The 81,335-nt window shown below is 71.1% G+C and carries 76 protein-coding genes and 1 pseudogene; 35 read left to right on the top strand and 42 right to left on the bottom strand.

Annotated elements, in window-relative coordinates:
- Positions 1 to 219: 219 nt before the first annotated feature.
- Positions 220 to 438, top strand: coding sequence for a hypothetical protein (locus tag ABEA93_RS33375; RefSeq protein ID WP_345679641.1), 219 nt, complete (start codon positions 220 to 222; stop codon positions 436 to 438).
- A gap of 706 nt (positions 439 to 1,144) precedes the next feature.
- Here the strand turns inward: ABEA93_RS33375 and ABEA93_RS33380 are convergent.
- From ABEA93_RS33380 to ABEA93_RS33420, 9 genes are all read right to left on the bottom strand, one after another.
- On the bottom strand, positions 1,145 to 2,227 hold the full coding sequence (locus ABEA93_RS33380) for an XdhC family protein (protein ID WP_345679642.1): 1,083 nt from the start codon (positions 2,225 to 2,227) through the stop codon (positions 1,145 to 1,147).
- Between the two features lie 178 nt (positions 2,228 to 2,405).
- Positions 2,406 to 3,182 (bottom strand): SRPBCC family protein, encoded by a 777-nt coding sequence (locus ABEA93_RS33385; protein ID WP_345679643.1) that lies wholly within the window; start codon positions 3,180 to 3,182, stop codon positions 2,406 to 2,408.
- An 87-nt stretch (positions 3,183 to 3,269) separates the two neighbouring features.
- Positions 3,270 to 5,597 (bottom strand): xanthine dehydrogenase family protein molybdopterin-binding subunit, encoded by a 2,328-nt coding sequence (locus ABEA93_RS33390; protein ID WP_345679644.1) that lies wholly within the window; start codon positions 5,595 to 5,597, stop codon positions 3,270 to 3,272.
- Positions 5,594 to 6,145 (bottom strand): (2Fe-2S)-binding protein, encoded by a 552-nt coding sequence (locus ABEA93_RS33395; RefSeq protein ID WP_345679645.1) that lies wholly within the window; start codon positions 6,143 to 6,145, stop codon positions 5,594 to 5,596. Before ABEA93_RS33395 ends, ABEA93_RS33390 begins: the two co-directional genes overlap by 4 nt.
- Positions 6,142 to 7,005 carry an FAD binding domain-containing protein gene (locus tag ABEA93_RS33400; RefSeq protein WP_345679646.1) on the bottom strand — a complete coding sequence of 288 codons (864 nt, stop codon included), beginning with the start codon at positions 7,003 to 7,005 and terminating at the stop codon, positions 6,142 to 6,144. Before ABEA93_RS33400 ends, ABEA93_RS33395 begins: the two co-directional genes overlap by 4 nt.
- A 103-nt stretch (positions 7,006 to 7,108) precedes the next feature.
- Complete coding sequence (locus ABEA93_RS33405; RefSeq protein ID WP_345679647.1) at positions 7,109 to 7,756, bottom strand: cysteine hydrolase family protein; 648 nt, start codon at positions 7,754 to 7,756, stop codon at positions 7,109 to 7,111.
- Positions 7,753 to 8,580 (bottom strand): alpha/beta fold hydrolase, encoded by an 828-nt coding sequence (locus ABEA93_RS33410; protein ID WP_345679648.1) that lies wholly within the window; start codon positions 8,578 to 8,580, stop codon positions 7,753 to 7,755. The genes ABEA93_RS33405 and ABEA93_RS33410 overlap by 4 nt, the downstream gene beginning before the upstream one ends.
- Positions 8,577 to 9,620, bottom strand: coding sequence for a 2,5-dihydroxypyridine 5,6-dioxygenase NicX family protein (locus tag ABEA93_RS33415; protein ID WP_345679649.1), 1,044 nt, complete (start codon positions 9,618 to 9,620; stop codon positions 8,577 to 8,579). The genes ABEA93_RS33410 and ABEA93_RS33415 overlap by 4 nt, the downstream gene beginning before the upstream one ends.
- Positions 9,621 to 9,713: 93 nt before the next feature.
- Positions 9,714 to 10,691: a VOC family protein gene (locus ABEA93_RS33420; RefSeq protein WP_345679650.1), complete on the bottom strand. Its 978-nt coding sequence runs from the start codon at positions 10,689 to 10,691 to the stop codon at positions 9,714 to 9,716.
- 220 nt (positions 10,692 to 10,911) lie between these two features.
- Between ABEA93_RS33420 and ABEA93_RS33425 the strand changes: the two genes are divergently transcribed.
- From ABEA93_RS33425 to ABEA93_RS33440, 4 genes are read left to right on the top strand one after another with little or no spacing between them, the layout of a single operon-like run.
- Positions 10,912 to 11,730 carry an SDR family oxidoreductase gene (locus ABEA93_RS33425; protein WP_345679651.1) on the top strand — a complete coding sequence of 273 codons (819 nt, stop codon included), beginning with the start codon at positions 10,912 to 10,914 and terminating at the stop codon, positions 11,728 to 11,730.
- Positions 11,727 to 12,785, top strand: coding sequence for a fumarylacetoacetate hydrolase family protein (locus ABEA93_RS33430; RefSeq protein WP_345679652.1), 1,059 nt, complete (start codon positions 11,727 to 11,729; stop codon positions 12,783 to 12,785). Before ABEA93_RS33425 ends, ABEA93_RS33430 begins: the two co-directional genes overlap by 4 nt.
- Positions 12,782 to 13,852: an amidohydrolase family protein gene (locus ABEA93_RS33435; protein WP_345679653.1), complete on the top strand. Its 1,071-nt coding sequence runs from the start codon at positions 12,782 to 12,784 to the stop codon at positions 13,850 to 13,852. The genes ABEA93_RS33430 and ABEA93_RS33435 overlap by 4 nt, the downstream gene beginning before the upstream one ends.
- On the top strand, positions 13,849 to 15,276 hold the full coding sequence (locus tag ABEA93_RS33440) for a purine-cytosine permease family protein (protein ID WP_345679654.1): 1,428 nt from the start codon (positions 13,849 to 13,851) through the stop codon (positions 15,274 to 15,276). Before ABEA93_RS33435 ends, ABEA93_RS33440 begins: the two co-directional genes overlap by 4 nt.
- Positions 15,277 to 15,301: 25 nt before the next feature.
- Here the strand turns inward: ABEA93_RS33440 and ABEA93_RS33445 are convergent, their stop codons facing one another.
- Complete coding sequence (locus ABEA93_RS33445) at positions 15,302 to 16,135, bottom strand: GntR family transcriptional regulator (RefSeq protein WP_345679655.1); 834 nt, start codon at positions 16,133 to 16,135, stop codon at positions 15,302 to 15,304.
- A gap of 38 nt (positions 16,136 to 16,173) precedes the next feature.
- Here ABEA93_RS33445 and ABEA93_RS33450 point away from each other — a divergent pair, with 38 nt between their 5' ends.
- The 7 genes from ABEA93_RS33450 (at position 16,174) to ABEA93_RS33480 (ending at position 22,174) form a co-directional block, all read left to right on the top strand.
- Positions 16,174 to 17,082 (top strand): 3-phenylpropionate/cinnamic acid dioxygenase subunit beta, encoded by a 909-nt coding sequence (locus ABEA93_RS33450; protein ID WP_345679657.1) that lies wholly within the window; start codon positions 16,174 to 16,176, stop codon positions 17,080 to 17,082.
- Between the two features lie 58 nt (positions 17,083 to 17,140).
- On the top strand, positions 17,141 to 18,475 hold the full coding sequence (locus ABEA93_RS33455) for an aromatic ring-hydroxylating oxygenase subunit alpha (protein WP_345679658.1): 1,335 nt from the start codon (positions 17,141 to 17,143) through the stop codon (positions 18,473 to 18,475).
- A complete protein-coding gene (locus tag ABEA93_RS33460) occupies positions 18,475 to 19,704 on the top strand; it encodes an NADH-ubiquinone oxidoreductase-F iron-sulfur binding region domain-containing protein (protein ID WP_345679659.1) in 1,230 nt (409 codons plus the stop codon). The genes ABEA93_RS33455 and ABEA93_RS33460 overlap by 1 nt, the downstream gene beginning before the upstream one ends.
- A complete protein-coding gene (locus tag ABEA93_RS33465) occupies positions 19,701 to 19,895 on the top strand; it encodes a ferredoxin (RefSeq protein WP_345679660.1) in 195 nt (64 codons plus the stop codon). Before ABEA93_RS33460 ends, ABEA93_RS33465 begins: the two co-directional genes overlap by 4 nt.
- Before the next feature lie 121 nt (positions 19,896 to 20,016).
- Positions 20,017 to 20,802 (top strand): tyrosine-type recombinase/integrase, encoded by a 786-nt coding sequence (locus ABEA93_RS33470; protein WP_345679661.1) that lies wholly within the window; start codon positions 20,017 to 20,019, stop codon positions 20,800 to 20,802.
- A gap of 331 nt (positions 20,803 to 21,133) precedes the next feature.
- Entirely contained in the window at positions 21,134 to 21,763 is a 630-nt protein-coding gene (locus tag ABEA93_RS33475; RefSeq protein WP_345679662.1) for a DUF6461 domain-containing protein, read from the top strand.
- A gap of 243 nt (positions 21,764 to 22,006) precedes the next feature.
- On the top strand, positions 22,007 to 22,174 hold the full coding sequence (locus ABEA93_RS33480; protein ID WP_345679663.1) for a hypothetical protein: 168 nt from the start codon (positions 22,007 to 22,009) through the stop codon (positions 22,172 to 22,174).
- A gap of 344 nt (positions 22,175 to 22,518) precedes the next feature.
- Here the strand turns inward: ABEA93_RS33480 and ABEA93_RS33485 are convergent, their stop codons facing one another.
- From ABEA93_RS33485 to ABEA93_RS33510, 6 genes are all read right to left on the bottom strand, one after another.
- Positions 22,519 to 22,686: a hydrophobic protein gene (locus ABEA93_RS33485; RefSeq protein ID WP_345679664.1), complete on the bottom strand. Its 168-nt coding sequence runs from the start codon at positions 22,684 to 22,686 to the stop codon at positions 22,519 to 22,521.
- A gap of 149 nt (positions 22,687 to 22,835) precedes the next feature.
- Positions 22,836 to 23,129 (bottom strand): hypothetical protein, encoded by a 294-nt coding sequence (locus tag ABEA93_RS33490; protein ID WP_345679665.1) that lies wholly within the window; start codon positions 23,127 to 23,129, stop codon positions 22,836 to 22,838.
- Entirely contained in the window at positions 23,119 to 23,442 is a 324-nt protein-coding gene (locus tag ABEA93_RS33495) for a plasmid stabilization protein (RefSeq protein ID WP_345679666.1), read from the bottom strand. The genes ABEA93_RS33490 and ABEA93_RS33495 overlap by 11 nt, the downstream gene beginning before the upstream one ends.
- 43 nt (positions 23,443 to 23,485) lie before the next feature.
- On the bottom strand, positions 23,486 to 23,710 hold the full coding sequence (locus ABEA93_RS33500; protein ID WP_345679667.1) for a twin-arginine translocation signal domain-containing protein: 225 nt from the start codon (positions 23,708 to 23,710) through the stop codon (positions 23,486 to 23,488).
- An 84-nt stretch (positions 23,711 to 23,794) separates the two neighbouring features.
- A complete protein-coding gene (locus tag ABEA93_RS33505) occupies positions 23,795 to 23,917 on the bottom strand; it encodes a hypothetical protein (RefSeq protein ID WP_345679668.1) in 123 nt (40 codons plus the stop codon).
- Position 23,918: 1 nt separating this feature from the next.
- Positions 23,919 to 24,077, bottom strand: a complete 159-nt coding sequence (locus ABEA93_RS33510) for a twin-arginine translocase TatA/TatE family subunit (RefSeq protein ID WP_345679669.1) — start codon at positions 24,075 to 24,077, stop codon at positions 23,919 to 23,921.
- A 408-nt stretch (positions 24,078 to 24,485) separates the two neighbouring features.
- On the opposite strand from ABEA93_RS33510, the gene ABEA93_RS33515 reads away from it, so the two are divergent.
- The 9 genes from ABEA93_RS33515 (at position 24,486) to ABEA93_RS33555 (ending at position 35,228) form a co-directional block, all read left to right on the top strand.
- Positions 24,486 to 24,959, top strand: a complete 474-nt coding sequence (locus ABEA93_RS33515) for a hypothetical protein (RefSeq protein WP_345679670.1) — start codon at positions 24,486 to 24,488, stop codon at positions 24,957 to 24,959.
- Between the two features lie 390 nt (positions 24,960 to 25,349).
- Positions 25,350 to 27,008 carry a DUF4331 domain-containing protein gene (locus ABEA93_RS33520; protein WP_345679671.1) on the top strand — a complete coding sequence of 553 codons (1,659 nt, stop codon included), beginning with the start codon at positions 25,350 to 25,352 and terminating at the stop codon, positions 27,006 to 27,008.
- A gap of 2 nt (positions 27,009 to 27,010) precedes the next feature.
- On the top strand, positions 27,011 to 27,913 hold the full coding sequence (locus ABEA93_RS33525) for a class F sortase (RefSeq protein ID WP_345679672.1): 903 nt from the start codon (positions 27,011 to 27,013) through the stop codon (positions 27,911 to 27,913).
- Positions 27,910 to 29,271 (top strand): tetratricopeptide repeat protein, encoded by a 1,362-nt coding sequence (locus tag ABEA93_RS33530; protein WP_345679673.1) that lies wholly within the window; start codon positions 27,910 to 27,912, stop codon positions 29,269 to 29,271. The genes ABEA93_RS33525 and ABEA93_RS33530 overlap by 4 nt, the downstream gene beginning before the upstream one ends.
- Positions 29,268 to 31,109, top strand: a complete 1,842-nt coding sequence (locus ABEA93_RS33535; RefSeq protein ID WP_345679674.1) for a nickel transporter — start codon at positions 29,268 to 29,270, stop codon at positions 31,107 to 31,109. The genes ABEA93_RS33530 and ABEA93_RS33535 overlap by 4 nt, the downstream gene beginning before the upstream one ends.
- Before the next feature lie 127 nt (positions 31,110 to 31,236).
- A complete protein-coding gene (locus ABEA93_RS33540; protein WP_345679675.1) occupies positions 31,237 to 32,634 on the top strand; it encodes a molybdopterin-dependent oxidoreductase in 1,398 nt (465 codons plus the stop codon).
- Between the two features lie 3 nt (positions 32,635 to 32,637).
- Positions 32,638 to 33,171, top strand: coding sequence for a hypothetical protein (locus ABEA93_RS33545; protein WP_345679676.1), 534 nt, complete (start codon positions 32,638 to 32,640; stop codon positions 33,169 to 33,171).
- Positions 33,172 to 33,212: 41 nt separating this feature from the next.
- Entirely contained in the window at positions 33,213 to 33,965 is a 753-nt protein-coding gene (locus ABEA93_RS33550; protein ID WP_345679677.1) for a class I SAM-dependent methyltransferase, read from the top strand.
- 1,134 nt (positions 33,966 to 35,099) lie between these two features.
- Entirely contained in the window at positions 35,100 to 35,228 is a 129-nt protein-coding gene (locus ABEA93_RS33555; RefSeq protein ID WP_345679678.1) for an LPFR motif small protein, read from the top strand.
- 257 nt (positions 35,229 to 35,485) lie between these two features.
- On the opposite strand, the gene ABEA93_RS33560 is transcribed toward ABEA93_RS33555, so the two are convergent.
- Positions 35,486 to 36,271, bottom strand: coding sequence for an IclR family transcriptional regulator (locus ABEA93_RS33560; protein WP_345679679.1), 786 nt, complete (start codon positions 36,269 to 36,271; stop codon positions 35,486 to 35,488).
- Positions 36,272 to 36,398: 127 nt separating this feature from the next.
- Between ABEA93_RS33560 and hutH the strand changes: the two genes are divergently transcribed.
- Positions 36,399 to 37,937, top strand: coding sequence for a histidine ammonia-lyase (hutH, locus tag ABEA93_RS33565; protein WP_345679680.1), 1,539 nt, complete (start codon positions 36,399 to 36,401; stop codon positions 37,935 to 37,937).
- A 47-nt stretch (positions 37,938 to 37,984) separates the two neighbouring features.
- On the opposite strand, the gene ABEA93_RS33570 is transcribed toward hutH, so the two are convergent.
- The gene (locus ABEA93_RS33570; RefSeq protein ID WP_345679681.1) at positions 37,985 to 39,037 is read right to left on the bottom strand and encodes an Lrp/AsnC family transcriptional regulator; all 1,053 of its coding nucleotides are present in this window, start codon (positions 39,035 to 39,037) and stop codon (positions 37,985 to 37,987) included.
- 147 nt (positions 39,038 to 39,184) lie between these two features.
- Between ABEA93_RS33570 and ABEA93_RS33575 the strand changes: the two genes are divergently transcribed.
- Together ABEA93_RS33575 and ABEA93_RS33580 are read left to right on the top strand one after the other, a co-directional pair.
- Complete coding sequence (locus tag ABEA93_RS33575) at positions 39,185 to 40,642, top strand: MFS transporter (RefSeq protein ID WP_345679682.1); 1,458 nt, start codon at positions 39,185 to 39,187, stop codon at positions 40,640 to 40,642.
- On the top strand, positions 40,639 to 41,817 hold the full coding sequence (locus ABEA93_RS33580; RefSeq protein WP_345679683.1) for an amidohydrolase: 1,179 nt from the start codon (positions 40,639 to 40,641) through the stop codon (positions 41,815 to 41,817). Before ABEA93_RS33575 ends, ABEA93_RS33580 begins: the two co-directional genes overlap by 4 nt.
- 487 nt (positions 41,818 to 42,304) lie before the next feature.
- On the opposite strand, the gene ABEA93_RS33585 is transcribed toward ABEA93_RS33580, so the two are convergent.
- From ABEA93_RS33585 to ABEA93_RS42215, 4 genes are all read right to left on the bottom strand, one after another.
- On the bottom strand, positions 42,305 to 42,868 hold the full coding sequence (locus ABEA93_RS33585; protein WP_345679684.1) for a DUF5994 family protein: 564 nt from the start codon (positions 42,866 to 42,868) through the stop codon (positions 42,305 to 42,307).
- A 195-nt stretch (positions 42,869 to 43,063) separates the two neighbouring features.
- Positions 43,064 to 43,231, bottom strand: a complete 168-nt coding sequence (locus ABEA93_RS33590) for a hypothetical protein (RefSeq protein ID WP_345679685.1) — start codon at positions 43,229 to 43,231, stop codon at positions 43,064 to 43,066.
- A gap of 32 nt (positions 43,232 to 43,263) precedes the next feature.
- Positions 43,264 to 43,620, bottom strand: a complete 357-nt coding sequence (locus ABEA93_RS33595; RefSeq protein WP_345679716.1) for a PRC-barrel domain-containing protein — start codon at positions 43,618 to 43,620, stop codon at positions 43,264 to 43,266.
- Between the two features lie 1,061 nt (positions 43,621 to 44,681).
- A complete protein-coding gene (locus tag ABEA93_RS42215; protein ID WP_425585198.1) occupies positions 44,682 to 44,996 on the bottom strand; it encodes a TetR/AcrR family transcriptional regulator in 315 nt (104 codons plus the stop codon).
- Positions 44,997 to 45,090: 94 nt separating this feature from the next.
- Between ABEA93_RS42215 and ABEA93_RS33605 the strand changes: the two genes are divergently transcribed.
- The gene (locus ABEA93_RS33605; protein ID WP_345679686.1) at positions 45,091 to 46,911 is read left to right on the top strand and encodes a sulfatase; all 1,821 of its coding nucleotides are present in this window, start codon (positions 45,091 to 45,093) and stop codon (positions 46,909 to 46,911) included.
- A gap of 125 nt (positions 46,912 to 47,036) precedes the next feature.
- On the opposite strand, the pseudogene ABEA93_RS33610 reads toward ABEA93_RS33605, so the two are convergent.
- Positions 47,037 to 47,504, bottom strand: a pseudogene (locus ABEA93_RS33610) (IS5 family transposase); the annotation flags it as partial.
- A 551-nt stretch (positions 47,505 to 48,055) separates the two neighbouring features.
- Between ABEA93_RS33610 and ABEA93_RS33615 the strand changes: the two are divergent.
- A complete protein-coding gene (locus ABEA93_RS33615; protein WP_345679687.1) occupies positions 48,056 to 48,979 on the top strand; it encodes a tyrosine-type recombinase/integrase in 924 nt (307 codons plus the stop codon).
- A gap of 717 nt (positions 48,980 to 49,696) precedes the next feature.
- On the opposite strand, the gene ABEA93_RS33620 is transcribed toward ABEA93_RS33615, so the two are convergent.
- The 19 genes from ABEA93_RS33620 to ABEA93_RS33710 form a co-directional block, all read right to left on the bottom strand.
- The gene (locus tag ABEA93_RS33620) at positions 49,697 to 50,761 is read right to left on the bottom strand and encodes an XdhC family protein (RefSeq protein WP_345679688.1); all 1,065 of its coding nucleotides are present in this window, start codon (positions 50,759 to 50,761) and stop codon (positions 49,697 to 49,699) included.
- Positions 50,762 to 50,826: 65 nt separating this feature from the next.
- Positions 50,827 to 52,329: a carboxyl transferase domain-containing protein gene (locus ABEA93_RS33625; RefSeq protein WP_345679689.1), complete on the bottom strand. Its 1,503-nt coding sequence runs from the start codon at positions 52,327 to 52,329 to the stop codon at positions 50,827 to 50,829.
- Positions 52,330 to 52,434: 105 nt separating this feature from the next.
- A complete protein-coding gene (locus ABEA93_RS33630) occupies positions 52,435 to 53,208 on the bottom strand; it encodes an SDR family oxidoreductase (RefSeq protein ID WP_345679690.1) in 774 nt (257 codons plus the stop codon).
- 10 nt (positions 53,209 to 53,218) lie between these two features.
- Positions 53,219 to 54,853, bottom strand: a complete 1,635-nt coding sequence (locus tag ABEA93_RS33635) for an urease subunit alpha (RefSeq protein WP_345679691.1) — start codon at positions 54,851 to 54,853, stop codon at positions 53,219 to 53,221.
- Positions 54,850 to 55,518: an urease subunit gamma gene (ureA, locus tag ABEA93_RS33640; RefSeq protein ID WP_345679692.1), complete on the bottom strand. Its 669-nt coding sequence runs from the start codon at positions 55,516 to 55,518 to the stop codon at positions 54,850 to 54,852. Before ureA ends, ABEA93_RS33635 begins: the two co-directional genes overlap by 4 nt.
- Positions 55,509 to 55,907, bottom strand: a complete 399-nt coding sequence (locus ABEA93_RS33645) for a (2Fe-2S)-binding protein (RefSeq protein WP_345679693.1) — start codon at positions 55,905 to 55,907, stop codon at positions 55,509 to 55,511. The genes ureA and ABEA93_RS33645 overlap by 10 nt, the downstream gene beginning before the upstream one ends.
- A complete protein-coding gene (locus tag ABEA93_RS33650) occupies positions 55,898 to 59,170 on the bottom strand; it encodes a molybdopterin cofactor-binding domain-containing protein (RefSeq protein WP_345679694.1) in 3,273 nt (1,090 codons plus the stop codon). Before ABEA93_RS33650 ends, ABEA93_RS33645 begins: the two co-directional genes overlap by 10 nt.
- Complete coding sequence (locus ABEA93_RS33655) at positions 59,167 to 59,964, bottom strand: ABC transporter ATP-binding protein (RefSeq protein ID WP_345679695.1); 798 nt, start codon at positions 59,962 to 59,964, stop codon at positions 59,167 to 59,169. The genes ABEA93_RS33650 and ABEA93_RS33655 overlap by 4 nt, the downstream gene beginning before the upstream one ends.
- Entirely contained in the window at positions 59,964 to 60,905 is a 942-nt protein-coding gene (locus tag ABEA93_RS33660; protein ID WP_345679696.1) for an ABC transporter ATP-binding protein, read from the bottom strand. Before ABEA93_RS33660 ends, ABEA93_RS33655 begins: the two co-directional genes overlap by 1 nt.
- Positions 60,905 to 61,729, bottom strand: coding sequence for an ABC transporter permease (locus ABEA93_RS33665; protein ID WP_345679697.1), 825 nt, complete (start codon positions 61,727 to 61,729; stop codon positions 60,905 to 60,907). Before ABEA93_RS33665 ends, ABEA93_RS33660 begins: the two co-directional genes overlap by 1 nt.
- A complete protein-coding gene (locus ABEA93_RS33670; protein WP_345679698.1) occupies positions 61,726 to 62,679 on the bottom strand; it encodes an ABC transporter permease in 954 nt (317 codons plus the stop codon). Before ABEA93_RS33670 ends, ABEA93_RS33665 begins: the two co-directional genes overlap by 4 nt.
- Positions 62,663 to 64,291 (bottom strand): ABC transporter substrate-binding protein, encoded by a 1,629-nt coding sequence (locus ABEA93_RS33675; RefSeq protein ID WP_345679699.1) that lies wholly within the window; start codon positions 64,289 to 64,291, stop codon positions 62,663 to 62,665. The genes ABEA93_RS33670 and ABEA93_RS33675 overlap by 17 nt, the downstream gene beginning before the upstream one ends.
- A gap of 13 nt (positions 64,292 to 64,304) precedes the next feature.
- Entirely contained in the window at positions 64,305 to 65,693 is a 1,389-nt protein-coding gene (locus ABEA93_RS33680; RefSeq protein ID WP_345679700.1) for an NAD-dependent succinate-semialdehyde dehydrogenase, read from the bottom strand.
- A gap of 102 nt (positions 65,694 to 65,795) precedes the next feature.
- Positions 65,796 to 66,755 carry a hypothetical protein gene (locus ABEA93_RS33685; RefSeq protein ID WP_345679701.1) on the bottom strand — a complete coding sequence of 320 codons (960 nt, stop codon included), beginning with the start codon at positions 66,753 to 66,755 and terminating at the stop codon, positions 65,796 to 65,798.
- On the bottom strand, positions 66,755 to 67,774 hold the full coding sequence (locus tag ABEA93_RS33690; RefSeq protein ID WP_345679702.1) for a dihydrodipicolinate synthase family protein: 1,020 nt from the start codon (positions 67,772 to 67,774) through the stop codon (positions 66,755 to 66,757). The genes ABEA93_RS33685 and ABEA93_RS33690 overlap by 1 nt, the downstream gene beginning before the upstream one ends.
- A gap of 73 nt (positions 67,775 to 67,847) precedes the next feature.
- Positions 67,848 to 68,732, bottom strand: a complete 885-nt coding sequence (locus tag ABEA93_RS33695; protein ID WP_345679703.1) for a VOC family protein — start codon at positions 68,730 to 68,732, stop codon at positions 67,848 to 67,850.
- Entirely contained in the window at positions 68,729 to 68,989 is a 261-nt protein-coding gene (locus ABEA93_RS33700) for a hypothetical protein (protein ID WP_345679704.1), read from the bottom strand. Before ABEA93_RS33700 ends, ABEA93_RS33695 begins: the two co-directional genes overlap by 4 nt.
- Positions 68,961 to 69,452, bottom strand: coding sequence for an aromatic-ring-hydroxylating dioxygenase subunit beta (locus tag ABEA93_RS33705; protein WP_345679705.1), 492 nt, complete (start codon positions 69,450 to 69,452; stop codon positions 68,961 to 68,963). The genes ABEA93_RS33700 and ABEA93_RS33705 overlap by 29 nt, the downstream gene beginning before the upstream one ends.
- Positions 69,449 to 70,759: an aromatic ring-hydroxylating oxygenase subunit alpha gene (locus ABEA93_RS33710; RefSeq protein WP_345679706.1), complete on the bottom strand. Its 1,311-nt coding sequence runs from the start codon at positions 70,757 to 70,759 to the stop codon at positions 69,449 to 69,451. Before ABEA93_RS33710 ends, ABEA93_RS33705 begins: the two co-directional genes overlap by 4 nt.
- A 107-nt stretch (positions 70,760 to 70,866) precedes the next feature.
- On the opposite strand from ABEA93_RS33710, the gene ABEA93_RS33715 reads away from it, so the two are divergent.
- The 9 genes from ABEA93_RS33715 (at position 70,867) to ABEA93_RS33755 (ending at position 80,484) form a co-directional block, all read left to right on the top strand.
- A complete protein-coding gene (locus ABEA93_RS33715) occupies positions 70,867 to 71,520 on the top strand; it encodes a GntR family transcriptional regulator (protein WP_345679707.1) in 654 nt (217 codons plus the stop codon).
- Between the two features lie 50 nt (positions 71,521 to 71,570).
- Positions 71,571 to 72,422 (top strand): polysaccharide deacetylase family protein, encoded by an 852-nt coding sequence (locus tag ABEA93_RS33720; protein WP_345679708.1) that lies wholly within the window; start codon positions 71,571 to 71,573, stop codon positions 72,420 to 72,422.
- Positions 72,419 to 72,739, top strand: a complete 321-nt coding sequence (locus ABEA93_RS33725; RefSeq protein ID WP_345679709.1) for a 2Fe-2S iron-sulfur cluster-binding protein — start codon at positions 72,419 to 72,421, stop codon at positions 72,737 to 72,739. Before ABEA93_RS33720 ends, ABEA93_RS33725 begins: the two co-directional genes overlap by 4 nt.
- The gene (locus ABEA93_RS33730) at positions 72,732 to 73,892 is read left to right on the top strand and encodes an NAD(P)/FAD-dependent oxidoreductase (protein ID WP_345679710.1); all 1,161 of its coding nucleotides are present in this window, start codon (positions 72,732 to 72,734) and stop codon (positions 73,890 to 73,892) included. Before ABEA93_RS33725 ends, ABEA93_RS33730 begins: the two co-directional genes overlap by 8 nt.
- Positions 73,871 to 75,274, top strand: coding sequence for an amidase (locus tag ABEA93_RS33735; RefSeq protein ID WP_345679711.1), 1,404 nt, complete (start codon positions 73,871 to 73,873; stop codon positions 75,272 to 75,274). Before ABEA93_RS33730 ends, ABEA93_RS33735 begins: the two co-directional genes overlap by 22 nt.
- Positions 75,275 to 75,306: 32 nt before the next feature.
- A complete protein-coding gene (locus ABEA93_RS33740) occupies positions 75,307 to 76,533 on the top strand; it encodes a CaiB/BaiF CoA transferase family protein (RefSeq protein WP_345679712.1) in 1,227 nt (408 codons plus the stop codon).
- A 311-nt stretch (positions 76,534 to 76,844) separates the two neighbouring features.
- Entirely contained in the window at positions 76,845 to 78,365 is a 1,521-nt protein-coding gene (locus ABEA93_RS33745) for an ABC transporter substrate-binding protein (protein WP_345679713.1), read from the top strand.
- 740 nt (positions 78,366 to 79,105) lie between these two features.
- Complete coding sequence (locus ABEA93_RS33750) at positions 79,106 to 80,203, top strand: integrase core domain-containing protein (RefSeq protein ID WP_345679714.1); 1,098 nt, start codon at positions 79,106 to 79,108, stop codon at positions 80,201 to 80,203.
- A 5-nt stretch (positions 80,204 to 80,208) separates the two neighbouring features.
- Positions 80,209 to 80,484: a hypothetical protein gene (locus ABEA93_RS33755; RefSeq protein ID WP_345679715.1), complete on the top strand. Its 276-nt coding sequence runs from the start codon at positions 80,209 to 80,211 to the stop codon at positions 80,482 to 80,484.
- Positions 80,485 to 81,335 lie beyond the last annotated feature (851 nt).

Raw genomic sequence — 81,335 nt, forward strand, 5'->3', positions numbered from 1 at the left:
CCGCTGGGCCAAACGCTGGAAGCCCGCCCTCAACGCCTTCGAAATCACCTTCGAAGGCCGCCTCATCCGCACCACCCACTAACAACCAACATCAACTACCCGTTTACACCATCTACTTGACACACCCAGGCCCGGCAAGTGGCGGAGAAGGGGCGGGCTGTGTCGAGTACGGAGCTCGATGTATTGGCGTCGCTGGTTGGTGTCAGGACGATGGGTCTGATGCACGGAGTGGCAATTCGCTTCTACAACTACGCGCTTTACTGCGGGGCCATCGCTGCGGGAGTGCTCATCCTGGTGGAACTTCCGCAGCCCTCCGACTACGCCGACGAGGGCTACCGGGTGCTGTGGACGTTGTGCGGGGTGGCGATCACCCTGTTCGTCATGATGGTTGCGGGCCTGCTCGCCAAGCGCACCTCCAAGACGTCGCCATCACCATGAACGTGCTCGGCTCCGGCTCGGAGACCTCAGCCCAAAGGGAGTTCGGCGCCCTCCCGGCCGGACCGGCGATGAAGGTCTCGGACACATGTCAGCCCCATGAATCCCGATTCCGGGGTAAGACCTATTGGCACCCGTGCTTGGCCTCGGCCAGGGCGCACCGACGCCGACCAAGCCAAGATCGGCGACCGTCAACCACCAGCCGTAGACGCCCACCGGCCGGCCCGACTCGGTGTCGGGCACCGGGCTCTCGGCCGGTCTGACGGGCGACGCGGACAACCCCCTGGCACGTGATATCCGCTGGTCGCGGCCGGCCGGGCCCCACGACGGTCTACCGGTGCATGGCGACGCGCTCCAGCGCGCTGGGGGCGCCGTCCGGCATCACCGGCTGGCGCCGAACCCGGCAACCCCGCCGGTGATGCGTCGGTGTGTCGACAGCAATCGCCTGGTCATCACGTCGCCGCAGACCCGCAACAGCCTTAACCGGGTGGCCATGTCAGCTGCGTCGGCGAAGCGTTGCGGCGCCGGGCCGTCGAGCGGCGCCGCAACGCTTCGCCGATGCACGGACGGGCCGTTCACGGGCTGGTGTTCACTCGTGACCGGTGGCAGACGGGAGCGGGCGACTACGGAAGTGTCGCCGGGCGTCGCGCCCGGACGACTCGGCCGCCACAAACGGGGCGGGAGGTCAGGTCGAACCGGGAGGTGCGCGTTACGTGTCCGGAGAGTCGTGGATGGCCCCTCGGGTCCGTGCCAGGGGCAGGCCGCTGCCGCCGTGGCGGAGGGCGATGATCTCGGCGGCCACGGACACGGCGGTCTCCTCGGGCGTGCGGCCGCGCAGGTCGAGGCCGATCGGTGAGCGCAGTCGGGCCAGTTCCGGGGCGCCGAGGCCTTCTGCGCGCAGCCGCGCCAGCCGGTCTTCGTGGGTGGCCCGTGACCCCATGGCGCCGACATAGGCGACGGGCATGCGCAGGGCCGTCCGCAGCAGCGGGATGTCGAACTTCGGGTCGTGGGTCAGGACGCAGAGAACCGTGCGTTCGTCGGTCTCGGTCGCGGCGAGGTAGTCGTGCGGCCAGCGGACGACGACCTCGTCCGCCTCGGGGAAGCGCTCGCGGGTGGCGAAGACCGGACGGGCGTCGCAGACGGTGATCCGGTAGCCGAGGAACGCGCCGATGCGGCACACCGCGCGGGCGAAGTCGATCGCGCCGAACACGATCATGCGGGGCGGCGGCGCGAACGCATGGACGAAGAAGCGGTGCCCGCCGCGCTCGCGGATCGCGGATCCGCCGGTGGCGAGGAGCCGTCGGGCCTCGGTGTCCAAGGCGGCGTCGAGGTCCGGGTAGCCGAGCGAGCCGACGGACCGGTCCGGGAAGACGACGCGCCGCCTGCCGAGGTCGCCGGGTCCCGAGATGCGGGTGACGACGGCGACCGGGCTGCCCGCAGCGACGGCGTCGGCCACCGCCCCGAAATCCGGGAACGATGCAGCGTCGACCCGCTCGACGAGCACGTCGAGCGCCCCTCCGCAGGTGAGCCCTGCGGCATACGCGTCTTCCGCCCCGATACCGTAGTGCTCCACGACGCTGCGCCCGTGGGCGAGCACCTCGCGGGCGACTTCGTAGACCGCGCCCTCGACGCAGCCCCCCGACACGCTGCCGACCACCGTTCCGTCGCCCGCGACGGCCATCGCCGCCCCGGGCTGACGGGGTGCGCTCCGGAACGTCGAGACGACGGTGGCGAGGGCGAAGGCTTCGCCGTTGCGGTACCAACCGAGGACGGGGGCAAGGAGGTCGCGCATGTGTGCTCCGGAGACGGCCGATCGGAGGGGCGGGGTCGGGATGCCGCTGGGGCGCTGCGGACGGTGCGGGGCGAGGGCCTCGGCCGGGAGGAGCGGCGAACGCTCCGGCGGGGGCACGCCGTCGACCGGTCGGTCTGCGGGTCCGGCGGGGTGTTCGTTTCCGCCGGACCCGCGTTGGTCAGCGGGGGGCGCAGTAGCGCGGCTCTCGGGCGGTCATCCGGCCGATGAGGACACCGACGACGACCAGGCCGACCGCGATCGCCGCCCGCGTCCGGGCGCTGCCGAGCAGCAGCGCCACGGCGTCGAGTGCGTCGTCGTCGGCGGAGCCCGGCGGCGGCGCAAAGGTGCGGGCCGGGGCGGCCGCCGGCGCGGGAGGCGGCGTGTCATACCCCATCGGGCCCGACTGTGGAGCCGGCACCGATCCGGCCGACGGTTCCGCCGCGTGCCCGGCGGACGCGGACGCGGACGCTGCCGTCTCCGCAGCCGTCCCGGTTTCGGGTTCTGCCAGCTTCGCCGCCAGGTTCGCCGCGAACATCCCCACCAGCCGTCCCGCCACATCGTTGATGACGCTGCGGCCGAACTGCGCGGCGCGGCCGGTGATGTCGAGTTCGGTGGCGACGTCGACACGGGTCTCGCCGGGGGCGGTGCCGGGGTGCAGCGTCATGGCGACGTCGGCGCGGGCCGTCCCGTTGCCCTTCGCTTCCTTGCCGCGGGCCGAGATGACGAGCCGGTGCTCGGCGTCGTCCTGCCGGACGATCTCCGCTTCGCCCTGGTACTGCACGGACAGCGGGCCGATCTTGAGCTTGACGCGGCCCTGATAGGTGTTCCCGTCCGCGCCGGTCAGCGCGGCGCCCGGCATGCACGGGGCGATGCGCGGCACGTCGAGGAGGGTCTTCCAGGCTTCCTCGGGGTCGAGCGGGACCGTGAACGTGTTGGTCAACAGCACGGTGGACATGGGTGGTTCTCCGGTTGTTCGGGATTCGGCCGGGCCGGCGCCGGGCGGCGGGCCGGGGCGCCGCCGCCCGGCGCCGGTGGCTCCTGATCAGCGGGCGAGGTGCGCTTCGGCGAGCAGCCCGTGCAGCACTGTTGGCGCGAGCGGCGCCGCCAAGAGGTGCCCGGCGATTTCGGGGACGGCGTCGGCGACGGCATTGCCGATGGCCGCCGTGGACGGGATCGTGCCGCCTTCGCCGAGGCCCTTCATGCCTTCCGGGGTGACCGAGCTGGGCGTGTGCATGTGCTCGATCACGATGTCCGGCATGTCCTCGGACACCGGCAGCAGGTAGTCGAGGAAGGTCGTGGTCAGCGGCGTGCCGTCGGGCGCGTAGGTGATGCGCTCCAGGAGGGCCCCGCCGAGGCCCTGTGCGATGCCTCCGATGATCTGTCCGTCCGCGATCTTCGGGTTGACCACGACTCCGGAGTCGTGGACGACCCAGTACGCCTCGACGCGGGCGGTGGCCGTGTCGAGGTCGACGGCGACCTGCGCGACGTGCACGGATCCGGCGAACGTGACGTTCGCCGGGTCGTAGACGTCCGTTTCCTCGAGTACGGGAAGCTCGCCCTTGGGCAGGTTCCAGCCCAGCCAGGTGTCCCGGGCGAGTTCGGCGAGCGCCACGGACGCGTCGCCGACCCGGAACGACACCCCGTCGAAGGCCACGTCCCCCGGGGCCGCGTCGAACCGGGCCGCCGCGATGCGGACGAGCCGCTCCCGCATCTTGCGGCAGGCGCGGATCACCGGTGTCCCGCCCACGGTCAGACCGCGTGACGCGGCCGCGGTCAGCAGCGACATGGGGCTGGTCGCGGTGTCGCCGCTCTTGACGACGATGGCGTCCGCGGGCATGCCCAACGCGTCCGCGGCGAGCTGGGTGAGGGCGGTGGTGATGCCTTGGCCGACGTCGGCGATTCCGGTGAAGACCGTGGCGCCGCCGTCGGGTTCGATGCGGACCCGGGCCTGCTCCCAGCCGTTGTAGTCGGCCAGGAGCATCTGCAGGATGCCGCTCGGGCCCAGTCCTGTGAACTCGGTGTTCGCGGCGATCCCGATGCCCCGCCGCACCCGCCCGGTGCGCTCGCGGCGCGCGCCCGCGGCGAGGCGCTCGGCGCGGTGCAGCAGCTCCGGGTAGTCGCCGGTGTCGTAGAGCATGTGCATCGGCGTGGCGTACGGCATGTCGCTCGCCGGTATCAGGTTCCGGCGCCGCAACTCCACGGCCTCGATGCCGAGTTCGCGGGCCGCCTCGTCGATGAGGCGTTCCCGGATCCAGGCGGATTCGTTCTGTCCGTAGCCGCGGTAGGCAGCCGTGGGCGTGGTGTTGGTGACGACGCCGGTCAGTGTGGCGCCCGCCGCGGTGTAGCGGTACGGCCCCGGACTGGTCATCGCGGTCACCTGGAAGGGCCCGGTGCCCACGGTGGACGGGAACGCGCCCAGATCGGCGGTGATCCGGACGTCCAGTGCGGTGAACGCGGCGTCTTCGTCGAGGGCCAGACGGGCGTGGTAGACCCCGCCGCGCCCGTGCTTGGTGGCGGTGAAGTGCTCGGTGCGGTCTTCGATCCACTTTACCGGGCGGCGCAGGTGGACGGCGGCCAGGCAGGCGAGCGCCTCGTCCTGGTAGAGATGGTCCTTGGCGCCGAACGAGCCGCCGAGATGCGGTTGGACGACGCGGATCCGGTCGATGCGCAGCCGCAGGATGTGCGCCAGATGCTGCTGGGTCATGTGCGGGCCCTGGTTCGACGTCCACACGGTGAGTTCGCCGGTGCCGGGTGCGAAGTCGGCCACGACGCCGCGGGTTTCCATCGGGCTGGGCGCGACGCGGGGGACTTCGAGGCGGCGTTCGACGATGTGCGCGGCCGTCGCGAAGGCGCGTTCGAGGTCCTCGGGCGGGGTGCCGAAGACGGCTTCGGCGACGGTGTTGCCGCCGAGGTCCGGGTAGAGCAGCGGGGCGTCGGCGGCCAGGGCGGCTTCCGGGGCGGCGACGGCGGGGAGTCCGTCGTAGTCGACGAGGACCAGGTCGGCGCCGTCCTCGGCCAGCGCGCGGCTCTCCGCGACCACGATTCCGACCGGCTGGCCGATGTGCCGCACGACCGTGTCGGCGAGCGGCACGTTGGTGATGCGCTGTCCGGGGACCAGCCAGGTGCAGGGCTGCGGTTCGGTCATCCGGGCGATGTCGTCCGGGCCCAGGACCGCCACGACACCGTCGAGGGCGAGTGCGTCCGCGGCGTCGAAGGACATGATGCGCGCGTGCGCCACGGGGGAGCGCAGGATCGCCGCGTGCAGCATGCCGGTGAGGGCGATGTCGTCGACGTAGCGGGCCTGTCCGGCCAGGATCATCGGGTCGGTGACCCGGTTGAGGCGCTGTCCGGTGAGCGGTGCGGCGGTCATGCGCGGCCTCCGTCCCGGGCCGCGGTGTCGGCTGCGGGGCCGGCTGCGGGGCCGTCGGCGTCGCGTGCGTCGGCGTCCCAGGTGGTGCGGATGGCATCGCGGATGCCCTGGTATCCCGTGCAGCGGCAGACGTGGCCGCCCAGCACGTCGTGCGTGGTCTCGTCGACGCCCAGGCCTTCGCGGCGGGCCGCCGTGACGCTCATGAGGATGCCCGGTGTGCAGAAGCCGCATTGGAGTCCGTGGCAGTCGCTCATGGCGCGTTGGAAGCGGTCCAGCGCGTCGGCCGTGGACTCGCCCCCGCTCAGTGATTCGACGGTCTCCACGGTGCGGCCGTCGCTCTGGACGGCGAACATCAGGCAGGACCGCACGGGGACTCCGTCCAGCAGGACGGTGCAGGACCCGCAGACCCCCTGCTCGCAGGCCACGTGCGTGCCGGTGAGCCGTAGTTCGTGGCGCAGCAGGTCGGCGAGGCTGGTACGGGCCTCGACGTCGGTGGTGCGGGCCGCGCCGTTGACGTGCACGGTGATGGCGTGTCGGGTCGCGTTCACGCGGCGGCTCCTCGGGTGCCGGGCAGCAGGGTGCGGACGATGCGGGCAGTGAGCAGTCGGACGACCGAGGTCCGGTAGGCGGCGCTCGCGTGCAGGTCGGACGGCGGCTCCAGGCCTTCCACGGCGGCGTCGGCGGCGTCCTCTGGGCCGCCCCCGGCGACGAGGCAGCGTTCCAGCGCGGGCAGCCGGACGGGCCGGTCGGCGACGCCCGCCGCGGCCGCGCGGGCCCCGGTCACGGTGCCGTCGGCGTTCCGGCGGATCCCGACGATCAGCGCCGCAACCGGGAAGTCACCGTCTCTGCGGGCGACTTCGTCCACGTGGTAGTGGAATCCGTCGCGGATCGGGAACTCCACGGCGGTGAGGAGTTCGTCGGGCTGCCGGTCGGTGAGGAACACCGAATGGAAGAAGTCCGCGGCGGCGACCCGCCGGGTGCCGCCCGCGCCGGTGAGTTCGACGGTTCCTCCGGCGGCGACCAGCAGGGCGGGGAGTTCGGAGGACGGGTCGGCGTGGCTGATGCTGCCGCCGATCGTGGTGCGGTTGCGGATCTGCGGATGGGCGACGAGTCGGGTGGTGGCGCGCAGCACGGGCAGCGCCGCGGCGACCGACGGGTCGCGTTCGAGGGTGCGCAGGCGGACGGTCGCGCCGAGGCGCAGCGTCTCCGGCTCGACGGCGAGGCGGTCGAGGCTGGCGACCCGGTTGATGTCGACGACGATTTCCGGGCGTGCCAGGCGCAGGTTCATGAGGGGGACAAGGCTCTGGCCGCCGGCCAGGACCGAAGCGTCGTCGCCGTGTTCGGCGAGGAGCGCGACGGTTTCGCCGACCGTGGCGGGGGCGAGGTAGTCGAAGCTCGCGGGCTTCATCGGGGCTCCAGGAGGCGAAGGATCGAAAGTTGACGAACTTATGGATCCAATAGTTGATGGAACTATAGGGAGGTGGCCGGACGCACGCCACCCCCGACCGGATTCAGCCGGCCGCCGGGCGTCGGCCGATCAGGGACACAGCCGTGCGCAGGTCCACGACGTCGCAGTACTTCGCCGCGAGGTCGGTGAAGGCCGCCTCGGCCTGCGCCGGATCGCGGTCCGCGCAGGCCTCGCGCACGACCACGGCGGGGATTTCGCTCTGTACGAGGTCGACCGCCGTCGCGCGGACGCATCCGCTGGTCGAGGCTCCGCACAGCACGACGGTGCCGACCCCGGCCGCGCGGATCCGGCCCGCCAGGTCGGTGCCGAACAACGCGGAGGCACCGCGCTTCGGCAGCACCGGATCGACGGGCTGTGCACCCAGGCGCGGATCGAGGTCGCACGGCGGGGTCCCGGCGCGCAGCGTGTCCAGGGCCGGGATCTTCGCGGCCCACAGCGGCAGCGGCTCGGCGGGCTCGTAGGCGATGACGGTCCACCAGACCGGGGCGCCCGCGCGCCGCGCCGCGTCCACCAGCTCGCGGGTTGCGGCGACCGCGTCGTCCGCCGGGCAGGAGAACGCGCCGCCCGGTTCGGTGAAGCCCCGCTGCAGATCCACGACGACCACGCCGGGCCGGCCGCCGCGTGGCACCGTTCCGCCGAACCCGCGGGTCCGCCAGGCCGTTTCGACCGTGGCCTCGATCGTGTCGCTCACCGTGCCGCCTCGATTCCTTCGGTCCAGGGGGTCCGCGATCCGATGGTGTCGTCGGCCGCCGCCTCGACGGCCGCGCCGACCGCGCGCACGACCGCATCGGGCTGCTGGAAGGGCACCATGTGCCCCGCGCCCGGCACACGGACCACGGATGCGGCGGGATTCGCGGCCCGCAGCGCCGCGGCGTCCGCCTCGCCGACCACGTCGCTGGCCGCGCCGTACAGGAGCGTGGTGCGCGCCCCGGCCAGCGCAGGCCACGCGCGCAGGAACTCCCCGTCGTGGAAGTCGCGGTGGGCTTCGCGCACCGCGTCCGCCCGTACGGAAGGCAGCGCCTCGGCCCAGGCCGCGGCGAACCCCGGGGCCCAGTCCGGGTGGATGCGCCGGGCTTCGGCGGCCGTCGGGGGAGCGCCGACCATGCGGACGTAGTCGTCCGCCGCCGCCGGATAGGGCCTCCCGTCCGGGCACAGCGGCGGATCGACCAGGACGGTGCGGCGGGCTTCCGCGCACCGGGCGGCGACCAGCGCACCCAGGGAGTGCCCGAGGACGACCGTCCGGTAGCCCAGCCCGAGGGTGCGCATCACCCACGCGGTGTCGCCGGCCATGCGCGACACGCCGTAGCCGCCGCGTCCGACGGTCGTGCGGCCCCGGCCGCGCTGGTCCACCACGATCACCCGCAGGCCTTCCGCGGCGAGGCGGGCCGCCATCGGGGCCCACGCCGCCGCCGGGCACGTGATGCCGGGCAGGGCCAGGACCGCGGGTCCGACCTCCGGGCCGGCGGCGAGCACGGACACCCGTCCGTCGGGGTGGGCGAGATCGGCGCGTTTCACCGGCGCCTCGACGGGGCCTGGAGCGCCGGGACGGCGATGTCGCCGGCCACCACGACCGGTTCGTCGTCGAGGGTGAGGGTGCAGCCGTGCAGCGGCATGTCGACGTGGCACGGCGAGTGGTTGGTGCCGCCGAGTTCGCCGTTGGGGCCGGTGGAGAACAGCACATTGCCGTACGTGGCGCGTGCCTCCATGCCGATGCCCTGGAAGTCGACGGCGATCGAACTGGCCCGGGCGTTCTCGTGCATGCCCCAGCCGATGTGCGAAATGCCGTAGGCGTCGGGATCGTCGAAGGACGCCATGTAGTCGCGCAGCAGAGCCGCGTCGAAGCCGCCGCGGATGTCGACGACCCGGCCGTGCTCGATGGCGATGTGAATCGGCTCCCGCACGTAGGAGGTGAACGGGAACACGATGTCGCCGGGGCCGAGCACGACCCGGCCGTCCACCCCATCGTCGTCGCCACCGGTGAAGAGGAACCCGGACGGCCAGTGGTCCCAGCGGCCCGGAGTGTCGGTGAAGCCGTACTCCAGGATGGTCGGATAGGTGTTCAGCCGGTACGTCACATCCGTTCCGTGCGGGCTCGTCACCCGCAACGTCCGCGCCGCGGAGAGCAGTTCGCCCGCCGCCTCGATGCGTTCGCGCTGCCCGTCCGTGGGCAGCAGTTTGGCGAGCTGCGCCACGGGTTCGACCACGCTCAGCACACGCGTACCGCTCGCCTGGATCGCGAGCTGCTCGGGGGAGAAGAGCAGGAAGATCAGATCGATCAGCAGGTCGGCCTGCTTGAGCGCGTCCACGGCGGCGGCGTTGCCGCTGAGCGGCGTGTTGCCGACCACGAGCGAGTCCAGGCCGGCGCCGTTCAGCGTGGACGGCAGCCGGACATGGTAGGCGTCGCCGCCGAGCCGCCGTGCGGCGGCCAGGAACGCATCGGCGTAGTCCAGGCGTTCGGTGCCCTGCGACAGCACGGCGACGCGTTCGCCGGTCCGTACGCCGCACAGGCGCAGTTCCTTCTCGCACAGCCCGACGAAGTCGAGGAAGGCGGTCACGAGTGGTTCCTCCGTGTTTCGGGCGTGCCGGTGCGGCGCAGCCGCGCGAGGGCGGAGCGGCGGCATCGGCGCGCGGGTTTCGGGGGCCGCGGGTCAGAGGGCGAGCGGCTCGTCCGACTCGCTGTTGACGATGAATGCCTCGGGCATCGGCGGCCCCCACATGGCAGTCGGACAGTCGATGTCGCGCGGCTGCCACGCATCGGTGATCTGGTCGATGTCGGTGAAGTACTCGATCCAACTTCCCCACGGGTCCGGGACGTACGTGAACAGATTCGAGCCGAGGCCGTGGCGGCCCAAGCCCCAGCCGGGGTGCCCGGCGGCGGCCATGTCGCGGGTGCCGATCATGAGCGCGTCGAGCCCGGAGACCTCCCAGCTGGAGTGGTGCAGGCCGACGTGGCCGCCGCGCACGAACCCCAGCGTGTGGTGGTCGCCGGGGCGGGCGTGCCAGAACGACAGGATGTCGCCGGTGCGGTCGCTGAGCCGGAATCCCAGCACGCCGCCGTAGAAGCGCTCGGCGGCGCCGAGGTCGCGCACGTACAGCAGCACGTGGCCGAGCCGGTGCGGGCGGGCCGCGTCCGGCGTTTCGGCCCAGGCCGCGCGGTCGACGCGGGCATGGCGGGCGCCGGTGTTGAGGCTGGTGTCCGGCATGGGCCGGCCCGGGTCCGGGGCGCCTTCGCGCAGGTTGACCCAGACGCCTTCCGGGTCGCGGAACCACAGCCCGGGTCCCGCGAACGCGGCCGGCGGGTCGAGCAGGCGCACGCCGGACCGCTCCAGATGCCGCGCGAAGTCGCCCAGCCGGCCCGGGTCGACGCCGAACGCCAGGCAGGCGATGCGCTTGTGCGGGGCCTCGACCAGTGACACCTGGTCGAACGCCGCGCCGTCGCAGCGGAACCCGAGGGTGTCGCCGTGGCCGCCCCGGCGGAGCCCGAACGTCCCCAGGAAACCGTCGGCGGTGTCGAGCGACGGCACGGTCATGCCGTAGCCGAGGACCCCGTTGACGGTGGGCACGGGATGGCGGGAATCAGCGGGTCCGGGCGGGGCGTCGGACGGGGCGGCGGACCGGGAAGGCATGCGTTCTCCTCGGGGGAGTGCGGGAATCGGGCGGCCGGACGGCAGATGGGCCCGCGGTGGCGGACGACCGGCGGGATCGGTTTCCGGACGACGGTTGACAGCCGGTGAACTTGGATCCAATAGTTGATGCTAGTCCGGATCCGGTTGCTGCACCAGAGGTCCGGGACATCACGCCACGGCCGGTCGGGGGACCGGCCCACGAGTACTTGGGGTCGTACGCATGGGGCTGTTGGATGGGAAAGTCGCGGTGGTCACCGGCGGCGGTGGCGGCATAGGCAAGGCCGTCGCCGAGCGGTACCTCGCCGAAGGCGCGCGCGGCGTGGTCGTGGTCGACAACCTGGCCGAGCGTGCCGACGCGGTCGGCAGGGAACTCGGCGACCGGGCGCTCGGCGTCTGCGCCGACGTCCGCTCGTGGGCGGACAACCTCCGTGTGGTGGAGACCGCCGTCGAGGCGTTCGGCGCGCTCGACGTGTACGTGGGAAACGCCGGGATCTTCGACCACGCAGTGCACGTCGCCGACCTGACCGGCCCCGAACTGGAGGCCGGGTTCGACGAGATCATGGCGGTCAACGCCAAGGGCTGCCTGCTCGGTGTCCGCGCCGCGCTCGAACCGCTGCTCGCGTCCCGCGGCTCGGTGATCCTGACCGCGTCCTGGGCCGGGTTCCGGCCGGCCGGCGGCGGTGTGCTGTACACGATGTCCAAGCACGCGGTCGTCGGTCTCGTCCGCGAACTCGCCTACGAACTCGCCCCGCACGTGCGGGTGAACGGCGTGGCGCCCGGCGTCGCGCCGACCACGCTGCGCGGCATCGAGTCGATCGGCCAAGGCGCCAAGCCGTCGCTGATGCCCGGCACCGAAGACGCGCTCCCCCTCAAGCGCGTCCCGGAGACCGCCGACTACGCCGGGATCTACGCGATGCTCGCCTCGCCGGACGCGTCGCTCATGACCGGCTTCGTCGTCGAGGCCGACTCCGGGCTCGCCGTGCGCGGCGTCGCCCGGGTGGCCGGCGGCGACCACTTGGCCGCGGGTGGTGGCGCGTGAACCCCGTCGCTCCCGTTCCGTCCGACGTGCCGTTCGACGTGCCGTTCGCCCTGGCCACCCGGCGCCGCGAGGACGGCGGCTTCGAACCGCTGCTCGCCGTCGACGGTGTGCTGGTGGCGGTCGACCCGGCCGCAACCGACGCCGCCGCCGACCCGGCCCGCCTGCGGGCGTTGGGCGCGCAGGCCTACCTCGACCGGTGGGATACGGCGCTCGACCTCCTGACCGCGTACGTCGACCGGGTCCGCACCGCGGGCGTCGAGGACGCGCTGTGGTACCGAGGCCCCCTCGCACCGGGCGACACCTCGCTCGCGTCGCCGATACCCGCCCCGCGGCAGGTGCTCTGCGCGGCGTCCAACTACGCCAAGCACGTGAGCGACTTCAAAGGCCGCGAGGACATCGACACGTTCCGCGGCATCGACCGGTCGACCATGATGCCCTACCTGTTCCCGAAGGGCCCCGACTCGGTCTCCGGCCCCTACGACGACGTGGCCTACCCCGCCGTGACCGCACGCCTGGACTACGAAGCCGAACTGGCCGTTGTCCTGGCGCGCGGCGGACGGCGCGTGCACCCGGAGAAGGCCGGCGGGCACATCGCCGGCTACCTCGCCTTCAACGACCTGACCAGCCGGGACCTCCAGCAGCGCAAGGACTGGCCGTTCTTCAGCACCGACTGGTTCGCCGGGAAGTGCTTCGACGGCTCCGCGCCGATGGGGCCGCTGCTCGTACCGGCTCGCTTCATCCCCGACTACCGCGCACTGCACCTGGAACTCCGGGTCAACGGCGACCTGCGGCAGAGTGCCCCGGCAGGCGACATGGTCTTCTCCGTCGAGGAGCAGATCGCCTTCGCGTCCGGCATCACCGCGCTGGCGCCCGGCGACGTCATCGCCACCGGAACCCCCGACGGCGTCGCGATGAAGACCGGCCAGTGGCTCCACTGCGGCGACGTGGTCGAGACGTCCGTCGGCCCGCTGGGCACGCAGCGCGTCACGATTGTCGAGGACCGCGCCGCGTCCGGCGACGGCTTCGAACTCGCGCCGCCGGAGCGGACCCGATGATCCCCGTCCCGGGCGTCCCGGGTGCCGGGGGCGCGGCGGACCTGGTGGACCTGGTGGACGCGCACCGCCACACGATGCCCGCGACCGTCCTCGACTTCCTCCGCGGGCGCAATGAACCGCCTTTTCTGGAAGGCGACTTCGTGCGCTGTTCCGAAGGGTACGGCTACCGCCTCACGGCGGCCATGACGGACCTGGACGGCAACCTCGCCGACCTGCGCGCGGCCGGGGTCCGCACGGCGCTGCTGTCCGCGATCGTCGGTGTCGTCGACCAGCTTCCGGCCGCCGAATCGGCCGCGCTGGCCCGCGCCGTCAACGACGAACTCGCCGATCTCGCCCGGCGGTACCCGGGCGAGATCACGCCGATGGCCGTCCTGCCGCTGCTCGACGGAGAGGCCGCCGCCGACGAACTGCTCCGCGCGCTCGGCCTCGGGCTCCGCGGCCCGCTCCTGCCGGCGACCGTCGCCGGACGGCAGCTCCCCGCGCTCGACCTCGATCCGCTGTACGCCGCCGCCGCGGCCACCGGCACTCCGCTCACCCTGCACCCGACCGCCCCCGCACCGGCGCTGGCCGAGTACTTTGCGGACTACGCGTTCATGTCCACACTCGCCTTCCCGGTCGACGTCACGGCGTGTGTGCTGCGCCTGGTGCTGGGCGGCGTGCTCGAGCGGCACCCGGACCTCGCGCTGGTGGTGCCGCATGCCGGATCCCTGATCCCGTACCTGCTCGGCCGCATCGACCGCGAAGCGCTCAAGTACCGCGACCGCGGCGCGATGGGGGCCCTGTCGGAGGCGCCGAGCACCCGGCTGACCCGGCTGTACGTCGACGCGGTGTGCCTGAACCCGGCGGCCATCCGGCTGCTCGTGGACGTCATGGGCGCGGACCGCGTCGTCTACGGCAGCGACTACCCGTTCTGGGAGACCCGCGAGAACACGGACGCCCTGGACGCCGCGATCGCCGAGCCCGAGGTCCGCGCGCTCGTCCGCGCCGGCAACGCCCGCCGGCTGTACGGCCTCGGGGGACCGGACCCGCTCCCGAGCCCCCACACACCGGAAGTGAGACGCCGATGAGCGGACCAGGCCGCACCCCGCAACGCCCCGCCGGGACCGACGGCCAGGGCGCCGGGGACGACGCAGGCCGCGCGGCGGACGTCGCGGACGACTTCGCGCACACCACGGTCCCGGACGACGCCCGGATCGGCCGGACCAGACTCACCATGGCGAGCTGGTCGCTGGCCACCGGCATGGCCTGGCTCTTCTACGGCGCGCTGGCCTCGACGCTCGCCGGAACCCGCGACGCCCTCCTCGGGCTCGGACTGTCCGTGGTGGTGTTCGCGCTCGCGAACATGCCCATGGTGCGGATCGCGACCACCACCGGCATGAGCAGCGCCCTCGCATCGCAGCGGGTCTTCGGACGGGCCGGCGCGGCGCTCATCGCGTTGCTGCTCGCCGCGACCACCGTCTACTTCGCGGTGTTCGAAGGCAGCGTGATGGCCGAGGCGTTCCACCAGCAATGGGGCCACGACATCCGCTGGTGGTACCTGGCCGTGGTGGTCGGGCTGCTGCCGCTGATGATGGGCGGCGTCCTGACCTGGCTCGACAAGCTCAACGCCGCGCTGCTGCCGTTGTACGTCGTCGGCATCACGGCGGCGCTGGCCGCCGCCGGGCGGCGCGGCGACCCGGGCGCGTTCTGGGACTTCCCGGGAGTGGTACCGGAGGCGGCCCGCGTGCTGCCGGGCTGGCTGACGGTGTTCGTGCTGTACCTGGGCATCTGGCTCGTCATGCCCACGACGGTGGACTTCGCCCGGTTCGGCCGGGCACGCGACACCAGGTTCCTCCAGACGGTGACGTTCGGGTGGGTTTTCGGCGCCGTGGTGTTCGCCGTCAACGGCGCGATCGGGATGTTCCTGGTCCAGATGGTGCTTCCGGGGTCGGCGGTGGCCGCGGAGAACGGCGTGGTCAGCGCGATCGTGGGCCCGCTGGGCGTGTGGGGCGTTTTGCTGATCGTGGTCACGCAGGTGCGGATCAACACGCTGAACTTCTACCAGTCGTCGACCAACATCCAACGCCTGGTGAAGCAGTTCGTCGGGGTGCGGATCCCGCGTCCGGCAGCCGTGGTCGCGGTCGGCGTGCTGACGTTCGTGCTCATGCTGACCGACGTCTTCTCCTACCTGCAGAAGGCGCTCAGCTGGCAGGGCACGTTCTTCGTCGGCTGGGTGGGCATCGTGCTCGCGGATCTGGCGCTGCGGACCCGCAAGGGCGCGCCCGGGGTCCGGGTCGGGGCAGCCTGCACGGTCTGGGTGCTGTCCGCGGCCGCCGGCATCGTCCTGATCCAGTCCCCGGAGCGGTGGCCGGAAGCGTCTGCGCTCGCCCCGGTGGTGTCGCTCGGCCTTGCGATGGCGGGATACCTCGCGTTGGCGCTGTGGCCGCACCATGGGGCGGCCGGGCGCCGCGGTGCCCCGGACCGGGCCGAGGCGGTGACCCGGAATGGCTGAGCCGCGCGTCCCGGCCGGAGGCCCCTCAGGTTGCCGCGGGCGGATCCGGATAGCTGGTGGCGTCCACGGCGAACATCGTCGGGACCGGGGTGTAGCCGGGCAGCGGCTCGGCCCAGACCAGGCGCACCGGCGCGGTCAGCGTGCCGTCCTCGGCCGTCTCGACGGTGATGCCCAGGCCGGCCGCGGCGTCGACCAGCGGGCCGAATTTGTGCCAGGGGTCGGCGTCCAGGATGAGGCCGATCGCCGAGCTGAGCATGTGGAGTTCCTGGAGGCGGCGGGCGCGTCGGCCGTCGCGGGCCCGCAGGGCCTCGAGGAACGCGGCGTCCAGGTCGAGGATGTAACCGGGCAACTGCCGCCGGTTGTAGTAGAAGCGCTGGAGCCGGTACAGGCGCTCGTACAGATCGAGGATCGTGCGGCGCAGGACCGGACCGAACCCTTCCTTCGGGAGCATGTGGAAGTCCACGTGGTCCTGGTGGAAGTCGCGGGGCTCGCGCGGACGCTCGCGCATCCCGTGGGACAGCGAGCCCATCTTCTCCAGCGCCTCGTCGGTGACCGACTCGGCGCCGCGCACGAGCAGCGGGGGCTGGAGCAGGAGCAGGGCGGCGTACAGCTCCTCGGCCTCGTTGAGGTCGATGCCCGCCACGGTCACCCCGTGGTTGGCCTTCGCGGTGACGAAGCCCTCCGCCTCCAGCATCCGCAGGGCCTCGCGCAAGGGGGTGCGGCCGACGCCCAGTTCCTCCATCAGCTCCCGCTGGGTGAGCCGCTGACCGGGCAGCAGTCTGCCGCTCAGGATCAGTTCGCGCAGTTGCTCGTGGGCCTGCGTGGACGCGTCTCCCGTGCGTCCGGGCTTTGTATACACCTTTGGATCATATCCGACCTGACTGGAGGTGAGGCGGCGTGCGCTTCGCCCACGCTTCCTACCGTGTCACCGATCGGGCAACGTGCCTGGCCTTCTATACCGCATTGGGCTTCCGCCTCGCCGAGGAGGCCCGCATCGGAGACGCCACCCATCTGTTCCTGACTCTCGACCCCGAGGGCCGGGGCGGCCCGGAATTGGAACTCGTGCTGGCGCCCGGCACCGGATACCGGCACGTCGCGGTCGCCACCGACGACCTGGACGCGGCGCTGGCCCGCCTCGGCTCCGCGCCGGTACGCGGCCCGATCACCACGCCCTCGGGCACCCGCCTCGCCTTCGCCGCCGACCCCGACGGCTACGAAGTCGAACTCATCCAATACGCCGGGCCCGCACCGTCCTTGCCCGCTTCGCCTTCCGACGCAGATGCGTCCGCCCCCTTTCGGAGTATCGACGTGGATCCGACCCCGCGCGTCACGCAATTCCTGTACCACGAAGCCGAACTGCTCGACGACAACCGCGTCCGCGACTGGTACGCCCTGCTCGCCGAGGACCTCGTCTACGAAGTGCCGCTGCGCGTCACCCGCGAGCGCCGGCACGGCGCCGGCTTCAGCCCGGCCGCCTTCCACCAGCGCGACACGTACTCCAGCATCGCGGCCCGGGTCAAGCGCCTCTCCGGCGAGTTCGCGTGGGCCGAGGACCCGCCGTCGCGTACCCGCCGGATCGTCGGCAACGTGCGGCTGCGGCCCGGCGACGCCCCCGGCGAACACCTGGTGCGCTCCAACCTGATGCTCTACCGCGGCCGCGGCGACGCTCCCGGCCACCACCTCATCGTCGGCGAACGGCACGACGTGCTGCGCGAGACGCCCGGCGGCGACCTGCTGATCGCCCGCCGCACGGTCTACCTCGACCACACCAGCCTGCCGACCCACAACCTCGCCATATTCCTGTGACCCGGCGCACCCGCCGTGCCACCGCCGTCCACCCCTCACCCGCGCTCCCGGAGCTGACATGACCGACCTCGCCGCCCGGCTCGCCGAGATCCCCGGCGACCTGGACCAAGGGCTCCTGCCCGGCTACGTCTTCAACGATCCGCAGATCCACCGCCTGGAACTCGACCGGCTGTTCACCAAAGCCTGGTGCTTCGTCGGCCACGAGAGCGAGATCCCGGCGAACGGCGACTACATGGTGCGCAACATCGGCGAGGACCCGTTCATCGTGGTCCGCGACGACGACGGCGCCGTGCGCGTGCTGCTCGACGCCTGCCGCCACCGCGGCACCCGACTGTGCCGGGCCGATGCCGGGAACACCACCAACTTCCGTTGCCCGTACCACGGATGGACGTACAACACCAAGGGCGACCTGGTCGGCGCGCCCGCGATCAACACCGCCTACAAAGGCCTCGACAAGTCGCAGTGGGGCTTGATCCCCGCGGCCCAGGTCGAGACCGTGCACGGGCTGATCTTCGCCTCGCTCGACCCGAAGGCCGCGCCCCTGGACGACTATCTGGGCGGCATGCGCTGGTACCTCGACCTCATGTTCGGACTCGCCGACGGCGGCATGGAGGTCGTCGGCGAACCGAACCGGTTCGTCCTCGACGCCGACTGGAAGATCGGCGCCGACAACTTCTCCGGCGACGACTACCACACGGTCTTCCTGCACAAGTCGATGTGGGACGTCGGCGCGATCACCATCCCCCCGGTCGCCAACATGCAGGGCTACCACGTCCACGCGGCCCCCGGACACTCCGTCACCTTCTCGATCGCCGACGACGAGGACGACGGCGGCCCGCAGTTCTGGGGCTACGACCCGGAGATCACCGCCGCCTTCCGTCAAGGAGACCTGACCGCGGAGCAGTTCGCCATCGCCAGGCGTTCGCGGATCTGCGTCGGCACGGTGTTCCCCAACCTGTCGTTCCTGATGGCACCGCTCACCGAAGACCCCGCGCACGCGCCGACCGGGCTGCTCAGCCTGCGGCAGTGGCAGCCGGCGGGGCCCGGCCGGATGGAGATCTGGAACTGGGTGCTGGCCTGGAAGGGCACGCCGGAAGCCCTGCGCGAGCGGGCCTACCAGGCGTCGATCGGCACGTTCGGACCCGCCGGACTGTTCGAACAGGACGACACCGAGCCGTGGCAGTCGATCACCCGGATGAGCGGGTCGGCGTACGGCCGCGCGGTCGGCATGAAGCTCAACTACCAGATGGGCCACCAGGGCGCGGGCATCGGCTCGGTCCGGGAAGTGACCGATTTCCCCGGCCCCGGCACCGTCCTCGCCCCGCGGTACGAGGAAGGCGTCCAGATCAACTTCTACCGCCGCTGGGCCCACTACCTGAACGGAGACGCCTGATGGACGCGGTCTCCCCGGTGACCGTCCCGGCGGCACCCCCGGGCGCCGCGGCCGACCAAGGCCGCGTCCCGGACGCCGCGCCGCACCCCGGCACCCCGGCCCGGCTGACCGCCGATCCCGCCCGAGAACCCGCCATCGCGCTGCGCGGCAGCCCGCTGATCGACGCGCTGGACGCGGCCGCGCTCCGCGGTCGCGGAGGCGCGGCGTTCCCCGCCGCGGTCAAGTGGCGTGCCGTACGGTCCGCGCCGTGCGTCGTGGTGGCCAACGGGGCGGAAGGCGAACCGGCGTCGTGGAAGGACCGCTACCTCCTTCGCGCTCGCCCCGGACTCGTCCTCGATGGCCTGCTGCTTGCCGCGGAAGCGCTCGGGGCGGTCCGGGCGCTCCTCTATGTCGGCCGCCCCGAAGACGAGGCCGCCGTGCGTACGGCACTGGCCCGGCACCCCGGCGCGGGCGGCGTTGAGGTGGTCGCGGTCGCGGACCGGTATGTCGCGGGCGAGGAGACCGCGGTGGTGCGTGCCGTGAACGACGGCATCGCCATGCCGACCGTCAAGCCGCCGCGCCCGTTCGAACGCGGCATCGACGGCCGGCCCACACTCGTGCAGAACGTCGAGACGCTCGCCCACGCGGCGTGGATCGCCCGGCACGGGGCGGAGGCGTTCCGCGCGGTCGGCACCGCGGGGTCGCCGGGCACCGCGCTGGTGACCGTGGACGGAGCCGTGTCCGAAGTCGCCCTCGGCACCCCGCTGTCCGAGCTGTTCGCGGCGCGCGACCAGGCCGTGCCGCCGCCCGCCGTGCTCGCCGGAGGCTACTTCGGCGGCCTCCTCGCACCGGACCGGTTCGGACTGCCGCTCGACTACGACGCGTTCCGGGCGGCCGGTTCCGGCCTGGGCTGCGCGGCGTTCGGCGTGGTGCGCGACTGCCCCGTCGACACCGCGGTCCGAGTCGCGCACTACCTCGCGGCCGAGTCCAGCCGCCAGTGCGGCGTATGCCTCAACGGCACCCGCGCCATGGCCGAAGCCCTCGGCCGCGTCGCGACCGGACACGCCGCGCCCGACGACCCGGCCAACCTCGCGCGCTGGTCGGAAACCCTGCCCGGCCGGGGCGCCTGCGCGCTGCTCGACGGCGCGGCCCTGCTGGTCCGCTCACTGCTCGGCGGCTTCCCCGGGGCGGTCGCCGCCCATCTCGACCACGGCTGCGCGGTGTGCGCGGCGGAACGGAGCACGTCATGAAGGCCCACGTCGACGCCACCCGCTGTCAGGGCATGGGCGTGTGCGCGGAACTGGCCCCCGCCGTCTTCCTCCTCGACGACTGGGGATTCGCGAGCACCGCCGACGGCGGCGCGATCCCCGCCGAACACGAACCGGCCGTCCGCGACGCGGCGGCCCGCTGTCCGGAGAAGGCGATCCTCCTCGTGGAGTGACAGCGGACGGCGAAGGAGCGGGGGAGCGGGGGGCAAGGCTGCGGGTCCGGTACGGGGGGTGCCGTATCGGACCCGCGGATTCCGTGGGCGGCAACGGTGGCGCAGGTACACCCTGTCGTGTGTGGACAACAATCGCCTGGTCATAACCTCGCCGAAGACCCGGAACAGCCGGAACTGGGTGGCCATTTCGGGGCGTGTCGGCGAGGCGCTGCGGTGCCGCGCGGTCCAGCAGCGCCGCGATGGGGCGGATTCGCGGACGGGGCTGTTCGCCGGCTTGGTGTTCACCCGCCCGGACGGGCGTCCGTTGCGGCCCCAGATGTTGCTGGACCGGTTCCGGCGGCTGTCCGCGGAGGCAGGTTTGCCGCGGATCACGATGCACGACCTGCGGCACCTGGCCGCCACCCTCACCATCGCCGCGGGGGTTCCGCTGGTGGTGGTGTCGAAGACGCTGCGGCACTTGACCCTGTCGACGACGGCGAACATCTACGCCCACCTGACGAGGCCGGCCGCGCGCGCCGCGGTCGTCACCATCCAGCGCGTCCTCGCCCAAGCGGAGGAACACCTGACAACCGGCGGCCTGCCGCCGAGTGCGCGCGGGCCGATACCGCCGGAGCCCCGCGACTGGCTACAGCAAGTCACCGAGTTGTTGGATCCCGCCCACGACGCCGCACGGCGTGCGTTCAAGCAGGCGACCACCCTGCGACCACCAGAGGACGCCGGCAGGGGAGCCGGAGCCGCAGATATCCCCTTGTATGACCGTGAGTTCGTGAACGGGTCTCGCTGGCCGGTGCCGGAATGCGACCACCCTGCGACCACCACGCCCGCGGACACCGGAAAGGCCGCCCTCTCCGTACGGAGAGAACGGCCTCCGACCTGCGTAAACGCTGGTCGGGACGACAGGATTTGAACCTGCGACCCCTTGACCCCCAGCGGTTCGTCCGTCTCTGTGCATGCCGTGTGGTCCCGGTGTGGTCCCCGTGGGTGTTGCTCTGTGTAGGCAAGTCTCGGTTGCCGACTGGGGGATGGATGGGTCTCACCTGGGGTCGCCCCGCCGGCCAGCGTCGGCCTGGCTGGCGCTGGTCGGTCCCGGGTTCGGGTCCTCGTTCCTCAGCGTGTTCGCCGACTGGGCCGCGGAAGGTGGCTGGGTGGACCGGCGCTGTTCGTGAGCAATGGGCGGGGGGAGTGTCGGAGCGGTGCGGCATATTCTCTCGGCATGGCTGACATCCACGAGTTGCCCGGTGTATTCCTGGCTTGACGGCGGCGGCAACCCGGTGCCGTACGGGAGCCTGGTGTTCGTCAAAGCGCTCGCACCCGACGAGGTGATCCGGCGTCTGGGGGCGGATCCTGCCTCGGCGCGGCGGATGACCGACGAGGAGCGCACGAACCAGGATGATGCCGTGGATTTGCTGAGTGTCCGCGACCTGGGCGGGGGTTGGGCGTTGGCGTTCGAGCCGGGCGGCGCCGATGCGTTCGTGGAGGAGCCCGTGCGTCCGCTGTCCGCCGACACCGAGGTCGTCATGTTCAACCGGAACATCCTGGCCCACTGCCGGTTCCGGCACTTCGTCGACGGTGTGCTGTGGACGTACTTCGACGCGGTGGCCCCCGACGAACGCCACGGCCTCCATCCGGACCGGCTCGCCGCGGACATGCGCCGCATCAGCCTCACCCCAGCCCCCGACGACCACGACCTGGACGACTACGACGACGAGTACGAAGACCCTGGCGTCAGCCGCTGCGCGCCCATCGGTCACTGGGGCTCGATGACGATGGCGCTCGTCGAATCCGTCACCGGCGTCCGTCTCCACCCGCAGGCCTTCGCCATGTCTGCTACGACGGTGGTCCGGCGCTTCTCCCGACGGCGGGGCTGACGCCACCCCGGGTTACGCCGGTGCCGTGATGACGAGACGTGGTCGTTACCGGCGCCCGCCCAGCGGGCTGTCATCGTGACGCAGTGGCCGTCGACGTCGCGTTCCTCCCCCGCTCCCGACGACCAAACAGCCGCTGCATTTGGGGCCTACCGGTGCGCTGGCGCGCTATCCGTCCCCGAAACCCCCGCGGGGACCGGCAACGGCCCGGGATACGAAGCATCCCGATGGCGCTCCGACACCGCTATGGGTCGGCAGCCGACGCCGTGGACGCTCAGCGGCCCCGGTTTCACTGGCTGGTCCGCACGGGGGCTGGACGAACTCGTCGACCGCGCCGAAGACCAGGCCCGGCGCCTCGAGGAGATCCGGGTCGGAGTCGTCTCGGACCCCCTTCAACTCATCGGGCGGGGATAGAGGCGCCCAAGCGCAAAGCAGCGCGGTGTCAGGCGGAGAGGCGGAGCGCCGAGGGTGACAGGGCCTGTGTTCAGGCCACATTGACGCTGATGCAGATGTCATCGTCGGTCTCGGTCTTGCATGGGGTGAGCAGCCGGACATGGCGCCGGTCGATGGTGATGGACGTGCGTCCGGGCGCGCGAACCAAGCCTGCGGACGCGGCGAAGCCAGGAGCTACGGAGACCTGCGCGCGGCTCCGCTCGGGCCGCGAACGGCTCGGAGCCCCGGATCTGGTGGTGGTGGTGGCCGAATCGGCGGTGGCTGTCTTGCTGCCGGAGATGAAGCATCTTGATCCCGCGGCCGCGTCACCGGCGATGCCGGCGGCCGCGGCCGGAGCCGGAAGCACCACGAACGAGGAACCCGAGCAGCCACAGCACCAAAGCGGCCACAGCCACCCACCACAGGACGTGAACAGCGAATCCCACGCCGAACAGCACCAGGATCCCGAGCAGGATCAAAAGCAGCACAACCACGACCGATCACCTTCTCGGTCCAAGTGTGCCCCGCCCGGAACCGGGGTGATCCTCCAGCAGCAGGCGCTCGGTCTGCGGCGGACCCGCGCCCTACCGCGCAGGTCCGCGTCGTATGGGCCGACGTGGGGCCGCCGGGAGAAGGTCGCTGGTCAGGCGGCCTGGGTATCGTCCGCAGGCGGCTCGGCGTCGTCGTCGACGCCGTCGGCTTTGGCGCGGACGTCCTTCGGGGTGGGCGCCGTGATGTTGCGTTGCTCTGCGGACCGTTTCCGGGCTGCGGTGCGGTTCCCCTGCGAGGCGTCGTTCTCCCCGGGGGTGTCGTTGTTGTCCGTGCTCATGGCATCGTCCTTCTCGTCGTATCGCGTGGTGGACTCGGTGGGCCGGCCGTGCCCATGGCGGGCGTAGGCCGCGTGGGCGCGTAGGCCGGAGCCCTGGTCAGTGGCCAAGGGCGTCGGCGAGTTCCTTCTTGGTCATCTTCGAGCGGCCGTGGATGTTGCGCTGCCTGGCCTCGTTGTACAGCTGCTCCCTCGTCGGCCCCTGCGAGCCGGAGTGCGAGCGCCGGCCGCCGCGCCGGGAGGACGAGGTGTCGTGGACGGAAGAGCGGCTGGCGGTCTTCGACTCGCCGTGCCGGGCCCGTTCCTTGTTCACCGTGCGGGCTGCGATCTCCTCCGCCCGTTTCCGGCTCTCGCCGCGGGCCAATGCGCTGTCCTTGATGTGTTCGTACTGGCGTTCACGCTTCTTGTTCGAACCGGCAGGCATGACTTCTCCTTCTCCTGGTTCGACGCATCGCCTACCCCCGAACCTAAGGGCCGAGTCGTGGGCGCGCCTGCGCATATGGGCAGGCGCGGACGGGGACGCGTTTGCCGGATGGGGAATTGCTGTCGTCGCTGCACGCGGCGAGGGTGAACGCGGCGAGCCCGGCGGCGCCGAGGCCCGCCAGGAACCGGCGCCGGTCCAGCCCGCCTGACGGCAGCCTGGCCTCCCGTTCCCGGACATGCTTGCCCAGCACGGCCGCCGCCATCGACATGTGCGGCAGCGTCGCCCGGTGCGCCTCGTCGACCTGCGCGATCAGCGCCCGCAGTTCCCCGTCTGTGCCCTGTGCTGCGGGCGGTCAGTGCGCGGGCTCATCCGGCAGATCCCGTGCCAGGGTCTTGAGCTCGTGGAGGCCGAGCGGGTCCGTTTCGTCGCCCAGGAGGGCTTTGCGGACGACGGTGGCGGGTTGAAGGCCGTCCACCTCAACGTTCTCGAACTCGGCCCAAGGGCGTCGAGTAGCTCTTCGCGGGCCTCGTCGCGGACCGGCGAAATTCGCGCAGGGTCTTCGCGGCCTTGGCGCCCATGCGCGGCAGCTTGTCCGGTGCCATGACGACCACGGCCAAGACGACGAGTGTGACCATTGGCGGGCAGCGAAACACACCGGCCGTAACCGGAAGTTCCGCAGCAAGGACACACAGAATGTGGTCACGGTCGTCTCTCGCGAGCACCAAGCCCCAACGTCGTTTTGCAGTCTCATCGTCCGGGACGCTGCACGCCACGACCCACGCTGGCCGCGGACCACGACAGGACTCGACGGCTCACCAGCGGGTGCCCGCGCCCGCTGATGGCGTGTGCGGCGGGCGCGGCGGGCCCGGTTCTCGTGGACCGTACAGGTGGCTTTTGGGCCTGAGTGTTGCTCAATGCGCATTATGGGCATTTGCGTACTTAGTGCATTCGGGAGCCTTCTTGTCTGTCGGGTAGGCGGTGGGTTCGTGTACGCAAGGTCGCTCTCGCGGCGCCGGTCCGGTGGAATGGAGCCTGTCGGTCGGTTGCCGGTCGTCGTCGAGGTCGTGCTGCTGCGTGCGGTGCCGCAGCTCGCCTATCGGATGGCGCGGGGGATGCCACTGCCGGGAGAGGTGCCGGACTCGGCGGCGTTGCGGCTGGCCGGGCTTCCGGAGGACGCGGCGCGGCGCGCGGAACTGGTGGTGCATTCGACGAGCTGGCGTTACGAGCGAGGAGAACCACGGGTGGTGTTGACGTACGTCGTGGCGCCGGACCCTGATCCGACGCGGCCGTCCCGCCTGGTCGAGGGCGTGGGGATCGCCCGCGGTGACAGCGCGGCCTGTCCTGCGCCGGAGAGGGTTGCAGCGGGCGAGGTCGCCGCGCACGCGTTGCGGCACTTGGCGTTCTTGGAAGCTTCTGATCCGGTCGTGCGTGACGCGGTGGCGCGGGTCTCGGGGCTTACGGCTGTCATGCCGAGCTTCGAGCCCGACGTTGCCCGGAGGCTGCATACGGGGCCGTGAGGGCGCTTGCGACGCTGGGGGCGTCCGGCGCCGCCACGGGTGTCCGGTGCGGCGGTCGGTCTGCGCCGTCCGTGTGGGCGGATCACGGCGTTCGAGTGGTTCTTGCCCATGACGCGCGGCCGGGCTCGCCGTCGGCTTCCGGACCTGTGAACTGCTGTTTCGTCGGTGGTCGCAAGTGGCGCGGCGCCGGATTTCGGCTCCGGGCGGCGGACGGGGAAGGTGTCGTGCGTCATCGGCCGGGACATGGGGTGGCTGTTCCGAGTTGAGTCCGCGGCGTCCCCGTGACGCGGGGGCGTCCTCCGGGCGGGGCTGGGTGGGACGTGCCGTGGGCTGCTTGATCGTCGCGTGGTTCCGACGCACCGGGATCGCGCCCCGTCCCTAGGGAATTCGATGTCCAAACCCCGTCTGTTCCGGTGCGCGGGTGCGCCGGGTCGGTCCGAGCGTGTCCTGGCCGGTGCCGGTGTCACCGCGCTGGTCGCCTCCGCCGCGCTGGCCGGCCTCGTCCCGGGCACCGGCTATGCGTCCAGCCATCGCGAGGCGCCGCTGATCGCGGGTGATCCGCGGGCGGACAACACGGACGTGTACGCGTTTGTCAGCCCCGACAAGCCCGACACGGTCACCCTGGTGGCGAACTGGATCCCGTTCGAAGAGCCCAACGGCGGCCCGAACTTCTACCCGTTCGCCGACGATGCCCGCTACCACATCCGGGTCGACGCGGACGGGGACGGCAAGCCGGACACCACCTACACGTGGGCGTTCACCAACCACATCCGCGACGACGCGAACCAGTTCCTTTACAACACGGGTGTGGTGAACAAGCTCGACGACCCGACGCTGAACTTCTTCCAGACCTACACGCTGACCGTGACGAACGCGGCGGGCGAGACCAAGACCCTGCTCAAGGACGTCCCGGCGGCGCCGTCGAACGTGGGCAAGGCGTCGATGCCGAACTATCCGTCGCTGCGCAAGCAGGCCACGATCGACTTCCCCGGGGGCGGGCAGACGTACGCGGGCCAGGCCGACGACCCGTTCTTCGCCGACCTGCGGGTGTTCGACCTGCTGTACGGCGGCAACCTGTCCGAGGTCGGCCACGACACCCTCGCCGGGTACAACGTCAACACCATCGCCATCCAGGTCCCCAAGAAGGATCTCGCGCTCAAGGGCGATCCGTCGCGGAACCCGGTGATCGGCGTGTGGTCGACGACCGACCGCAAGGGCGTCCAGGTGTCGTCCTCGATGGGCAAGAGCGCCCCCACCGGTGGTGAGCCGGGCGGCGGGTGGAAGCAGGTGTCGCGGCTCGGGAACCCGCTGGTGAACGAGGTCGTGGTGCCGCTGAAGTTCAAGGACGCCTTCAACGCCCTGACCCCGGACCTCGACCACACGATCACCCCGGTCGTCGACAAGGTCACGGACCCGATCGTGCCGAAGCTGATCGAGAAGATCTACAAGGTCCCCGCGCCGGCGACGCCGCGCACCGACCTGGTGGAGATCTTCCTGACCGGGATCTGCAAGGACTGCGGGCCCATTCAGGCGGACCTGAACTCGCAGAAGCTGAACAAGGACGTCGGCAAGGGCGCCTTTGTCCCGTCCGAGGAACTGCGCCTGAACATGGGCGTGGCACCGGCCGCGAATCCGAACCGGCTCGGTGTGCTGGCCGGCGACCTCGCGGGCTTCCCCAACGGCCGCCGCCTCGCGGACGACGTCCTCGACATCGACGTGCAGGCCCTCGAAGGCGCCGCCCTGACCGGGAAGCTCGTCCCGGCGCTGGCCACGGTCGACTCGGTCGACACCAACGACGTGAAGTTCACCCCCACCTTCCCGTACGTCGGCCTGCCGCACACCGCAGCGGTCAACCAGGGCGGCAAGGGCGACCACACGGGCGTCCCGGACGGCGGCATCGGCGCGGGCATGGGCGGCATGTCCAACGCCGCAAAGGCCGACGACACCGACGACGCCTTCCCGTGGGCGCCCGCCTCTGCCGTCACCGGCGGCGCGCTGCTGGCCGCAGGCGGGTTCCTGGCGTTGCGCCGGCGGCGCGGCAACGCCTGACCGTGACACCAACACCCCGACCGGACCGCCCGTACACCGACCAGGCGTACGGGCGGTCCGCCTGCCCGGACAAGCACCGGGCCGGATCGCGGCGATGGCCGGCCGCGGCACTCACCGCGGTCGTGGTGGGAGCGGCGCTGATCGTGACGGGCACCTCGGCCATGCAAAGCCCCGGCAAGCCGGGCTCCGCCGGGAGTTCCCTGTTCGGCCGCACCGACATCCCGCCGCACAGCCCGGCGCAAGCATCACCACCTGCCCCGGCCGCGACGCCGCAGGAACCCGCGTCCGCCCCGACGCCGTCCGCCGGAGCGACAGCCGACCAGTCGGCAGCATCCGCGACCGGCCCGGACCTCTCCGCTGCGCCGGTCCGGGTCCGGATCTCCGCGATCGGCGTCGACAGCGGACTGGAACCGCTGGAAATCGGGGCGGACGGCCAGTTGGGCACGCCACTCGACCCGGACCGGGCCGGCTGGTGGGCCGACGGCCCCAACCCCGGCAGCCCCGGCGCCTCCGTCGTGGTCGGCCACCTCGATTCCCGGACCGGCCCGGCGGTGTTCTACCGGCTCGGCTCACTGCGCCCGGGCGACCGGATCGAGGTCCTGCGCGCCGACGGCACCACCGCGGCGTTCAGCGTCTCCCAAGTCCACAGCTACGCGAAGAGCGATTTCCCCAGCGACGCGGTCTACGGCGCCTCCGCCGGACCGACGCTCCGGCTGGTCACATGCGGCGGGAGCTACGACAAACGCCGCCACGCCTATACCGACAACGTGGTGGTCTTCGCCGACCCGACTCCGCCGACTTCCGAAGCCGTAGCACAGCCGGTTGTCCGCGGCCAGGACCCCCCGCGGACCACAGACGGGTCCGCGCCCGCGCCACCCTCCCCCGAGTCTCGGAGCCGCTCGTGAACTTCCTCGCCGGGCGCGTGTTCTCCCGCGGACGGCTGCTGTCCGCCGCCACCGCCACAGGCCTCGGCGTCGCCCTGTTCGTCGCCGGGGCGGTCGGACTGTCGCCGCAGTTCGCCGACGGCGACGGCCCGTCGCCCGCCGGACGCCCCCTGCCCGGTGTCCGCCAGGCAGCCACGGGAACGGACGCGCTCGCCGCGCAGATCACCGCGCTCCAGCAGCGACTGCGGATCCTCCCGTCGGACGCGTCGGGTTGGGCGACGCTCGGGCTCGCCTACGTCCAGCAGGCCAAAGTCACCGCCGACCCGTCGTACTACCCCAAGGCCGAAGAAGTCCTGCGGAAGTCGCTGGACATCGAGCAGGCCGACAACTTCGCCGCGATGGCCGGACAGGCCGCACTCGCCGCGGCCCGGCACGACTTCACCACCGCACTGGACTGGGCCCAGCGCGCCGTCGCCGTCAACCCCTACAACGCGACCCTGTACGGCACTCTCGCCGACGCACTGACCCAACTGGGGCGCTACGACGAGGCGTTCGATGCCGTGCAGCGTATGGTCGACCTCCAGCCCGGTACCCCGTCGCTCGCACGAGCCTCCTACACCTGGGAACTGCGCGGCGACACCGCGACCGCACAGGCGCAGATGGGACGCGCCCTCGCCATGGAACCCACGCCCGCCGACGTCGCGTTCACCCGTTACTACCTGTCCGAACTCGCCCTGAACAGCGGCGATCCGGCGCAGGCGCTCACGCACGCCGAACAGGGACTGCGGGCCGACCCGGGCTACTGCGCGCTGTACCAGGCCAAGGCACGTGCCGAACTCGCCCTCGGCCGCACCCAAGACGCCGTTGCCGACTACCGCACCGCGATCGCCCGCGTCCCGCAACCCGAATACGTCCTGGAGCTCGGGGAGTTGTATCAGTCCCTCGGCGACACCACGAAGGCCCGCGAGCAATACGACGTCTTCGGCGCGGAACAGAAGCTCTTCGCCGCCAACGGCGTCGCCGCCGACTCCGACGCCACGCTGTTCGAAGCCGACCACGGCAGCCCGGCCAAGGCCCTCGCACTGGCGACTGAGGGCATCCAGACGCGTCCGTTCCTCGACATGGACGACGCGTACGCGTGGGCGCTGCACGTCAACGGCCGCGACCGCGAAGCCCTCGCATGGTCGCTCAAAGCCACGGCGCTGGGCAGCCGCAACCCCCTCTACGCCTACCACCAAGGCGTGATTCGCCAAGCCCTCGGCGATGTGGACCAGGCCCGTGAGCTGTTCACCCGCGCTCTGGCCGCCAATCCGGCCTTCCATCCCCTGCACGCCCCCGCCGCGCGGGCGGCGCTGACCGCGCTCGGAGCCCCGGCATGACCATTCGCGCACGACACCGCCTCAGGTTCGCCGTCATCGCCGCCGCGGCCGCCGGGTGCGCCCTCGGCGGCGCCCTTCCGGCCGCCGCGCACCCGCTGGGCAACTTCACGGTCAACCACTACGACGGCCTGATCCTGCACCCGGACCGGATCGACGACCACGCCGTCGTCGATACCGCGGAAATCGCCACCCTGCAACGCCGCGGCGACGTGGACACCGACCGCGACGGCACCGCAAGCACGACCGAAAGCGCGACCTACGCCCGCACCCAATGCGCCGACCTCGCCGCGACACTCCGTGCGGCCGTCGACGGCCGCACCCTGCAATGGCACGTCACCGCCGCCGCGTTCACCTACCTCCCGGGCAACGCGGGCCTCGACACCGGGCGCCTCACCTGCGACCTCACTGCCCCCGCCGACCTCGGCGGCGGTGTCCGCGTCGACTTCACCGACGACTTCCAGTCCGAACGCATCGGCTGGCACGAGATCACCGCCACCACCGGCCCGGGCCTCCACCTCGACAACCCGCCCGTGCCCGCGAAGTCGATCAGCGACGAACTGCGTCGCTACCCCGACGACATGCTCGCCTCACCGCCCGACCAACGCCACGTCCTCCTCCACGTGGCACCCGGTGCCGCGGCGCAGCCGCCGGCGGCCGGTCCCGGACTCCCGACGAGCGGGTTCGCCGCCACCGCGATCAGCCGCGTCGACGCCGTGTTCAACGACCTCGTGGGCACCCGCCACCTCACGCTGACCGCCGGGCTGCTCGCCGTCCTGCTGTCGCTGGTCCTCGGGGCGTCCCACGCCGCCATGCCCGGCCACGGAAAGACGGTCATGGCCGCCTACCTCGCCGGACGCCGCGGCACCACACGCGACGCGGTCACCGTCGGCGCCACCGTCACCCTCACCCATACCGCCGGAGTGCTGCTCCTCGGCCTGCTCCTCACCGCCTCCGCGTCCCTCGCCGGCGAATCCCTCCTCGCATGGCTCGGCATCGCCAGCGGTCTGCTCATCGCGGCCGTCGGGACCGGACTGCTGATCGGCACGGCACGCGGCCGGACCCTCGACCTCGGCCATACCCACGGACACCGGCACAAGCATGGCCACAGCCACAGCCACAGCCACAGCCATGGGCATGGGCACACACACGGCACCGATTCCCACGAGCACAGTGGCGAAGGCCATCACAGCCACCAGCACCACACGCACGACCACCACACGCACGATAGCCACGACGAATCAGCCCACGCCCCCCTGACCGCGCACGCGCATCACCACCACGGCGAACCTTCCGAGCACCACCGGCCCGTCGACACCGCGCCGATGGCGATCCCCGCTCCTGCCGGCCCCGAGGCGCCTGCGGAAGCCGCGGTTCTCGCAAACAACTCCACGGCCACGATGACAGTCCCCGCGTCCGCCGACCTGCGCAAGCGACCACAGGACCACACGCACCTCCACGCAAACCACCCCGGAAACGAACGCCACGCACCGTCTGGCGCAGGGCGTCGCGGCCGCAGGGTCTCGCTCGTCGGCATCGGCGTCGCCGGGGGCCTCGTCCCCAGCCCTTCCGCGCTGATCGTGCTGCTGGGCGCGATCGGTCTCGGACGCACCTGGTTCGGCGTCCTCCTCGTCATCGGCTACGGACTCGGCATGGCCGCCACCCTCACCGCCGCCGGGCTCCTCCTGGTCCGCTTGCGCGACCGGCTCGATCACCACCGGCTCGCGAACTGGCGGAGCCGTCTGGCGGGATGGAGCCGGATCAGCCCCTACCTCACCGCAACCCTCGTCCTGTGCGTCGGACTGGCGCTGGCGCTACGCGCCGCAGGACCCCTGGTATAGATCCCGGCCAATCGTCACAGCGCTTCGGCGCAGGCTCCTCCGTTGCCGCCACCGGGAGTGGCGAGAGCCGGCGTCCCTACGTGGTCTTGCAAAACCCGCTGCCCAACTGACTCGGAACAGGACTCCCATGCCCGAAAACCCCAGCCCTTCGGGGCCGGACTCCAGCCCGGCGGAGGAAGCCGAATCCCGCCCCGGGTGGCTGCGGCGCCGCGCCGACGCGGCCACGCACAGGCTCGCGCTCGCCCGGGACACCGTCGCTCGGCACCCGCCGCCCGGGCCGTTCCGTCCCGGCTTCTGGCGCAGCCCGATCCGCGGGCCGTGGCTGACCTCCGTGTTCGGGTTGATCCTCCTCTTCGGGATCACCACCCTGTTCGTCACCGGCCTGCTCTCGTACGCCGCGTACAACCCCCGGCTGGGCGCGGTCAACGACTTGACACCGGACCACGGGATCCTCGGGTTCTACCTGTTTACCTGGCCGACCCGGCCGTACTGGCTGTACCGGCTGACCCAAGGCGTACACGTCACCCTCGGCATCGCCTTGGTTCCGGTATTGCTGGCGAAGCTGTGGTCGGTCATGCCGCGGCTGTTCGTCTGGCCGCCCGCCCGGACCGTCGCCCAGGCGTTGGAGAGGCTCTCCCTGCTTCTGCTGGTCGGCGGCGTGATCTTCGAGTTCGTCACCGGGATCTTCAACATCCAGCTGTGGTACGTCTTCCCGGGCTCGTTCTACCGGCTGCACTTCTACGGCGCCTGGGTGTTCATCGGCGCGTTCGTCGTCCACGTCGGTCTGAAGACGCCACGCATGCTCGCATCGCTGCGGTCGCGCCGGCTGCGCACCGAACTACGGACGGGCACCTCCCACACCCTCGCCGAACCCGCAGATCCCGACGGCCTGGTGGCTGCGGAACCCGCTGCCGCGACGGTGTCCCGACGCGGCGCCGTTGCGCTTGTCGGTGCAGGCTCGCTCGCCCTCTTGGCGGTCACGGCAGGGCAGAGTATCGGCGGGGTGTGGCGCCCGACGGCGCTGCTCGCCCCCCGCGGGCAGAACCCCGGAAGCGGCCCGAACGGCTTCCAGATCAACAAAACCGCCGCATTCGTCGGCGTCACCCCTGAACTGGTCGGCCCCGCATGGCGGTTGACCCTATCCGGCGGCCCAGCAACCATGACCCTCACACGAGACGACCTCCTGGGCCTGGCCACGGCCACGCATGCGCTGCCGATCGCCTGCGTCGAGGGCTGGTCCACCGACGACCAGGAATGGACCGGGATCCCGCTGCGCGACCTTGCCGCACTTGCGGGTGCACCCGACGCCGGGTCCGTCCTCGTCCAATCCGTCCAGCCAGCGGGCCCGTTCGCAGCGGCGATCCTCGCCCGCAACCAGATCCGCGACCCCCGCTCCCTTCTCGCCTTGCGCGTCAACGGTGCGGACCTGTCCCTTGACCACGGCTACCCTGCCCGGGTCATCGTCCCCGCCGCACCTGGAGTGCTCAACACCAAGTGGGTCGGCCGCCTCACCTTCAGGACGTGACCTGTGCGACGACTCCGCCACTGGTACGGCGCCGGACCACTCAACCTGCTCGCCCTCGCCGCCTGCTTCGCCCTGGCCGGCTACGCCGCCACCCGCCTGCTCACCTACGAACCGGCCCGCGTCATCGTGTGGTTCATCGGCGCGGCCGTAGTCCACGACCTCGTCCTCTTTCCCCTCTACAGCACCGCAGACACGGCCGTCCAGGCAGCCGCCTCACACCCGCGGGACAACCCCAAAGCGGAACCGGCCAGACCGGGGATCAACTACGTGAGGTTCCCGGCATTCGTGTCCGCGGTCCTGTTCCTGGTGTGGTTCCCCCTCATCCTGCAACGCCCCGACACCTACAAGGCAACCACCGCGCTGGACCCGGCCAGGTTCATGCCCCACTGGCTCCTGATCACCGCGGGACTGTTCGCGGCATCCGCTCTCGCCTACGCGGTCGTCCACACCCACCGCCGCCGGTCGCAGACCCTGCGGCGCAGACGACGGCACGGCCGAACCCGAGTTCATCTTCGCCGCAGCGGAGGCGAATCCTGAATCCCTTGTGTCCCCTCGGGAGCGACCCATCCGGCACCCCTATGACAAGCGCCGACCACCTCATTCGAACCCGCGAGCTGCCGGCCACTCGGCGCCAGGCTCCGTGGCCGTCGCCCGCCGACGGCGATCGCATCGACGCCCCCCGCCCCGGCACGGAAGCCAGGACTCCGCTCGGGCCCTACGAAACCGCTCTGCGTGAGGGCGGCGTCCTGTATATGCGCCGGGCGGACGGCCGTCGGCAGGCTCTCGACCTCGCCCGGTGGAAGGCGCCTGCGGACGCCGCGGATCTGTCGCTGGTGGCTCGCTGCACCGGACCGACACTCGACATCGGCTGCGGGCCCGGCCGCCTCACCGCGGCCCTCGTCCGGCGCGGACTCCCGACACTCGGCATCGACCTGGCCCGCGAAGCGGTGCGGGCGACCACCCGCGCGGGCGCGGCCTGCCTACGGAAGTCCGTGTTCGACCCCCTGCCCCGCGAGGGCCGTTGGGGCACAGCGCTGCTCGCCGACGGCAACATCGGCATCGGCGGCGACCCTGCGGCACTACTCGGCCGCTCCGCCGCACTTCTCCGCACAGGAGGAGTCCTGCTGGTCGAAACCAACCCAGACGACCCGCAGGCACACGAGAGATTCGCCGTCCGCGTCGAAGACACCCACGGCCGACGAGGAGCCGCGTTCCGTTGGGCAACGGTCGGCGCCGCGGCCCTGGCCCTGCTCGCGCCCGCGCAGGGTTTCATCGTCCATGAGGCATGGGACCACAGCGGACGCGCCTTCACTTCTCTGCGCCGCACATAAGGACGCGCACAAGCACGGCCACGCGCCCACACCGGGCCGTGGACCTCGGCAGCCGACGGAAGCGGCGCCAACGCAGCGCTGTATGTACCGTTTGCGCGGCGCCGCACCGCGCACTCCCCGGCTTTCACCGAGGTAGGCCACACCTACGCACCACTTGCGGTGTGCCGGCAGTCAGTCCGCTCGAATGGCATCGCCGGTGCGGACCGGCTGACGCAGCCGGAGCAGCGGCGAACACGGTCACGCCGGATCCGGCCGCTCCCACGCGGCCCCGCAGCGCCTGACCCATATGACCCGGACGCCACACCGACAGCGCGTACGTCGGGCTCCCGGGCCCCGAAAACACCCAGTCGGCGGCCTGGACCCGCTCCAGCCCGGACGCCGCATCGGCGCCCGGAGCCCAAGCGCGACGTCCGCCCGCACGCCGACACTGCGCGCGAAGTAGGCCTGCGCCCGCGCGGATATGTCCGCGACGTTCTCCTGGAATCCGTATGGCGTGTCGAGCAACACCGCCACCGCTCCACCCGCACCACAGCACGATGAACCCGATCCGTCGCGGCGGTCGTCTGGCCGGAAGTCACGGGTCCGGCCATGGTGAGGCCGGCGGAGGCCGTGCCGGCGTGCCGAGAATCATTGCCGAGGTGAACGGTCGTGCTCCCGGTGTCCCGGGGGGCGGCCGGCAAGGTGTGTGCACGGCGCGAACCTCGGCTTCCTCGGCGACGGTTCCGGTGGGCGAGGAGCGGCGCCTGATCGACGCCATGGAGCCGACCGGTCGCTGCGTACTGCATACGGCGGCGCCGCCCGTGCTGATGTCCGCCCGCCGGGTTCGCGAGCCAGGGGATTCCGCCGCGACCTTCGCCGACCTTCGGACGCCGCGGCGGCACCCGCGGAGTCCGGGGACGCATGCACATCGCCGCCTCGGGTAGGTGCGCCAGGAGGGGCATCCGTGGCCGACCGAGGTCCACGGCGTGTGCGCCGGGCCGGCACACGGACGGAGCCGCGTCATGGGTGCGGGGTGTCGTTGGCCGCAGGAACGCGAAGCGATGATCGAAAGGATCGTCGGCCCCGAACCGAAGGACGGCGAGCGGGTATCCGTACTGCGGTGGCGCGTGCCCCTGAGAACCAAGGAGGACCGTGATGCTCAGGGCGATCGGAGACGTCATCGGGAAGATCGGCAGTGCTATTGCCACCGTGGTCACGCTGCCGTTCCGCGCGGTGGCCAGGTTGTTCGGGGGCGCCTCGGACTCGGCACACGGCCACCACTGACACCGCGCGCCGACGCGCCCTCGTCCGCCAACTGCGCTGGTTCGTCGGTGGGCTGCGCGCCTCGGCCGTGGGACAGGAGAGTGTGCCATGCGTTGTGGATCAGGACCGAGACCGGAACGGCTGTAAGAAGAGCATCTTGAGGAAAGTGCGCGTGACCGCGGTGAGAGCAGTCGGCGCACCGAGGAACTCGCCGACCGCATGGGAGCCAAGGAACACAGGCCCCCACAGCAAGGCGGTGGTCGATCCGGTTCCGGACTTCAGCCGGATGATGCCGGTTCGGCGACGTGCCCGCCCATCCGCCGGGTGAGTTCCCGGGCGGTGCGGGCCACCTCCTCGGCCAGGCGCTCGTATTGCCGAGGGTCGAGGGATCCTGTCTCGAAGGTGACGGCGACGCCTGCGACCGGGTGGTCCGCGTGGTCGGTCACGGCCGTGGCGACCGAGGAGAAGCCCAGGGTGACCTCCCCGTTCTCGGTCGCGTAGCCGCGGCGTCGGACCTCGACCAGGCGGGTGCGCAGGGCGGTGAGCGACCGCGGCCCGCCGGCGTCGGTGCGCTGGACGAACGCGGTGGCGTCGGGGAACAGGGCTCGCACCTGTGCCGTGGGCAGTCGCGCGAGCATGGCCTGGCCGCTGGCGGTCAGGTGTGCGGGGAGTCGGACCCCGACGTCGGTGACCAGGGGCGCGCGGCCCGGCGCCCGTTCCTCGATGACGTAGAGCACCTCGCGCCCGTGCGGGACGGCCAGGTGGGCGTTGTGCCCGGTGCGGTCGACCAGCCGGGCCAGCGGCACGCGGGCCAGCCGCTGGAAGGGGGCCTGCCGGGAGTATCCCGAGCCCAGTTCGAAGGCGCTGACACCGAGCGCGTAGCGGCGTTCCTCGGGCAGGTGGACGACGAATCCGGCGCGGGCGAGGGTGTCGAGCAGGTGGTACGTGGTCGAGCGCGGCAGGCCGACGTCGCGGCTGATGGCGGCGGCGTGGACGGGGGCTGCTTGACCGGCGAGATAGCGCAGGATGGCCAGCACTTGGGCGGCCGCGGGCACGGAGGACACAGGGCGGAGCGTACCTGTATCACTGTCTGGTATCCCAGACAGTCCGAGCGATGATGTCTGGGATACCAGACAGAAGAGCCGCGCAACCCCTGGAGTGGCCCTCCTGACCTGGTGCTTCATTGAGCCTATGAACGAAACGCATGTCGGCATCGGTCCGCTCTCACCCGACGATGTCGTGTCCGTCGCCCGCGCCGGCGCGCCGGTGGTCTTGTCGCCTGAGGTCCTGGACGAGATCGGCCGCAGCCGCAAGGTGATCGAAGACCTTGCGGACGATGCCAAGCCGCACTACGGCGTCTCGACGGGCTTCGGGGCCCTGGCGACCCGTCACATCCCCGCCGAGTCGCGGGTGCGGTTGCAGCGCAGCCTAGTCCGCTCGCACGCGGCGGGATCCGGCCCCGAGGTCGAGCCCGAGGTGGTCCGGGCGCTCATGCTGCTGCGCCTGCGCACGTTGGCGACCGGCCGCACCGGAGTGCGGCCGGAGACGGCGCAGGCCTACGCAGACTTGCTCAATGCCGGCATCACGCCGGTCGTCCACGAGTACGGCTCGCTCGGCTGCTCCGGCGATCTCGCACCCCTGGCGCACTGCGCGCTCGCCGTCATGGGCGAGGGCGAGGTCCGCGACGGAAGCGGTGTCCTGCGCCCGGCCGGAGAGGCGCTCGCCGCCGCCGGCCTCGCGCCCGTCGTCCTGCGCGAGAAGGAGGGACTTGCCCTCATCAACGGCACCGACGGCATGCTCGGGATGCTGGTGCTGGCCGCCCACGACCTGCGCCGCCTGCTGGCGACCGCGGACGTCACCGCCGCGATGAGCGTCGAGGCCCAGCTCGGCACCGACGCGGTGTTCGCCGCCGACCTCCAGGCGCTGCGACCGCACCCCGGCCAGGCCGCAAGCGCAGCCAACCTACGTCGTGTCCTTGCCGGTTCGGAGATCGCGGCCAGCCACCGCGGCCCCGGGTGCGACCGCGTCCAGGACGCCTACTCGCTGCGCTGCTCGCCGCAGGTCCACGGCGCGGCGAGGGACACCCTCGCCCACGCCGAGACCGTCGCGGACCGGGAACTGGCCGCCGCCGTCGACAACCCGGTGGTGACGTTGGACGGCCGATTGGAGAGCAACGGCAACTTCCACGGCGCGCCCGTCGCCTGCGTCCTGGACTTCCTGGCCATCTCGGTGGCCGACGTCGCCTCCATCGCCGAGCGGCGCACCGACCGGATGCTCGACGTGGCACGCAACCGCGGCCTCAACGCCTTCCTGGCCGACGACCCCGGCGTCGACTCCGGGCACATGATCGCCCAGTACACGCAGGCCGCCGTCGTCTCCGAACTCAAGCGCCTGGCCGCTCCCGCCTCGGTCGACTCGATCCCGTCCAGCGCCATGCAGGAGGACCACGTCTCCATGGGCTGGGCCGCCGGGCGCAAGCTGCGCCGCGCCGTCGACGGCCTGACCCGGGTGATCGCCGTCGAGCTGCTCACCGCCGCGCGCGCACTCGACCTGCGCGCCCCGCTGGCCCCCGCCCCGGCGACCGCCGCAGTCCTGGCCGGGCTGCGCGGCGAGGTCGAGGGCCCCGGACCGGACCGCTACTTGGCGCCCGAGATCGAGGCAGCGGTGGCGTACGTCGCCTCGGGGCGTGCGCTGGCCGCCGCCGAAGCTGTCACCGGGCGCCTGAACTGACCGACCGCGCACTTCGGACCCGGCGGCCCGTGCCCGGGCCGCCGCCGTCAATGCCCACCCGCGGAAGGGAACGGACCTGCAGGAACGAGGTTCCCGGCACCCACAGCCCGCCCGCTGCGGTCGACGGCGCGCCCACCCGACTTGTACGGGCGCAGCACCACGGTGCGCTCTCCGATCTCCAGGTCCGGAAGCCGCTCACCGAGCAGCGACTCCAGGCGGTGTGCGTCGTCCAAGCCCTTGAGCCACACCGAGAAAGCGAGGTTGTACCGCCCCGTGACGGCCAGGCACATGCGGATTTCGGGCAGGGACGTGAGCGTCTGCGCCGTGGCGCGCAGCCGCTCCGGGCGGACGGCGGCCCGGAACGTCGTGCAGACCGGCCATTCCGTGAACGACTGCGCGACGTCGCATCGGAAGATGATCCGGCCTCCGGCGACCGCCCGCTCCAGCCGGCGCCGCGCGGTGGGCGGGGTGGTGCCGAGCACGTCCGCCAGTTCGGTGCCGGTCGCGCGCCCGTTGCGGACCAGCGCGGCGAGGAGTGCCGTGTCGACCGTCTCCTCGGGCAGTCCCACCCCGGTAGGCGGCCGCGGGACGGTCTCGTGCACTTCGGCGACCTGGGCCGCGGTCAGTTCGCGCATGCGCCACCGCGCACCTTCCGAGTACATGTGCGTGACGAGGTGGGCCTCCACGAGCCGGACTCCGGGGATGCCCTCCATGCGGTCCAGCGAGCGCTCGGTGAGTTCCTCGAGACTGGCCGCCACGACGATCGCCCGGAGCCCGGGACTGCCGGTCGTACGTTCGAGCGTGTACACATGCGGGTCGTCGGCGATGGCCCGGGCCACGGACCGCCGGTCGGCGGGCTTCGTCCCGATGTCCACGAGCGCGCAGGTCATCTGCTGGTCGACGACGGGATACACGCTCACCCACGCGAGACCCTCCTGCTCCAGCCGCTGCCAGCGCCGCGCCGCGGTCACCGGGTCGATGCGCAGGACCGAGCCCACGGCGGTCCAGCTCGCCCGCGGGTTGATCTGGAGGGTCTCGATCAACGCGCGGTCGACGTGGTCGAGTGGTTCCGGGGGCGCACCCGACGGTGAATCCTGCATGAACAGAGCAGATCATTTTTCTTTCCTGCAGACCAGCCGCAGACAGTAGTCACTTTGCTCCTCCGCGCGCACAGTTCTGCCACACAATCTCTGCCGCGCGGTCGCCGTGTACGTTCAGCGGCAGCCCTCACGCCCCCTGGAGCCTGCATGACCGGGACGCTTTCCTCCACGCCCTCTCCGGCGGCGCCCGACAGACCGGACGCCGCCGCGGTGCGCCGGACCCCGATGGGGGCCGTGCTCGCCTCCGTCGCTGTCGTCGAAATCGTCAGCGGTTCGTTGCAGACGTTCCTCGGCCCCATCTTCAGCAGCCTGTCCGACTCGCTCAACGTGACCGCGGCACAACTGAACTGGGTGAGCATCGCCAACCTGCTCGCCGGCGCCGCCTTCGCGCCGGTCCTGTCGCGCCTCGGCGACCTGTACGGGCACCGCCGCGTGCTGCGCTGGAACCTGGCGATCATGATGCTCGGGTCGCTGCTCGTCGCGCTCGGCCGCAGCTTCGAACTGCTCCTGGCAGGCCAAGCGCTGCAAGGCTCGCTCACCGGGCTGTTCCCGCTGCTCGTCGGCATCCTCCGCAACCACAGCAGCGCGGACGACAACCGGCACGGCATCGGCATCATGGCCGCAGCCCTCGGCCTCGGCGCGGGCCTAGGCCTGGTGGCAAGCGGTCTCATCGTCGAGTACGCGAGCAGCCCGACCGCCGCGCTGTGGGTGCCCGTGTTCATGGTCGGCGTGGCGGTAGGCCTGGCGCAGTTCGTCCTCCCGGAAACCGACGACCGCCCCGGCGGCCGCGTGGACTGGGCCGGAGGCGGGCTGCTGGGCGCGGGCCTGGTCGGCGTCCTGCTGGCGCTGAGCCAGGGCCCGGACTGGGGATGGACGCAGGCGGGCACGCTCACCGCACTGATCGGCGGCCTCGTCCTGCTGGCCGCATTCGTCGCCGTCGAACTGCGGCACCCGGAACCGATGGTGAACGTGCGCATGTTCGCCGACCGTCAGGTCAACGTGATCTCGTGCGTCGCCCTGGCGTTCCCGTTCTCGGTGTTCGGACTGCTCGTGGCGAACGCGATCTTCCTGTCCCTGCCCGCGGACACGTTCGGCTTCGGCCTCGGGCTCTCCGCACTCAACGTCAGCTTCGCGATGCTGGTCGCCATCGGTGTCGCAGCCGTCGGCTCGTTCTGCGCCCGGTTCATCGCCAAAGCCCTCGGTGACCGTTCGGCGCTGGTCATCGGGTGCACCCTGATCGCTGCCGCCTACGCCTGGACGGCGCTCTTCCACGCATCGCTCGCCGAATTCCTCGTCGGCCAGGCCGTTGCCGGCTTCGGGGTCGGCATGCTTCAGCAGGTCACCCGCACCATCGCCGTCGAAGCGGTCCCCAAGGAGGAGACGGCGGTCGGGTCCGGCGTCAACGAACTCGTCATCACCGTCGGCGGATCGCTCGGCGCCGCCGTCGTCGGAGCGGTCTTCACCGCACACACGGCCGAGGGCGCGTACGTACCCGACGAGGCCGGCTTCACCCTGTCGTGGTGGATCGCCGCCGGCGTCCCCGCCGCCGCCGCACTGGTCGCGCTCGCCTACCGCGCCCCGCACGCGAAGGAAGACTCCCGATGACGCCGCGCGAACGCGCCCGCAAGCAACTGGAATCCCGCCGGGACGACCTCGTCGCGCTCAGCCACAGCCTGCACGCCGAACCCGAACTCGCCTTCGAGGAACACAAGTCCGCGGCCAAGATCGCCGACCTGATGGACGGCTCCGGCTTCGACGTGGACCGCGCGGTCTGCGACCTGCCGACCGCCTTCACCGCCACGTACGGCACCGGCGACCTCGTCATCGGCATCACCGCCGAATACGACGCGCTGCCCGGCATCGGCCATGCCTGCGGCCACAACGTCAACGGCGCTTCGGCCGCCGCCGCGGCCCTGGCGCTCGCGCCGGTCGCCGACGAACTCGGCATCACCGTGAAACTGCTCGGCACCCCCGCCGAGGAAGGCGGCGGCGGCAAGGTCTACATGCTCGAACGCGGCGCCTTCGACGACGTCGCCGCCGCGATGATGGTGCACGCCGCACCGTTCGACATGGTGGGCATGTCCTCGCTGGCGATCAGCGCCTGGAACGTCGCGTACACCGGCCGCGAGGCCCACGCCGCTCTGGCTCCCCACATGGGCGTCAACGCGGCCGACGCGATGATGATCGCCCAGGTGGCGATCGGCGCGTACCGCCAGCAGATGCCTCCCGGCACGATCGTGTCCGGCATCGTCACCGACGGGGGGCAAGCCCCGAACGTGATCCCCGGCCGGGCGACCGCGCACTACGAATGCCGCGCCGAGTCGCTCGAAGCCCTGACCGCCCACAAGGACCGCGTACGCGCCTGCTTCGAGGCCGGCGCGCTGGCCACCGGAGCCACCCTCACCCTCGACGACCACGGCCGCGACTTCGCGGACCTGCGTCAGGACGCGACCCTCACCGACGCGTATAGGGCATCCGCCGAAGCCCTCGGACGCACGGTCGTCGTCGCCGACGCGTCCACCCGGGGCGGCTCCACCGACATGGGCAACATCTCCCACGTCATGCCGACCATCCACCCCCTGGTCGGCTACGACTGCGGCGACGCCATGATGCACAACCCCGACTTCACCCGCTTCGGAACCACTCCGGGCGCCGACAAGGCGCTCCTCGACGGCGGCCTCGCCATGGCATGGACCGCCGTCACCCTTGCCGAGGACCCGGCAACCCGCACCCGTCTCCTCGCCGAGGTGGCCGCCCGAACACCGGTATCAGCCCGCTGACTTCGCCGCGAGACTCCAGACGTGGGGGTCCTGGCAGGAGATATGCGGGGTCGGGGACCGGAATCGGGGCTCAGCCGCCCTGCCCGGTCCCCGACCCCACCGGACACCGAGCGGGTGAGTGACATGGTGTCGAGCCTTTAGAGCAACGGGAGACAGGCGCCGCACACGCCGGGTTGGCAACAGCGGGGCCGCCCCGAAGATCACCGGGCATCTGGAGTTCGCCGCCGGCCTGGACGCCGGGCACCTTCCGCGCCGCGGCAACGGCCGGCCCGGCAGGACCACGGGACAGCCGGGCCGCGGACGCCGAGAACCACCTCCGTGCGGCGGCGGAGGTGGTTGTGTGGCGTGTGACCGACTCGTCCGACCGGGCTCATGGAGCATCACGACCGCGGCAGTGTGGTCATCTGTGTGCTGCTCCGATGCCCTCTACCTCGCATGCGAACCTCGGCAACGGGCGCGCCGTACCCGCCGAGGTGTCGTCACATGTTCAGCCGACCACGGCTCCCGAGCCGGCAGGGACGTCCCGGACGCCGCGCAAGTGCCCGCCCTCGGACTCCCAGTCGTTCTCCGGCTCGTCGTCAGCGTCCCCGGCACCAGGTCGTCCGGCCGGTGCGTGCACGGTGCCGGCCAACTCGTCGGCGCCGCGCGGGTCGGACGATTTCCCGGCGGCCGCCATCAGCAACCCGGCGGTGTCGGGGGCGGTGTCCGGCGGCACGACCAGCAGGTCCCAGCGTTGGGCGCGGCGGGACAGCAGCATGATGCCGTGGACGTCCTGTTCGTCGGTGAACCAGCCGACCTTGATCAAGCGGTCGCCCGCGGGGATGTGCTTGGGGACGCTGTCCCACAGCGTGGGGTTCACGGTGACCCGCACGATGGGCCCCACAGACTGCATCGCCTCGACGAGGGCGGGGAGTTCACGGACAAGATCCCGAGAGCGGGGCCACCACGCACCGTCGAGGCGGCCCGCCGGATGCCCGGCTCGCGTCAGTGCGACGCGCGCCGCGGTGGTCATGGGCGGGATCGTCGCCGGACGATCGTCGGTCGCGGTCATGACGCGAACCCGTCTCCGGACGGGCGCAAACCGATCCGGCGTAGCCGTACGCCGGGGACGAGGCCGATATGGGTCGGCGTACGAGGTGTCCCCGGTACTGCCAGGCTACTCCGGCCAGGAACCACCCGGGCCCATGGCGACCCACGCCGGGTGCGGAAGGAGCAAAGGTGTGGCTCGCTTCCGGGTGCGGACGGGTCAGCGTGTGGGGCGTCTGCCGGACCGGCGCCACCGCACGGCGAGGTAGACGAGGGCGAGGACCGCGACGGCGATGCCGATGACCAGCAGGTACCCGAGACCGTGGGCGACCGCGCCGATGATGCCGAGGATGACGGCAACGAGGAGCAAAGCGAGGACGAGCGCCATAGTCTGTCGCCTCCCAGGTCGTGAAGCGGGGTTCAGCGGCGGGCGAGTTGCCGTTCGCCGGCGGTGCCCGGTCGATAGTCGAGGCCGAAGTGCGCGAAGACGGCCTGTTCGTCCTCGGCGGGCAGCACGTCGTCGGTGCCGATCGCGGGGCCCTTCTTCACCAGGGCTTTGCCGAACGCCACCCTGACGTATCCGGGGCCGACGACCGCGCCGTCCAGCGGCACGAACACCAGGCGGTGCCGGGACGGCAACCCCACCTGCACCGTCGCCATGGCCGGCTGATCCGTCGAGGTGTCGACGTAGACGGCTTCGAACGAGCCGATCTTGTGCCCGCGTGCGTCGACGACGTCGCAGCGGCGCCACTCGCGGATATCCGCCACCTCAATCATCACGTGCAGCCCCTTTCCACAAAGGTCCGGAGGGTTACCGGGCTCGGTCGGCAGGTGGCCTGGTGCCCCTTCCGGCTTGCCTCCGGGCTTCTGCTGCCACCACCCGCGCCCCGGGCCGTCCCTCCCGAAATGGGCGGGGCCGCCGCGGACGATCAAATGGGGGAGCGCGGGGGACAGGCGGCGGCCCGATGGGTTCGTCGGGCACCGTTCCGGGGGTGCTGGCATGGTTGCCAGGGTCTGTCCCGTCGCATCGGCGTGCCGTGTTTGTCGCAGGCCCGGTGGCTGGATCGGCAACCCGCTCGCGGTCGCGGTCCCGGTTGCTTCTCACCCGGCCGTGGGCGCGTGCCGACTCCCGAATTGGGGCGGCGGGTGGACTTCCAACGGCCCCGGTGACTTCGCCGGGGCCGCCCTTTCAGGCGCTACACGTGAGAGTGCGCTACCCGCTTTCCAAGCTACACCCGAAGGCCGCCTTCCCAGGGCGGGCAGCGACACGGAAAGACCTTGCCGCACCGCGGCGTTTCGGCAAGCGGCAGTGCTCCGCCAACCCGCACGGTGCGGCAGGTCGGCGGAGACAAGGTGAGGTTCAGACCGGAAGACCGGGCGTTCTTCGCCGCGCTGTTGGTGTCGCTGCTGCGGGAAGTCCTGCGCCGGCTGCGGTTGCTGGTCCAGCCGGACACGGGTGCTGCGATGGCGCCGCGGCCTCGTCAAGCGCCGGCGCGCGCGCACCTGTCGGCCGAAGCGGCGCGGACGTCCGCCCACCGTCCGCTCCATCCGTCATCGAGACCGCCACCCTGTCCGGCCGACGCCGGTACATCCTCGCGGTCATCGAGCGCACCTCCCGCAGGGTACGGATCCTCGGCACGACCGGGCGCACCCCACCGCGAACTGGGTTGCCCAGGCCGCCCGCGACCTCGTCATGGACCTCGAGGGCGTCGGGGCCTGCGTCAGGCACCTGATCCGCGATCGGGGCCCGAAGTTCCCTGGTCTCTTCGACCGGATCGTGCGCGACGCCGGAATCCAGGCCGTACACACCGGCGTTCGGATACCACGCATGAATTCCATCATGGAGCTATGGTCCAGACCTGCCGCCACGAACTCCTCGACCGCACGTTGATCGGGGACGAACGACACCTGCGTCGCGCACCCGGCATCCAGCTGTCGTCCAGTGCGGCGTCCAGGCGCGCCACCGCAACCCCCGCGACCAGTTCGTCGCGGTCGGCGACGTGGTGGCAGAGCGCGGCCGGGGTCACGCCGAGGCGGTCGGCGACCGCCTGCATGCTCACTGCCCCACCCTGTGCGTCGACGTCGAGGGCTGCCCGAACGATCTGGTCGCGGTTGGTGCGAGCGGGGCGGCCGGGTCTGCGCTTGGGGGTCATTTCTTCGATCCGTCCGGTCGCCGGATGAGGTGTGCGTACCGCGGGTCTTGTATTTCACGAGCGTGAATAATAGATTTCGGTGGTCTTGGAGTCCATGACCCACTCCCAGGAGGACGCGATGAAGGCCGTCATGGTGATGTTCGACAGCCTCAACCGGCGGTATCTGCCGCCGTACGGGGCAGCCGAGTGGATCCACGCCCCCAACTTCGCGCGGCTTGCGGAGCGCACGGTGACGTTCGACAACTGCTACGCGGGGAGCATGCCGTGCATGCCGGCGCGCCGGGAAATGCACACCGGGCGCTACAACTTCCTGCACCGGGGATGGGGGCCACTGGAGCCGTTCGACGACTCGTGCCCGCAAATGCTTTCCGACGCCGGGGTTTACACCCACCTGACGACCGACCACCAGCACTACTGGGAGGACGGCGGCGCGACCTACCACAACCGGTACCGCACCTATGAGTTCTTCCGCGGCCAGGAAGGCGACTTGTGGAAGGGCCACGTCGCCGACCCGGAAGTCCCCGAGAGCCTCACCCGGCAACGAGCCAACAACTGGCGCCAGGACTGGGTCAATCGCCTGTACATGACCCGTGAAGAGGACCAGCCGCAGACCAAGACGTTCGACGCCGGGCTGGAGTTCATCGCTACCAATCGCGACGAGGACGACTGGTTCGTGCAGATCGAGACGTTCGACCCGCACGAGCCGTTCTTCTCCCAGCAGCACTACAAGGACCTGTACAAGCATGCCTACGACGGCCCGCACTTCGATTGGCCCGACTACAGCGTGGTCCAGGAGACTCCCGAACAGGTCGAGCATCTGCGCGCCGAGTACGCCGCCCTCCTGTCCATGTGCGACCGCAACCTCGGCCGCGTCCTCGACGCCATGGACGAACACGGCCTGTGGGACGACACGATGCTCATCGTCTGCACCGACCACGGCTACCTGCTTGGCGAGCACGGGTGGTGGGGCAAGGCGGTCATGCCGTGGTACGACGAGACCATCCACACGCCGCTGTTCGTCTGGGACCCACGCAGCCGCAAGCAAGGTGAACACCGCCGCTCCCTCGTCCAGACCATCGACATCGCCCCCACCCTGCTGGAGTATTTCGGCGTCGAACGCACACCCGACATGCTCGGCCAACCGCTGCGTGCGACCGTCGCCGACGACACCCCCGTCCGCGAGGCCGGCATCTTCGGCACGTTCGGCGGCCACGTCAGCGTCACCGACGGCCGCTACGTGTACATGCGCGCGTGTGCACACCGAACCAACGAACCGCTATTCGAATACACCCTCATGCCCACGACCATGCGGGCCATGTTCCCCGTCGACCAACTGCGCGGCGCCGCACTGGTCCCGGGCGACACCTTCACGTTCACCAAGGGTGTGCCGGTGCTCAGGACGGCAGGGTTCGCGTTGTCCCCGGCCAAGTACGGCACACTGCTGTTCGACCTGGCCACCGACCCCGGTCAGGAAACCCCGCTCTTGGACGACCAACTCGAACTGCACATGGCGACACTGCTCGTCGACGTGATGCGCACCGCCGACGCCCCCGTCGAGCAGTACGAGCGTCTGGGCCTGCCGGCGGACGGCCCGGTCACCGCCGCGCACCTCCTGGCCCGGACACAGCACGCCGAGCTCGTGGCCGCAGCTGCCCGCGGCCCCATCGCTCCCGACGACTACCCCTCCGGTCCGCGCAGCGTGCACACCCCCGTCCGCGACCTCGTCGCGGACCCGGCGGCCGAGGCCGTCCTGCGTGCGGCAGGCTTCGGACGCCTGCTCGACGGCGGCATCATCCGCATGATGGGGCACTCGTCCGTGTTCGAAATCGCCGCGATGTCCGGTGGCGCCATCACGGCCGACGGCCTTCGCGACATCGCGGACGCCCTCGCAGCCACCAGCGACAGCTCCAGCTGACCCGGCACTCGGCGAGCCCCATGGCCATCGTCATCCGGCGTCGGCAAGCGTAGACCCGAGCCGTCCGAACCCCTGCCCGACGGGCCCGCAGCAGCCCACACCGCTGCTCCCACTTGGACCGTGTCCTACGTGGTGCCGCCGCGGAGTCGTCTGAAGCAGACGAGTGCTGCGGCGAGGGTGGTGAAGGCAAGGAAGAGGTCGGATCTGCGTTCGTAGCGGATGATGAGGCGGCGGTAGCCGGTGAGCCCAGACATGGTGCGTTCGACGACCCAGCGGTGCCGGCCCAGCCGCAGCGAGGTCTCAACACCCTTGCGGGCGATCCGCACGCCGATACGCCGCCCACGCAGCCAGCGCCGCAACGGCGGCTGGTCGTAGGCCTTGTCCGCGTGCACTTTGCCCGGTTTCCAAAGCCGGCCGCGGTGCGGATCGTGCTTGTCCGGGAGCGCTTCGATGAGCGGCCTCAAGCCATTGCTGTCATGGCAGTTCGCGGCGGAGACGCCGACGATGAGCGGCAGTCCGACACGATCGGACGGGATATGCAGCTTGGAACCGGGCTTGCCGTGATCCACGGGACTCGGACCGGTGAGTCGGCCGCACGCGCAGGGGAACACCACGACTGCCCCCCAACGGACGTTGCGGCGTGCGGATCGGAATTGCGTGCGTGCGACGGCGGTGCGTCGGCGTTGGTGGATTCGCGGGCGGCGTGACGCCAGGGCTCGTGCAGGTAGTCAGGCCACACACAGGCCACCTGCTGGGGCCAGCGACACGACAGTTGACTATGCGCGGCGCCGCTCCAGCGTCCGTCGCGGCGATGTTGGTCTGAGCCACTTGACGCTACGACAAGGGGAAATGCACAGGTCAGGTGGTAGGTCTGCGGCTCGGTGGTCGCGGCGGGTAGACACTGGGAGTGCCCGGGGAACCTGCTTCACCGGAGGCGATCACCATGCGTTCGTCCACTCGCGGCCGGGCTTACCGGCGTTGTGGCTGTCGCGACAGCAATCGGCGTCAGCTCGGTGCCCGCTGCCCCAGGCTGGCAGCGGAATACCGGCATGGGACGTGGGCGTTTGCGGTTGATGTTCCGGCGCCGCGTGGTGTCCGGACGACGGTGCGTCGGAGTGGGTTCGGTAGCGAGTCGGCGGCCCGGATGGCGTTGCGGCGTGTGTTGGATGGTGAGGGGGGTTACGACGCGGATCCGAATCAGACGGCCGCGGAGTACCTCGAGGGCTGGCTGGCGGCGAAAGAGCTGACGCTGAAGCCGACGACGTACGCTCGCTACCGGGACTACGTGACGAAGGACCTGATCCCGGGTCTGGGCACGTTGCGGTTGGACGACCTCGGACACCGGCAGATCCTTGCTTTGGTGCGCCGACAGCTCGGGGCAGGTCGTGGCCGCACGACGATCTACCGGTGCATGGCGACCCTTTCCAGCGCGTTGGGCGATGCCGTGCGTCATCACCGGCTGGCGTCGAATCCCGCGAGCCCGCCGGTGATGCGCCGGCCGCCGAGTCCGGAACGGGTGGTGTGGACTGCCGATGAGGCGGCCCGGTTCCTGGAGTGCGCACATGTGCACGACCCGTTGCTGGCGGATCTGTGCGAGGTATTGATCGGGACCGGGATGCGTAAGGGCGAGGCGCTGGGCCTGCATTGGGACGACGTGCACTTGGACGCGGGCGTGCTCTACGTGCGCTACACCCTGTCGTGTGTGGACAACAATCGCCTGGTCATAACCTCGCCGAAGACCCGGAACAGCCGGAACTGGGTGGCCATTTCGGGCCGTCTCGGCGAGGCCTTGCAGCGCCGTGCGGCTCAGCAGCGCCGCGACGCGGCCGACCCGCGGACCGGGCCGTTCGCCGGCTTGGTGTTCACTCGCGCTGACGGGCGTCCGTTGCGGCCGCAGACGTTGCTGGACCGCTTCCGGCATCTGTCTGCGGAAGCGGGGTTGCCGCGGATCACGATGCACGATCTGCGGCACCTGGCTGCGACGATCACCATCGCTGCGGGGGTGCCGCTGGTGGTGGTGTCGAAGACGCTGCGGCATTCGACGTTGTCGACGACGGCGAACATCTAGGCCCATCTCACTCGGCCGGCCGCGCGCGCCGCAGTCGTCACCATTCAGCGGGTCCTCGCGCAGGCCGAGGAGCACCTCACGACGGGCGGTCTGTTGTCGAGTGCGCGTGGCGCGATGCCGCCGGAGCCTCGCGGCTGGCTACGGCAAGTCACCGATCTGATGAACCCCACCCGCGCTGCTGCTCGGCCGCCGTTCGAGCCCGCGACCACCCTGCGACCACCAAAAGACGCAGGCACGGGAGTCGGAGCGGCTGATCTCACCTTGTTCGACGGTGAGTTGGCGAACGGGTTTCGGTCGCCTGCGCCGGAATGCGACCACCCTGCGACCCCACACTCCCGGGTACCGGAAAGGCCGCCCCCTCCGTATGGAGAGAACGGCCTCCGACCTGCGTAAACGCTGGTCGGGACGACAGGATTTGAACCTGCGACCCCTTGACCCCCAGCGGGCAAATGACCTCGTCATTACGGGGGCTGATCCGCTGTCATGACAGGTCCGTGAGAGCTCCTGTGAGAGCTTCGGTGAGAGGTCCAGTGAGTGACGGTGTCTCGGTCTGATTCCTGAGGGACCGTCGCCGTCGACATCGTCAGGCGTTTCGTGCGAAGCCGAATCGTACGGCGTTGCGCATCGGCGGGTCGTGTGGCGCTGTGTAACCGGTGCCTGTGCGTCGAAGATTTCCCCTAGTTGGGGCGCCGTGCCTCGCGGCCGCTCTTCGGCAGGTCAGTCGGCTGGGACGGGATCGGGGTGGATGCGGTTGGTGGTGTGGCTCAGGTGGGTGCCCGTGCCGCCGTGGGTGATCTTGACGATTTCGGCGAGGATCGAGACGGCGGTCTGTTGGGGTGATCGGGCGCCGAGGTCGAGGCCGATGGGGGAGTGGAGGCGGGCGAGTTCGGCTGGTGTGACGCCGGCGCTGTGGAGGCGTGTGAGGCGGTCCTCGTGGGCGCGGCGGCTGCCCATGGCTCCGACGTAGGCGACGGGGAGGCGTAGGGCGCGGGTGAGGACGGGTACGTCGAACTTGGGGTCGTGGGTGAGGACGCAGATGGCGGTGCGTGTGTCGACGTGGGTGCGGGCGAGGTAGCGGTCGGGCCAGTCGACGACGAGTTCGTCGGCGTGGGGGAAGCGTTCCGGGGTGGTGAAGACGGGGCGGGCGTCGCAGACGGTGACGTGGTAGCCGGTGAAGTGTCCGAGGTCGGCGACGGCGGCGGCGTAGTCGTTCGAGCCGAAGACGAGCAGGCGCGGGCGCGGCAGGTGGCTGCGCACGAACACCGCCTCGGCGTCGTCGTGCGGATGGCTGACGCCGGAGTGTCCGTCGGTGAGACTGCGGTCGGCCAGCGCAGCCAGCGGGCCGGATTGGCCGGAGAGCCCGTGGTGGCCGACGCGTTCGCGGTCGGGGCTGGCGACGACGGTGGCGACCGCGATCGGTGTGCCGTCCTGTAGTGCGGTGAGAACGGCGGGGAACTCCGGGTAATGCCGGGCGTCCACGGGTTCGACGAACACCTCCAGCGTGCCGCCGCACGTCAGTCCGGCCATCAGCGCGTCTTCATCGCTGACGCCGTACGCGGCGGCCTGCGCGCGGCCGGTGGCGATCACGTCGCGGGCGAGTTCGTAGACCGCGCCCTCCACGCAGCCGCCCGAGACGCTGCCGAGGACCGTACCGTCGGACGAGACCGCCATGACGGCGCCGATCTCGCGGGGTGCGCTGCGGTGGGTCGCGGTCACCGTAGCGAGGGCGAAGGTTCTCCCGGTGCGGTACCACGCCGCCAGTTCGCCGCTCAGTTCGCGCACGGGTCGGTCCTCCTCGTCGGTATGGATGCTCGGGCTACGGCGGGCTCGGTCGGCCGACGGCCGGATCAGCCGCGTGCGGCCGCGTGGGCCGCTGCGTCGGCGCGGAACACGCGCGTGCGTCCCCGGGGTTCGTGGCCCCTCGCTTGGGCGGTGGCAAGCTCGGTTTCCAATGCTTCGTGGAGGTTGGCCATGAACGTGTCCGGGTCGTCCGACGCGTCGGCGTTCTCGGGGATGATCCGGTCGACCGTGCCCGCGGCGAGGAGGTGTTCGGCGCCGACTTTCTGTGCGCGGCTCATCTCTGCGGCGTGAAGCGCGTCGCCGTGGACGATGGCGCTGGCGCCCTCCGGCGGCAAGGGCGCGAGCCAGGCGTTCTGGGCGGCTAGGACGCGGTCGGCCGGGAGCAGGGCGAGAGCGCCGCCCCCCGTGCCGCGGCCGAGGAGGAGGGAGATCGTCGGGGTGCGCAGGGCGGCCAAGTCGGCGAGACAAGCGGCGATCTCGCGGGCCAGACCCCCTTCTTCAGCGGCGGTGGAGAGCGCGGCGCCGGCCGTGTCCACGACCGTGAGCAGCGGCAGGCCCAGTTCTTCGGCGAGGCGCATGCCGCGGCGGGCGGTGCGCAGGCCCGCGGGTCCGGGGGGACCTGCTGCGGCTTCGGCTTCGCGGTCGTGGCCGACGACCACGCACGAGGCGGCGCCGAAGCGCAGCACGCCGAGGAACATGGCGTGGTCGCGCTCGCCGTGTCCGGTGCCGTTCAGCGGCAGGACGTCGTCGGCTTCGTCGAGGAGCTGCCGTAGGCCGGGGCGCCTGGCGCGCCGCGTGCGTTCGACGGCCTCCCACGGGTCGACGGGCGGGGCTTCGTGTGGGACAAGTCGGGCCGCGTCGCGGCTGGGGCAGGCCGGCGGGTCGACAAGCCGCAGGATGCGTGCCGTGTGCTCGCGTAGTCCGGCGGCGGGTATGAGGGCGTCGACGAGGCCGTGGGCGAAGAGGTTTTCGGCGGTCTGGACGCCGGGCGGGAACGGCTCGCCGGTGAGGACCCGGTAGACGCGCGGGCCGAGGAAGCCCAGCAGCGCCTCGGGTTCGGCGGTGGTGACCTGCCCGAGGGATCCCCAGGAGGCCATGGCGCCGCCGGTGGTCGGGTGGCGCAGGTGGACCAGGTAGGGGAGGCCGGCCTGCCGGTGCCGTACGACAGCGGCGCAGATGTCGGCCATGCGGACGAACGCGGGGGTGCCTTCCTGCATGCGGGTGCCGCCGGAGGCCGGGCACGCCAGCACGGGAAGACCTTCGGCGGTCGCCCGGTCGAGCGCAGTCACGATCCGCTCCGCCTCGTGGACGCCGAGCGAGCCCCCGAGGAAGCCGAACTCGCTGACCAGCAGGACGATCCGCTGGCTGTGGACACGTGCTTCACCCGTCAGCACCGAGCCGTCGATCCCGGTGGCCGCGCGCGCGTTCGTGAGCGCCTCGCGATAGGCGGGGTCCTCTGTGTCGACGGGGTGCGGGACATCCCAGGACGTCCACGAGCCGGGATCGGCGATGGCGGCGATGAGGGCGTGCGCGGTCAGACGCTCGGGCATCTGCGGTCCTTGCGTGATCGGAGTGGTGTGGTTCGGAGTGGTGTGATCGAAGTGGTGTGCAAGCAGCCGATGTGCGTGGCCGATGCGGGTCGTCGGAGCGGCCGGTCAGCGGACGGACAGCCCGCCGTCCGGCCGGAGGATCTCGCCGGTCATGCCGCAGGCGGCGTCCGAGGCGAGGAAGCGGTACAGGGGCGCGATTTGCTCCGGTGTGAGGACGACCCGGAGCGGATTCAGGTCGCGGGTGGCCTCGCGGATTCCGTCGGGGTCCTCGGCGAACACCCCCGTCCCGTCGGCTTCGCGCAGGTCGGTCAGGATCCCGCCGGGGGCCACGGCGTTGACCCGGACGTGCGGGGCCAGGTCGCCCGCGAGATGCCGGACGACGCCGAGCGCCGCGTGCTTGGCGGCCGCGTAGGCGATCCCGGCGCCCATCTCCGGCGAGACGTGGAACGAAGCGTCGGACAGGGTGAAGACCATCGCGCCATGCGAGGCGGTCAGGGCCTCGGACGCGGCCTTGGCGGCGAGGACGTAGCCGACGACGTCGACGTCGAGCACGCGCCGCGTCAGCGCGGCCAAGTCCTCCGCGGACCGGTCCGCGAGCCGCGCACCTCCGTCGTGGATCCCCGCGTTGGCGACCAGGAGGTGCAGGGCTCCGTGGCGTTCGACGGCGGTTTCCACCGCGCGCCGGTTGTCGTCGGGGCTGGTGACGTCGCCGAGTACCAGGGTGGCGCCGCCGAGGGCGTCGGCGCCGTCGTCCGGTGCCCGCCGGTCCAGCACGACGACCTCGTGGTCGTGGGCCAGCAGGTCGGCGACGACGGCGCGGCCGATGCCGGACGATCCGCCGGTCACCAGCGCCACACGCTTGCTGATTGTCGAACTCACGGTACGCAACTCACAGGAAGTAGAGGCGGCTGAGGGGAACGGAGTCGGCTGCCCCGGACTCGACGGGTTTGCCGTCTAGGGTGACCCGGCCGGTCGACGCGTCGACCCGGACCGCGCCGGTGCGGCGGTTGAGCACCATGTCGGTCAGACCGATGCCGCGCGTGCCGCGGACCGGGACGCGGCGCCTGCGGGTAGGCAGGGTGTCGGCGGCGCCGAGGAAGCCGGCCGAGACGAAGGCGACGGATATCTCCGCGGGGGTGGCGCCGTGGGCGCCGAACTGCGCGCCGAGGATCCGGGGTTCCGCGGACTCCACGGCCGCGTTCGGGTCGCCGGTGACGCCGTAAGCCGGGAACCCGGCCTTCAGCACAAGGTTGGGCTTGGCCCCGAAGTACGCCGGGTCCCACAGCACGATGTCGGCCATCTTCCCGACCTCGATCGACCCGACCTCGTGGGCGAGCCCGTGGGCGATCGCCGGGTTGATGGTGAGCTTGGCGAGGTAGCGCAGCACCCGGTCGTTGTCGTGCGGGCCGATGGCGTCGCCGCGCATCTTGGCGGCGAGCTGGAAGGTGCGGCGGACGGTTTCGCCGGCTCGCCCCATGCCCTGCGCGTCGGAGGAGGTGATGGGGATGACGCCGAGTTCGTGGAGCATGTCCTCGGCGCCCATCGTCCCGGCCCGGATGCGGTCGCGGGCGATGACGACGTCGGACGGCAGGTCGGTCTTGAGTCCGTGGCACGAGACGATCATGTCGAAGTGCTCGGCGAGGGCGTCGCGTCCGAAGGGGAGTGTCGGGTTCGTCGACGATCCGATGACGTTCGGCTCGCCGGCGAGCCGCAGCACGTCGGGGACGTGTCCGCCACCGCAGCCTTCGATGTGGAAGGCGTGGATGGTGCGGCCGTCCAGCACGGCCAGGGTGTCCTCGACCGACAGGGCCTCGTTGAGGCCGTCGGTGTGCAGGGCGACCTGGACGTCGTACTCCTCGGCAACGGTCAGGGCCGTGTCCAGGGCGCGGGAGTGCGCGCCCATGTCCTCGTGGACCTTGAACCCGCAGGCGCCGCCGTCCCGCAGCGCGCGTACCAGGGACTCCGGGTCGGACGCCGAACCGCGCGCGAGGAAGCCGATGTTGACCGGCCACGCGTCGAACGCGCCGAACGCGTGCCGCAGCGCCCACGGCGAGTTCACCCCGACGCCCCAGACGGGCCCGAACTCCTGGCCGATGATGGTGGTGACCCCGGAGGCTAGCGACGCCTCCATGATGCGCGGCGACATCAGGTGCACGTGGGTGTCGATCGCGCCGGCGGTGGCGATGAGGCCTTCTCCGGAGATGATCGTCGTCCCGGTGCCGGTGACCACGTCCACCCCGTCCAGGGTGTCCGGGTTCCCGGCGCGGCCGATCGCGGTGATCCGCCCGTCGGTGATGCCGATCGACGCGCTCCGGATGCCCTGCACCGGGTCGATGACCAGGACGTTGCTGACCACCAGATCGCAGGACGGCCCCGCGGCCCGCAGGTGCAGGCCGTCACGGGCGGTCTTGCCAAAGCCGGCGAGGAACTCATCGCCGGGCTGCTGCGAGTCGTGCTCCACCTCGACGACCAGCCCGGAATCTCCGAGCCGGACGTGGTCGCCGCGGCGTGGTCCGTGGATCATGCGTTCTCCCAGTATCCGCAGGCGCGGGCTTTCTCCAGGGCGCGTTCGCGTGCGCCGGGTGCGTCGAGGGGGCCGTCGACCAGTCCGGCGAAGCCGATGACCACGCGGTGCCCGCCGATCGGGAACAGGCCGACCTCGACCGACGCGCCCGGGTCGAACCGCACGGTGGCGCCTGCCGGGATGGCGAGCCGCATGCCGTACGCCGCGGCACGGTCGAACCGCAGCCGCGGGTTGACTTCGAAGAAGTGGAAGTGCGAGGTCACACTGATCGGCACGGTCGCGCTGTTGGTCACCGTGAGGGTCGCCGCGGGCTCGGGCGCCGCGGGCAGCGCATGCCGCTCCGTCACCCACGGCGCACCCTCGACGCCGAACGGGTCGGTCACCACGGCCAGCCGGGTGCCGTCCTCGAACACCGCCTCGACCTGCACTTCGGTGACGATGTCCGGGACGCCGGGCAGCACGTCATCGGCGCCCAGCACCGCGCGGCCCGCGGCGATGGCCTCGGCGAGCCGCAGCCCGTCACGGGCCGCTTCGGTGACCGTGTCGGCGATCAGCGCGGTGGCCTCCGGCGCGTTGAGGCGCAGCCCGCGGGCCCGCCGGGTGCGGGCCAGTTCGGCGGCGCTGAACAGCAGGAGCCGATCGCGCTCGGTCGGGGTCAGGAGCATGCCGACCTCCGGGCGCGCATGATGCCGGCGTAGCCGGTGCAGCGGCACAGGGTGCCGGCCGGGTCGGCCCCGCCGTACGCCGCGACCAGTTGGCCGGGCGTGCAGAACCCGCACTGGAACCCGCCCTCATCGGCAAAGGCACGGCACAGGCCCGGTGCGGCCGCGGCGACGCCTTCGACCGTGGTCACCTCTCCGGTGACCCGGAACGCGGGGGTGAGGCAGGACATGACCGGGCGTCCGTCCAGCAGCACAGTGCACGCGCCGCATTCGCCGACGCCGCACGCCTCCTTGGTGCCGGTCAGCCCCAGCGGGCCGCGCAGCACGTCGAGGAGCCGGTCCCCCGGCTCGACGGGCACATCGTGCGGCGATCCGTTGACGGTCAGGAGCATGCTTCCTCCAGAAGGCGCTTGAGCAGGCCCGTGCCCGCGGTGAGCTTCCAGCCGTTGTCGCGCAGCGGGTGCGCGTCGCGTGTCCACGCCGCGGCTGCGACGTCCGGAGCGGCCCCGGCGAGGACCAGGCGTTCGACCTCGCGGGCGCGGTACGGCACAGGCGCGACGCCCCCGAGGACGACGCGGCATTCACCGGTGTCGGAGGAGAGCGAGACCGCCGCCGACACCGTGGCGAACCCGCCCTCCCAGAGCCGCAGTTTCGCGAACGAGGTCCGCCGCGCCCGGGCGGCGGCGGGCACCCGGACGCCGGTGACGACTTCGTCGTGGCCGATCACCGTCTCGCCCGGGCCGGTGTACAGATCGGCCATCGCGATGTCCCGGCGCCCGGTGCGTACCACCGCGTCCAACGCGGTGAACGTGGTGGCCAGGTCGGACGGGGTGACCGCTTGGCACCGGTGGCCGTCGATGACCGCGTGGTAGAAGCGGTGGTCGCCCAGGATCGCGTAGCACGGCGACGCGACGCCGTTGCGCTTGTAGCAGTCGAAGCCTTGTCGGTAGAACCAGCAGCGCTTGTCCTGCAGGAGGTTTCCGGCGACCGTCGCCATGTTGCGGATCTGGGTGGAGGCGATCCCCGCGGCCGTGTCGCGCAGCGCAGGTCCCGCCTCGTCGGAGGCGGCGAGTTCGGCGAGGGTGACCCCGGCGCCGATCAGCAGCCCGCCGTCCGCGCCCGGTTCGATGCGGCCCATGCCGCGGCATCCGGTCAGGTCGACCAGCGTGGAGGGCGCGACCAGGCGTTGCTTGCGGGCCACCAGAAGATCGGTGCCGCCCGCAAGCACCTTGGCACCGGGGTTCGCCGCCAACACCGCGGTGGCCTCGGCGGGGGTGGCCGGGGAACGGAACTCGGACACCGGCCCGACCCGCGGCCCGCGGCCCCAGGGTGTGCCGAAGCGGGCCAGTGCCGCGTGGATGCCCCGGGGGTATCCCCATCGGATGGCGGCAACCCACCAACGGTCCGGCCGCCGCCACAACGGGCGCACCGGCGTCTCTTTGCCGAGCGCGCGCAGGATCCGGTCCGGGGTGAGCGGCGCTTCACGGACCCGGGTGCCGAGCGCGTGGCTGACCGCGTTGACCAGCGCGGCCCCGGTCGGCAGCAACGCGATCTCGGCGAGGCCCTTGGCACCGTACGGGCCGACGGGGTCGTCGGACTCCAGGAAGTGCACGTCGATGTCGGGCACGGCGCCGGCCCGCGGCATCGCGTAGTCGGCGTAGCCGGTGTTGACTACACGGCCGCCCTCGAAGAGCAGTTCTTCGCCCAGCGCGGCGCCGAGCCCGATGACGACGCCGCCCTCGACCTGGCCCCGGGCGGTCAACGGGTTGAGGATGTGCCCGGAATCGTGTGCCGCGACGACCTTGACCACACGCAACGCACCGGTGTCGCGATCGACGTCGACCTCGACCGCTTGGGCGGCGAAAGAGTAGGTGGCCGAGATATCTCCGGCGCCCGTGTAGTCGTCTTCTTCGAAGTCGCCCACGTACTCCGCGTCGACGCTCAGGTCCCCGTCCGCCAGGTCGACCAGGTCGCCGAGGTCGACGGCTCCGCCGCCGCCGAGGGCTTGGCCGTCGCGGAGGGACACGTCGTCCGCGGCGCAGCCGAGCTTGGCGGCGGCCCGCCCGCGCAGCTCGTCGGCGGCCGCGCGGGCGGTCATGCCGACCGCGTGCGCGGAAATGAACGTGCCGCGGGACGCGCCCGCGCCCGTGTCGTGGAGGGTCCGGTCGGTGTCCGTCGTCAGCACGTCGACACGGTCGAGCGGCAGGCCGAGTTCGTGGGCGACGACCTGCGCGAGCATGGTCTTCTGCCCGGTGCCCGGGTCCGCGGCTCCGGTACGCAGCCGGACGCGCCCGTCGCGGCCCACGTCCACGGAGGCACCGGACTCGACCATGCCCGCCCGGCGCAGACCGGTGACGTGGATGGTGACGGCGACGCCCACACCCCGCCCCGATCCGCCGAGCCGGCGTTTCTCGTCCCAGCCGATCTCGCGGCGGACCGTCTCCAGGCACGCGGCCAAGCGCGAGGACTTGACCTGCCAGCCGGTGACGGCGGTTTCGCCGGCGTCGCCGACCGCGTTGGCGAGCCGGAAGTCGATCGGGTCCATGCCCACCGCGTCCGCGAGTTCGTCCGCGATGATCTCGAGACCGAAGTTCGGCGGATAGCCGCCCGCGCCGCGGAACGACGACGGCGGCTGCGTGTTCGTGTACACGCACCGCCCGTGCGCCTCGTAGCCGAGGACGCGGTACGCCGACCCCAGCGCGCTGGCGCCGTAGTACGTCTCGCTCGGCCCGGCCATGTTGTAGGCGCCGTTGTCGCTCAGGAACTCGGCGGCCAAGTGGGTGACCTTGCCGTCGGCATCCGCGCCGAACTCCAGCTCCATGTCCCACGACTGGCGCGACTTGGTGAACGCGAACTCGTCGGCGCGGTCGTGCTGGAGGCGGACCGGCCGCCCGCACTTCATGCTGAGCGCGCCGGCCAAGGCCTCCAGATGGGAGATGTCCACGCGGGAGCCGAAGTCGCCGCCGACGGTGATCTCGTTGAGGTGGACCTGTTCCGGTGCGAGGTCCAGGACCTGGGCGACGTCGGTGTGCACCGCCCGCGGGCCCTGGGACGGCGCCCACATCTCCAGCCGTCCGCCGGTCCAGTGCGCGACGACCGTGTGCGGTTCCATGATCGCGTGTGCCTGCTTGGGCGACACGTACCGCCCGCGGACGACGTGCACCGCGGCGCGCCGCCCGGCTGCGATGTCGCCATGCGTCTGCCGGGTCTCCGAAGCCACGTTGCCGCCCGGATGGATCGCGGGCGCCCCGGGCGCGAGCGCGTCGGCGACCGTGAAGGCGGCCTTCGTCCGCCGGTACTTCACCTTGATCAAGGCCAGCGCGCGGTCCGCCTGTTCGCTGGTCTCCGCGGCCACGACGGCGACGGGCTCGCCGATATGCCGCACGACATTGGACGCCAGCACCCGGCGGTCCGTGTACGGCTCTCCGTAATCGAGGTAGCGCCGATCGGGCAGATCGGCCGAGGTCAGCACGCACACCACGCCCGGCAGCGCCGCGGCCGCGGAGACGTCGATCCGCAGGATCCGCGCGTGCGGATGCGGGCTGCGGAGCACTCCGCCGACCAACATGCCGGGAAGGGACAGGTCGGCCGCGTACTGCGCGGTCCCGTCGGTTTTCGCCGCCCAGTCCACGTGCGGCACGGATTGACCGATCATGAGGCGTCCTTGGTTGCGAGAGCCTTGCCCGGCACCCAGCCGGGGCCGGGGACGCTTGCCCGCAGCCTGCGGGTGTAGTCGTGCTGCGGGTCGTCGAGCACCTGGGCGGTGGGCCCGGCTTCGACGATGGCGCCCTGGTACATGACGACGACGTCTTCGGTGATCTGGCGGACCACGGCGAGGTCGTGCGAGATGAGGATGTAGCTGACGTCGGTGCGTTCCCGGATGTCGGCGAGCAGGTTGAGGACCTGCGCCTGGATGGAAACGTCGAGCGCGGCCACCGCCTCGTCGAGGATGAGCACCTCGGGTTCGGCGGCGAGCGCACGGGCGATGGCGACACGCTGGCGCTGCCCGCCGGACAAGGCACCGGGGCGGCCGCGGAGCATGCGCTCGTCCAGGCCGACCAGGTCCGCCAGTTCGGTGACCCGGCGGCGGCGCTCCTCCGCCGTGTGGCGGAAGTGCACCTTCAGGACCTCCTCCAGACAGGAGGAGATCGTCTGGCGCGGGTCGAGCGAGCTGTACGGGTCCTGGAACACCATCTGGATCTGCCGGGCCCGCGCGCGGCGGCGCGCCGTGGACCGCACCCGCCCGACCGGCTCCCCGTCGATGAGGATCCGCCCGGATGTGGGGGCTTCCAGCCCGACGAGCATGCGCGCGGTCGTCGTCTTGCCCGAACCGGACTCTCCGACGATGCCCAGGGAACCCCCGCGCCGCAGGGCGAAGGACACCTCGGAGACGGCGGTGTTCGTACCGAACACCTTGCGCAGGCCCTCGGCCTCAAGAATGGGTGCCATCAGATATCTCCCACCCGGTGGCAGCGGACGTCGTCGACCAGCGCGGGTTCCTCATCCCGGCACGTGTCGATGGCATGCGGGCATCGCGGGGCGAACGCGCAGCCGTCCGGTGCCTCGAAGGCGGACAGCGGCTTGCCAGGGATGACCGGCAGCCGTCGCACCGTCTCGGTGACACTCGGCCGCGACGTCAGCAGCCCACGCGTGTACGGATGCACGGCGTCCTCATGGAGCGCCGTGGACGGCAGCTGCTCCACGAGCGACCCGGCGTACATGACCCCGATCCGGTCGCACACGGCACCCGCCAGCTCCAAGTCGTGAGTGATGAACAGCATCGCCACCCCGTGCTCCGCGCGCAGCCTGCCGAGGATGGCCATCACCTCCGACTGCGTGGTGACGTCCAAGGCCGTGGTCGGCTCGTCCGCGAGCAGCAGCCGCGGATCACCCATCAGCGCGGAAGCGATCATGACGCGCTGCAGAAGGCCCCCGGACAGCTGGTGGGGGTACTGCCGCAGTCGCCGGCCGCCGTCCGCGATGCCGACCTCGGCCAGCAGCGCGACGGCTTTCTCCTCCGCGGCGGGCCGCCGCATGCCGAGGTTGGTGCGTGCGGCCTCGGTGAGGAAGTCGCCGACGGTGCGGACCGGATTGATCGACGCGCGGGGATCCTGGAAGATCATCGCGACGTCATGGCTGCGGTAGCGCCGCAGGTCCTCCCCGCCGAGTTCGAGCACCGGCCGATCGTCGAAGACGATGGCGCCTTCGCATGCGGCGCCTTCCGGGAGCAGCCTAGCGACCGCTTTCGCGGTCATGGACTTGCCCGACCCCGATTCGCCGATCAGCCCGAACGCCTCGCCGGCGCCGATGGCGAAGGACACGTCGTGGATGACGGTCCGCGGCTGCCCTTCCACGGGGAGCCTCACCCGCAGGTTCGTGATCTCCAACATCAGCGGATCCGCTCCTCCAACCGGTCGCCCAGCAGGTTGAACGCGGCCACCACGACGACGATCAACGCACCGGCGTACAAGCACTCCTGCGGGAAGCCCTCGATGATCGACGGCTGCCCGGTCGACACCATCACGCCCCAGTCCGCGGTCGGCGGCTGCACGCCGAGGCCGAGGAACGACAGCGCGGCCAGGTCGACCATCGCGTAGCCGAACGTCAGCGTCGCCTGCGCGAGGATCAGCGGCATCAGGTTCGGCAGCAGGTGCCGCACGCAGATCGAGAACCCGCTGACGCCCTGGATGGTGAGCGCGGTGATGTACGGCTGCGCCCGCTCCCGCAGCGCCGCCCCGCGCACCAGCCGCGCGATGTACGGCACATACGAAATCGCGAGCGCCGTCACCGCCATGCCGAGCCCGGCACCGAACAGCGCGACCACCAGGATGGCCAGCAGCACGCCCGGGAAGGCGAACAGCACATCGACGACACGTGACACCGCGGCGTCGAACCAGCCGCCCCGCCACGCCGACACCACCGCGACGGCGACCCCGAGCACGGTGGCCAGCAGCACCACCAGCAGGGGCCCGGTCAGGCTCGACCGGGCTCCCCAGATGAGGCGCGACGCCAGGTCGCGCCCCGACGCGTCGGTGCCGAGCAGGTGCTCGGCGGACGAGCCCTGGTGGGCGTCCATCAGGCTGATGGCGTCGGGATCGTCCGGAGCCAGCCAAGGGGCGAGCACGCCGATCACCGCCAGCACGGCGACAACGGAAAGTGCGACGACACCCGACCTGCCCGTGCTCCGCGTCAGCGACACGGTCGCCGTGGTCATTTCCCACCTCCTGGAGCCATGCGGGCGTCCGCCAGCGTGTACAGCACGTCGATCAGCGTGTTCAGGACGACGAACGCCGCGACGAGCAGCAGCACGATCGCCTGCACCACCGGGTAGTCCGACTTGGTCACCGACTCGATCAGGAAGGCACCGACCCCGTTGAGGCTGAAGGCGCGTTCGATGACCAACGACCCCACCACCAGCCCGGCGATCGTCAGGCCCGCCACGGTGGTGATGGGCACCATCGCGTTGCGCAGGACGTGGCGCCGGACGACGAGGCTGCGCGGGATGCCGCGGCTGACCGCGGTCTGCACGTGCTCCTTGCCCATCTCCTCCCGGACGGCCGCCCGGGTGAGCCGGGCGACCGTTGCCGTCGAGGAGAGCGCCAGTGCGAACGCCGGCAGGGTCAGGTGCCACAACTGGTCACCGAACCCCTCGCCCGGCCCGAACACGGGGAACCAGCCGAGCCCGGTGGCGAAGACGATGATCAGCACGATTCCGGTGAGGAAGCTCGGCACCGCCATGCCCGCCGTGGTGGCCAGCATGATCGTGGTGTCCACCGGTCCCTTGCGCAGCGCCGCGACGACGCCCAGCGTGATGCCGGCCACCAGGATCAGCAGCGCCGCATAGGCCACCAGGAACAGCGTGGTCGGCAGGCGTGCCGTGATGAGTCCGGCGACGTCCTGTTTGGCGATGATCGACTGGCCGAAGTCGCCGTGCAGCACGTCGGTGAGCCAATACCAGTACCGGGTCAGGAACGGGTCGTCCAGGTGGTAGTGGTCGCGCAGCCGTGCCATCGCCTCAGGGTCGACCGCGTGCCCGCCCGTCAGCACCGCGATCGGGTCGCCGGGGGCGAGCGTCGTGGCGCCGAACACCACGAAGCTCGCCGCCAGCAGGGTCAGCACCAGCCCGAGGAGGCGCCGCGCCAGGAAACTACCGAGCGCCGACATCTGCGGCCCACGGGTAGTAGAGGTAGACGAAGGACGCCGGCGCGCCGGTGATCTTCTTGTTCATGAAGAGCCGGTTGGCGGGCTCCACGAGCGGCAGCACGGCCACGTCGGACGTGATCTGCTTCTGCGCGGCGATGATCAGCGCGGCACGGGCGGCGTCGTCCTTGGTCGCCACTGCTTCGTTCAGCTGCCGGGTGACCTCGGCGTTGTCGTAGCCGCTGTAGTTGTAGAAGTCACCGGGTCGGAAGCTGCGGTACAGCTGCAGCGGCTCGGGGACGTCGGTGTAGTTGGTGGTGAAGAACGCGTCGGTCTGGTTGCGCGCGTCCTTGTCGAAGAAGAACGTCGTGTAGGTCGAGGTCGGGAAGCCCTGGAGCCGGATGTTCAGCCCGATCTTCTTGCCGGCGTCCTGGACGACCGTGGCGAGCTGGGCGTACAGCGGGAAGTCGGACACGGACGCGATGACGATCTCGTCCTTGGGGGAACCGGCTTCCTGGACCAGCTTCTTGGCCGCCTCGATGTCGGTGCGCGGCGCGGGCAGTTGGTCGTACGCGGCCTTGTACGCGTCGGCGGCGTAGCCCCACGAGCCGGTGGCGACGTATGTGCGCACCGGGGCCGCGGTGCCCTTGTAGATCTGCTGGACGATGCCCTGGTAGTCGATCGCCAGCGCGAGTGCGCGGCGGATCCGGACGTCCTGGAGCGGCGACTTCTTCTCGGTGGGCAGCAGGTCGAGCGTGGCCTGCGTCTTGCCCTGGTACAGGGTGCCGCTGCCGGCCAGCTGGGCGAGACCGGACAGCGGCGCGTCGTACGTGCCGTCGATCTCACCGGTCTGCAGCGCGTTCGTGGTCGCCGCCTCGTCGGTGACGAAGGAGAACTGGAAGCTCTTGGCCTTGGCGCGGTGCGCGGCGTCCCAGTAGCCGTCGTTGCGAGCCAGGGTCAGGGACTGGCCGCGGACCCACGACTGCACCTTGAACGGGCCGGTGCACATCAGGCCGCCGTCGGGGGTGCCCAGGGCTTCGCCCTTGGACTTGGTGTAGGCGGCACTGCCGACCACACCTGCGGGAGTGGCCAGCCAGCGGTCGAACATCGCGTCGGGCTGCTTGAGCTTGACGGTGACCTCGTCGGGCCCGGTCGCCTTGACCGAGTCGACCTTCTCGTAGAACACCGCCCAGAACGACGCGACCGCGGGGTCGAGGTGCCGGTTGAGGCTGTAGGCCACGTCCTCGGCGGTGAGGGGCGAGCCGTCCCAGAAGGTGACGCCCTTGCGGATCTTGTAGACGTAGGTGGTCGGGTCCGGGTTGCTGCTCGACTCGGCGAGCGCGGGCTCCACCTTGAGGTCGGGCGTCAGGCGGTACAGGCCCTCGCACAGGTTCGCCACGACCGAGTTCTCGGAGTAGCTGTAGGCCTTCGTCCAGTCGAGCGACGCCGGTTCACCGTAGGGGAGGTTCCAGGTGACCTTGTCGATGTCTTTGGACGGCTTGGGGGTGAGGATGTCGGTGCCGGTGGCTCCGGACGGGTTCTGTCCCCCGGACTTGTTCGTGTCATTGGTGGAGCAGGCTGCCGTGGCTGTGATGCAGACGGCTGCCAAGACCGCGCATGTGCGCAGACGTCTCATGTGGGACTCCGTTTCACCAGGACGTGGCTATGTACTTCGTTTCGAGGAACTCCAGAAGTCCGTCGTGGCCGCCTTCGCGTCCCACGCCGCTTTGCTTGACCCCGCCGAACGGGGCCGCGGGGTCCGACACCAGGCCGCGGTTGAGGGCGACCATGCCGAAGTCGAGTCGTTCGCCGACGCGCAGGCCGCGCGCCAGGTCCCGCGTGTACACGTAGGCGGCGAGCCCGTGCGGGGTGTCGTTGGCCGCTTCGATCGCCGCGGCTTCGCCGTCGAAGCGCACGATGGGCGCCACGGGTCCGAAGATCTCCTCGCGGAGGATCGGGGCCTCCGCGGGCACGTCCGCCAGCACCGTGGCCGGGTACGCGAACCCGGGGCCGTCCGGCAGCTGCCCGCCGGCGAGGACCTTGCCGGTGCCTCCGGTGACCAGGCCGTGCACGCGGTCGCGTGCGGAGCCGCTGATGAGCACCGTCTCCTGGTCCTTGAGCGCGGCCGCCAAACGGGTCGCGAACTCGTCGGCGACCGCCGACTCGACGTAGAACCGGTTGGCCGCGGTGCAGGCCTGCCCGCCGCCGCGCATCTTGGCGATGAGCGCTCCTTCGATCGCGGCGTCGAGGTCGGCGTCGGCGAAGACGATGAACGGCGCGTTGCCGCCGAGTTCCATCGAGCAACTGATGATGCCGTCCGCGGCCTCGCGCAGCAGGATGGCGCCGACCTCGGTGGATCCGGTGAACGAGAGCTTGGCGACCCGCGGGTCGTGCAGCATGGCCGAGACGACCGGGCCGCTGCGCTCGGCGACCACCACGTTGACCACGCCCGCCGGAACCCCGGCCTCGGCCAGGATCTCGGCGACGACCAGCGCGGTCAGCGGGGTTTCCAACGCCGGCTTGAGGACGACGGTGCAGCCCGCCGCGAGCGCCGGGCCGATCTTGCGCGTTGCCATGGCCGCGGGGAAGTTCCACGGCGTGACCAGGACGGCGACGCCGACGGGCTGCCGCATCACCAGGATCTTGTTGCCGCCCGCGGGGGCGGTGCGCAGGTCGCCGTCGATGCGCACGGCCTCTTCCGAGTACCAGCGGAAGAACTCGGCCGCGTAGGCGACTTCGGACAGGGCGTCGGCGCGCGACTTGCCGTTCTCGGCGACGATGAGGTCGGCGATCTCGTCGGCGCGCTCGGTCATCAGCGTGAAAGCGCGGCGGAGGATCTCGCCGCGGGTGCGCGGCGCGGTGGCGGCCCAGTCGCGGGCTGCGTCGTGCGCGGCGGCCACGGCGGCGAGGCCGTCCGCGGTGTCCCCGGCGGCGACCGAGGCGATCTCGGTGCCGTCGGCGGGATTGAGCACCGGGATCCGCCGCCCGGAGGCGGCGGGAGTCCAGCGGCCCGCGATGAACAGATCGGTGGGTGTCACGTGCTGGCTCCGGAGGATAGGAGGAGGGACGGGACCGGCGTCCGGTCCCCGGGTCCGGCGCCCGATGCCCGGAAACGGACATCGGGCGCCGGACGCGGAACGTCAGAGGTTCTGCTTGCGGCTCATTGCCGGTGCCACCGTGCGGCCCACGCCGTGCTCCTCGGCGCGGCGCAGAATGTGCGCGGCCAGGACGAGGTCCTGCTCGGGGCTGCCGATGGACTTGAAGACGCTGTACGGCTCGGTGCGCCGGGCCGGAGCGGCGAGGGCGGTACCGAGGAGTTCGAAGGACTCCGGGGCGAGGGCGGCTTCGATGAGGTCGCCGGATTCGGCGATGGCGTCCTCGGTGTCGATGAGAATGCGGGACGCGCGGGCGAACACGTCGCCGGCGGCCTCGCGCTGGTCGGGCGAGGTCGATCCGATCGTGGCCACCACCGCGGCGCCGGCCACATCGTCGGCGTGGTAGACCACGCTGCCGTTGGATTGGGTGGCCGAGTACACGATGTCGACGCCGTCGGTGGCCTTGCGCAGCGTGTCCACGGGGATGACCGGGAGCGCGAGTTCGTCGTTCATGCGGGTCGCGAAGATCTCGCGGTTGACCGTGTTGCGGCTGTAGACGCGCGCCGCCCGGATCGGGACGACGCGGGCGAGGGCCCGCAGCCCGGCCTGGGCTTCGGCGCCCGAACCGATGACGGCGACGACGGCCTTGCGGTCGGAGCCGTAGAGGGCTTCCACGCCCACGGCGGCGGTCGCCGCGGTGCGGAGCGTGGTGATCGACGCGGCGTCCACGACACCGAGGGGCGCACCGTCGGAGGCGCGGAAGATGTGGCACGCGTACCAGACGCCGCCGTCGATCCAGTGGAACTGCTTGTAGCCGAAGATGCCCAGCGACGGCATGGCCGCGCCCATGATCCGGACCCCGGACTCACCGTTCGCCCAGTCGAACTGCACCCGCCCGTCAATGACTTCGCCGGCCGCCCGGGCGGACGCCGCGTCGCGCGCGGCGGCCAGGGCGTCCTCCTGGGTGACCAGGTCCGGCAGGTCGGCCGCATCGATCATGCGCATCACTTCGGGTTCCTCCCGAGGAAGAAGGCGTCGTCGTCGTCGGACGTCGTCGGCAGCCCGGACTTCTCCAGGCCCTTGCGCAGGGCGCGCATCTGCTCCTCGTCGATGCGCATCTGCGGGAAGCGGAGCGGGCCGCCGTTGAAGCCGTTGAGCCAGCCCTGGTACTTCCACTGCATGCGGTGCACAAGGTTGGCGCCGGCCACGGCCTTGCCGCCGACCGCGGAGACCACCTGGCGGGCCGGGTGGAGCCGCCAGTAGATCTCCATCGCCTCGTCGACCGTCGCCGGGTCTTGGAGCAGCCGGAACATCCGGGGGATCTCGGGGCCGAAGTACTCGTAGTTCGAGGTGCCCATCCACGGCATGCCGAACGTGGTGGTCCACGCGGCGCAGTTCATCTCCATGGGGTCCGTCACCAGCACGCGGTCGCGGAACTGCCGGAAGATCTGGGACGTTCCGGAGATGCCGGGGTCGCCGATCTCGTTCTTGATCGCCACGACGTTGGGGATGGTGTCGACCATCTCCTCCAGCCAGGCCGGTGCGAAGCCCGAGGGGTGCAGCCGCCCGAAGTTCCACATGTCCAGGGCGAAGACGACCAGGCCCATGTTCGTGGCGTCGGCGACGGCCTTGGTGAAGGCCACGACCTCGTCGGGCGTCTGCGGGTAGAAGGTGAGCGGGTAGGACAGCAGGACCAGGTCGACCCCGATGGCTTCGGCGTCGCGGACCAGCGCGATGGTGTCCGCGAGCGTGGGCTCGGAGGCCTGGAGGATGGTGACCATGTCGTCGCCGACCTCGTCGACGACGGTGCGCATGAACTGCCGGTACTCGGCGGGGGTGGTGCCGCATTCCGAGACCAGCAGGGCGCCGGTGAAGCCGAGTTCGCGTTCGAGGGCGGCGTCGTGCCGGATGGCCGCCTCGTTGAGGCCGGTGAGGTCGCCGGTGAAGGTCGGCATGAGGCAGCCGGCGGCCCCTCGCAGGTCGGACATGGCCCACGCCCGCGCCTGGCCGGGTGCGAACTTCATGAGGTACTCCTTGGTTCAGGCCGTCGCGGGGCGCGGCACGGCAGTGCGGTGCCGCGCCCGTGCGTACGGTGCGTCAGGGCAGCAGGTAGGGGTCGGGAGTCCCGGTCATCAGGGCGATGCCCTGGTCGGTCGGGTCGCCGGTGCCCCAGAGGTTGTCGCGTTCGGGGTCGTCCATCGGCCACACCATGGCGGCGCGGGGGTTGGCCTCGTCGAAGATCTCGAAGCCCGACGTGTACTCCATGACCACCCCGTTGGGGTCGGCGAAGTACGCGAAGACGTTGTCGCCGGGGCCGTGCCGGCCGGGGCCCCACAGGGGTTCGCCGGCACCAAGGCTCCGCAGCCGCGCGGCATCGCGCATCACCCCGTCGAGGCTGCCGACCTCGAAGGCGATGTGGTTGAGCGAGGTGTGGTCGGCGTGCCCGAGCGCCACCGAGTGGTGGTACTCGTTGCAGCGCAGGAAAGCCATGTAGTCGCCGTAGCGGTCGGAGACCGTGAAGCCGAACAGCTCGCAGTACAGCGCGGCGGTCGCCTCGACGTCGGGCGTGTTGAGCACGACGTGGCTGATCAGCATCGGGCGGTCGAGGAAGGGGACGTGCGGCACCGGCTCGGGCGTGCTCGCGGCGGCGTGCGCCACCTCGAACAGCAGCCCGCTCTTGTCGCGGCAGCGCATGCGGTACACGCCGTCGGCGTCCTCGCCGGGCTCCTCGACCACGGGCAGCCCGAGAGCTCGGGCGCGCGCCGCGACGTCGTCGACGCCGGCGCGGTCGGATGCGCCGAACGCGATGTGGTCGATGCCGAGCGCGGGTCCTTCCGCGAGGCGGATCAGCGGGCGGGAATCCGCGGTGCCGCGGAGGCCGCCGTCGGCCGGGATGAGCCCGAAGGACTCGCCGAGGTAGGTGTGGGACGCCTGCGGGTCGGGCACGCGCAGTGCCACGTGCCGTACGAAGCGGACGGTCATCGGTCGTTCTCCGTCACGAGGGTCAGAAGGCGGGAGACCTGGTCGGGGGTCAGCCGGGTGATCGCGTCGAGCGCGGTCGGGTCCAGGAGGACGGACCGCCCCCGGCGTTCGGAGCGCACCTCGATGCGGTGCGCGTTGCCGTGCCGCACCTTGCGCAGCACGATCGAGGCGAACTCGTTGGCGAGGCGCAGTTCGGCGGGCTCCGCGGGGCGGTCCGCGGACGGCCCGTCAGTAGATCGGGGCGAGCTGGGCGGCACTGGGCACTTCCACGTCGAGATGGACGGTGCGGGCGGCGAGCCGGAACCCGTCCTTGGGGTTGCCGTGCAGGACGTCGAGGCGTCCGGCGGTGGCGAGGACGGTCTCCTCGCTGGTCCGGGAGCGGGCGACCAGGACGTTGCTGCGCACCTCCCAGACGTCGTCGCCGATCCGCCGCACGCGGATGTTGGAGACGAAGTGCCGCAGGAAGTGCTTGGGCCGGTCGGCCCACGCGTACTCCGAGGACATCCGGTCGAAGCGCATCCGCAGCGAGCCCTTGGACTCGCTGGAGATGGGCATCCGGCTGGTGTACTGCGGTTCGTCCGGCGACTGCGGGGTGATCGGCTGCGGGACCTCGTACCGGAAGTCCTCGGTGAGCAGGTCGAGCCAGTCGCCGTAGCGGGTCTCGTCAAGTGCCGCGGACTCCTCGAAGAGGAACTCGGTCACGGCCGCGTGCGTACTCACGCGTCCTCCCTCAGATGCCGCAGCCAGGTCGTGTAGTAGGCCCGGTGGGTGTACTCGCTGTGGTCGTGCGGCACCGATTCGCCCGGTCCCGGCCAGTCGTCCGGCTCCGGGCGGGGCAGCCTTGCGCCCATGGAGTAGTCCAGGTCGGTGCGGGCCGCGATGGCGCCGTCGCCGGTGAACGTGACGGCGGTGAAGTTGTCGACGTCGTCGCTCTCGAAGAGCCCCGCGGCGGCGCCGTGCGTGCGGACGCAGGCGAGCACCGACTTCTGCTTCCATGCGTCCGGCGCATTGCGCGGGACCAAGGCGAAGTTCAGCATCTCGGTCTCGGTCGGGCTGATGGGCAGCGCCAGGCGCAGGGCCAGGAACGCGGTCGGTTCGACCTCGTCGCCGGTGTAGGTGATCACCGTCTGGATGAACGACAGGTTCGGGAAGACGTTCCCGTGCAGCACGTCGGAGTTCTCCAGGACGGCGAACACCTCGGGCTTCGCCTTGGCGGCGAACTCGGCGCGCTGTTCGTCCGGGTAGCCGTGGTACGCCGGGATCCCAGAGCCGGCCGGGTGGTAGCCGACCCGGGCGGTGTGCCCCTGCGGCGTCCACACGACGCGGCCGCTCGGGCCGCCGGTGCCGGTGTCCTCGGTGCCGAAGAGGCCCCCTTCGATCGGGGCGCGGTGCGCGTAGGGCACGTGGTAGCCGTCGCCGCCGAAGTTCTCGCAGCTGAGCTTCCAGTTGGCCTTGATAGTGTAGCGCTGCGGCGGGCCGGCCACCTCCCAGGCGGCTCCGTCGCCGCCGACCAGCGCGTCCAGGTACCAGGCGAAGTCGCCCAGGAAGTCCGCCAGCGGCTCGGCGTCATCGTCCCAGGTCGCGAAGACCAGGCCTTGGTAGACCTCGGTGCGCGCGCGGCGCAGATCGCGGCTGGATTTGTCGAAGGTGCCGTAGGCCGGACGGGCTTCCGGTACGCCGCGCAGCCGCCCGGTGTTGTCGAACGTCCACGCGTGGTACGGGCACATGAAGTGCGACGTGTTGCCCAGGGTGGCCTTGCACAGCAGCGTGCCGCGGTGCGTGCAGGCGTTTCGCATGACCCGGATCTGCCCGTCCTCGCCGCGCGAGACGATCACCTGGTCGCGGCCCATTCGGCGGGTTACGTAGTCCCCGGAGACAGCCACCTCGGATTCGTGTGCGAGGAACAGCCAGCTCCGGGTGAAGATCCGCGCAAGCTCCGCGTCCAGTACCTCGGGGTCGTTGAAAACCGTCTGAGGCAGGGAGCTGCAGTCCGGCGCGAATCGGCCCAAAACTTCGGGGAGACTCATCGGAACCTCTCTTGTCCGCAAGTTCCGCTCATCTTGCATGGAAGTTGCCCGCAAGACAATGGGTGGTAGCCGTTGTCTTACGAGCGACTTCCATATAGCTTCCATACATGTCGCCAACAACACCGGGGGCCGACGGGCTCTCCGCTTCCGAGCGCGCCTATGCCTTCATTCGTGAACGCTTGTTCGACGGCACCTACGCCGGCGGCATGATGCTCAGCGAAGGAGAGATCGCCGAGGCGGCGGCGGTAAGCCGTACGCCCGTGCACGAGGCGCTGCTCCGCTGCGAATTCGAGGGGCATGTGCGCCTCTACGCGAAGCGGGGCGCCCTGGTGCTCCCGGTGACCGTCAAGGAGATACAGGACGTGCTCACCACACGGCGTCTCATCGAGACGTACGCGGTCGAGTACGCCTGCGAATCCGGACACGCCGGATCCCAACTGCTGGCCGCTGTCGACCGGCAGGCGGAGCTTCTGACCGGCGGCGAGGACGACAAGTTCTCCGCCGCCGACGACGACTTCCACCGCGGAATGGTGTCGGCGACCGGCAACGCGCTCCTGGTCAAGGCCTACGCCCTGGCCAAGAGCGTTCCCCTGCGCATTCCCAACCGCAATATGCGGACCGACCCCGGGCGAGCCGCCCAGGTCATCGAGGAGCACCGCGCCATCGCCGAGGCCGTCGCCGAACGCGATGTCGCGGCCGCCCGAGCGGCGGTCGCCACGCACCTCGACCACGCCATGACAAGCCTGCTGCGCGCCCTCTAGCAGACGCTGCTGCTGCCAGAGCCGGCTGCGCGCTGTCCCAAGGAGCCCCCATGTGGCCTGACAACGCCAAGGTAGCCGTCGGCATAACCATCGACTTCGACGCCGAGGAACTGTGGCTGCACGAATCCGGCGGCAAGAACGTCGGAAAGCCCGGAGTCCTCTCCCAGGGCACCTACGGCGGCCGGGTCGCCGTCCCCGAACTGCTCAAGCTGCTCGACAAGCACCAGGTGCGGGCGACGTTCTTCGTCCCCGGCCGGGTGGCCGAGGTGTGGCCGGACCGCGTGCGCGACATCGTCGCCGCCGGCCACGAACTGGCCAACCACGGCTACTCGCACGTCTCCCCGACCAAGCTGACCCGGGAGCAGGAGGAGCGCGAGCTGGTCCGCGGCCACGAGATCCTCTCCGCGTTCGGAGCCGAGATCACCGGCTACCGCGCCCCCTCGCTCGAACTCACGGTCCACACCCTGGAGTTGCTGGAGAAGCACGGGTACAACTACAGCACCAACATGATGGCCGACGTCCGGCCGTACTGGCACGAGGGCACCAGCGTGCTGGAACTGCCCACCTCGTGGCCGACGAACGACTCGGTGCACTGGTGGTTCGACGTCGAGACGTGGGACAAGAAGATCAGCACGTCCGAAGAGGTCCGCTCCATTTGGACCGAGGAGTACTACGGCATCAAGGACCTCGGCGGCGCGTGCATCTACACCACGCACCCGCAGATCATCGGCCGTCCGATGCGGCTGCGCTTCTTCGACCAGTACCTCGAGTTCCTCAAGGCGCAGCCCGACACGTGGATCGCCACGCTCGACGAGATGACCGCGCACCTCGTCAAGACCGGCTACAGCGTGTCCAGCAACCACGTCGAGGTCGCGCGGAACCTGAAGATCGTCGAAGCATGACCGGCGGCGTGGTCCACGTGACCGCGGCGGACGGGACACGCAGCGCGGTCGACGCGCGGTTCGGGGTGCGCCTGATGCCCGAACTGCGCGCCGCCCGCGTGGGCGTGATCGGCATGTGCGGCGGCAATGCCGCATGCGGCACCTGCCACGTCTATGTGGACGAGGCGTGGCAGGCCGCCGTCGGCGCGGTCACCGAGGACGAACTCGACATGCTCGACGAACTCTCCTCGTCGGATACCCGGTCCCGGCTCGCCTGCCGGATCACCTTCCGGGCCGAACTCGACGGCATCGAACTGACGGTGGCGCCCCATGACTGAGCGCATCGTGGTCGTGGGCGCCTCCCTCGCCGGAGTGCACGCGGCCGAGGAACTGCGCGCCGGCGGCTTCCTCGGGCAGCTCGTCCTGCTGTCCGCCGAGAACGAAATCCCCTACGACAGACCGCCGTTGTCCAAGGCGTTCCTGGCCGGAGGGCTCGGCGAGACGGAACTCGCGCTCCGCCCCGCGGACGCATATGCCGCCCTGGGCATCGAGCTGTGGCTCGGTGCCCAGGCGGCCGGCCTGGACGCGGCCTCGCGGCGCGTGCGCACCGCGGACGGGGAGGTGCTGCCGTTCGACGGGCTGGTGATCGCCACGGGGTCGCGTCCCCGATGGCCGGCCGGGCTGCCCCGGCTGGACGGCATGTACACATTGCGTACCGCTGCCGATGCCCGGGCTCTCGCCGCCGACTTCGCCCGGTCGCCTTCGGTGGCCGTGCTCGGCGGCGGGTTCATCGGCGCGGAAGTCGCCGCCACCGCACGGAAGCTCGGCCTCGACGTCACCTTGCTCGAAGCCGCGCCCAGCCTGATGGAACGGGGCCTGGGCCGGGAACTCGGCGACGTGGCCGTGGGCATCCACCGCGACAACGGCGTGGACGTCCGCTGCGGCGCCTCCGTCGTCGGCGCCACCGGCTCGGGCCGCGTGGACGGCCTGCTGCTCGCGGACGGCTCCCGCGTCGCCGCGGACGTGGTCGTCGTGGGCGTGGGGAACGAGCCGGTCACCGACTGGCTCGCCGACTCCGGCCTGGAACTCGCCGACGGCGTCGTCTGCGACGAGTTCTGCGCGACCGCCGTCCCCGGCATCGTCGCCGCCGGGGACGTGGCCCGCTGGCGTCATCCGCGGCACGGACTGATGCGCACCGAGCATCATGCCAACGCCGTCGAGCAGGGGATGGCCGCCGCCCGGACCCTGCTCGGTGCCCGCGAACCGTTCGCACCGGTCGGCTACGTGTGGTCCGACCAGTACGAGCACAAGATCCACACGCTCGGCTTCCGAAGGCCGGGCGACGAGGCCCGCATGCTGGCGCCCGGACTGACCGGGTTCGTCCGCGACGGCCGGCTCGTCGCCGCGGCCGGCATCGACGCGCGACGCGAACTCATGCGCCTGCGCGGCACCATCGACCAGGGAGGACCGTGTCCAGCCCGCACCGGATGACCGCCGCCGAACTCGCGGACCTGCTACGCCGCCGCGAACTGTCGGCCCGCGAGGTCGTCGAAGACCATCTCGCGCGGATCGACCAGGTCAACCCGGAGATCAACGCCATCGTCACGCTGACCGCCGAACAGGCGCTCGCCGCAGCGGACCACGCCGACCGGGAGCTGGCCGCCGGACGCGCGCTGGGCCCGCTGCACGGCGTGCCCGTGGTGCACAAGGACCTCCACGACACCGCCGGCGTGCGCACCACCTACGGCTCGACCATCTACCGCGACCACATCCCCACCGCCGACGCACTGATCGTCAGGCGCATGCGCGAGGCCGGGGCGATCTGCCTCGGCAAGACGAACACGCCGGAGTTCGGGACGGGTTCGCACACGTACAACGAGGTCTTCGGGGCCACCCGCAACCCCTACGACACGACGCGGACGGCCGGAGGCAGCAGCGGCGGCTCCGCCGCCGCGCTGGCCGCCTACATGACACCGCTCGCGGGCGGCACCGACATGGGCGGATCCCTCCGCAACCCGGCGGGATTCTGCAACGTCGTCGGCCTGCGGCCCAGCGCGGGCCTGGTGCCGTCGTCCGGCGACTGGTGCACCCTCGCCGTCGACGGGCCCATGGCCCGCACCGTCCAGGACGTCGCGCTCATGCTCGGTGTCATCGCCGGACACGACCCGGGGAGCCCGCTGTCCTGGCCGGGCGACGGCACCCGCTTCCGCGAAGCGGACCTGGACGCCCCGTCGAAGGTGCGGGTCGCCTGGAGCCGTGACCTGGGCGGCCTGCCGGTGGACCGCCGCATCACCGGCGTCCTGGACACCGTGGGCCGCCCGGCCCTCGAAGCGCTCGGCTGGACCGTCGAAGACCGCGAACCGGACTTCGCCGGCGCCGACGAGAGCTTCCGCACCTGGCGCGCCTGGTACTACGCGCAGTGGTTCGGCGACGAAGACCCCGACGCACTGAACCCGGACACGCGCTGGAACGTCGAGGCCGGACAAGGACTCGCGGGGGAGGACCTTGCCCGGGCCAACGGGCAGCGAACCCGGCTCCATGCGGAACTCATCCGATTCTTCGACGATTTCGACGTCGACGTGCTCGCCTTGCCGGTGAGCCAGGTCCCGCCGTTCCCGGTGGAACAGCGGTGGCCCGAGTCCATCGAAGGCATCCCGCAGACGACCTATCTGGACTGGATGCGCGCCGCCTACTACATCAGCGCAACCGGGCTGCCCGCGATCTCGGTCCCCTGCGGGTTCACCGCCGAGGGCCTGCCCGTTGGCATCCAGCTCGTCGGCCGCCCGGCGGGAGAGCTGGAACTGCTGCGTATCGCCCACGGGTTCCAGACGGCCGTGCCGACGCCGGCGCCCAACCCCGCTCCGTGGCTGTGAAAGCCGGAACGACCCGAACCACCGGAGAAGACATGACGTTGTCCGAAACGAACTCGCCCTGGCTGACGCACGACGGGGCGCTCACCGGCCTCCGCGTGCTCGACCTGTCGCGGATTCTGTCCGGGCCGTTCTGCACGATGGTCCTGGCGGACCTGGGCGCGGACGTCATCAAGGTCGAGAACGTCCGCGGCGGTGACGACACCCGATTCTGGGGACCGCCGTTCCAGGGCGATAGCGCCGCGTACTTCCACAGTGTCAACCGCAACAAGCGCGGCATCGCGGTCGACCTGAAAGACCCCCAGTGCCGGGACCTGGTCGCCGAGTTGGCCAGGGAGGCCGACGTCGTCGTGGAGAACTTCAGGCCCGGCGCCGCCGCACGCCTCGGCCTCGGCTACGAGCAGGTGGCGCAGACCAACCCCGGCGTCGTGTACGTCTCCATATCCGGCTATGGCCAGACCGGCCCGCTGGCCACCGAACCCGGCTACGACGCCATCGCCCAAGCCGTCTCGGGAATGATGAGCATCACCGGCGAAGCCGACGGTCCACCGGTGCGCTTCGGCGTCGCAGGGGCGGACCTCGCGGCCGGCATGTGGGCGTGCATCGGGCTCCTGGCCGCACTGCGGGCCAAGGACCGCACGGGGGAAGGCCAGTGGGTCGACGTCTCGCTGCTGGACGGCCAGATCTCCTGGCTGAGCTACGTCGCAGGCGGCCACTTCGTCTCCGGCGAGGAGCCGCCGCGCTACGGCTCCGCGCACCCGACCATCGTCCCGTACCAGGCGTTCCCCACCGGGGACGGCCACCTCATGGTCGCGGTCGGCAATGACAGCCTGTGGCGCCGCTTCGCCCCGGTCGTCGGCCTCGGCGACCTGGTCGACGACCCCCGGTTCGCCACCAACCCGGACCGCGTCCGCAACCGCGGCGAACTGCTGCCGCTCATCGAGGCCGCACTCGCCGCACGCGCCGCTCGGGACTGGGCCAAGATGCTCGCCGACGCCGGGGTGCCGACCGGGCCGATCAACACCGTGGGCCAGGCTCTCGCCCACCCGCAGGTCCTGGCCCGTGAGATGGTCGCAACGGTGGAGCACCCGTCGGCCGGCGCCATCACCATGGTCGGTTCGCCGCTGAAGCTCTCCCGCACGGCCACCGCCATCCGTACCGCACCCCCCGAACTCGGCCAGCACACCGACGAGGTCCTCACCGGCCTCGGCTTCCCCACGGCGGAACTGACCGCACTTCGGGCTGCAGGGGCAGTCCGCTGACCTGAGGGGAAACCGCGCGCCCGCACGCCGCCCCCGGGCGGCGGCGCAGCCAACGGGCGCGCTCGGAGGGGATCACCGGGCACGGCGCGGGGGCGCCGTGCCCGGTGTCCCGGGCCTGTACGTGCACCACAGATCGGGTGCCCCGTGCACCGCTCTTCGGCACTTCCCCTACTCCCGAAAGGCGCTTCGTCATGGCTGCCCACCGGCGGAAGCTCGTCGCATTCGTCAGCGCAACTCTGTTCGTGACCGCCGCATGCGCATCAGACACAGACGGCCGGCGCGGTGCCGAGTCCGCGGCGACCCTTCCGGTGGTGACCCCGCCCGGAAGCGCGTCGGTGGACCGTGTCACCTGGGCGCTGCCCTACGGGGAGCCCGACACCCTGGACCCGGCCAAGACCGTCAACTACTCGGAACAGACCGTCACAGCGAACCTCTGCGAGACACTCCTGCGGGTCAACCCCGACTTCTCGACGGTCCCCGGTCTGGCGGAACGGATCGACTGGAAGGACGACCACTCCCTGGTGATCGATCTCCGCCCCGGGGTGCGGTTCTGGGACGGCACGCCGATGCGGCCCCAAGACGTCGTCTACAGCCTCAAGCGGCAGAGCGACCCGCAGACCGGGGGACTGTACGGGGACTACCTGTCCACGGTGACGTCGATCGACGTCACCGGACCGAACCAGGTGACACTGCGGACCAAGGCCTACGACCAGGTCCTGGTCAAAAGCCTGAGCACCCCCTTCGGCGCGGTCGTCCAAGAGGCGCACGCCCGCACATCGGGGCCGACATTCGGCAAGCCGGGCGGCGGCCTGATGTGCACCGGCCCCTACAAACTCGGATCCTGGCAAGCGGGACAGGCCATCACCCTCCAACGCAACGACAGCTACTGGGACCCGCAGGTCTCTCCTAAAGCCGCACAGGTCGACTTCCGCTTCATCACCGACAGCGGCGCTCTCACACGCGCCCTGGCTTCCGGCGAGGTGGACGGCGCCTACGAAGTCCCACCCGCCACCGCCGCGGCACTCGCCGACGCCAAGAGCGGAACCGTCAACCAGGGCCCGTCGACGCAGAACCTGCTCCTCGTGCCGGCCACCTCCGACAGTCCGGCCGCCGACCGCCGCCTGCTGGAGGCGCTGTCGCTCGTCCTCGACCGCGAAGCACTCATCGACAAGGTGTTCGACGGCGCCGCCGACCCACTGAAGACCCTTATCCCACGCACGATGTGGACCGCCGACCTGGCGGGCCCCCAGCTCACCACCGCGTACGACCTGCTGCCCGACGCACCCGGCCCCAGCGTCAAGCGGGCCAAGGAACTCCTGTCCGAAGTCGGCATCCCGTCGCACCCGCTCGTGGTCGCCGCCACAGCAGGCGACCAGGGCTCGGTCCAGACCGCCGAATTCCTCAAGTCGGCGGCGGCCAAGATCGGCGTCGCCATCGACGTCAGAACCATCCCGGCAACACAGATGACGGCACTGTCCTACGACCCGGCAATCCGCCGCGGCTTCGACCTCGTCGTGACCTTCGGCTACGTCGGCGCCGACGCCCTGACCTACCTCGGCGCCCTGACCGACCCCGACGGCGCCTTCAACTGGGCGAACTACCACGACCCCGACGTGACCCGCCTGCTCGACCAGGCCCGCACCACACCCGACCTCAGCACCGGCGCCCAGTCCTTCGTCGACGCCCAGGCCCGCTACACCGCCAGCGCCAAGCTCATCTTCCTCGCGGCCCCGTACGAGCAGATGTTCCTGAACCGCCGCATCAGCGGAGCACCCTCGTCGTTCGCGTACCTCTCCATGCCCTGGGCCGCCTCCATCGGCGGGACTGCCTGACCGCACAACTCCGCGCGGCGACCACGTCCGCGGACCACGCGGCATAGGCGCCCCTCCACCACGAGCCGTGCGCAACTCCCGCGGCGAACCCGGGCGCGGCGCCCACGGCGGTGCGAACGTTCGGGCGGACAACGCAGTTGGTCCGAACAACGTCTTGACCCCCAGCGGGAGTACTCCACCTTCGCCAGGCCGCGGGCGGGGCGAGCACGGCTCGCGAGTCAGGAACTGTCTGTAGAACATCAGGCCCCTGGACGCATCGCTGGTCGCAGCTGGGCCAGACCGACAATGGAGCGGCACACGAGTAGCGCGAACGTGTCGCGGCAAGGCGCGTTGCCCGGTCGTGGAGACTGTGAGTACGTTGCGCAGACCTCTGCTGTGTAGATCGCAAGCGATGTCCGAGGAGAGCCTTGTCGAGCTTTGAGGCCGTACCGCCTCGCTGGGGGTGCCCATGACTGACACGGACCTCTTGCGCGCCAGCCGGGATGGCGATCAGTTCCACTATCATTGGGCAGCCCGGCAAGCACTCAAGCTCCTGCTCCCGCATTCGACGGGTCTGATGCAGGGTTGGGTGACAGGGTCGGTCACGCGGCTGGCGTGGTCATGACGGTTTCGTATTCGACCGGGGTCAGCCTTGTGGGTGCCGAAAACCCCATCCGCGCAGGTGGCGGCCAGTATGGTTGCGCATGACTGGTTCTGCTGGGCTCATGGAAGTGATCACGGCTACGGCAGCATGACCGTCCGTGCTGCTCCGATTCGCCTATCTTGCCGTGACGAACGCATTCGCCGCGTTGCGGCTGCTGCCCATGAGCGACCGCGACAAGGATGCCGAGATCCTGGCCCTGCGCCACCAGATCACCGTTCTCGAACGGCAACTCGGGGACCGGCGAGTACGGTTCACCCAGTCTGACCGGGCCCTGCTCGCAGTGCTGCTGCACCCGCTGCCGCGCGGCGTGCTGCGTCGCCTGCGCCTGACCGTGCGCCCGGACACGGTGCTGCGGTGGCACCGCGACCTCGTGCGCAGCCGCCACGCGTCCGCGTCCCGTCCGAAGCGGCCCGGGCGCCCGCGGACGGTCCGCTCCATCCGCGTCCTCGTACTGCGTCTCGCACGGGAGAATCCGCCCTGGGGCTACTGCCGCATCCACGGCGAACTCGCCGTGCTTGGGATCCGCGTCGCCGCGTCCACGGTCTGGGAGATCCTCGAGAACGCGGGCGTCGACCCCGCACCCGAACGCGGAACCACGACCTGGGCCGACTTCCTACGCTCACAGGGCGAGGCACTCCTCGCGTGCGACTTCATCGAGACGGTCACGCTGAACGGGCAGCGCCAGTACGTCCTCGCGGTCATCGAGCACGCCACCCGGCGCATCCGCGTCCTTGGCGCCACACCTCACCCGACTGCGGCATGGGTGGCCCGAGTCGCCCGGAACCTGGTCACCGACCTTGAAGAGGAGGGCGCCAGGGCGGCATTCCTGATCCGCGACCGGGACGGCAAGTTCCCGGCGCTGTTCGACGAGATCCTCGCCGACGCCGGCATCCGCACCGTGCTCACCGCCGTGCGTACACCCCGCATGAACGCGGTCATGGAGCGCTGGGTCAGCACCTGCCGCCGCGAACTCCTCGACCGCACGCTCATCTGGAACCAACAGCACCTGCTCCACGCGCTACACCAGTTCGAGCAGCACTACAACGGGCGTCGGCCGCACCGCACACTCCACCAGGCGGCGCCGCCACGCGCGGCGCCTGAACCGATCACCGATCCCGACGAACTCAAGCAACTGCGCATACGCCGCCACGACAGACTCGGCGGCACCATCCACGAATACCAGCATGCGGCCTGACCTGCATGGATGGAGTTTTCGGCACCCACAGCGTCCACGAGCAGCAGCAGGACCGCGCCGTCCGGATGGGCGCCGACCCGGCTCGATGCCACCTCCATCACGGAGCCGTCCGGGGCTTCGACGGCGTCCAAGCGCTCCAGCAGCCCACCGAAGATGTGCGCGACGCCTGCGCGTTGCAGGGCATCCAGAGGCGCAGTGCCCGGCGGTGGCACGCAGTCCACATGCACGAAGTACGCCACGCCACCCGCCTCCCGAAGCCGACACCGGACCGCCGGAAATGACGCTGCGTAACAGCCGCCAAGTTAACTGAGCGGTAGCTATGTCCCGAGATGGTCCCGGGATTCCGGCAATACGGATATTCCGGGCGCTGAATCTCCGACTGAAATGTCGATGCCCGCGACCTTCCGTCGACAAGCGAAAGGCCCGTTGACCTGGGATTTCTCCCAAGCCGACGGGCCTTTCGGCTTACCGTCGGGACGACAGGATTTGAACCTGCGACCCCTTGACCCCCAGTCAAGTGCATGGGGCATTATCGCAGGTCAGGAGCCCTGTGCTGCATGAACTGCCGTGCGTTTGGGAGTGGTTTGTGCGTGGTCGGACATAGCGTGTGGTCCCGGCATGGTCCCCAGGGGCGTTTGCTCTGTGTGATCAATTCTACGCTGTCTTCGTGTGGCGGCCATTGGTCAGGCGAGCAGTTGTAGGTCACGGTGGTCTGTCCAGTGGTTGACGGGAACCAGCGCCGCTGAGGTCGAGGCCGGGACGATGGCCTGGGCATCCAGCCAATGTCGCATGCAAGGGGCACAATCTCGAATTGACTGTCAGTGTTGGTCATTCGGGACGGTATTCAGCTATGGGCAGGAGTAGGTGCTCGGTGGATTTGGAGTTCGACCTGACGCGTCACCCCGTACTGCCGTCGGAGCGGCGGGCGCTGGTGGAAGCCGTACGCAGTGGACTGGTTCAGGAATGCGCTTGGCTGGAGTGGAAGTGCGGGCTGGACCTGAGGTCTAAGAAGCTGTGGTCGTACCGAACTTGGCGTCGGGTTATAGGACTTGGTTTCCCGATGGGGTGAAGTCTGAGCCGTACGCGCATGAAAGCAGGGCCTCTTGGAATCTCGGTGGTGTCGAAGCCAATC

Origin of the sequence: Yinghuangia aomiensis, from assembly GCF_039542225.1 — a bacterium.
Classification (GTDB): Bacteria; Actinomycetota; Actinomycetes; order Streptomycetales; family Streptomycetaceae; genus Yinghuangia; species Yinghuangia aomiensis.

What these genes read in the sequence shown, in the direction of transcription:
- ABEA93_RS33645 (WP_345679693.1), bottom strand. Translation starts at nt 55,907, where the DNA reads ATGCTCCTGACCGTCAACGGATCGCCGCACGATGTGCCCGTCGAGCCG.
- ABEA93_RS33580 (WP_345679683.1), top strand. Translation starts at nt 40,639, where the DNA reads ATGACGCCGCGCGAACGCGCCCGCAAGCAACTGGAATCCCGCCGGGAC.
- ABEA93_RS33435 (WP_345679653.1), top strand. Translation starts at nt 12,782, where the DNA reads ATGATCCCCGTCCCGGGCGTCCCGGGTGCCGGGGGCGCGGCGGACCTG.
- ABEA93_RS33660 (WP_345679696.1), bottom strand. Translation starts at nt 60,905, where the DNA reads ATGTTGGAGATCACGAACCTGCGGGTGAGGCTCCCCGTGGAAGGGCAG.
- ABEA93_RS33520 (WP_345679671.1), top strand. Translation starts at nt 25,350, where the DNA reads ATGTCCAAACCCCGTCTGTTCCGGTGCGCGGGTGCGCCGGGTCGGTCC.
- ABEA93_RS33650 (WP_345679694.1), bottom strand. Translation starts at nt 59,170, where the DNA reads ATGATCGGTCAATCCGTGCCGCACGTGGACTGGGCGGCGAAAACCGAC.
- ABEA93_RS33480 (WP_345679663.1), top strand. Translation starts at nt 22,007, where the DNA reads ATGGGTCGGCAGCCGACGCCGTGGACGCTCAGCGGCCCCGGTTTCACT.
- ABEA93_RS33540 (WP_345679675.1), top strand. Translation starts at nt 31,237, where the DNA reads ATGCCCGAAAACCCCAGCCCTTCGGGGCCGGACTCCAGCCCGGCGGAG.
- ABEA93_RS33495 (WP_345679666.1), bottom strand. Translation starts at nt 23,442, where the DNA reads ATGCCTGCCGGTTCGAACAAGAAGCGTGAACGCCAGTACGAACACATC.
- ABEA93_RS33550 (WP_345679677.1), top strand. Translation starts at nt 33,213, where the DNA reads ATGACAAGCGCCGACCACCTCATTCGAACCCGCGAGCTGCCGGCCACT.
- ABEA93_RS33420 (WP_345679650.1), bottom strand. Translation starts at nt 10,691, where the DNA reads ATGCCTTCCCGGTCCGCCGCCCCGTCCGACGCCCCGCCCGGACCCGCT.
- ABEA93_RS33730 (WP_345679710.1), top strand. Translation starts at nt 72,732, where the DNA reads ATGACTGAGCGCATCGTGGTCGTGGGCGCCTCCCTCGCCGGAGTGCAC.
- ABEA93_RS42215 (WP_425585198.1), bottom strand. Translation starts at nt 44,996, where the DNA reads ATGACCCCCAAGCGCAGACCCGGCCGCCCCGCTCGCACCAACCGCGAC.
- ABEA93_RS33740 (WP_345679712.1), top strand. Translation starts at nt 75,307, where the DNA reads ATGACGTTGTCCGAAACGAACTCGCCCTGGCTGACGCACGACGGGGCG.
- ABEA93_RS33425 (WP_345679651.1), top strand. Translation starts at nt 10,912, where the DNA reads ATGGGGCTGTTGGATGGGAAAGTCGCGGTGGTCACCGGCGGCGGTGGC.
- ABEA93_RS33605 (WP_345679686.1), top strand. Translation starts at nt 45,091, where the DNA reads ATGACCCACTCCCAGGAGGACGCGATGAAGGCCGTCATGGTGATGTTC.
- ABEA93_RS33720 (WP_345679708.1), top strand. Translation starts at nt 71,571, where the DNA reads ATGTGGCCTGACAACGCCAAGGTAGCCGTCGGCATAACCATCGACTTC.
- ABEA93_RS33615 (WP_345679687.1), top strand. Translation starts at nt 48,056, where the DNA reads ATGGCGTTGCGGCGTGTGTTGGATGGTGAGGGGGGTTACGACGCGGAT.
- ABEA93_RS33460 (WP_345679659.1), top strand. Translation starts at nt 18,475, where the DNA reads ATGGACGCGGTCTCCCCGGTGACCGTCCCGGCGGCACCCCCGGGCGCC.
- hutH (WP_345679680.1), top strand. Translation starts at nt 36,399, where the DNA reads ATGAACGAAACGCATGTCGGCATCGGTCCGCTCTCACCCGACGATGTC.
- ABEA93_RS33455 (WP_345679658.1), top strand. Translation starts at nt 17,141, where the DNA reads ATGACCGACCTCGCCGCCCGGCTCGCCGAGATCCCCGGCGACCTGGAC.
- ABEA93_RS33695 (WP_345679703.1), bottom strand. Translation starts at nt 68,732, where the DNA reads ATGACCGTCCGCTTCGTACGGCACGTGGCACTGCGCGTGCCCGACCCG.
- ABEA93_RS33670 (WP_345679698.1), bottom strand. Translation starts at nt 62,679, where the DNA reads ATGTCGGCGCTCGGTAGTTTCCTGGCGCGGCGCCTCCTCGGGCTGGTG.
- ABEA93_RS33380 (WP_345679642.1), bottom strand. Translation starts at nt 2,227, where the DNA reads ATGCGCGACCTCCTTGCCCCCGTCCTCGGTTGGTACCGCAACGGCGAA.
- ABEA93_RS33625 (WP_345679689.1), bottom strand. Translation starts at nt 52,329, where the DNA reads ATGCCCGAGCGTCTGACCGCGCACGCCCTCATCGCCGCCATCGCCGAT.
- ABEA93_RS33575 (WP_345679682.1), top strand. Translation starts at nt 39,185, where the DNA reads ATGACCGGGACGCTTTCCTCCACGCCCTCTCCGGCGGCGCCCGACAGA.
- ABEA93_RS33690 (WP_345679702.1), bottom strand. Translation starts at nt 67,774, where the DNA reads ATGAAGTTCGCACCCGGCCAGGCGCGGGCGTGGGCCATGTCCGACCTG.
- ABEA93_RS33725 (WP_345679709.1), top strand. Translation starts at nt 72,419, where the DNA reads ATGACCGGCGGCGTGGTCCACGTGACCGCGGCGGACGGGACACGCAGC.
- ABEA93_RS33715 (WP_345679707.1), top strand. Translation starts at nt 70,867, where the DNA reads ATGTCGCCAACAACACCGGGGGCCGACGGGCTCTCCGCTTCCGAGCGC.
- ABEA93_RS33390 (WP_345679644.1), bottom strand. Translation starts at nt 5,597, where the DNA reads ATGACCGCCGCACCGCTCACCGGACAGCGCCTCAACCGGGTCACCGAC.
- ABEA93_RS33655 (WP_345679695.1), bottom strand. Translation starts at nt 59,964, where the DNA reads ATGGCACCCATTCTTGAGGCCGAGGGCCTGCGCAAGGTGTTCGGTACG.
- ABEA93_RS33595 (WP_345679716.1), bottom strand. Translation starts at nt 43,620, where the DNA reads ATGATTGAGGTGGCGGATATCCGCGAGTGGCGCCGCTGCGACGTCGTC.
- ABEA93_RS33635 (WP_345679691.1), bottom strand. Translation starts at nt 54,853, where the DNA reads ATGATCCACGGACCACGCCGCGGCGACCACGTCCGGCTCGGAGATTCC.
- ABEA93_RS33375 (WP_345679641.1), top strand. Translation starts at nt 220, where the DNA reads ATGCACGGAGTGGCAATTCGCTTCTACAACTACGCGCTTTACTGCGGG.
- ABEA93_RS33500 (WP_345679667.1), bottom strand. Translation starts at nt 23,710, where the DNA reads ATGTCGATGGCGGCGGCCGTGCTGGGCAAGCATGTCCGGGAACGGGAG.
- ureA (WP_345679692.1), bottom strand. Translation starts at nt 55,518, where the DNA reads ATGCTCCTGACCCCGACCGAGCGCGATCGGCTCCTGCTGTTCAGCGCC.
- ABEA93_RS33400 (WP_345679646.1), bottom strand. Translation starts at nt 7,005, where the DNA reads ATGAAGCCCGCGAGCTTCGACTACCTCGCCCCCGCCACGGTCGGCGAA.
- ABEA93_RS33685 (WP_345679701.1), bottom strand. Translation starts at nt 66,755, where the DNA reads ATGCGCATGATCGATGCGGCCGACCTGCCGGACCTGGTCACCCAGGAG.
- ABEA93_RS33385 (WP_345679643.1), bottom strand. Translation starts at nt 3,182, where the DNA reads ATGTCCACCGTGCTGTTGACCAACACGTTCACGGTCCCGCTCGACCCC.
- ABEA93_RS33510 (WP_345679669.1), bottom strand. Translation starts at nt 24,077, where the DNA reads ATGGTCACACTCGTCGTCTTGGCCGTGGTCGTCATGGCACCGGACAAG.
- ABEA93_RS33465 (WP_345679660.1), top strand. Translation starts at nt 19,701, where the DNA reads ATGAAGGCCCACGTCGACGCCACCCGCTGTCAGGGCATGGGCGTGTGC.
- ABEA93_RS33755 (WP_345679715.1), top strand. Translation starts at nt 80,209, where the DNA reads ATGGATGGAGTTTTCGGCACCCACAGCGTCCACGAGCAGCAGCAGGAC.
- ABEA93_RS33555 (WP_345679678.1), top strand. Translation starts at nt 35,100, where the DNA reads ATGCTCAGGGCGATCGGAGACGTCATCGGGAAGATCGGCAGTGCTATT.
- ABEA93_RS33710 (WP_345679706.1), bottom strand. Translation starts at nt 70,759, where the DNA reads ATGAGTCTCCCCGAAGTTTTGGGCCGATTCGCGCCGGACTGCAGCTCC.
- ABEA93_RS33570 (WP_345679681.1), bottom strand. Translation starts at nt 39,037, where the DNA reads ATGCAGGATTCACCGTCGGGTGCGCCCCCGGAACCACTCGACCACGTC.
- ABEA93_RS33590 (WP_345679685.1), bottom strand. Translation starts at nt 43,231, where the DNA reads ATGGCGCTCGTCCTCGCTTTGCTCCTCGTTGCCGTCATCCTCGGCATC.
- ABEA93_RS33585 (WP_345679684.1), bottom strand. Translation starts at nt 42,868, where the DNA reads ATGACCGCGACCGACGATCGTCCGGCGACGATCCCGCCCATGACCACC.
- ABEA93_RS33665 (WP_345679697.1), bottom strand. Translation starts at nt 61,729, where the DNA reads ATGACCACGGCGACCGTGTCGCTGACGCGGAGCACGGGCAGGTCGGGT.
- ABEA93_RS33440 (WP_345679654.1), top strand. Translation starts at nt 13,849, where the DNA reads ATGAGCGGACCAGGCCGCACCCCGCAACGCCCCGCCGGGACCGACGGC.
- ABEA93_RS33675 (WP_345679699.1), bottom strand. Translation starts at nt 64,291, where the DNA reads ATGAGACGTCTGCGCACATGCGCGGTCTTGGCAGCCGTCTGCATCACA.
- ABEA93_RS33535 (WP_345679674.1), top strand. Translation starts at nt 29,268, where the DNA reads ATGACCATTCGCGCACGACACCGCCTCAGGTTCGCCGTCATCGCCGCC.